Source organism: Paenibacillus sp. 1182 (genome assembly GCF_017833915.1).
Lineage (GTDB): Bacteria > Bacillota > Bacilli > Paenibacillales > Paenibacillaceae > Paenibacillus > Paenibacillus polymyxa_D.
Window position 1 is genome coordinate 173,014 of record NZ_JAFICR010000005.1, and the last position, 115,343, is coordinate 288,356.

99 protein-coding genes and 2 pseudogenes (1 of these 101 running past the window's edge) are annotated in these 115,343 nt (G+C 44.5%); 63 read left to right on the forward strand and 38 right to left on the reverse strand.

The window, feature by feature from the left end; translation table 11 throughout:
* The 8 genes from JOD82_RS12215 to JOD82_RS12250 all read left to right on the forward strand — a co-directional run.
* On the forward strand, positions 1-13 hold the 3' portion of the coding sequence (locus JOD82_RS12215) for a DEAD/DEAH box helicase (protein ID WP_069010809.1). 3,113 nt of this gene lie to the left of the window's left edge; only the last 13 of its 3,126 coding nucleotides appear in the window; its start codon lies off the left edge, out of view; the stop codon is at positions 11-13.
* Between the two features lie 20 nt (positions 14-33).
* Positions 34-759: a hypothetical protein gene (locus tag JOD82_RS12220; protein WP_029515984.1), complete on the forward strand. Its 726-nt coding sequence runs from the start codon at positions 34-36 to the stop codon at positions 757-759.
* A gap of 151 nt (positions 760-910) precedes the next feature.
* The gene (locus JOD82_RS12225; protein WP_029515983.1) at positions 911-1,816 is read left to right on the forward strand and encodes a M15 family metallopeptidase; all 906 of its coding nucleotides are present in this window, start codon (positions 911-913) and stop codon (positions 1,814-1,816) included.
* 90 nt (positions 1,817-1,906) lie between these two features.
* The gene (locus tag JOD82_RS29150; protein ID WP_256026046.1) at positions 1,907-2,464 is read left to right on the forward strand and encodes a hypothetical protein; all 558 of its coding nucleotides are present in this window, start codon (positions 1,907-1,909) and stop codon (positions 2,462-2,464) included.
* Positions 2,464-2,802, forward strand: coding sequence for a hypothetical protein (locus tag JOD82_RS12235; RefSeq protein ID WP_069010810.1), 339 nt, complete (start codon positions 2,464-2,466; stop codon positions 2,800-2,802). Before JOD82_RS29150 ends, JOD82_RS12235 begins: the two co-directional genes overlap by 1 nt.
* 1 nt (position 2,803) lies before the next feature.
* Positions 2,804-4,234: a glutathionylspermidine synthase family protein gene (locus JOD82_RS12240; protein ID WP_209949304.1), complete on the forward strand. Its 1,431-nt coding sequence runs from the start codon at positions 2,804-2,806 to the stop codon at positions 4,232-4,234.
* 93 nt (positions 4,235-4,327) lie between these two features.
* Complete coding sequence (locus JOD82_RS12245; RefSeq protein WP_165178869.1) at positions 4,328-4,741, forward strand: DUF350 domain-containing protein; 414 nt, start codon at positions 4,328-4,330, stop codon at positions 4,739-4,741.
* 226 nt (positions 4,742-4,967) lie between these two features.
* Positions 4,968-6,065 carry a Gfo/Idh/MocA family protein gene (locus tag JOD82_RS12250; RefSeq protein WP_209949306.1) on the forward strand — a complete coding sequence of 366 codons (1,098 nt, stop codon included), beginning with the start codon at positions 4,968-4,970 and terminating at the stop codon, positions 6,063-6,065.
* Between the two features lie 143 nt (positions 6,066-6,208).
* Here the strand turns inward: JOD82_RS12250 and JOD82_RS12255 are convergent, their stop codons facing one another.
* Complete coding sequence (locus JOD82_RS12255; protein ID WP_209949308.1) at positions 6,209-6,709, reverse strand: NAD(+) diphosphatase; 501 nt, start codon at positions 6,707-6,709, stop codon at positions 6,209-6,211.
* A gap of 135 nt (positions 6,710-6,844) precedes the next feature.
* Positions 6,845-8,314 carry an MFS transporter gene (locus tag JOD82_RS12260; RefSeq protein WP_209949310.1) on the reverse strand — a complete coding sequence of 490 codons (1,470 nt, stop codon included), beginning with the start codon at positions 8,312-8,314 and terminating at the stop codon, positions 6,845-6,847.
* A gap of 164 nt (positions 8,315-8,478) precedes the next feature.
* Here JOD82_RS12260 and JOD82_RS12265 point away from each other — a divergent pair, with 164 nt between their 5' ends.
* Positions 8,479-8,904: a MarR family winged helix-turn-helix transcriptional regulator gene (locus JOD82_RS12265; protein ID WP_029515975.1), complete on the forward strand. Its 426-nt coding sequence runs from the start codon at positions 8,479-8,481 to the stop codon at positions 8,902-8,904.
* A gap of 94 nt (positions 8,905-8,998) precedes the next feature.
* Here JOD82_RS12265 and JOD82_RS12270 read toward each other — a convergent pair whose 3' ends face one another.
* Positions 8,999-9,577 carry a TetR/AcrR family transcriptional regulator gene (locus tag JOD82_RS12270; protein ID WP_039270372.1) on the reverse strand — a complete coding sequence of 193 codons (579 nt, stop codon included), beginning with the start codon at positions 9,575-9,577 and terminating at the stop codon, positions 8,999-9,001.
* A 188-nt stretch (positions 9,578-9,765) separates the two neighbouring features.
* Here JOD82_RS12270 and JOD82_RS12275 point away from each other — a divergent pair, with 188 nt between their 5' ends.
* A complete protein-coding gene (locus JOD82_RS12275) occupies positions 9,766-10,989 on the forward strand; it encodes an MFS transporter (RefSeq protein WP_209949312.1) in 1,224 nt (407 codons plus the stop codon).
* Between the two features lie 17 nt (positions 10,990-11,006).
* Here JOD82_RS12275 and JOD82_RS12280 read toward each other — a convergent pair whose 3' ends face one another.
* Together JOD82_RS12280 and JOD82_RS12285 are read right to left on the reverse strand one after the other, a co-directional pair.
* On the reverse strand, positions 11,007-11,435 hold the full coding sequence (locus tag JOD82_RS12280; protein ID WP_209949314.1) for a DUF3995 domain-containing protein: 429 nt from the start codon (positions 11,433-11,435) through the stop codon (positions 11,007-11,009).
* Positions 11,436-11,447: 12 nt separating this feature from the next.
* Entirely contained in the window at positions 11,448-12,011 is a 564-nt protein-coding gene (locus JOD82_RS12285; RefSeq protein WP_209949316.1) for a TetR/AcrR family transcriptional regulator, read from the reverse strand.
* Between the two features lie 548 nt (positions 12,012-12,559).
* On the opposite strand from JOD82_RS12285, the gene thrS reads away from it, so the two are divergent.
* Entirely contained in the window at positions 12,560-14,473 is a 1,914-nt protein-coding gene (gene thrS / locus JOD82_RS12290) for a threonine--tRNA ligase (protein WP_013308583.1), read from the forward strand.
* Between the two features lie 158 nt (positions 14,474-14,631).
* Here the strand turns inward: thrS and JOD82_RS12295 are convergent, their stop codons facing one another.
* A complete protein-coding gene (locus JOD82_RS12295) occupies positions 14,632-15,432 on the reverse strand; it encodes a GTP pyrophosphokinase (protein WP_103046868.1) in 801 nt (266 codons plus the stop codon).
* 277 nt (positions 15,433-15,709) lie between these two features.
* On the opposite strand from JOD82_RS12295, the gene JOD82_RS12300 reads away from it, so the two are divergent.
* The 3 genes from JOD82_RS12300 to JOD82_RS12310 are packed head-to-tail and all read left to right on the forward strand — an operon-like array spanning position 15,710 to position 17,857.
* Positions 15,710-16,171, forward strand: coding sequence for an S-ribosylhomocysteine lyase (locus tag JOD82_RS12300; RefSeq protein WP_029515967.1), 462 nt, complete (start codon positions 15,710-15,712; stop codon positions 16,169-16,171).
* Between the two features lie 5 nt (positions 16,172-16,176).
* Positions 16,177-16,947 (forward strand): SDR family NAD(P)-dependent oxidoreductase, encoded by a 771-nt coding sequence (locus JOD82_RS12305; protein WP_069010818.1) that lies wholly within the window; start codon positions 16,177-16,179, stop codon positions 16,945-16,947.
* A gap of 25 nt (positions 16,948-16,972) precedes the next feature.
* A complete protein-coding gene (locus tag JOD82_RS12310; RefSeq protein ID WP_023986814.1) occupies positions 16,973-17,857 on the forward strand; it encodes a MetQ/NlpA family ABC transporter substrate-binding protein in 885 nt (294 codons plus the stop codon).
* A 163-nt stretch (positions 17,858-18,020) separates the two neighbouring features.
* On the opposite strand, the gene JOD82_RS12315 is transcribed toward JOD82_RS12310, so the two are convergent.
* Entirely contained in the window at positions 18,021-18,860 is an 840-nt protein-coding gene (locus JOD82_RS12315; RefSeq protein WP_069010819.1) for an AraC family transcriptional regulator, read from the reverse strand.
* 241 nt (positions 18,861-19,101) lie between these two features.
* Here JOD82_RS12315 and JOD82_RS12320 point away from each other — a divergent pair, with 241 nt between their 5' ends.
* The 6 genes from JOD82_RS12320 to JOD82_RS12345 all read left to right on the forward strand — a co-directional run bounded on the left by JOD82_RS12320 (position 19,102) and on the right by JOD82_RS12345 (position 28,454).
* Positions 19,102-21,285: an alpha-galactosidase gene (locus tag JOD82_RS12320; RefSeq protein ID WP_209949318.1), complete on the forward strand. Its 2,184-nt coding sequence runs from the start codon at positions 19,102-19,104 to the stop codon at positions 21,283-21,285.
* 121 nt (positions 21,286-21,406) lie between these two features.
* On the forward strand, positions 21,407-23,191 hold the full coding sequence (locus JOD82_RS12325) for a sensor histidine kinase (RefSeq protein ID WP_209949320.1): 1,785 nt from the start codon (positions 21,407-21,409) through the stop codon (positions 23,189-23,191).
* Positions 23,184-24,734 carry a response regulator transcription factor gene (locus JOD82_RS12330; protein WP_209949322.1) on the forward strand — a complete coding sequence of 517 codons (1,551 nt, stop codon included), beginning with the start codon at positions 23,184-23,186 and terminating at the stop codon, positions 24,732-24,734. The genes JOD82_RS12325 and JOD82_RS12330 overlap by 8 nt, the downstream gene beginning before the upstream one ends.
* A gap of 88 nt (positions 24,735-24,822) precedes the next feature.
* Positions 24,823-25,779 (forward strand): ABC transporter permease, encoded by a 957-nt coding sequence (locus JOD82_RS12335; RefSeq protein ID WP_029515960.1) that lies wholly within the window; start codon positions 24,823-24,825, stop codon positions 25,777-25,779.
* Positions 25,780-25,793: 14 nt separating this feature from the next.
* A complete protein-coding gene (locus tag JOD82_RS12340) occupies positions 25,794-26,732 on the forward strand; it encodes a carbohydrate ABC transporter permease (protein ID WP_029515959.1) in 939 nt (312 codons plus the stop codon).
* Positions 26,733-26,774: 42 nt separating this feature from the next.
* Positions 26,775-28,454: an ABC transporter substrate-binding protein gene (locus JOD82_RS12345; RefSeq protein WP_209949324.1), complete on the forward strand. Its 1,680-nt coding sequence runs from the start codon at positions 26,775-26,777 to the stop codon at positions 28,452-28,454.
* 315 nt (positions 28,455-28,769) lie between these two features.
* Here the strand turns inward: JOD82_RS12345 and JOD82_RS12350 are convergent, their stop codons facing one another.
* The 3 genes from JOD82_RS12350 to JOD82_RS12355 all read right to left on the reverse strand — a co-directional run bounded on the left by JOD82_RS12350 (position 28,770) and on the right by JOD82_RS12355 (position 31,958).
* Entirely contained in the window at positions 28,770-30,575 is a 1,806-nt protein-coding gene (locus JOD82_RS12350; protein WP_312887691.1) for a glycosyl hydrolase, read from the reverse strand.
* Complete coding sequence (locus JOD82_RS29160) at positions 30,506-30,739, reverse strand: hypothetical protein (RefSeq protein WP_245249026.1); 234 nt, start codon at positions 30,737-30,739, stop codon at positions 30,506-30,508. Before JOD82_RS29160 ends, JOD82_RS12350 begins: the two co-directional genes overlap by 70 nt.
* A 325-nt stretch (positions 30,740-31,064) precedes the next feature.
* Positions 31,065-31,958: an AraC family transcriptional regulator gene (locus JOD82_RS12355; protein WP_209949326.1), complete on the reverse strand. Its 894-nt coding sequence runs from the start codon at positions 31,956-31,958 to the stop codon at positions 31,065-31,067.
* Between the two features lie 157 nt (positions 31,959-32,115).
* Here JOD82_RS12355 and JOD82_RS12360 point away from each other — a divergent pair, with 157 nt between their 5' ends.
* Together JOD82_RS12360 and csaA are read left to right on the forward strand one after the other, a co-directional pair.
* Positions 32,116-33,021 (forward strand): DMT family transporter, encoded by a 906-nt coding sequence (locus JOD82_RS12360; RefSeq protein WP_209949328.1) that lies wholly within the window; start codon positions 32,116-32,118, stop codon positions 33,019-33,021.
* A gap of 56 nt (positions 33,022-33,077) precedes the next feature.
* Positions 33,078-33,410, forward strand: coding sequence for a chaperone CsaA (csaA, locus tag JOD82_RS12365; RefSeq protein WP_053324545.1), 333 nt, complete (start codon positions 33,078-33,080; stop codon positions 33,408-33,410).
* A gap of 266 nt (positions 33,411-33,676) precedes the next feature.
* Here the strand turns inward: csaA and JOD82_RS12370 are convergent, their stop codons facing one another.
* On the reverse strand, positions 33,677-36,103 hold the full coding sequence (locus tag JOD82_RS12370) for a UvrD-helicase domain-containing protein (protein WP_209949330.1): 2,427 nt from the start codon (positions 36,101-36,103) through the stop codon (positions 33,677-33,679).
* A 310-nt stretch (positions 36,104-36,413) separates the two neighbouring features.
* Here JOD82_RS12370 and JOD82_RS12375 point away from each other — a divergent pair, with 310 nt between their 5' ends.
* Both JOD82_RS12375 and JOD82_RS12380 read left to right on the forward strand, forming a co-directional pair.
* Positions 36,414-37,265, forward strand: a complete 852-nt coding sequence (locus JOD82_RS12375; RefSeq protein ID WP_025719789.1) for a zinc ribbon domain-containing protein — start codon at positions 36,414-36,416, stop codon at positions 37,263-37,265.
* 65 nt (positions 37,266-37,330) lie between these two features.
* Positions 37,331-38,119 carry a TrmB family transcriptional regulator gene (locus JOD82_RS12380; RefSeq protein WP_209949444.1) on the forward strand — a complete coding sequence of 263 codons (789 nt, stop codon included), beginning with the start codon at positions 37,331-37,333 and terminating at the stop codon, positions 38,117-38,119.
* A gap of 7 nt (positions 38,120-38,126) precedes the next feature.
* Here JOD82_RS12380 and JOD82_RS12385 read toward each other — a convergent pair whose 3' ends face one another.
* Entirely contained in the window at positions 38,127-38,759 is a 633-nt protein-coding gene (locus JOD82_RS12385) for an NUDIX hydrolase (RefSeq protein WP_209949350.1), read from the reverse strand.
* A gap of 173 nt (positions 38,760-38,932) precedes the next feature.
* Between JOD82_RS12385 and JOD82_RS12390 the strand changes: the two genes are divergently transcribed.
* Together JOD82_RS12390 and JOD82_RS12395 are read left to right on the forward strand one after the other, a co-directional pair.
* On the forward strand, positions 38,933-39,226 hold the full coding sequence (locus JOD82_RS12390) for a hypothetical protein (RefSeq protein ID WP_209949352.1): 294 nt from the start codon (positions 38,933-38,935) through the stop codon (positions 39,224-39,226).
* 71 nt (positions 39,227-39,297) lie between these two features.
* The gene (locus tag JOD82_RS12395; RefSeq protein WP_025719795.1) at positions 39,298-39,999 is read left to right on the forward strand and encodes a histidine phosphatase family protein; all 702 of its coding nucleotides are present in this window, start codon (positions 39,298-39,300) and stop codon (positions 39,997-39,999) included.
* Positions 40,000-40,082: 83 nt separating this feature from the next.
* On the opposite strand, the gene mscL is transcribed toward JOD82_RS12395, so the two are convergent.
* On the reverse strand, positions 40,083-40,574 hold the full coding sequence (mscL, locus tag JOD82_RS12400; RefSeq protein WP_209949353.1) for a large conductance mechanosensitive channel protein MscL: 492 nt from the start codon (positions 40,572-40,574) through the stop codon (positions 40,083-40,085).
* A gap of 151 nt (positions 40,575-40,725) precedes the next feature.
* Between mscL and JOD82_RS12405 the strand changes: the two genes are divergently transcribed.
* Together JOD82_RS12405 and JOD82_RS12410 are read left to right on the forward strand one after the other, a co-directional pair.
* Positions 40,726-41,169, forward strand: coding sequence for a carboxymuconolactone decarboxylase family protein (locus JOD82_RS12405; protein ID WP_209949355.1), 444 nt, complete (start codon positions 40,726-40,728; stop codon positions 41,167-41,169).
* A gap of 18 nt (positions 41,170-41,187) precedes the next feature.
* Positions 41,188-42,129: a sigma-70 family RNA polymerase sigma factor gene (locus JOD82_RS12410; RefSeq protein WP_209949357.1), complete on the forward strand. Its 942-nt coding sequence runs from the start codon at positions 41,188-41,190 to the stop codon at positions 42,127-42,129.
* Positions 42,130-42,203: 74 nt separating this feature from the next.
* Here JOD82_RS12410 and JOD82_RS12415 read toward each other — a convergent pair whose 3' ends face one another.
* From JOD82_RS12415 to JOD82_RS12435, 6 genes and pseudogenes are all read right to left on the reverse strand, one after another.
* Positions 42,204-42,542 carry a DUF4870 domain-containing protein gene (locus tag JOD82_RS12415; RefSeq protein WP_209949358.1) on the reverse strand — a complete coding sequence of 113 codons (339 nt, stop codon included), beginning with the start codon at positions 42,540-42,542 and terminating at the stop codon, positions 42,204-42,206.
* 99 nt (positions 42,543-42,641) lie between these two features.
* Positions 42,642-42,771: pseudogene (locus JOD82_RS29610) on the reverse strand (YggS family pyridoxal phosphate-dependent enzyme); the annotation flags it as partial.
* An 82-nt stretch (positions 42,772-42,853) separates the two neighbouring features.
* Positions 42,854-43,537 (reverse strand): MOSC domain-containing protein, encoded by a 684-nt coding sequence (locus tag JOD82_RS12420; RefSeq protein WP_209949361.1) that lies wholly within the window; start codon positions 43,535-43,537, stop codon positions 42,854-42,856.
* Positions 43,538-44,090: 553 nt separating this feature from the next.
* Positions 44,091-44,372, reverse strand: coding sequence for a transposase (locus JOD82_RS12425; protein WP_134904816.1), 282 nt, complete (start codon positions 44,370-44,372; stop codon positions 44,091-44,093).
* A gap of 30 nt (positions 44,373-44,402) precedes the next feature.
* On the reverse strand, positions 44,403-45,554 hold the full coding sequence (locus tag JOD82_RS12430; RefSeq protein ID WP_209949363.1) for an MGDG synthase family glycosyltransferase: 1,152 nt from the start codon (positions 45,552-45,554) through the stop codon (positions 44,403-44,405).
* A 44-nt stretch (positions 45,555-45,598) separates the two neighbouring features.
* Entirely contained in the window at positions 45,599-46,636 is a 1,038-nt protein-coding gene (locus JOD82_RS12435; RefSeq protein WP_209949365.1) for a serine hydrolase domain-containing protein, read from the reverse strand.
* A 365-nt stretch (positions 46,637-47,001) separates the two neighbouring features.
* Between JOD82_RS12435 and JOD82_RS12440 the strand changes: the two genes are divergently transcribed.
* On the forward strand, positions 47,002-47,190 hold the full coding sequence (locus tag JOD82_RS12440) for a hypothetical protein (protein WP_007428354.1): 189 nt from the start codon (positions 47,002-47,004) through the stop codon (positions 47,188-47,190).
* Between the two features lie 105 nt (positions 47,191-47,295).
* On the forward strand, positions 47,296-48,078 hold the full coding sequence (map, locus tag JOD82_RS12445) for a type I methionyl aminopeptidase (protein WP_081317543.1): 783 nt from the start codon (positions 47,296-47,298) through the stop codon (positions 48,076-48,078).
* 66 nt (positions 48,079-48,144) lie between these two features.
* Here map and JOD82_RS29170 read toward each other — a convergent pair whose 3' ends face one another.
* Together JOD82_RS29170 and JOD82_RS29175 are read right to left on the reverse strand one after the other, a co-directional pair.
* Positions 48,145-48,729, reverse strand: a complete 585-nt coding sequence (locus JOD82_RS29170) for a hypothetical protein (protein ID WP_245249027.1) — start codon at positions 48,727-48,729, stop codon at positions 48,145-48,147.
* Between the two features lie 128 nt (positions 48,730-48,857).
* Positions 48,858-49,430 carry a hypothetical protein gene (locus JOD82_RS29175; RefSeq protein WP_245249028.1) on the reverse strand — a complete coding sequence of 191 codons (573 nt, stop codon included), beginning with the start codon at positions 49,428-49,430 and terminating at the stop codon, positions 48,858-48,860.
* Positions 49,431-49,575: 145 nt separating this feature from the next.
* On the opposite strand from JOD82_RS29175, the gene JOD82_RS12455 reads away from it, so the two are divergent.
* Positions 49,576-50,088, forward strand: a complete 513-nt coding sequence (locus JOD82_RS12455) for a GNAT family N-acetyltransferase (RefSeq protein ID WP_209949367.1) — start codon at positions 49,576-49,578, stop codon at positions 50,086-50,088.
* Here the strand turns inward: JOD82_RS12455 and JOD82_RS12460 are convergent.
* The gene (locus tag JOD82_RS12460; RefSeq protein ID WP_209949369.1) at positions 50,077-51,336 is read right to left on the reverse strand and encodes a DUF438 domain-containing protein; all 1,260 of its coding nucleotides are present in this window, start codon (positions 51,334-51,336) and stop codon (positions 50,077-50,079) included. The genes JOD82_RS12455 and JOD82_RS12460 overlap by 12 nt on opposite strands.
* 14 nt (positions 51,337-51,350) lie before the next feature.
* On the reverse strand, positions 51,351-51,578 hold the full coding sequence (locus tag JOD82_RS12465) for a DUF1858 domain-containing protein (protein WP_209949371.1): 228 nt from the start codon (positions 51,576-51,578) through the stop codon (positions 51,351-51,353).
* Between the two features lie 235 nt (positions 51,579-51,813).
* Here JOD82_RS12465 and JOD82_RS12470 point away from each other — a divergent pair, with 235 nt between their 5' ends.
* From JOD82_RS12470 to JOD82_RS12490, 5 genes are read left to right on the forward strand one after another with little or no spacing between them, the layout of a single operon-like run.
* Positions 51,814-52,533 carry a hypothetical protein gene (locus tag JOD82_RS12470; RefSeq protein ID WP_209949373.1) on the forward strand — a complete coding sequence of 240 codons (720 nt, stop codon included), beginning with the start codon at positions 51,814-51,816 and terminating at the stop codon, positions 52,531-52,533.
* A gap of 42 nt (positions 52,534-52,575) precedes the next feature.
* Positions 52,576-52,977 (forward strand): GntR family transcriptional regulator, encoded by a 402-nt coding sequence (locus tag JOD82_RS12475; protein ID WP_039270421.1) that lies wholly within the window; start codon positions 52,576-52,578, stop codon positions 52,975-52,977.
* A gap of 41 nt (positions 52,978-53,018) precedes the next feature.
* The gene (locus JOD82_RS12480) at positions 53,019-53,954 is read left to right on the forward strand and encodes an ATP-binding cassette domain-containing protein (RefSeq protein WP_185156356.1); all 936 of its coding nucleotides are present in this window, start codon (positions 53,019-53,021) and stop codon (positions 53,952-53,954) included.
* Between the two features lie 2 nt (positions 53,955-53,956).
* Positions 53,957-54,859: an ABC transporter ATP-binding protein gene (locus JOD82_RS12485; RefSeq protein WP_029515932.1), complete on the forward strand. Its 903-nt coding sequence runs from the start codon at positions 53,957-53,959 to the stop codon at positions 54,857-54,859.
* On the forward strand, positions 54,852-56,171 hold the full coding sequence (locus JOD82_RS12490) for an ABC transporter permease (RefSeq protein ID WP_209949375.1): 1,320 nt from the start codon (positions 54,852-54,854) through the stop codon (positions 56,169-56,171). Before JOD82_RS12485 ends, JOD82_RS12490 begins: the two co-directional genes overlap by 8 nt.
* 973 nt (positions 56,172-57,144) lie before the next feature.
* On the opposite strand, the gene JOD82_RS12495 is transcribed toward JOD82_RS12490, so the two are convergent.
* On the reverse strand, positions 57,145-57,723 hold the full coding sequence (locus JOD82_RS12495; RefSeq protein WP_069010901.1) for a hypothetical protein: 579 nt from the start codon (positions 57,721-57,723) through the stop codon (positions 57,145-57,147).
* Between the two features lie 1,141 nt (positions 57,724-58,864).
* Positions 58,865-59,875 carry a LacI family DNA-binding transcriptional regulator gene (locus JOD82_RS12500; protein ID WP_029515929.1) on the reverse strand — a complete coding sequence of 337 codons (1,011 nt, stop codon included), beginning with the start codon at positions 59,873-59,875 and terminating at the stop codon, positions 58,865-58,867.
* 1,300 nt (positions 59,876-61,175) lie between these two features.
* Here JOD82_RS12500 and JOD82_RS12505 point away from each other — a divergent pair.
* Positions 61,176-64,988 (forward strand): GH32 C-terminal domain-containing protein, encoded by a 3,813-nt coding sequence (locus JOD82_RS12505; RefSeq protein WP_069010902.1) that lies wholly within the window; start codon positions 61,176-61,178, stop codon positions 64,986-64,988.
* 82 nt (positions 64,989-65,070) lie between these two features.
* Here JOD82_RS12505 and JOD82_RS12510 read toward each other — a convergent pair whose 3' ends face one another.
* Entirely contained in the window at positions 65,071-65,211 is a 141-nt protein-coding gene (locus JOD82_RS12510; protein ID WP_161626975.1) for a hypothetical protein, read from the reverse strand.
* A 660-nt stretch (positions 65,212-65,871) separates the two neighbouring features.
* Here JOD82_RS12510 and JOD82_RS12515 point away from each other — a divergent pair.
* Positions 65,872-66,114, forward strand: coding sequence for a hypothetical protein (locus JOD82_RS12515; RefSeq protein ID WP_069010903.1), 243 nt, complete (start codon positions 65,872-65,874; stop codon positions 66,112-66,114).
* A gap of 240 nt (positions 66,115-66,354) precedes the next feature.
* Here the strand turns inward: JOD82_RS12515 and JOD82_RS12520 are convergent, their stop codons facing one another.
* Complete coding sequence (locus tag JOD82_RS12520; RefSeq protein ID WP_029515926.1) at positions 66,355-67,350, reverse strand: carbohydrate kinase family protein; 996 nt, start codon at positions 67,348-67,350, stop codon at positions 66,355-66,357.
* Positions 67,351-67,372: 22 nt separating this feature from the next.
* Complete coding sequence (locus JOD82_RS12525; RefSeq protein WP_029515925.1) at positions 67,373-68,407, reverse strand: LacI family DNA-binding transcriptional regulator; 1,035 nt, start codon at positions 68,405-68,407, stop codon at positions 67,373-67,375.
* A gap of 506 nt (positions 68,408-68,913) precedes the next feature.
* Between JOD82_RS12525 and JOD82_RS12530 the strand changes: the two genes are divergently transcribed.
* From JOD82_RS12530 to JOD82_RS12545, 4 genes are all read left to right on the forward strand, one after another.
* Entirely contained in the window at positions 68,914-69,798 is an 885-nt protein-coding gene (locus JOD82_RS12530) for an ABC transporter permease (RefSeq protein WP_230584986.1), read from the forward strand.
* Positions 69,799-69,812: 14 nt separating this feature from the next.
* Positions 69,813-70,694: a carbohydrate ABC transporter permease gene (locus JOD82_RS12535; RefSeq protein WP_013309484.1), complete on the forward strand. Its 882-nt coding sequence runs from the start codon at positions 69,813-69,815 to the stop codon at positions 70,692-70,694.
* A gap of 18 nt (positions 70,695-70,712) precedes the next feature.
* Complete coding sequence (locus tag JOD82_RS12540) at positions 70,713-72,332, forward strand: ABC transporter substrate-binding protein (RefSeq protein ID WP_029515922.1); 1,620 nt, start codon at positions 70,713-70,715, stop codon at positions 72,330-72,332.
* 97 nt (positions 72,333-72,429) lie between these two features.
* Positions 72,430-74,001, forward strand: a complete 1,572-nt coding sequence (locus JOD82_RS12545) for a glycoside hydrolase family 32 protein (protein ID WP_081317544.1) — start codon at positions 72,430-72,432, stop codon at positions 73,999-74,001.
* A 2,267-nt stretch (positions 74,002-76,268) separates the two neighbouring features.
* Here JOD82_RS12545 and JOD82_RS12550 read toward each other — a convergent pair.
* The 5 genes from JOD82_RS12550 to aiiA form a co-directional block, all read right to left on the reverse strand.
* Positions 76,269-76,880, reverse strand: coding sequence for a TetR/AcrR family transcriptional regulator (locus tag JOD82_RS12550; protein WP_069010905.1), 612 nt, complete (start codon positions 76,878-76,880; stop codon positions 76,269-76,271).
* Between the two features lie 158 nt (positions 76,881-77,038).
* Entirely contained in the window at positions 77,039-77,230 is a 192-nt protein-coding gene (locus tag JOD82_RS12555; RefSeq protein WP_069010906.1) for a hypothetical protein, read from the reverse strand.
* A 29-nt stretch (positions 77,231-77,259) separates the two neighbouring features.
* Complete coding sequence (locus JOD82_RS12560) at positions 77,260-78,648, reverse strand: Asp-tRNA(Asn)/Glu-tRNA(Gln) amidotransferase GatCAB subunit A (RefSeq protein WP_069010907.1); 1,389 nt, start codon at positions 78,646-78,648, stop codon at positions 77,260-77,262.
* Between the two features lie 45 nt (positions 78,649-78,693).
* Positions 78,694-80,031, reverse strand: coding sequence for an MFS transporter (locus tag JOD82_RS12565; RefSeq protein WP_280921447.1), 1,338 nt, complete (start codon positions 80,029-80,031; stop codon positions 78,694-78,696).
* Complete coding sequence (aiiA, locus tag JOD82_RS12570; protein ID WP_029515914.1) at positions 80,031-80,789, reverse strand: quorum-quenching N-acyl homoserine lactonase AiiA; 759 nt, start codon at positions 80,787-80,789, stop codon at positions 80,031-80,033. Before aiiA ends, JOD82_RS12565 begins: the two co-directional genes overlap by 1 nt.
* A 1,095-nt stretch (positions 80,790-81,884) precedes the next feature.
* Here aiiA and JOD82_RS12575 point away from each other — a divergent pair.
* The 4 genes from JOD82_RS12575 (at position 81,885) to JOD82_RS12590 (ending at position 85,241) form a co-directional block, all read left to right on the forward strand.
* Positions 81,885-83,042 (forward strand): serine hydrolase domain-containing protein, encoded by a 1,158-nt coding sequence (locus JOD82_RS12575; RefSeq protein WP_209949377.1) that lies wholly within the window; start codon positions 81,885-81,887, stop codon positions 83,040-83,042.
* Between the two features lie 81 nt (positions 83,043-83,123).
* Complete coding sequence (locus tag JOD82_RS12580; RefSeq protein ID WP_069010912.1) at positions 83,124-84,458, forward strand: erythromycin esterase family protein; 1,335 nt, start codon at positions 83,124-83,126, stop codon at positions 84,456-84,458.
* Positions 84,459-84,782: 324 nt separating this feature from the next.
* Entirely contained in the window at positions 84,783-85,061 is a 279-nt protein-coding gene (locus tag JOD82_RS29180) for a 3'-5' exonuclease (RefSeq protein ID WP_080658578.1), read from the forward strand.
* A gap of 6 nt (positions 85,062-85,067) precedes the next feature.
* Positions 85,068-85,241 (forward strand): DUF3970 family protein, encoded by a 174-nt coding sequence (locus tag JOD82_RS12590; RefSeq protein ID WP_080658577.1) that lies wholly within the window; start codon positions 85,068-85,070, stop codon positions 85,239-85,241.
* A 239-nt stretch (positions 85,242-85,480) separates the two neighbouring features.
* On the opposite strand, the gene JOD82_RS12595 is transcribed toward JOD82_RS12590, so the two are convergent.
* On the reverse strand, positions 85,481-86,053 hold the full coding sequence (locus JOD82_RS12595) for a DinB family protein (protein ID WP_069010913.1): 573 nt from the start codon (positions 86,051-86,053) through the stop codon (positions 85,481-85,483).
* Positions 86,054-86,796: 743 nt separating this feature from the next.
* Between JOD82_RS12595 and JOD82_RS12600 the strand changes: the two genes are divergently transcribed.
* The 4 genes from JOD82_RS12600 to JOD82_RS12615 all read left to right on the forward strand — a co-directional run bounded on the left by JOD82_RS12600 (position 86,797) and on the right by JOD82_RS12615 (position 91,775).
* Positions 86,797-87,780: a LacI family DNA-binding transcriptional regulator gene (locus JOD82_RS12600; protein WP_029515909.1), complete on the forward strand. Its 984-nt coding sequence runs from the start codon at positions 86,797-86,799 to the stop codon at positions 87,778-87,780.
* A gap of 198 nt (positions 87,781-87,978) precedes the next feature.
* Positions 87,979-89,214 (forward strand): MFS transporter, encoded by a 1,236-nt coding sequence (locus JOD82_RS12605; protein ID WP_029515908.1) that lies wholly within the window; start codon positions 87,979-87,981, stop codon positions 89,212-89,214.
* A gap of 11 nt (positions 89,215-89,225) precedes the next feature.
* Positions 89,226-90,707 (forward strand): glycoside hydrolase family 32 protein, encoded by a 1,482-nt coding sequence (locus JOD82_RS12610; RefSeq protein WP_069010914.1) that lies wholly within the window; start codon positions 89,226-89,228, stop codon positions 90,705-90,707.
* Between the two features lie 627 nt (positions 90,708-91,334).
* On the forward strand, positions 91,335-91,775 hold the full coding sequence (locus tag JOD82_RS12615) for a MarR family winged helix-turn-helix transcriptional regulator (protein WP_069010915.1): 441 nt from the start codon (positions 91,335-91,337) through the stop codon (positions 91,773-91,775).
* Between the two features lie 271 nt (positions 91,776-92,046).
* Here JOD82_RS12615 and JOD82_RS12620 read toward each other — a convergent pair whose 3' ends face one another.
* Positions 92,047-93,021: a bile acid:sodium symporter family protein gene (locus JOD82_RS12620; RefSeq protein ID WP_029515905.1), complete on the reverse strand. Its 975-nt coding sequence runs from the start codon at positions 93,019-93,021 to the stop codon at positions 92,047-92,049.
* 115 nt (positions 93,022-93,136) lie between these two features.
* Positions 93,137-94,018, reverse strand: a complete 882-nt coding sequence (locus tag JOD82_RS12625; RefSeq protein ID WP_165148193.1) for an AraC family transcriptional regulator — start codon at positions 94,016-94,018, stop codon at positions 93,137-93,139.
* Between the two features lie 136 nt (positions 94,019-94,154).
* Here JOD82_RS12625 and JOD82_RS12630 point away from each other — a divergent pair, with 136 nt between their 5' ends.
* Genes JOD82_RS12630 through JOD82_RS12640 form a run of 3 tightly spaced genes read left to right on the forward strand, consistent with a single transcriptional unit; the run spans position 94,155 to position 101,169 of the window.
* On the forward strand, positions 94,155-97,511 hold the full coding sequence (locus JOD82_RS12630) for a DUF5107 domain-containing protein (RefSeq protein WP_209949379.1): 3,357 nt from the start codon (positions 94,155-94,157) through the stop codon (positions 97,509-97,511).
* Positions 97,504-98,790 (forward strand): cellulase-like family protein, encoded by a 1,287-nt coding sequence (locus tag JOD82_RS12635; RefSeq protein ID WP_069010918.1) that lies wholly within the window; start codon positions 97,504-97,506, stop codon positions 98,788-98,790. The genes JOD82_RS12630 and JOD82_RS12635 overlap by 8 nt, the downstream gene beginning before the upstream one ends.
* 21 nt (positions 98,791-98,811) lie before the next feature.
* Positions 98,812-101,169 (forward strand): beta-galactosidase, encoded by a 2,358-nt coding sequence (locus JOD82_RS12640; protein ID WP_208332381.1) that lies wholly within the window; start codon positions 98,812-98,814, stop codon positions 101,167-101,169.
* 113 nt (positions 101,170-101,282) lie between these two features.
* Here JOD82_RS12640 and JOD82_RS12645 read toward each other — a convergent pair whose 3' ends face one another.
* A complete protein-coding gene (locus tag JOD82_RS12645; RefSeq protein WP_029515900.1) occupies positions 101,283-102,266 on the reverse strand; it encodes a glycoside hydrolase family 5 protein in 984 nt (327 codons plus the stop codon).
* A 475-nt stretch (positions 102,267-102,741) separates the two neighbouring features.
* On the opposite strand from JOD82_RS12645, the gene JOD82_RS12650 reads away from it, so the two are divergent.
* From JOD82_RS12650 to JOD82_RS12675, 7 genes and pseudogenes are all read left to right on the forward strand, one after another.
* Positions 102,742-103,308, forward strand: a complete 567-nt coding sequence (locus tag JOD82_RS12650; protein ID WP_029515899.1) for a 5' nucleotidase, NT5C type — start codon at positions 102,742-102,744, stop codon at positions 103,306-103,308.
* 121 nt (positions 103,309-103,429) lie between these two features.
* A complete protein-coding gene (locus JOD82_RS12655; protein WP_069010920.1) occupies positions 103,430-104,224 on the forward strand; it encodes a Nif3-like dinuclear metal center hexameric protein in 795 nt (264 codons plus the stop codon).
* Between the two features lie 79 nt (positions 104,225-104,303).
* A complete protein-coding gene (locus JOD82_RS12660) occupies positions 104,304-106,658 on the forward strand; it encodes a glycoside hydrolase family 2 TIM barrel-domain containing protein (protein WP_029515897.1) in 2,355 nt (784 codons plus the stop codon).
* A 193-nt stretch (positions 106,659-106,851) separates the two neighbouring features.
* Positions 106,852-107,508, forward strand: a complete 657-nt coding sequence (locus JOD82_RS12665; protein ID WP_209949381.1) for an ArsR/SmtB family transcription factor — start codon at positions 106,852-106,854, stop codon at positions 107,506-107,508.
* A gap of 5 nt (positions 107,509-107,513) precedes the next feature.
* The gene (locus tag JOD82_RS12670; RefSeq protein WP_069010922.1) at positions 107,514-108,797 is read left to right on the forward strand and encodes an MFS transporter; all 1,284 of its coding nucleotides are present in this window, start codon (positions 107,514-107,516) and stop codon (positions 108,795-108,797) included.
* Between the two features lie 184 nt (positions 108,798-108,981).
* A pseudogene (locus JOD82_RS29185) lies at positions 108,982-109,134 on the forward strand (MFS transporter); the annotation flags it as partial.
* A gap of 183 nt (positions 109,135-109,317) precedes the next feature.
* Positions 109,318-109,887, forward strand: coding sequence for a sugar O-acetyltransferase (locus JOD82_RS12675; protein ID WP_280921448.1), 570 nt, complete (start codon positions 109,318-109,320; stop codon positions 109,885-109,887).
* 115 nt (positions 109,888-110,002) lie between these two features.
* On the opposite strand, the gene JOD82_RS12680 is transcribed toward JOD82_RS12675, so the two are convergent.
* The gene (locus tag JOD82_RS12680) at positions 110,003-110,554 is read right to left on the reverse strand and encodes a helix-turn-helix domain-containing protein (RefSeq protein WP_209949383.1); all 552 of its coding nucleotides are present in this window, start codon (positions 110,552-110,554) and stop codon (positions 110,003-110,005) included.
* Positions 110,555-110,668: 114 nt separating this feature from the next.
* Between JOD82_RS12680 and JOD82_RS12685 the strand changes: the two genes are divergently transcribed.
* The 3 genes from JOD82_RS12685 to treP all read left to right on the forward strand — a co-directional run bounded on the left by JOD82_RS12685 (position 110,669) and on the right by treP (position 115,319).
* A complete protein-coding gene (locus JOD82_RS12685) occupies positions 110,669-111,250 on the forward strand; it encodes a LysE family transporter (protein ID WP_209949385.1) in 582 nt (193 codons plus the stop codon).
* A 274-nt stretch (positions 111,251-111,524) separates the two neighbouring features.
* Positions 111,525-113,264, forward strand: coding sequence for an alpha,alpha-phosphotrehalase (gene treC, locus JOD82_RS12690; RefSeq protein WP_165148214.1), 1,740 nt, complete (start codon positions 111,525-111,527; stop codon positions 113,262-113,264).
* 90 nt (positions 113,265-113,354) lie between these two features.
* Positions 113,355-115,319 (forward strand): PTS system trehalose-specific EIIBC component, encoded by a 1,965-nt coding sequence (gene treP / locus JOD82_RS12695; RefSeq protein WP_165148234.1) that lies wholly within the window; start codon positions 113,355-113,357, stop codon positions 115,317-115,319.
* Positions 115,320-115,343 lie beyond the last annotated feature (24 nt).

Consider the following 115,343-nt stretch of genomic DNA (forward strand, 5'->3'; position numbering starts at 1 on the left):
ATGGATTGAGTGAGCAGAGAAAGGATGAAGGCGATGACGAGGCCGCGAGTGAAGCTGAAAGTAACTGACGGTCAATGGATAGCGGAATTAGACAGAAATGGCTTGGAAGGCGAATCAACGGGTGTACCTTCCGCACATGCTGTCCAATGGATGGGTCCAGCGCCTGTACTAAACCCCGAACAGCGAAAGGCATGGCTGGAGCAGCTAAAAGCAGATCCTTTGGACATCTACCGCTTTTTGCAAGGGAAAACCTGTCTATCGCTGGATGAGATCGTTCAGCTAGCAGCTGAGACAGCCACTTCCAGCATGGAGGATGGCGTGGGTGTAGTCGACGATGTGAAGAAGGCTCTTCAGACCGGGATGGAAAGCGAGCCGCAGACCTGTCTGGAATTGATCGGAATGACGCGGGAAGAGCTGCTGGAGTACGTATTCAGTGCTTGGGCCGGAGAGTTATCTCATGTGCAGGGGACATCCCCCGCGCTTGAGTCTACCTCGCGGCCGGAAGGCGGACGCAGTGGATCGGCTGCGATTAGCGAATGGATTGCCGAGTCAGCGGCAGAAGGAGCATTACATCGTCCCGGTGCAGGTTTTCATGCGATTGAGATTCATCTGCCGCAGAAGCTTGTTCCTAAGAAGGAAGCGGATATTACGGCTTTGCTGCCGGGTTTACCCCGTGCGGAAGAGGCATTGAAACTCATACGTGAACGGGTAGCCGAGCGGGCCCGAGCTGCAATTCCGCAAAAACGTCATACTCCGTAACAATTCGGGTATATACTTCCTTTTTCGAGTCTATTCGCCTTCATCGAACGGGATAACGGCTTCGAAGAGTGTCCAAAGTTCAGTTACAATGGGGGAACGGAAAAGTCACTGCAAGTCATGTATCAATTGCAATATTGGAGGAGATACCAGCATGAAACGACATATACAACAGACGCGCACATCTCAGCGATGGACCAAAGCGCTCATTCCAGGGCTGATCCTGCCAGGGCTATTACTGGCAGCCTGCCAGCAGGGAGGATCAGGTGGACAGGAAAGCGAGCCGTTAAAGTCATCTACAGCGGTACAGGAGAATGTGCAGCCTTCCACCCAGCCGGATGCGGGCAATGGTAGCACTAGTGCTGGACAAGCCTCTGCGGGTACAGAAAGTGGACAAGCCGACCCAGTGATGGCGTTGCGGAGCCAGAGTGCGCTGCAAGCCACGGTTAAGGAAGAGGATGGAACCGCGATTGTCACCAATGCGACTTCGGATACAGTCGTTGTGAACAAAAAGCGCAGCTTGCCTGTGGGCTATGTCCCAGACGACCTGGTGGAGCCGCAGGTGCAATTTTCCTTCGAGGGACCGCACGAAAAGCGGCATTTGCGTAAGGAAGCGGCAGAGGCACTGGAGAAGCTGTTCGACGGTGCGAAAAAGGACGGCATCGAGCTGCGTGCGGTATCGGGATACCGTTCCTATAAGCGTCAGGTGTCTATTTTCGACAACAATGTAAAGACAAAGGGACAGGAATATGCCTCTAAAGTCAGCGCTGTACCGGGTACGAGTGAGCATCAGACGGGATTGTCCATTGATGTATCCAGCCCAAGCGTAGGTAATGCGCTGGAGCAATCCTTCGGAGCTTCCAAGGAAGGCGAATGGTTGGAACAACATGCACCGGAATACGGATTTATTATTCGTTATATGAAGGGTAAGGAAGATGTGACCGGCTACGTGTACGAGCCTTGGCATATCCGTTATGTGGGAATAGACATTGCGGAGGATGTAGCCAAGCAGGGGATGACGCTGGAGGAATATTTCGACGAGAACAATATCAAGCTGTAGCAGCTAAAATCAAGCCGTAATCCTAGGGATTGCGGCTTTTTGTCGTGTTTTTCTTCCAAATTGAACCTTTTCAAGGTAGAATCTCGTATAGTGATCAACGACAGAAGCGCTTTGATTTGTTGCAAACCTCATGACAGAAGCGTACAAGAAGGGAAGGGAATCATCATTTATTATTCATTAACGTATCGCGAATGGTCGGAAGACACTCAAAAGGAACTGCGCAGCCTGACACGGGAATCCGTATCGGGAGATGAGCTGTTTCTACGCAAGCTTGTAGACGCTACGCGTCTCCATGACAAACTATGGTCGCATATCTCGAATGAAAGTGAGGGACATACGGATCATTCCGTCTATGTGACTGAATTTACAGGGGAACGTGCAAAGCCTTACGGTGCGTCTATCACAGACCTCGTGCTTGCCAGTGAGGGAGGTTACACTTCCACATACAGTGCAGTGTACTGGATATGGCATGAACCTGCATTCCGTAGTATGGATCAGCGGGAAGGTTCGGTATTTACTTTGGAGTTGGCCCAACGGCTATTAGATCACTATACAGTACTGGGTGGCAAAACATATGAATTTATATATTCGGTACTGGACCCTCAGCTGAAAAAGGTGCATCTGTTTGTGAAGGAGGTCGATCTGTGATGGAGCATTCTTGGGAAAAAATGAAATCCAAGCCCGGCTCTCGTACACGGATGGCGGCCTTTGCCCTGATGTTGGCTGTCCCGGCCGCTCTGACGGGTTGCGGTGACGACGAGTATTATGACTGCGATGAGCTTCCTATATCGGAACAAACGGCGTGTCGGGATTCAGGCAGCAGTGGGTATTACTATGGCGGATCGACTTATTATAGTGGAGGCTCCTCATACCATAGCAGTCGTTCTTCTTCCAGCTCATACCGCAAAAGCTCATCCTCATCTTCCAGCTCACACAGCGGTTTTGGCAGCAGCGGCTCACGCAGCGGCTTTTTCTCTGGGGGTTAAGATGAGCATGCGCACGATTCGGCAATTGCCTTATGAACATGATGAGCTTTTTAAGGGTGAAATCAGCCGTATCATCCCGTATCACCGCATGTATGGCAAGTCCTATTGCGTGCCGGCCTTAACGGTATATCGGGAAAGCGAGCTGGCAGAGCTTCAGGTTGCTTCTGAGGCGGTACATCGTATTTATCGCAAGGTTCAGCAATTCGTTCAGCGCTATATGCCGGATGAATACCTGGTGGAACGGTTGGGGATTCATCCGGGCTTGCTGCGTGCTGCACGTATGGAGGCCGAGCCGGATGGGATAACCCGCCAGGACTGGATTGTGGGGGAAGCGGGTATCAAGTGCATTGAGAATAACACCGATACCCCAACCGGAATTCCCGAGGTGGCTTATCTCGAAGGAAAGCTGCTAGAGGTGCTGAGTAAGGGAGGAATGTCGGAGGATGACAATGCACTACATGGACCCTCAACTGGAATGGACGAGGCGATTCAGTCTGCCTTGACGGAGCTCATTCATTTTTATAGCCGCAAGGGATTAGGGACAAAGGTGTATTTCACTTGCTATGACTGGCACATCGAGGATCAGACGAACACCAAATATATTATGCGTTTATGTGAACAAGCCGGATTCGAAGTCGTTTATGCTCCTTTGGAAGAACTGGAGATTATCCCGAATGAAGGATTGTATCACCGGGGAGAGCAAATCCGCATTCTCTATCGCCTGTATCCGCTGGAGTATCTAATTGATGACCGGGAGGAGAATACGGGGCTTGAGGTGGGGCAGGCGCTAATGGATATGGTGGCAGACGGGAAAATAGGATTAATCAACCCACCGCAGCATATCATTACCCAGAGCAAAGGGTTCACCGCAACCGTATGGTCACTGTATGAGCGCAATGAGCAGACACCAGAGTTCTGTGGTTTTCGTTTGTTTGACGATCGCGAGCTGGAGGTGATACGAACCTACCTGCTGCCTACGTATTTTGAACCCTCGGTGTTTATGCAAAATAAAGAGCCCTATGTGGCCAAAGGTATATGGGGTCGGGAGGGTAAAGGGACGCACTTGATTGAACATACCGAAGACGAGGAGAGACTAGAAGGCGTCTTGGGAAAGGTTCAAAATGCGAAGACCGACCATCCTGATCTGCTTCACCAAGCTGATGCCCCACGAACGCCTGAGCAGGAGGAAGCCGCACATGTTGCCGCTTATTATGAAGGACAGCCTAAGATTTATCAGCGGCTGTGGCCGATGCAGAGTGCAGAGGTACAGACCGACGAAGGATTATTTCATGGCTATGTGTTAACAGGTATATTCGTGATTGGAGGGCGTTTTGCGGGTGTCCTGCCGCGAATCGGTGAAAAGGTAACAGGTGATATGGCCTACTATTGCGCCGCCGTTGCCACCGCACCTCCTAATCCGCACGTTATATAAGCTGAATTAAAAAATGTACAATATTCGAACGTATCTATTCATTTACAAGTGAGGATTTGGCAAAATCCTGAAGTATCATAAGGAGGAAGAAAATTGGACTCGTATATCAGTTTGGGCAACGCATTGGGCAATGTAGGTATCGGCCTGCTTATCCTGTTTGCCATCTTAATCGTAGGTTATTTTGTGTTCAGCTTGCTGACACGTTATAACGATAATCAAGAAATCGCACGCGGCAATGAGGCGGCAGGCATCTATATGGGTGCAAAGCTGCTAGGTCTGTGTATCATCGTGGGGATGGTGTCGTACAGCAGTCATTCATGGCTCGAAATGCTGACCTGGTCGGCTGTGGGCATTGTAGTGCTGTGTCTGGTCTATGTGATTTTTGATCTGGTGACGCCGCGTACCAAGGTGTGCGAGGAAATTGCCAAGGGCAATGTGGCTCTGGCACAGCTGCTGCGTTCAATCATCGTCGGGGTTTCTTTTGTGGTAGGTACATTTTTGATGTAGTCGATATAGAGAAGGAATACCAAGGATCTGCAACACCGGACAACGGAGCTGCAGATCCTTTTTTTATGAGACATTGTATTCACTACCGGCATCAGACTGTTGAATTAAGGGTTGCAACGATCACTTCCTGTGGGGACTATTCTACAAAGCAACGGGTGATACTGCATAGCAAAAGGAATTTGCTACAGAGTTCAAACCAAATTGAAGAGAAGGGAGTTCTGAACCTATGAGTACCACCACCTTCCCAACCAAACAAATTCGGATGGGTATCATTGGCCTGGGTCTTATCGCTGAATATCACATGAGATCACTGCACACCATCTCGGGGGTATCTATTGTGGCCGTTAGTGATGTGAATCCCCATCGCCTTCAAGCCATCGGAGAACAATTGCAACTGCCTACTTCCAAGCGGTACGCCCATTATGAAGCATTAATCCGTGACCCAGAGGTAGATGCGATTCTGTCGCTGACACCCAATGATGTGCATTTTGACATTATTCGTATTGCGCTGGAAAAACACAAAGCTGTACTGGCAGAAAAACCATTGACTCTCACATGGGAGGAAGCGGATCGGTTGAAAAAGCTATATACAGCGAATCCGGTGCCTGTGCTGGTTCACTATAAGCATCGCTACGGCGCGGCCTTCCAATATACCAAGCAACTGCTGGATGAGCAAAAGCTGGGTAAAATCTATAACATTCAATTCCGTTATCTAATGGATGCATTTGCGCCGTATCGTCAGCATCCGTATACATGGCGTCACAATTTGGCCAAGGCTGGTTCTGGAGTAGTGGGGGATACAGCCTCACATATCATTGATCTGGCCCGTTTTCTGGTGGGTGAATTTAAAAGTGTCGCAGCGCTGCTACATACCATTACACCCGAGCGGCTCGATCCGATCACGGGCCTGCCTGTAAAAGTGGATGTGGAAGATCTCGCTGCCTTTCATGGCATCATAGGCGACAATACCGTGGGAACCTTTATCACTCATAAAAATGCCATCGGCATACGGCACGATATCGAAGTCGATATCTATGGAGAACTTGGTACGCTGCACGCCAGCCTCAATAACCCGGAAAGTATCCGCATTGTGCTACGTGACCTGGAACACCCGGGTGCCGAATACGAGAGTTGGGCTGTCCCTGCAATCTATAATCACACGGCCTATGAAGATTTTGTTGAGCTGGCAAGGGGAAAGTCTGTCGATCGTGCTCCCTTATTCGAGGACGGCTACAAAAACCAGTGGGTACTTGAGAAAATACTGCAATCCTGGAAAGAGAATGGACGTTTAGTAGAAATGTCGGGATGTGAGGGGAGTCGCTGAAATTCCAGCAATGACAAAGAGTATAAACATGCTGTGACCCGCAAGAGGGTTCCTTGGAAAGAGCAGCCATCTTGCGGTTTAGCAATTCAATATCTGTAAAGACATCTTTTTCATCATTTTCGCATCGCCACGCTTATATCACTTCAAATCAATCCTGCCTCAATCTTTTCAATAATGGTCAGCAAGAAGGATTCAGCTAAGCTGTTTTTCAAAATGGCTTGCTTGGCTTCCTCCAGTGTAAACCAACGTGCTTGATCTACCTCCGCACTAAGAACATCTAACTGATCGTCATTCACAATGGATACAAAATTCAGCATCAGTGTATTGCTTCGTTCAAAATACTCGCTGCGCATATATTGATACTCATCGACTTGTAATCCTACTTCTTCCTTAACTTCACGCACCAATGTCTGCTCGGCGGATTCACCCTTGTTCACATAACCTGCCAATAAAATGAAGCCTTGAATATTGTACTGCTGTATGAGCAGCACCTTATCTCTCTGACTATTCAATACAGCGGTACTGATCGCAGTGCTGAATATCGGGAAACGAAAGACCTGGCATGTATGACAAAAGGGGATAGGGCCTTCGCCTTCACACTCCTTCACCATCAATTTTGTTCCGCATTCATAGCAATATTTCATGTAAGCTCCACCCTTGTATCCCATTTTTAAAATTGTAAATGTTGCTTTTAATGCCGTGTTTGTACTGCAATACTCATCATCTTAATTCTACGATCATTGTTCTGTCTACGGACGCTTTATTTCTTCTCTTGGTCTTTATCCCTTTTCTTGCTGCGTTCTTGCCCGTCTAGCCCCGATCAGCCGCCAGCCTGTTAACAATGCCGCCACAAGACAGATGGACGCGGACGTCATAAAGACTACATGCATGCCTGCCAGAAAAATTTCTGGATGACCCGGGACCAAGCCGGTGACCCGATAACCAGCCTCTTTACTCATAATATAAAAGAGGATCGATGTGGCCAAAGTGATCCCCACAACCATACCGACGTTGCGAACCAGCGAATTGACACTCCCGGCTGAGCCAAGCTGTGTGCGGGGTACCGTGGACATAATCAGCGAGTTGTTCGGCGATTGGAATAAACCACTGCCAATGCCCAGCATGGCAATCCACAGACCCACGAGCGGGATAGAGCTGCCTGCATGCAATTGGGCCAATCCAATTTGGGCAATAACCATAACGACCAGCCCGGCGAATGTAAGCAGTTCAGATCCGATTTTATCGGAAAGCGCACCGCTGAGAGGGGCCACAATAACCATCGAGATGGGGAGCAGCATCAGCAGGAACCCGGCATGAAAAGGCGACAAGTTCAGCATATTCTGCGCATAAAAGGGCGAAATGATGTTAAAGCAAAAGTTAGCGACGAACACCAGAAAAGCACACAAAATACTGAGCGAAAATAACGGATTTTTGAATAGCGCGAGCTGTAAGAGCGGCCCAGGACGACGAAGTTCCAACCTAATGAACATGGCAAAAGCAACTACAGCCACCACCAGCGAAGCAACGATACGTTTGTCGCCATACCCGACCTGCTGTCCCAGCAACAATCCGACGAACAAAGTGAGAATAAAAATAGCAAATACCAAGCTACCGGGAACGTCAATTTTATCTTTCACCTTGATCAAATCCTTCGGCAGAAGCTTCCAGCCAAGAAAGACAGCGACCAGCCCTACCGGTACATTGACCCAGAAAATGTACTGCCAGCCCAGCGACGAGACAATAATACCGCCCAAGCTTGGCCCGGCGATACTGCCCAGAGAAACGAAGGTTCCAATGAGGCCAAGTGCTTTGCCCCGTTCATTGGACGGGAAGATATCTGTCACGATCCCCTGGCTGTTCGCCATGGTCATGGACGCTCCAAATGCTTGAATAATGCGGGAAATCAGCAGCATAGAGAGCGAAGAGCTAAGACCGCACATTAGGGAGCCAAGAATGAATACGATTGTGCCGATTTTGAATATTTTGATTTTACCGACGATATCTCCAAGCTTGCCAAAAAATAAGATAGCGGTACATATCGCCATTAAATAGGCGGTTGTCACCCATTCAATCTGTGCCACGGTTAAATGTAGCGTGCGAGACAACACAGGAAGAGCGATATTGACGATGCTTCCATCCAATGTGGACATAAATGTAAACAGATTCAAAACAATTAAAATTAGCCAACGTTTCTTCTGGACTTCGATATTCTCTTGATAGGTTGTAGCAGCTGTAGCAGTTGAACTCATCATTACACCTCGTTATCGTTGACAATTTTCATTTAGTTGCACGCGCAACTAAATGAACGGTTCTAGTGTACAGCAAATTAGTTGCGTGTGCAACAATATTATTGTAAACTTTGCTTTGGTCCCAACTGGGGATGTGTCATTTTTAAGCCAATGAGGTGTATTTGATGAGAAAAAAACAACCGATTGGAAAGCTAATTTCCCACCTGTACCGTCGTAATCAAAAAATATTGTCCAAAAAACTGACTCCTTACGGAATCGGCAGTGGAGGACAACACAGCTTTTTAAAGCTCATTTTGCAGCGGCCGGGCATTACACAAGAGCAGTTGACGAATGAACTTAAATTTGACAAGGCAACCACGGCGCGCTCTGTGAAACAATTGGAGGAATCAGGCTATATTGAACGGAAAACAGACCCAAATGACCGCCGTTCCCATCTTTTGTCTCCTACAGCCAAGGCGCTAGAGTTTTCCCCTGTCCTACAAGGAATATTGGACGAGTCCAATGTCAGCCTTGTCCACAATCTATCCGAAGAGGAAGAGGACCTTCTGATCGACCTGCTGCAAAAAATTAGTATAGACCCTGACGAATAAACAAATCAGGAACTAGCCAGAGGATCGTGGCAGGTAAAAGAAAAAGCAGCCCTCACAGAGGATACTCTGTGAGGGCTGCTTGATGCCACGTCATTCAGTCCAAGCCAATTCCTTTGAACGCATTCATGACTAATTGTCGTACATAGGAGTCGTCTAATGGATAACCGGTTACCAACAATCGATAAAAAACGGGCCCATAAATGAGATCGATACATAATTCAATATCGAGATCTTCCTTCAATTCTCCGCGCTCCATTCCGCGCTCAATAAGAAGCCTGGCCTCAAGTCGCCGAGGGTGGAAATATCGGGTCCGGTATGCCTCTGACAATCCTGAATCAAGTTGCCCTTCGCCTATTAACTCCGTAATGATTTTACCCTCTCGACTTATTAAGAACCGCACTAAATTCGTGGCATGAATGAGAATATCATCTAATACAGAGCCCGTGTCGGGCACGGGCAATCTTGCTATGGTGGCTGACAGGAAACCATCCATCACTACGGCAGCTTTGTTAGGCCACCATTTATAAATGGTGGCTTTGCTAACTTTCGCTCGTTCAGCAATTTTTTCTACCGTAACCGCCCCAAAGCCTTGCTCCAACAGTAAATCATAGGAAGCGTTAAGGATAGATTTTTGCGTCTCGACATTACGTGGACGTCCTCTTTTGCTCTGCACTGGAATGCTCACCTTCTTAACAGATATAAGTAAACACTAAAAATAAACTATACGTTCAGTATATCAAATATCATGTGAAATAAAAAAGTTGATTTTGCCTATTTACAAAACGAAACGTTCAGTATATTATTTGATTATCGAATTAATGAACTATACGTTTAGTATTTAAATTAATGAGGAGGATTATCATGCAAAGAGAACAACAAGCCTTAAAAAGTAACCGTATCTCAAATTGGATGATGTTTTTGTTGGCAGCCGCATGCGGCCTTATTGTTGCCAACCTGTACTATGCTCAAACCCTTGTAGGACCTATTCACGTTGCTATGGGTCTTTCTTCTACAGCAGCGGGCTTCATTGTCACCTTAACTCAAATCGGTTATGTGGTGGGATTGCTATTTATCGTACCGCTCAGCGACATTATTGAAAATCGACGGCTTATGGTCGTATCGCTAATCATTACAGTCTGTGCATTGGTTGTTGCTGCTTTTGCCACCAATGCCCCGTTGTTCCTGACCGCATCCTTGTTCATTGGAATTGGATCTGTGGTAGCCCAAATACTGGTGCCGTACGCCACCTATTTAGCATCCGAAGAGCAGCGCGGCCGCGTTGTTGGGAATGTCATGAGCGGACTCTTGCTAGGCATTATGTTCGCACGGCCAGTAGCGAGCTTTATCACCAGCATCTGGGGATGGCAAGCCGTATTTATTTTGTCAGCCATTGTCTTGACGCTGTTGACGATTCTGCTCTCGCGAGCTCTTCCAGAGCGCAAGCCTGTGCCTACGGTATCTTACAGTAAATTAATTTTCTCGCTAGGCACTCTTTTAAAACAAACGCCTGCACTGCGCCGCCGTGCCCTGTATCAAGCCTGCCTATTTGGTGCCTTCAGCCTATTTTGGACTGTTGTTCCTCTACGTTTGGCGGATGATTTCGGAATGTCTCAACAAGGGATTGCATTGTTTGCTTTAGTAGGCGTAGGCGGTGCAGTAGCTGCCCCGATTGCCGGGAGATTGGCTGATAAAGGTTGGAGCAAAGGTTTAACCGGGTTAGCTATGATCATTGCAGCCTTGTCTTTTTTGTTCATCTATCTTTTTCAAAGTCATTCGACGGTTGCGCTCGTACTTCTCTTTATTTCAGCGATTACACTGGATATGGCTGTATCGGGAAACCTTGTACTTGGACAGCGTGTGATTTACTCCTTGGGAAGTGAGGCGAGGGGGCGTCTGAACGGATTATTCATGTCTATTTTTTTCATAGGCGGAGCGATTGGATCATCATTAGGGGGTTGGTCGTATGCGTTAGGAGGTTGGAATTTCAGTTCTCTGATTGGAGTCGTCCTGCCTGTGCTGGCTTTGCTGTACTTTTTCACTGAGAAAGAAACGAGTGGAGACGTGCGAAAGAAACAAACCACCTGATAGAGGTCAGCTTTAAGCTATGCCGTACGCAAAAACATAATGATTAAAATGGCTGTTCCCAAGAGAAAACAAAGGGGCGAGTAGAGCACAGTGTCCCACTTTGCAAAAACAGTTCCTTTTTTTCTCTTGAAAAACCCTACCCATTTGAAATCTCCTATAGAACGTAAAATAAATACGCACGACAACAAGCCTGCACCGTAGGAATGAAAGGTACTGAAAATCAGGAATTGTGTAACTCCACCTAGTTCTAGGACGAACCAAGCGGCTAAAGCTAGTAGAATAGCTACAATTGATGTCCCTATCTTGGAGGGCTCAAAGAGCAAAGCCGTTCCTGTGCTTGGGATCGCTGCCTTTGCACCTTTTTGTCCGCCAAATACCCAATATAGATGCATGCCGCTCAGTACCCATAGAATTCCGCCAACTGCCCATGTAAGTAACTCCAACATGTGGCATCCTCCTTAATTGAATTCATTCGAAATCCACTCTGTCCAAATCATGTGAATATGCTGTTGAATGGCTTCGTCACTTAATGTCTCTTGCTTGTGACGCTCATACCAGCCTAAGTAGTAATGGTACAACATCCATGATCTCTGAAAGGCTTTCTCTGGCTGCATTCCCTTCTGTATTAGAAGCTCTTTCATAAACTCCATTCTCATCTGTTCAACTTCATTGAGCAGGGAACGGTAACTATCATCCTTCAATGACAGTTTTCGCAGATAAAACAGAAAATCTCCTCGTCTCGTTTTCCCGAACATCTGGGTTAACAACTCTCTGATCCGCTCATCTGCGGCAGCATGGATGATGGACGCTGCAATAATCTGTTGTGTCGTCTGTTCCTTCCATGTCTCCACAATCTGTCTAATGTAGCTGCTGCGATTGTTAAAATACCAATAAAAACTGCTCTTACTGCACCCTAGAGAAACGGCCATTTTCTCAACAACAAGTTGATCAATTCCACCCTGTTCAAAACGTTCGATTCCTTTCTGAATCCATTGTTCTTCTGTGACAATAATTTTAGGCATCTCTCCTTCTTCCTTTCTGTACGGCATCGTCTAGATAAGCGTATATTATAGTGTTTTTAGAGCTGTGTAAATATGGGCACATGAGCTCCCTTAGCCAGCTGATGCATAGGAGGCATGAAATTACATAAACGCCCACTTGAAATACCTGCAAATTTGATCTATAATGCTGTAGCATATAGTGATATTCAAGGCATTGACCAAAGACATGATTTCCTTGAAGGGCCGTTCAGAGAGAAAAGACGAGGCTGAGAGCTTTTCCGGCAACCGCATGTGAAGTTACCCCTTTGTAGCCGTGACGTTGAACATGTAGCTGTGCAATCTGGCAGTAACATCAGTAAGCGCCCACCGCTTTATCCCCGTTAACGGATACCAATGGAGGGTCACGCATGTCGTGCATGAGCATGTTCCGATGAACATAAATGTACGCACAGGAGCGGGCCGAACTAGGGTGGAACCACGAGCTGAACGCACTCGTCCCTTGAGGGAGAGAGGCGTTTTTTTGCGTTCAATTTTGATATAGAACACAATTTGAAATGGAGGCTTTAATCGTGAGTATTCAAGTGAAATTGCCAGATGGAGCCGTACGCGAGTACGAGCAGGGCGTAACAATTGCCGACGTGGCAGGTTCGATCAGCTCCGGGCTGAAAAAAAACGCCGTAGCAGGTAAAGTGAACGGGAAGGCTGTAGATCTGAACACCGTTTTGGATCAGAACGTTGACCTTGAAATCATTACGCTGGACGGTGCAGACGGTCTGGAAATTTATCGCCACAGTACAGCGCATTTGCTCGCTCAGGCGCTCAAACGCATTTACGGTGAGAAAAACGTGAAACTGGGTATCGGTCCGGTCATCGACAGCGGCTTCTACTATGACATTGATATCGAAAATCCATTGTCTGTTGACGACTTGGCCAAGATCGAGAAGGAAATGACGAAGATCGCACAGGAAAATCTGCCGATTACACGTCGTGTAGTCAGCCGTGAGGAAGCCACTCGTATTTTTGGAGAGCTGGAAGATCCACTGAAGCTGGAACTGATTCGTGATTTGCCGGAAGAAGCGGAAATTACAATCTATGATCAAGGCGAATTTTTTGACCTGTGTCGTGGCCCGCATTTGCCATCTACTGGCCGCATCAAAGCATTTAAACTGTTGAGTGTAGCGGGTGCATACTGGAGAGGCGATTCCAACAACAAGATGCTGCAACGTATCTACGGAACAGCATTCCCGAAAAAAGCACAACTGGATGAGCACCTGCATTTGCTGGAGGAAGCGAAAAAACGCGACCATCGCAAGCTGGGTAAAGAGCTGGAACTGTTCATGTTCTCCGAAGAAGCACCGGGCATGCCGTTCTACCTGCCTAAAGGTATGGTTGTCCGCACTGCATTGGAAGATTACTCCCGTGACATTCAACGTCTGCATGGCTATGAGGAAGTACGTACGCCACTGATGATGAACAACCGTCTGTGGGAACAATCGGGACACTATGAGCATTACAAGGAAAACATGTACTTCTCCGAAGTGGATGAAACTACATTTGCTCTGAAACCGATGAACTGCCCAGGACATATGCTTGTGTTTAAAAATGAGCTTCACTCTTACCGCGATCTGCCAATTCGTATAGCCGAATTTGGACAAGTGCATCGCCATGAGCTGTCCGGCGCGTTGAACGGTATGATGCGTGTTCGTACATTCTGTCAGGATGATGCGCATATTTTCGTCACACCAGGTCAGATTGAACAAGAAATTACAGACGTAATTAAGCTGATTAACGAAATGTATAGTGTGTTTGGCTTTGACTTCACAGTGGAATTGTCCACACGTCCAGATGACTTTATGGGCGAGCCAGCACTATGGGATCAAGCGGAACAAGCTCTGCAAAACGTGCTGGATCACCTGGGCATCAACTACCGTATTAATGCGGGAGATGGAGCATTCTACGGTCCGAAAATTGACTTCCACATTCTCGATGCGCTCAAACGCAGCTGGCAGTGCGGAACGATCCAATTGGACTTCCAAATGCCTGAAAAATTCGACCTGACTTATGTGGGCGAGGACAACCAGAAGCACCGTCCAGTCGTTATTCACCGTGCCATCTACGGTTCGATTGACCGCTTCATGGGCATCCTGACTGAGCATTTTACAGGTGCATTCCCATTGTGGTTGGCTCCTGTTCATGCGAAGCTGTTGCCAGTATCCGAGAACTATATCGAGACTGCCAATGAGATACAAGATGCGTTGCTGAAAGCAGGTCTGCGCGTCGAAGTGGATACTCGCAATGAGAAGCTTGGTTATAAAATCCGCGAGGCGCAATTGGAGAAGGTTCCATATATGTTCGTTATCGGGGAAAATGAAAAAACAACCGGTACTGTAGCGGTTCGTAAACGCGGCGAAGGCGATCTGGGATCACTCAGCATTGCGGACATCGTTGAGAAAATCAGCACAGAAATTCGCGAGAAACAGTAATATTTGATCAAAAAATGTGTAAAAGAGCCATCAAAACCATGATGAATGTGGTTTTGATGGCTCTTTATTTATACCCAATACATGAGAATCCAGCGTAAGACTGAACCAACGTTTTTGCAGCCTCGACGGAATGCTTAAGTTATCTTGTACACAAATTCTTAGCAGGTTTGTGGCCGTGAAGTGGCGTGATCTGCAGGGAGGGAGAGTGTCTTCAAGGACGACTCTTCGGATGGTTTCGCCGGGGATTCTTCCGCATCCTGTTCCTCGCTAAGCGATAAAATTTCGCCGCGCAACTTCAGCATTTTCTGATCCAGCTCGTAGGTTGCACGTGCGGCTTCGGTCAATCCATTAACGACATGTTCAGGCACTTTCTTATCGAACTTATAATACAAAATATGCTCCATACTGGCCCAGAAATCCATAGCCAATGTACGCAATTGAATTTCAACCTTGATCCAACGTGTGCCCTCAAACAGGATCAGTGGAATTTCCACAATGACATGCAGGCTCTGATAGCCGTTGGGCTTAGGATGGGCTATATAGTCCTTGACCTCCAGAATACGAATGTCTTCCCGAGTGTGTAGATGATCCATCAGACGATAAATATCTTTCACAAAGGCGCATACCACACGCATCCCCGCGATATCATGAATTTCACGCAATATATTGTCCAAGGTCACTTCATGCCCTTTGCGCCGAACCTTTTCCACGATGCTGTGGGGCTCTTTGATTCGGGTTTTAATATGTTCAATCGGGCTAAAACCGTCTAACAGCTTCCATTCCGTCTGGATCAGCTTAATTTTATTCTTTAATTCTTCCAGAGCCAGCTGATAAAGGACGGGAATCTTTCTCCACTCCTCTAGTTGCTTGGCGTCAACACTGTTTTGATCCAGCTGTAGCTGAAATTCCTGCAAGGGTAATGGGACAGCATTCAGGTGCTTCCAATCCGGTTCATTCACAGAGCATTCTCCTAAATGAGGCTTATGATGTCCTCGATCTTTTTCGTAAAAATGCATTATCGTATACATTGTACACTATGTCAAAACCTACAGGCAAAGGAGAGACGGACAAAGAAAAAAAGAAATACGACAAGAATTATAGTGGTAAAACCGAGTAATCCGATGTATAATTACAAAAATGCTGATTTGGGGCATTTAATTCTTTGAAAAAAATCACAAATGTAGAGTATCCATCATTAGATTAAAAATATAAATTACAGAAAAGAGGAAAAGAAAAATGGCAAAAGTAGAAAGTTTTCAATTAGATCACACGATTGTAAAGGCTCCTTATGTAAGAGCAGCGGGAGTAGAGCATGACGAAAAAGGAAGCACAGTACAAAAGTATGACTTGAGATTTTTGCAACCCAATGAAGATGCACTTCCGACAGCAGCTGTACATACGCTGGAGCACTTATTAGCCACGTATCTGAGAGATGAAATCAAAGGAATTATTGATATCTCTCCTATGGGATGCAGAACGGGGTTCTACTTGATTTTATGGAATGAACATGAGCCTGAGGAAATTGCACTCGCTTTGGAAAAAACCTTGAAAAGAATTCTGGAAACGACAGAGGTCCCGGCTGTTACTGCTTTGGAATGTGGGAACTACAAGGACCACTCCCTTTTCTCTGCGCAGGAATATGTGAAAATTGTATTGGAAGCAGGCATTAGCCGCGATCCTTTCGAAAGAGTATTGTAAAATCTATGATTTCGATTGACCTATCTCATCAGACAGCGGTAGTGACAGGCGGTAAGTCAGGCATAGGCAAGGGAATTGTAGAGCTTTTCATTCAAAGCGGAGCTAAAGTGATTTCTGCTGATATCTCTTATGAAGAGCTGTATAGAGTGGTCAATCCACAGTTGGTTGAAACGCAATTGGACATATCCAAACCGGATGATATTGAAAGATGGTGCGATCTACTAATCAGCGAAGCGGGAGTTCCTGATATATTGGTGAACTGCGCGGGTACTTCTACGATGGATTATGTCATTGATAGTGAGTTAGCTGATTGGGAGAAAGTATTTTCGATCAATTCAACCGGATTATACGTAACGTCCAAGCGTTTTGCCAAAGAAATGGTGGCAGCTCGTAAATCAGGGCGAATTATTCAAATGGCTTCGCAGGCTGGAAAAAATGGATATCGGGCCATGGGCGGATACTGTGCTTCCAAACATGCGGTTCTTGGCTTGACCAAGGTGATGGCTATTGAGCTTGCCCGGCAAAATATTTTGGTAAATGCGGTCTGCCCCGGCATTGTAGAAACGCCGATGAAGCATCGTGAACGGATTGAAGGGGGCGTCATTCGCGGAATGACCGCTCAAGAAATATACGAAGAAGATTGTTCACAGGTACCTTTGGGGAGAACGGCCGAGGTGGAGGATGTCGCCAATGTGGTGCTGTTTCTGGCCAGTCCGCTCTCAGCATATATGACAGGACAAGCGATTAATGTTACAGGTGGAATGACGATGCACTAGCATACATGATCTGGGGGAAAACAACATGAAGAAATCGTTCGTTTTACTATTAGGGATTAGTTTATTATTGGTTGCCGCAGGATGCGGTAATAAAAGTTCAGACAGCAATGGCTCCAGCGCCGCTTCCGGTTCGGAAACGCAAAAAGTAGTCATCGGCTCCATGGGCTCTGACGCCCAGATCTGGAAGCATATTGCCCAGTCTCAGGCCGCCAAGGATGCCAAGCTGGACATTGAAGTGAAAGAAATTAACGGCGGAATCGAAACGAACAATGCGACCAAAGAAGGCGAAGTAGACGTGAATGCATTCCAATCGTGGGCGTACCTGGTTAGCTATAACAAAGAGAGCAAAGCTGATTTGAAGGCTATAGCCACAACCTACCTGGAACCCATGGGGATTTATTCGCAAAAATTCAAAAGCATCGATGAAGTGACCGACGGGGCTCTGGTAGCTTTGGCAGATAACCCAGCCAATACGGCAAGAGGTTTAAAGTTATTGGAAGCATCCGGTTTGATTAAGCTTAAGGCTGACTTTAATGATGCCTTGGGTACAGTCAATGATATTACTAGCAATCCTAAAAACCTGAAATTTGAACTCATTGATGACAAAACAGGACCACGAGTGATTCAAGATGTAGGCTTGGTGCTAATTGGGAATACGATTGCTTTAGAAGGGGGCCTAAATGTACTGAAAGATTCCTTGTTCCATGAGGAGATCAGTCAGGCAACCAAAAATAATATTAACGTTCTGGTTACTTCATCTGATAAGGCGAATGACAAAGGGCTGCAAAAGTTAGCGGATCTCTATCATAACGAGGATACTCAAAAATACATTAAAGATGAATTTGGCGGCACCAAAGTAGAGGTTAAAGAGCCGGTTTCTTATTTGGAAGGACAAACTACAACAAAATAAACTTATGAGATCAGCCAGTTTTTCTGGCTGATCTTTTTTGTTCGTAAGAGCCCCGTACCGGTAGTCGGGTAGAAGTCATCTCTGCTCTTAGACTCCACGCCGAATATGTGACAAGCGTTGAGTTGATGTCTCCCATCTTCCACATGAGCCAGTGATTGTATTTTTAGTAGTCGACTTGAGTTTGAGTATGGGTTTCGGTTCGATAATGTTTGGGGGAGAGTCCCTTTACCTTTTTAAAAATTTTTGAGAAGAGTAAAGGGTCGTTATAGCCGACTGAACGGGAAATATCACCGATCGAAAGTTCAGCGTTTCCCATCATTTCACATGCTCTGTTGATCCTATAGCGAACCAAATAATCCTGAATACTTGTGTTCACTTGTTGTTTGAATAACGAACATAAATAGCTTCGATTGAGTCCGATAAAATTTGCAATGTGCTCAATGGTAATTTTCTGAGCATAATTCATTTCGATAAAATCCTTCACTTTTTCCACGTAAATTTCCGACCGGCTTTCCTTTTGTTCGAGAGGTGTTACCGGACCGAATTCTATAAGCTCCGATATCATTAAGCAAAGCAGACCGGTCAGTCTGGTTTCCCGAGCTTTATGGCATTCACTTGATTCGTTCATTCGCTGCAAATACTGATGAATCAAATGGTCTCCTTCAAAGTTGAGGATTGGACGCGTCATCGTTAGACCTGCTTGCTTGAGGAGTGTTTCTGCCAGTGCCCCGTCAAATCCAAACCAGCAATAAGACCAAGGATTCACTACATCGGCTTGATAATAAGTAATGACCTGGGGGCAGATTAGAAACCACTGTCCTTTCCGCAAGCGATAACTGAACCCACCGACCTCGAAGGTACCTTCTCCGTCCAAAATATAATGAAGCAGATAGTGATCTCTTATCGCAGGTCCAAAAAAGTGACTCGGTATGCATTCCTCTATGCCAAACTGAGTTAGATACAATTCAGAATGCTGTTTACTACGCGGCAAATATTCTATCACGCTAAATCTCCTTATGTAAATTATCAAGCATTATAACATAAATAGTGAGCACCATGCCATGTACTTCATATCTAAAGTTAATATATCATTTCTATAGAACCTATTGCGAATATTATGAGGATATTATCAAGCTTTACACCATGTGAACTTAGTTGATGGCTGCTACAAAAAGGTTCTTCTATGTACCTTTTTAGGTGCGGATTTCCGAGAGGTATGATCTAGAGGAAGGGGTTATTTTTCCATGGGTATCATTGTTCAAGAGCAAACGGGGCTGTTTCATTTGCAGTCGTCGGACATGAGTTATATTATTCAGATTGTAGATGGATTTCCTGTACATGTATATTGGGGAGGCAGGCTGAAGCACCGTGAACCCATGGCCGATCTATTGCTTCACACTCCTGCGATGGTTGGATTGGATCGGTTGCCGCAAGAATATCCGCAGTATGGGAGCGGGGACTTCCGTAACCCGGCGTATCAAGTAGAGCTTGAGGATGGAACTCGTATCACGGAGTTAAAGTATAATGGCTACCGAATCACTAAGGGAAAGCCATCATTAACCGGGCTTCCGGCCGTATATACCGAAAATGAAGGCGAAGCGGATACGTTGGAACTGGAGTTACAAGATGACTTTTCAGGCCTTAAAGTTGTTCTTCTTTATACCGTCTTCACGGATCGAAACGTAATCGCTCGTTCGGCTCGTTTGAGTAATGCGGGAGCCAAGAATCTTCGGCTTCTCCGTGCTCTAAGTGCCAGTGTCGATTTTTCAGGTAAAAGCGATTTAGAGTTCATGTATCTTTCGGGAGCATGGGCTCGGGAGGGGAATATTACCCGCAAACCGATTCTTCAAGGTGAAACCCGAATTGATAGTAAAAGGGGCATGAGCAGCCATCAACTCAACCCTTTTGCTGCATTGGTCACTCGGGGAACAACGGAAAGCTATGGTGAGGTATTCGGCTTTAGCCTCGTGTACAGCGGGGGCTTTGAGGCGGGAGCAGAAATAGATTCATTCGGCTCTACACGGTTTAGCATCGGCGTGAACTCCTTTGATTTTTCGTGGTTACTGAGCCCAGGGGAGAGCTTCCAAACGCCAGAAGCCGTTATGGTTTACTCCGGTCAAGGACTGGGAGATATGTCGCGGACGTATCATCGCTTGTATCGGACTCGACTTTGCCGAGGGAAATACCGGGATGAAGAACGCCCTATTCTGGTCAATAACTGGGAAGCTACCTATTTTGACTTCAATGCAGATAAGTTGGTATCGATAGCGAAGGAGGGGGCAGAGCTAGGCATCGAACTTTTTGTCTTAGATGACGGTTGGTTCGGAAAACGGGATTCCGACAATTCGTCTCTCGGCGATTGGTACGAGGATCGTCGGAAGCTGCCAGACGGACTCGCGGATGTCGCGAACCGTATCAATCGGCTGGGCCTTAAGTTCGGGCTCTGGTTTGAGCCAGAGATGATCTCTCCAGACAGCGAGTTGTACCGGGAGCATCCAGATTGGTGCCTTCACGTTCCAGGACGGCGACGCAGTGAAGCCAGATGGCAGTTGGTGCTGGACTATACTCGCAAGGAAGTACGCGATTACATCTACGATTCGCTGGCTGCCATTTTCTCCAGCGCCCCAGTTTCTTACGTGAAATGGGATATGAATCGCTGCCTGACGGAAATCGGTTCCGCAGCTCTGCCGCCGGAGCGCCAATCTGAGACTGCCCATCGCTATGTTCTTGGATTGTATGAGCTGCTGGAGCGCGTCACCACCGAATTTCCGCATATTCTTTTCGAGAGCTGTTCAAGTGGCGGAGGACGTTTTGACCCAGGCATGCTTTACTACATGCCTCAAGTCTGGACTAGTGATAATACCGATGCGGTGGAACGCCTGAAGATTCAATATGGAACTAGCCTTGTCTATCCTGTAAGCGCCACCGGAGCGCATGTGTCAGCAGTTCCGAACCATCAAGTTGGACGCATAACACCCCTTGATTTTCGAGGTGATGTGGCCATGTCCGGAAATTTTGGATATGAGCTTGATCTCACGAAATTCACCGATGAGGAAAAAGAGACGGTCAAACGCCAAATCGCAGTATATAAGCAGATACGTGACTTAGTTCAGAAAGGTGACTTGTATCGTCTAAAGAGCCCGTTTGAAGATAACGAATCGGCTTGGATGTTTGTTTCTGAAGACCAAGAGGATGCCATCGTCTACTATTTCCAAGTGATGGCTGTCCCGAACGCGCCTTGGCGAGCCCTCCGCCTTGACGGACTTAATCCAGAACTCGAATATGAAGTTCAGTCAGGAAATAGCGGGCAAAAGTCTATCCATGGGGGGGATAGGCTTATGAAGTTGGGGCTTCCTCTTGTCTACAGACAGAAAGACTATGAAAGTGGATGGTTCAGGCTCCGGGCAATAAGGTCCGGCAAGGTCTAAAGGATCAGTACAACAGTAAACTGCCAAAAGAGAAAAAACAATCGATTAGGTTATGCCCCTTTTTATATGAAAAGGGGCATTTTGCGCGTAGCAGCCGCACTGATCTGAGAGGGGGGAAGCCTTGTTTTTTATACGAATGATGAATGACATGAAACTGAGGAAGAAAATGACGCTTACATTCATTTCGGTAGCCGTTCTTCCCTTGCTGTTATGCGGTCTGTTTCTGACCGGGAGGCTTCGAGAGATTGTCATTAAGAACGCCTTTATGCAAGCATCCAACAATGTTGAAAGGGTCCGAAATCGTACAGGAGAACTGATTAAAGTTCCGCTGGACATCTCGTACCGGCTAACCAATGACAGCCGGATGAAGATGGTGGCCAGCCAAAAGTATAACAGCTACCTCGAAGTCATTCAGGCATACCGGGGGTATACGGATATTCGTGACTACCTCCAGTTATACAAAGAGATATCCGGCATCCGTGTCTATGTCGCTAATCCAGGAGCGCTTAACAATTGGGAATTTATCCAGCCTGACGATACGATCACAACCGCAGATTGGTACAAGGAGGCTATAGATCAGAAAGGTTTGGCCGGATGGGATTTAATCAAGGATGAGAGGGACGGTTCCGATTATCTCAGTCTAATTCGTTCATTCTCAGTGGATTCACTAGAGCGAAAAGGAGTTCTGGTCATGAATGTAAACAAGCGCCAATTAAATTCAATCCTAGAGCAGGAATCGTTCCCTACCTTGATCGTAGATAACCGAAATCAGATCGTCGCGTCTAATGAAGTAAAGTTGTTCGGGAAGAATCTTTCCGAAATTCATGCTGACGAAAATATACTTTTTAATCAGGAAGGAAGTTACAACACGTTCATCAACGGAAAAGCGTCAAAAGTGGTTATTGCAAATCTAATTCCACAGAACAGCTGGAACGGACTTCGCGTCATTTCCATCTTTTCCGTTTCAGAGATCACCCGCGATGCCAATCAAGTGATATGGCTTGGCGGAATCGTGATCACGGCCAGCCTGATGTTTGCAGTCTTACTTATCTATGCTTCTGCTTCGCTATTATCCAGAAGGCTTCTCCGCTTGAGCAAACATATGACCAAAGTTGGCGCGGGCTCATGGGAAACATTTCTCCATATCGACGGAAAAGATGAAGTCGGTATACTATCAAGGCAATTTAACGCGCTCGTCAGCAGCGTGAACAATTTGGTGCAGGAGGTCCAAGAAACGAATCGTCAGAAAAATCTCGTAGAGCAAAGACAAAACGAGATCAAATTTAAAATGCTGGCCAGCCAGATTAACCCGCACTTTCTCTTCAATTCGTTGGAATCCATCAGAATGGAGGCCCACATTCGCAAACAGGACGATATTGCTGAGGCAGTATGGCAGCTGAGCACGTTGCTTCGCAGCAGTCTGGAGGCTGGTAATGATAAGATTCCGCTACGCAAAGAACTTGAGCGGGTTAGCTGTTATCTTGATCTTCAAAAGTTTCGATATGAAGACCGTTTGAATTATCGTTTAACGGTTGATCCGAATTTGGAGGAGATGTTGGTCCCGCCGTTGATTATTCAACCTTTGGTGGAGAATTCTATTGTGCATGGCCTGGATAACCGAGCAGAAGGAGCTGTCATTGAAGTGAAAGTAAAGGAAATCCTGGAGGGGGTCCGAGTTATGGTACGTGATAACGGGGCCGGTTTCACGGCCGATCGTCTCGCTCTTGTACGGGAAGAGCTTGCTGCATCCCTACATGAACAGGAGGTCCAGCGGATTGGATTGCGAAACGTAAACGATCGTCTCGTCTTACTGTATGGGGCTTCTAGTGCCTTAAAAATCGAGAGCGAGCCTGGGAAAGGCACTTGTATTCAGTTTTTCATTCCTGGAGGGAATCCAAATGATTAAGGTAGTGATCGTTGATGATGAACCGAAGCTTCGTCAAGGCCTTCAAACGCTGATTCCATGGGAAAGTCTCGGATTTACCGTTATTGCTGCGGCAGCTAATGGAAAAGAAGCATTGAAAGTCATTGAGGAAAAGACTCCCGATGTCGTAATTGTCGATATCCGCATGCCGGTTATGGATGGTTTACAGTTGATTGAGCACTTGACATCTGACGGTCATCATTTGCATTTTATGATTCTCAGTGGATATGCCGACTTCGAGTATGCCAAACAAGCGATCAAATACGGGGTTGTCGGCTATCTCCTTAAACCGGTGGACGTCGCTGAAATGTCGGCCAACTTAAAGCGGATACGCGAGCGGATTGAAGAGGAGCGACTTCAAGGAGAGTGGCGTGAGAGGGAGATTATGAGTCGTGATTTTTGCCTGCATAGCCTGCTCATCCCGCAAGAGAAAACTGAGGATCCTGCCAAATTGAGAAGTAAGGCAAAAGAAGCGGATTTGTTGTGGACCAGCTATGAAGTCGTAGTCGTCTACCCGCGTGTTTCTGAAGTGGATCGTGCCGATGTGGTAAATCGGCTTTCGATTGAGTTAAAACCAAAGATAGAAGGGCAGATGATGGGGCTTGTAACTGTGATTCCCCCGTATACGGTTCTTCTGCTCAACGAGCTGCTGCGCGGGAGAAAACGACGTGAAAGTCTGTATAACGAGATTCGTAACGCCGTGGGTAATGTACGGTTCGTTGCTGCAACCGGAGGGGGAGTGTCTGTTCCCCAAGATATTTGCAAATCTTTTTTTAAGGCCCAGAAAGCAGTAAAACAAGCTTTTTTCAGCGAGAAGAACCGACTGATAGATCCGTATCCTCTCTTTTCGTCCTCGCTGGATTCTCCCCGATTGTCCGTCAATAAAGCCGAAGAAATGATGGAGGATTTCATCTTCCGCCTGTATTACAGTCTGGAGGTAGGAAACCAGGCTATAGTACTATCGTTGTTGAAAGAGGCGGCAGCATTTTTTCTCAAACAGGGGCAAGATGAGAAATCTGTTAAAGAATCCTTCTTCTTTCTGTCCAATGCAGTCATTCACAAGCTGACCGCGGGTTTCTGCATTGAGTTGAAAGAGACGGAAGCAGTTTCCCGCTTTTTGAATGGGATATACCAGCATGATAACCTAGATGATCTTTTGGAAGAGACCCACCGTTTCCTACTAGCATTGGGAAAAGACTCCGAACACCGTGGAAAGGAGCAGGAATTCAAGAAAATGGTCGACTTCATTCATAGGCATTATGCGGACAATCTGAGGCTGGAAACGCTAGCCGGACTACTAAACTACAGTACCGCCTATTTAGGCCAGCTTTTCAAGAACAAGACTGGGGAGTACTTCAACACCTATCTGGACCGAGTCCGCATCCAAAAGGCCAAGGAGCTGCTGGATCAGGGAATGAAAGTATACGAAGTCGCTGAAAGCGTGGGCTATACAAGCGTCAACTACTTTTACAGCAAATTCAAAAGGTACGAAGGCCGTTCACCATCGGAATATAGAAATCCATAATTTGTGTATGATTTTTTCCGAAATCCGTTGTATGGGCGCGGACTCCTCTCTGTTTTATGATGGATTTTAAGAGAGGGGATGAAAAAAAATGAAAGCGGTAACAGTGGTTTCGGAAAAGGCATACAAAAAGACGGAGAGGAATGCTTGGAAGGTATTTAAAAGCCAGAGGTATCTTTACTACATGTCCATTCCGTTTGTTATTTGGGTTTTTGTCTTCCAGTATTTGCCGCTATGGGGCTGGACAATGGCCTTTCAAAAATATAAACCCGGTTTGAGTTTTTTTGAGCAAAAGTGGGTGGGCTTGGAGCATTTTCGTACTTTGTTCCGAGATGATCATTTCTACCAAGTGCTGCGGAACACGCTGGCTATGAGTCTTATGGGACTGATCGCCGGTTTTATCGTGCCGGTTGTCTTTGCTTTACTGCTCAACGAGGTTCGTATCCAGGTTATAAAACGATTTGTTCAGACGGTATCTTATCTGCCGCACTTTGTTTCATGGGTGGTTGCTGCAGGCATTGTCACCAAAATGCTTTCAGCGGATGGCGGTGTCGTGAATGATATGTTCATGGGTCTAGGCATCATCGAACAGCCGATCCAGTTTATGGCCCAAGGTAAATTATTTTGGTGGGTTGTAACCTTCGGAGACATCTGGAAGGAAACAGGTTGGAACGCCATTATTTATCTGGCTGCCATCGCCGGTATTGGTCCTGAATTATACGAGGCTGCGCGGGTCGACGGCGCTAGCCGATTCCGGCAAATGTGGCATATCACGCTGCCAGGGATCCGGCCGACCATTATCATCCTCCTGATTATGTCTATTGGTCATTTGCTCGGTACGGGATTCGAGAAACAATTTTTGCTGGGCAATCACCTGGTCATTGATTACTCTGAAGTACTTGATTTGTATGCGCTTAATTATGGTCTGGCGATGGGACGTTACTCTTTCGGAACGGCAATTAATATCTTTAATTCGGTGATAAGCCTGATCCTATTGTTTGCGGCTAACGGAATCTTTAAGCGCTATACCAACGAGAGTATTATGTAGGGAGGATAAAGGACATGGAGGCTGTCAAAAGCAGTACGCCAGTCGGCCGATTAAACAACTGGCTTAAGGCGAAATCACCACAAGATCGAATCTTAGAAGTCGTTGTTTATCTTTTCATGATTGTGGTAACCGTTCTAACAATCTATCCGTTCTTAAATGTACTGGCTATCTCTTTTAATGATTCGGTAGATACCATTAGAGGGGGAATCACCATCTGGCCAAGACAATTTACGTTGAAGAATTACGATTTGATTTTCACCTATGAGGGGTTAATCACTGGATTCAAGATCTCCTTTCTGCGGACCGTCATTGGCACCGTAGCGGGCTTGGCCAGCGGTTCGATGCTTGCGTATACGCTTGCACGAAGTGACTTTCAAGCTCGAAGGTTCATCTCAATCTTTCTTGCCGTCACCATGTATGTTTCCGGGGGATTAATCCCAGGTTTTATCTTGATGAAGGAATTGCATTTGATTGATACATTTGCCGTCTATATTTTACCCGGCCTTGTAAGTGCGTTTAATGTCTTCATTATTCGTTCCTTCATTGATGGTCTGCCTTATGCGTTGCAAGAATCAGCTAAGCTAGATGGTGCCAACGATTTCACGATATATTGGCGCGTTATTCTTCCTCTTTGCAAACCAGCATTAGCGACCGTAGCGCTCTTCTTGGCAGTAGGGCAATGGAACTCTTGGTTCGATACTTATCTGTTTAATGGGTCTAACGAATCGTTGACGACCCTTCAATATGAATTGATGAAAATTTTGCAGAGTACTACAACGAGCGCAACCAATTCTCAGGATGCTGCCAATATGGCTGAGCGTATGGCACAAGTGTCTCCGGAATCGGTCAAAATGGCAATCACCATCATTGTTACAGTCCCGATTCTTATCGTCTATCCTTTTCTACAAAAGTATTTTGTTAAAGGTATGACGCTTGGAGCGGTAAAAAGCTAAAACGAAGCAGCAAACATTCATTATACAGGGAGGTTTCGCTCCATGAAGTCAAGAAAAAACAGAATGATCGTATCTTTCGTAATGTCACTGACTTTAGTGGCGACCCTTGCAGGGTGCAGCGGTAATAATCCGTCCGAGGCTACCAAGGCCGTAACAACGGGTGACATCACGCTTACTTATTTTTCGGAAGACTCCAGCACAAATTGGAATGGCATGAAGGATGAAGTCGGTAAGGTCATCGCTGAAAAAACTGGAGTAACCCTTGATGCTGAATTCGCTGTCGGTGACCCGGTCCAAAAGATTTCATTGATTGCTGCCACAGGAAACTATCCTGATTTAATCGCTGCTAAGGCGGATGTTGGCAAACTTGTCGATGCTGGCGCAATCATTGATCTGACGGATTTGATCGACAAGCATGCACCAAACATCAAAAAAATGCTGGGTGACAAGCTTGTTCGAACAAAGTACAGTTTGGACGACCCATCAATCTATGTGATTCCAACTTGGTCTGCTGTCGAAGAGAAAAAAATCAAACCCGACGTAGGATTTAAACTCCAACACCGTGTCGTCAAGGAAGCGGGATACCCAGACATTCGTACGGTACAGGATTTTGAAAAAGTCATTAAGGACTATCTAACCAAGCATCCGACGGATGAAAATGGCAACAAAAATATCGGACTGTCCCTAAATGCGGACGATTGGCATATGTACCAGGTAACGAACTCAGGATTCCAAACAACTGGGGGACCAGACGATGGCGAATACTACATCGATCAAAAAACACACCAAGCGACTTATCATTTCCGTCGACCGGAAGAAAAAGAATATTTTCGCTGGTTGAATCACATGAATGCCATTGGATTACTTGATCCGGAAAGCTTTGTGCAAAAGACTGACCAGTTTAAAGCGAAAGTGGCTTCAGGTCGCGTACTGGGCCTGGCCGATCCGGAATGGGACTATGGCGACGGACAAAATGCGCTGAAGGCGGAGGGCAAATTCGATCAGACTTACGGTCATTATCCAGTTACCATGAGCAAGGAGTACAAGGATACCAACTTCTGGCTGCCTGGTTTTGATGGGGGGTACGGAATCTCAATCTCTAGCAAATGCAAGGATCCGGTACGCGCTATCCAGTTTCTCGACTTTCTAGCATCGGAAGAGGGGCAAGTCCTGAATAACTGGGGAATTGAAGGAAAGCATTACACGATGAAAGACGGCAAACGGACGATTACTCCGGCTGTACTTGAACGGATAAACAATGACAATGCGGCTTTCCAAAAAGAGTCTGGAATCGGCCTATATTGGAACTTGTCGGTCCATTATGGTGATGGCATCGAGGACTCAACCGGCAACTATTTCACTCGTAGTTATCCAGAACTGCTGACAGCGACTTACAATAAGTCGGAGAAGGAAGTTCTTAAGGCTTATAAGATCGAGCACTGGAAAGATCTATTCCCGAAGGAAGAGGAATTTCCGCCTAGAGCATACGGAGCAGCATATACAATGTCTCTTCCCAATGACGATCCGGCTGTTATTCTTGGAGCCAAGATGAAGGATATTACATGGAAACGAATTCCGGAAGCTGTCATGACTAAACCGGAAAACTTCGACAAGGTTTGGGATGCCTATATGGCAGAACTAGAGAAAGCTGGAGTGCAAGAAATGGAACAATCCTTTACCAAGCATATTCAAAACCGGATTAAGCTATGGTCCACCAATTAATTCGTTTTGCATAAAGAACGGGTCCGTTTCCACTTTCCAATTGGAGAGGAGACGGTCCTTTTTCATTAAGGTTTGCTATAGATTGCATTCGTTCAAGTTACAAACCAACAGCGGCCGCCTCGGTTATTTTCTGAGGTGGCCACTGTTCGTTAGGGGCAGGCTTATGCGTTACTTTGGTGCTGGGTGGGACGGTAAAGTTGCGGGCACGTTCAAAGTAATTACCAATTTGTCGACGTTGTTATCAGAATCCAGCCACATACCCAAAGTCCGAAAATCTGCTACCTTCCGTGATAAGGTGAGCCCTGTAAGAGCGCCTTACTCCGCTTCATTCTTGGAGGAAGTAAATAGGTCTTGAGGAAGCTCATCCCTCGTGATCACGTAATCGCTGTTGAACACTTTTATGAGATGATCCAGGGAGTTATATTGTCCATTGCGGACGAAATCGCCCGTCCATGTGGTGAAAAAGAGCCAATGCGCTGAATATGCTTGAAGCAATTCAGGATCGCCAATCGGGCCGTTTTCGGACAGACCAACCAGCTTCTTGTCTTGCACGAGATTTACCAAGCTGTCATACTTGCCGATACTTGGACCGTAATTAGCCGCCGGGTTGTAGATATCCACACTTACAATATCGACGACATCGTCCCCCGGATACCATTCGGGGCTCTCGGAGTTCCATACCCAGATCAGATTGTTTAGGTGATGGTAGTGTGTTAGACGGTCGTACATGATACGGTACAGCTGCTTTGCGGAGTCTGGCCCTTGGGCGCCCCACCAAAACCATCTGCCTTCCGCCTCGTGCAGTGGTCTCCACAGCACCGGAACGTGAGCGTCTTGAAGACGTTTCAACTGAGCGGCAATGGCATCAATGTCCCGCAGGATAAGCTGATATTCTTCCGACTCGGGATGATTAAGCGCATATTGAACGTCGAATGTAGTCGCCTCGGTGTAAAATCCGCGGTACCATTCTTTGCCTGGAATGTCATGTAGACCCTTAGGGGCATTCCAGTGCCATACAAACGTGACAATTCCACCTTCTTTGGCCCATTGGATCGCCTTGTCCACCTCAGTTGAGGTGGCACCATGCTCGACGCGAGAGGGGGAGTAATCCATCATGTCCGTTGACAACATCGCAGGATACTTTCCAGTCTGGTCTTTAATCCACTGGGCATCCTCAAGAGTGTGCTGACCGGAAAGAATTTTGTCCCCGTAAACATCCACGAGATAACCCATGAGTGCCTCGGTTTCCATAGTCGCATCCGGGTTTACCGGCTTTTTCTCAATCTGATGCAGTTTCAGGGGGAGCACTGCTGACAGCTTGATGTAGTCGATATGATACTGGCCCAAGTCGGGATTGAACTGTATTGTATTGTTTCCCGAATTCAGCATGAGTTTACCGCCGGATACCTCGGTATTGCTTGCTGTTGTCGGAAGGGATATTTCGCTTGTCTGACCGTTGACCACCATATGGGTCTTTTTGTCACTATTAGGATTACTGTAACCGATTGCAAGATTGTAAAGGCCACTTGAAGCTGCGTCATAGGCAAGGGTTAACGACCCTGTGCCTTTAAAGGCTGCGTAGCCGGTACCAGAATAGCCCGTGCTGGCGGTTTCGGTGCTGACCTCACCAGTAATGACTCCGTCTTCGGCTTCAATTTTGCTGTTTGTAGCAGGTAAACTGGCGAATTCAACCTTCACGTATTCGATCCCGTAATATCCCCAGCCTCTTGAAAAAGTAACCTCGTTTGTACCGGCATTCAACATGATCTTGCTTACCAACTTCTCGTTTACAACCGCACCTCCCGGAGGGGGAACCAGCGTTATGCTTTCAGCCATTGTACCATTGACCTCGAAGCTGGTATCCTTGGAGCCGGTGTTCGCCGGAATATAGTAACCGAGGCTCAGCTTATATAGACCTGCTGTCGGCACATTCACTTTAAACGTAGCCGTCCCGTCAGACTTGCCCGAATTTGGGTCATAATCATAAAAGAAGGATACATAGCCGTCGCCTTTATAAAGTGTATCGCCTGTATAGGGAGTATCCCGTTTTTCTACGCCGTAACCTTGAATAATTGCATCCTTGGAGCTGACAACTGTAGGAGGAGATTTGCCATTAGTGATAAATCTTGACTTGCACCCATCGTCGTTTCATCTTCAACTTCGGTGACCAAGTTAGTTGATTCTGCTTTTGCTAAGCTTGGAATTAAATCGAGAGATACCAACAAAAAACATAAGAGAACAAAACTAAGAATACCAAAAAACCTTCTTTTCCACGGATCTGGCATATGACTCACTCCTTGAATTAGATGTTACCGTCTTAATTGTCCTGCGGCGCAGCTTGAAGAAATCGTTTTCAAAAATAAAAAAATTAAATAATAAACAACTGCTTCCATAATCCCATCTTTATTTGTATGCGTTTTCAATATTTCCTTTTAAGTTTTTTAGTTCATCACCTCGCTTTAATTTCATCATAAATTAGAGGCGAGGCAGGAACCATACAATGAATTTCGGAAGAAATCATCCTTAAATTATGGATTTTTAACTCCGATGGTAAACAAACTTCATATCTTCTGAATTTGTCTGGGCGAAATTTGCTGAACGAATTCTTCCTTAATTGATGAATTCATTTCTAAATTTCCGGAATTCTTTAGGTGTTTTTTTATGATGTTTCTTAAAAGACTGAATGAAGTGATTTACATGATTGAACCCCACTCTGTGGGCTATTTCAGTTATTGTAGAATCTGTTGAAATTAATAACTCGCTACTTTTCTTGATACGGTACTTAATTAAGTAGTCGTAAGGTGTCATATGAATAGTTCTCTTAAAACTACGAGTGCATTCCGAAATACTTAAATGTGCTATAGCAGCAATTTCTTGCAGTGTTATATTGTCTGAGTAGTTTTGATGGATAAAGCTGAGCATTAATTGAAGTCGCTCCTGTTGCAATTTCATGTATTTAGGTGCTTCCTCAGAAGACAGCGAAATATTAGATATTAAGACTAACCATAATTGTACCGTTTTGATGGAAACCTCGTATTCCCAGCCCCATTTTTTTTTCATATCAAATTTCTGTTTCATATCCCAAAGCATTTGCAGTATTTGAATTTGCCATTCAACATCTCCTTTGATTACGAATGACAATAAGAGAGAGTTTGTATAAGGCAGTACATAATTTTTTTCCATCGCACTATCTGCATAAAAGGCCAACAGCTTCTCAGGGAAATTAAAACTGACATATTGACCGTTATGTGTAAGGTGTGTAGTAACGTGAAGAACACCCTTATTAATTAAAATGGCCTGACCTGTTTCTAATTCATGATCAATCCCGTTAACTTGTATCACTAGCTTTCCTTTGGTAACCAAAGTGATTTGTAGTTCCTCATGCCAATGTAAATCGTTGAATCCTCTACCTTCAGGATTACTTGCATGAATAGTATGGGTGTACATGATGTATGGAAATGAAACATCGGGATATAGAATGGTCTCATGCAATTGTTTTTCCATTTTAGCGAGGTCCTTTCTGATGACGATATTTCTATATAAATTAAAGATATAGTCACACAAATAAAATAAAAGTGGTGATATTATTATACCAGATCTTCGGCTTATCATTACAATCCTGTGCACAGGCGATTGGATAAGACATCTTGGAGGCGTACATGTGAAAATAAATCAATCGTCGTTACCGTTTCATCCGTATATTTTGCTTTTAATCAGCATACTGTCTGTTTCTATCTCATCCATCATGATAAAATCCTCAGATACTCCAACCTCTGTGGCTGGGATGTACAGATTGTATATGTCAGTACTCATAATGCTTCCTTTTGTGCCTTGGAAAATGTTCCGTTCCTTAGAAATGAACAAAAAAGATTGGAGTACCGTTTTCATAGCTGGTCTTTTTCTCGGGTTATATTTCTTATTCTGGATGGAATCTTTAGTATATACCTCAGTTGCGAGCTCCATGGTCATTCTATCGTTACAGCCTTTATTTGTAATGATGGGTTCATACTTTATGTTCAGAGAACGAGCAAACATATTGACCATTCTTTGTTTGATCGCCGCTCTTGTCGGTTCAATCATTATAGCTTGGGGAGACATTGGGATTTCGAGAGAGGCATTAATCGGAGATGGATTATCTTTAGTAGGAACAATTTTGGTTTCAGCATATATGTTGGCAGGACAGAAAGTAAGCCACAAAATAAATGCAAATGTATATAGTGTTATTGTTTTTTTTATTGGTGGCAGCGTCATGCTGGTCTACAATTTGTTGAATCATTATGCCTTGATCGAATATGACTCGTCGGATTGGGTGTATTTCTTTTTACTTGCAGTAATTCCAACTATTTTTGGACAATATATTTTTAATCTGTTGTTGAAATCAATGGGTGCAACTACAGTCTCAGTTGGTATTATTGGAGAGCCTGTTCTTGCCATAATTCTCGCCTACTTATTCTTGGGAGAAATAATCTCTGCATTTCAATTCATAGGTGGAATCATGACTTTATTTGGTATGGGGATGTATTTTTGGGCAGAATCTTTAAAGTATACTACGGTTGCAAAATATTAAATTTGAAATTCATTATCGCGAAATTGAATAAAACAATCGATGAGGAGAATGTTTAGATGGCAACGATTGATGATTTTTTGAAACTAGATATTCGAGTTGGAACCATCATTAAAGCTGAGTTTTTTGCAGAAGCAAAAGTACCTGCTATTAAACTTGAAATTGATTTTGGACAAGATATCGGAATAAAAGCTTCGAGTGCACAAATTACAAAAAGATATGTGGCTGAAGATATTATAGGGGAACAAATCATAGGTGTAGTCAACTTTCCACCTCGACGGATAGCAGGCTTTAAGTCAGAGGTATTGGTCCTTGGAGGAATTCCTGAAAAGGGGGATGTGGTTCTATTGAAACCGGATATCAAACTACCTAACGGAACACCTATTGGGTGATAGAGCGCTTGTTTAATCATTAAAATATATAACTTCACAACAGGCAAGGCATTGAACTAACGGGATACGATTCTTCAATAGCAAGTTGAAATAGATAGCGGCAGACTAGGACTTTATTTTCACGTCCTAGTCTGCCGCTTTTTATTTTATTGGTCTGTCTAAAGCTTATTTGATTCATTAAAATCTGCAACAGTTAGGCTGGAAATCACGAGTGTCACCAGTCCAGTAAAAGCACAGTTCTCCAATACCAGCTATACGCCTTATACCTATCTGGCTGGGATGCTGCGTGTCCCCTCTGTCATCGGGGAGGCGCAGAGCGGGCACACCGGCGGCGTGCCCGTGCTAGCCGCGCTTGTACGGCGTCCGCTTGTTGTGTCGCGCCGCATCCACGCTTTGCAGGCGCCGTCGGTGCATTTCCACACGGGCACGCTGATGCGTGGCTCCGCCGGAGACCCTGCCACCGACGAGGTCGTCCGTACCGCAGCGCTGCCTGGTCCCGGCCTGCTGCTCACGCGGGTCGCTGTGCCAGACGCTGGCGATCCAGCGCCAGCACGGTTGCTATACCCGGAAGCACCCTTCGGTTGGCCGAAGCTGCCGCGGCGCGTTTCTGGCTTGGAAGCCTCAGGAGTGACTCCATAGGCTTCCAGCAGGAAGCGTGACACGGCGGCAGGCTTGCCATGATTAGAGGCGGGAGAGGTGATGTATAGCGACTCCTTCGCCCGGGTGACGGCCACATAAGCGAGGCGGCGCTCTTCTTCAAGCGCTGCCTCGTTATCCACAGCGGTAGTCGGGGCGGCGCCTGCCCGCCGATCCTCCGGAAGCTCGCTGTGCAGCGCCGAGCTGTGCGGCAGAATGCCTTCGCTGGCTCCGATCCAATATACGCAAGGGAATTCCAGCCCTTTGGCGCGGTGGATCGTCATGAGCCGAACTGCATCGCTGTCTTCTTCTCTGCGCAGCGATTCCATTTGGCGGTGACGCTCGGAAAGCTCGTCCGCAAAGCTGACGAACGCCTCCACGGTGTCAAACCGCTTGGCTGCCGTTTCGAGCTCCTCCAGACTTTCTTGCATCGTTTCCTTATAATGAGTCCACGCGCCCGTATCTCCGCTTTCCAAATATTTGTCATAAAAGACGCGCCGCATTTCTTGAATGGCATAGGCAGGTTTCATTGTAGTGAGACTGCGAATCAGACGAATACGCTCTTTCACCTGCTCACGCTGAAAATCACGTAGTCGATCCCAGCGGCTGAGATGAATCAGCGGGTATTTTTTAGCCTGCTGTTTCTCCTCGCGCATAATCCATTCCATCCCCGCCTCACGGGATACGTACAGCGGCCCGAGGGTGCTCGGAATGGATTCCATACGCCGGGGATTTAGCGACAAGCGGAGGTGATCCATTAAGGGACGAATCAGGGACTGATCATAAAATACAGCCCCTGCTCCGTACTGAATAAATGGGACATCCCGCATAATTAATTGCTCAAAAATAGATCGGCTTCCGCTGGCTGTCCGGTGCAAAATAGCGATATCCCGGTAGCGCAGCCGACCTTCCTCTACCTGCCCGAGTAGATGAGTAACAATATGCCCCGCTTCCTCCTCGGGTCCGGATGGGGTGGCAAACTGCGGCGGCAAGCCTTCACGCCCGGCAGCCGAAAGACGTTTGGAGCGTCGATGGACATTTTTGGCGACAATGTTAGAGCCCAGCCCCAAAATCCGCGCATCGCTGCGATAATTAATATCCAGGGTAATGACCTTTGCATCCTTATAAACCTTGTCAAACTCCAGAATGGATTCCTGGCGTGCCCCATTAAAGGTATAGATCGTCTGATCATCATCCCCGACGACCATCAGATTGCGATGTCGGGCAGCCAATCGCTGCACCATCTCATATTGCAGGGCATTCGTATCCTGAAATTCATCGACCATGATATGTGAAAAACGCCGCTGAAGCGGCTGAAGCACATCCGGGTCACGCAACAGTGCGGAGGCACGCAGCAGAATATCGTCAAAATCCATTTTATTGCGTTCCTGTTTCCACGCTTCATAAGCGAGCATGGCACGTTTGGCATCCGATTCCTCGCGCACGCTTTCCGGCAGCTCGTCCGCGCTGCGGCCTTCCGCTTTCCAGGCGGAGAGGGCAGACAGCAGGCTTTCCGGCTGGAAAGCCTCGCTGAGCCCAAGCTGACGCAGCATCATTTTCATGACGGTATGCTGGGCCTGCGTTTCACCGAACACTTCATCTTGCACGCCACGATGACGCAGCATCGCCAAAGCGAATGAGTGAAACGTGCGTGCCTGAACTGCACGTGCAGCGGCAGGGCGCACACCGGGTAATCCTGCGATGCGCAGTTTCATTTCGGCAGCTGCCTTGCTGGTGAAGGTCACCAGTAGAATGGACGATGCAGGGACATCACGCATCGCCATGAGGTAGCCTGCGCGGGCAGCCAGCACTGTGGTTTTGCCGCAGCCCGCCCCTGCAAGGGTCAGAAGGGGGCCTTTGCCGTGGCGGACGGCCTGGATCTGCGGGCGGTTCAGGTGAATGCCGGCGTTCTCTAAAGCACGAAAATAGGCAGAGTCTTGGTCGGTGTCGGGCACCAGCGTCATACTGGTATCCATGGAAGCACGACGTGCCTGAGGGCTCGACGTTGAATAAGGAACCCCGATGGGTCGGGGGTAAAAAGAAGGATTTGGGTCCATAATCCTGAAACCCCTTTCGTTCTTAAAATCTTCCATTTTCACAAATGGGGGTAGTTTTTGGTATGATAGAGTTCTAGTCAGCTTTAGCTGACGATAAGAACAAGGCGATGGACTAAAATAATGCTGAAATTCATGCGGATCTTGCCGGAGCGACAGAACGTCAATACGTTGACGCTAATGCCTATAGCCTTCAATCAGGCGATATGACCGCATTCCATTATACAGGAGTTCGAGGTTAGCCAACAGAAAAAAACTTTGGGATATACGGACGGTACAGTGAAATCCGGCTGGATATGGGGAGGAAATAACGATGAAGCTGATTCAACGTATAAAGGAAGGCGCTAATCGCGCCACAGAAAAGGCGCAGCATGCTGTCGAGATTAGTAAGATCAATTCACAAATTACAACGATTCAGCAGGAAATGGATGTTCATTTCTTACGAATGGGTCAGATCTTTTACGAAGGTTACCGCGCATCCGACATGTCGGTGGCAGAAACCGAGATGACACAGCTATCCACTGCATGTGATGAGCTTCAGGATGAAATTGACGAGCTGCGCAGTAGAATTGCAGAATTGAAAAACGCTCATTTATGCACCTGTGGAGCGGTTGTGCCTCTGGATGCGAACTTTTGCCCCAAATGCGGACGCAAGCTCAATGAAGGACAGGCTGCTTCCAAACAAGTAGCTGCTGTGCGTGAAGAGGTGCCAACGGACGTCTATTCTTTTGATCTGCGCAAGCCAGAGGTAGTGAAGGATGCTGCGCCTGCTTACACGGAATATGCAGAACATGAAGTAGTCGATCGGCATGAACAGGAACAGGATGAGCGGTATGAAACACACGAACCAGCGGGACTAGACCGCGATTACACAGTATCTGATTTTACACCGGAAGAAAAAGCGGCATTCGACGCTGAATGGGAGCGCCGTCGTCAGGAAGAGCTGGAAAAAGAACACCGTCGTCTTGAAGAACTGGCACGTGAGCGTGAGCGTCAGGAAGAGCTGGACGAGCGGATTCGATATTGGAAGGCCAACAACTCCGGGGCCGAGAAGCCGGCAACGCCGTCTGCACAAGTACGTGAAAATGTAAAATGCCAAATCTGTACTGCAGAACTACCCAAAGGGTCTAAGTGGTGCCCGCGCTGCGGAGCTGAACAGATTTGACGCAGCCGAACAGGCTGCTGCAGGACACAGACATAACGCCGGGCAGCATAGGGGGAACAGAATATATGGAGCGTTTGCTGCATCATCTGCGGAATCTGGGTTTTACGGAAATGGAAGCCAAGGTTATGGTCGAGCTTTCGAGGCAAAATGCGGCTTCCGGCTATGAAGTGGCTAAGCGTCTGGGCGCATCGCGCTCCAACGTGTACGCGGCTTTACAGCGTTTGGCCGGGCAGGGATACCTCAGAACCAGTGCTGGAGAGCCTGTTCGTTACAGCATGCTGCCACCGGGTGAACTGACTCGGATGATCGAAGGGCAGATGCAGGAGTCCCTGCGTGCGGTGGAGAAGGAAATGCCCCGAACAGAACCAAGCAAGCCGACCTTTTATAACGCGGAAGGCGATCGGAAGGTACTGGAAAGTCTGACACGTGAATTGGAACGGGCAGAGCATGAGATTGTGTTGGATTTGTGGCGCGAGGAAGCCGAACTGCTGCGGACAGAGTTGGAGAAAGCCGAGAGTCGAGGTGTGCGTCTGCTCTGGTCCTGCGATAACGGAGAAAGCATGATGGGACCATGGTTACCGCTTAGATCTGGTACAGACGGACAGAAACCAGCAGGGCGCAAGTTTTCTTTTGTTATTGATCGGCGTTGGTGCATGCTGGGTATGCGGGGAGAGAATTGCCCGACACAGGCGCTTATTACCGAGCATCCGGTAATGACAGGTCTGCTGCTTAATCATTTTGCTCAGGATCTTATTCTGTATGAGCTGGAGCATGATATGGGCAGAGAGCTGTCGACCCGGTATGGCTGGCGGTATGAAGGCATTATCGGCAAATATATGTCAGCTGGAGAATAGCTAAAGATTACCGGCTAGGAAGTTCCATCAGTGCCCGGCATATAGATGTAATATAGTCCGCCTTATGAGGCACGAATTGATCCGAAGTAATTAGGCGGCGAGTTTTTTCTGGGTTAGGCCCTGACGTAATGCCTTGCGCTTCGATAAAGGGAATATGACCTTCAAAAAGGGCCAGTGCTTGGTCAAGATCTGCTTCGTACAGTCCGGCTACTTCTTCTTGCTGGAGGTGATAAGCTTCCAATGGCTGGTTCGATAGCAGTCCAAACACCGAGCTAACCTCCCGGTCCCAAAAAGAGGTGCCTTGTGCGGTACCTTTGCTTTCATACCGAACGGTCATCAGCGGTGTTAATGAGGTAAAGGGAACATGAATACCCAGTTCTTCCTCCAGCTCACGAGCCGCCTGAGACATATCTTCGCCTGCCGTCAAGTGACCGGCTGCTGTAATATCGTAGCATCCGGGGAAGGTGTCCTTCGTATCCTGACGCTGTTGGAACAGCAAGCGACGGCCTGTCGAAGTGTCTCGTGCTAGCCAGCAGTGAAAGGTATGGTGCCAGTATCCCTTGGCATGTGCGTCTTGTCGCGAGGCTGTGCCAAGAGAGTTGTCTTCATCATCGTAGATATCTAGAAGCTCGCTAGTCATCGTGGTTCCTCCTATAGTAAGCAGAAATTCAAAGGTCTACCTTACAGTATAACGTGTTTTCTGTCCTGACGATATGAAGGCGGGTGTGGAATGTGGAGTGGCATTTGGGGTATGCTGGGAACATAAGGATTTGCAACATCACACAGGTTTATGATTGAAAGGAGCGATTTTACATGGAATGTATAGTACATTTTCGAGTCATGCATCCGGAGGAACCCAAGGAACTTCGTGGGTTAATTATGCTGGAAAGTGGGGGCAAGCCGGGGATTGATCAAATCATGGATATGTTCAAAAATATGGGCTATGATGTCCGCCCAGACAATCCGGACGAATTGATTTTTAAACCAGTCGATGTCAGAGCCAATTATACATATATCCGGGTTATTGAGCTGGATACGGGTGAGGAAGTCTACCAGGAAGATAGGGATTTGCGCGCGATTTTGGAAACTTTGCTGAATAAACGTTAAAGATCAGGAGAACTAATCGATGAAATGAGATAAAGCGATCCTGTCGCCATTCATAGGAACGGAGAACAATGATGAGATTGTATATTATCCGACACGCTGACCCCGATTACCCCAATAACACCATCACACCGGAGGGACATTTGGAAGCCCAGGCACTAGCCAAGCGGCTTTCCAGTCACGGACTGGATCGAATTTATGCCTCTCCTTTGGGGAGGGCTTTGGATACGATGCGCTACACCGCCGACTCTCTGGGTATGACTCATGAAGTAGAACACTGGACGCAGGAGCTGGCTCTAAAGCTGGAGGAAACCCCATACGGCCGTCTTTCCCATTGGGATTTGCCTGGTGAAGTGATCCGTTCCGAGTTGCCCCTGCCCACTCATGACTCTTGGCAGGAGATTTCCTATTATCAGGGAACGCAAAGCCCTGAAACCTTCGAGCGGCTGAAGCTTCATTCCGATGAGTTCCTGAAACGGCAAGGCTTTGAGCGGGTGGAGGGCAGGTACCGGATTCTGAAGCACACTGAAGATCAGGTGGCGGTATTTTGTCATGGCGGCTTCGGGCTGACCTGGCTTGCTCATCTGTTGGAGCTGCCATTGCCCTTGGTCTGGTCCGGTTTTTGGATGCCGCCTAGCTCCGTAACCACGATCTTGTTTGATGAGCGCTCCCAAGAATGGGCAGTTCCCCGTTGCATCGGCTTCGGTGATGTTTCCCATCTGTACGCTGAGGGCTTGCCCGTCAGACCCCGTGGCATTATCACCAATTTCAACTAATTGGATTTTTTATACCATGCCAAAACGGCTTAAGACGATACACCGTCTTAAGCCGTTTATTGTAGTCATATAAATGGGTTGAGTCAGCGTGCTTCCACGTACCCTTCCAGCTTGGAAGTGCAATGTGCGCAACGGGTAGCGGCTACAGGAATTTCGGATAGGCAATGTGGACATTCCTTGATCGTTTTTTCCTGAGGAGGTTTTTCTTCCTCTTTGCGTTTCAGCATGTTAATCCCTTTGACCAGCATGAACACACAGAAGGCCACGATCAGGAAGTCCAGCAGGACGTTGAAAAATTGCCCGAACGCCATAACCGCAATGCCGGCTTCCTTGGCCTGTGCCAGAGTCATGCGAGTGTTATCTCCGTTATATGGATTCGCGCCTATAGCATAATACAAATCAGCAAAATCAACGCCGCCCAGAAGTTTACCAATCGGGGGCATGATAATATCGTTTACCACAGAAGTGACAATCTTGCCAAACGCTCCACCGATGATAACACCGACCGCGAGGTCAATCACGTTACCCCGTACAGCGAATTCTTTAAATTCTTTTATAATACCTTTTCCGCTCATGTGAGTGCTCACCTTCTTTACATAAAATCATTTATCTATAATACATGCTATGTCAATTGAGGGCAATTCCAAATTGATGTATTGCACTTTGTCACAAAATCACATGTTCATTTGTCTTCTATATGTAAACCAATAATGGAGGCGATGTATCGTGAGTTTAAGATTCAATCACAGAGCAGTGAGTCCTAGTACGTTCAAGGCGATGCTGGAGATGGAAAAATATATTTCCGGTCGTTTTACAGACAAAGTATTGTATGAACTACTGAAAATTAGAGTATCCCAAATCAATGGATGTTCCTATTGTCTGGATATGCATGCGAAGGATTTGCTCAAGCTGGGGGATTATGCTGACCACATTTTGCAGCTAGCCTTATGGCGGGAGGTTCCTTTGTTCACGGAAAAAGAACGTGTTATGCTTGAATTAGCTGAAGCGGTCACCCGTATTTCTGAACAAGGGGTACCTACGGATTTGTACAATAGGGTCAGAGAACAGTTTACAGAGGAAGAATACGTAGATTTGATAACCGCAGTTAACGTGATTAACAGTTGGAACCGGATTGCAATTGCAACGGGGATGTATCCGGGCATTCTTTAATGAACAGGGGGCTATGCTTTGTCTGGCAAAGAACATAGAATTGAACAAGAATCGGTGGATTTAAATCTGGAGGAGCTGTATCAAAGATATCGCAAATATTCTTTTGCCATTGCTTATCGCATGCTTGGAACGGTTACAGATGCCGAGGATGTAGTTCAAGACTGCTTTGTCGAGCTGAAGAATAAGCCCCTGGATGATTTACACAATCCCAAAGCCTATGTAGCCAAAATGACGATGAATCGGTGTCTGAATCTGTTGAACTCTGCGCGCAAGCAAAGAGAGACATATGTAGGACAGTGGCTGCCGGAGCCGTTGGGTGAAAGCGCAGATCTCCCTGCGGATTGGTTAGAGCGTAAAGACATGATATCTTACGCTTTTCTGGTTTTGCTGGAGCAGCTAAAGCCGATAGAGCGGGCTGTTTTTGTGCTGAGGGAAGCTTTTCAATATGATTACAAAGATATTGCGGAATTGCTGGGGAAGACTGAGAGCAACTGTCGTCAGTTGTTCAGTCGCTCCCGTCGTATTCTGTCTTCGGGAGAATCTGCTCTTGAGGCTCAGTCCAGTTGCAATGTGAATAACTCTTCCCGAATAAAACTACTAGAACGTTTTACAACCGCCTTTCTTGCCTACGATGTGACTGCTATGCTGGAACTACTAGCTGAACAACCTGTATTCGTGTCAGATGGCGGAGGTAATGTGCATACGGTGATGAGACCGATGGTTGTACGCAAAGGTGTTCTTGCCCTGTTGACTTCTCGTCGGGTATTAACCGTTTTACGAGAAAGAGATGTGTTCCACACCATCATCAATGGCGAGGTTCAGCTGGCATTTCTGGAAGACGGAAAAGTGAGAGAAACCTTATGTCTCAGACTTACACCGGACGGGGAGCATATTCAGAGTTTTTATTTAATGGTCAACCCAGATAAGCTGCGATACATTCATATAGGACAGAAGAAGTGAACATGCGATAAAAAGTAATCATCGAAACAGCAAAAACCTTGAATCCTGCTAAGGATCAAGGTTTTTGGTTGTTTTCACAACTGCCGGGCTTGATGAAGAGCCAGATCGCCTACCCAGGGAAGCTTGAGCCACTTTCCTTGGCCCGCACGAATTAACAGGATGACCCACAAAACAAGGCTTGCCAGCGTTAGCAGGGAAGCGAGGAAAGGACCGAGTAGCGGAATGAATCCAACAAGCACATGCCCGATCATGAGGGTGACAAACAGAAATATGGATTGCAGCGCGTGAAATAATACGAATCGACTTTTCTTTTCCAGCATGACAAAGGCCAGTGCGCCAATACATGCAAACAGATAGCACAGGACAGCTGCTATATTTTCATCCAATCCCGTGGAAGACTTATAGACTGACATGTCAGGCAAATCCCCCTTTATAAGTTATCCGTACTATACAAGCTATGAGGACAGGATTGAAGGATATGCCCGATCTCGGTAAAAAAGTTGACTCTACACCAAGGATAAGCGGTCAAGCGAATGGATATACTCGAATTTGGCGATAACCTTTTTTACTTTTTTGGTTTGCAAATGACCGATAAAGTGCCACGTTCCGTGGTTGAAGGGCCTCCCATTTGGACTGCGCTTCTGTCGCATCGCCCACAAGCTTCGCAGATTCGATGTTCGACTGCAGGCAGACGAGCTTGCAGACTCATTGAACCACTTCCACCTTACGAATTGCCTGATAGTCTTTCCCGAGAATCCGTTTCGGTTCCCGCCAAACGTTTTAGAAACGTATTTCTCCAGTTTACGGACAATTCTTCCACTTCGAGAATTTGTTTAATACCCTCGATATGATCCTTCTCTTGATGCATAATTCGATTGGCAAATGAAACCGTAATTGCTTTCGGATGGCGATGAAGGAAAGATAGTCCGTCGGCTTTAGAGGCAACTCCCTCTTCCAGAACGCGGAAGTAGAATCCCGTGTAGCCTGTTTGCTGTACCTTCAAGGGCATGTCCGATACGCCGTACTTGATGGACAACTTGTAGCAAGGCTGTCTCGGCTGGCTAACTTGAACGATAGCTTTGCCAAGCTTAAAGACGTCTCCAATGCAAACGTCGGATTCTAGCAAACCCTTTATCGTTAAATTTTCCCCGAACGAGCCGTAATCGAGCCGTCTCCGCAATTCATTTTCCCAGAACGGATAGTGCTCGTAGGGATAGACGCATACAGCTTTCTCTTTACCCCCGTGATGAACTAGATCGCCCTGCCCATCCCCTTCGAAGTTTAGATAAGATAAATACAAATATTCATCTGTGGCCGACTTGAATATCCCCGTAGAAACGTCCTTCTGATTAAACTGGATCTGCTTGGGCATGCCGACATTAAGTGAAAGGATTTTAATAGATGCCATTCGGATCACTCCACTCCAAATTTTGGTCAACGAGTTTTTCTAGATGCTTCTATATACCGCGTTCCTGCATTCGTTCGCCTGCCTGAAGCGAGATTTCTATGATGACTACGCCTTTTTACATTTCGGTAATTTCTCTTTTGACTCTGTTTGTCCCCGTTTCCATTTTACACTCCTCTATGTGCTATTTGCGAATTTTCGATTAGTCTCCGTTAATGTGATAGAGTCCTTTTTGGGCAACTCATCATTCCGGGAGCGATGTTCTTGTTCGAACATACCCGATCTCGGTAAAAAAATTAATTAGAGAATGTGTATAAAAATACGAAAAAGGCTGAACGAAAAAGATTCGCTCAGCCTTTTAAACGGTTATGCACATGTTTTGCACATGTTGTATACACTTTATCCACCGCATATTAATGTTTATCCACAGAAATAACATGGTTTATACACAAAATGTGCACAATCTGTAGATAATATTACGATGATTCATACTTTGCACACAGTTTGTCCACAAACTATCAACATATTGGGTGTAATTGTGGATATACTTCCATAATTATCGGTCACCAGTTTTTAAATGGCGGCGTGGGTGTGTGATTTTACCCATTTTATTCTTGTCATCCTCTTTGGGGATAAGTCGTTCATCGGTACGTCCTTCGTGATGATTATCAAAGGCATATTCGGTCATTTTCCACTCGGAAGTACCCAGAACAACATCAGCGGGAAAATGCTGGCCTCTGTGCAAATGCTGCTCATGTCCATCCTCATCAATATAAACACCGTCCACTTCTACCTTTTCACCCGTTAGCGGGAGTAAATCCTTTCCTTTGCGTTCCATTGGTATCCCCTCCGTCTGGCTTATTCTTCGTTAATTTGTCCGTACGGAAGGTCTTTTATCCACAAGCTGATGCAAAATATCCTCGGCAATCTGGTCTGCGGGATGAGGCTTGCGGAGCAACTCAATCGCCTGCGTCATCTCTTCGGCAAGAGAGGGGGTGGAAATCAGGTCGAGACAATGCTGAATCAGCTCCTCCGTCGTGCGAGCAATACGGGCAGCTCCTTTTTGCTGCAAATACAGAGCATTATTTAGCTCCTGACCGGGTACGGGCTTGAACACAAGAATAGGCAAACCGGATGCAATGCTTTCCGAGAGTGTAATGCCGCCGGGCTTTGTAATCACCAGATTGCTCGCACGCATAAGTGCTGGAACAAAGTCCACGAATCCATAGGTGTAAATGTCCGGGTGGTCTGCATACAGCGCATCCAATTCTGCTTTCAGTTGCTGATTACGTCCGCAGACGATGAGTAGCCGCAACTGAGGCAGCTGGCTTAATTGCCGACAGATATCCAGTATGCCGGATAGCACACCATAGGCGCCTGCCATAATGAGTAGCGTAGTAGTCTCAGACTGTGGTGATGGAATTACCTGTTCCTGAACAGGAACTTCGTTAGCAGACATGTTATAAAAAGAAGCGTGAATCGGAATACCCGTAGCGATAATACGTTCGATAGGTATTCCCCGCTGGGCGGCTTCCTGCTGGATATCCTCAGTGGCTACATAGTAGCGGTCAATATCGGGATGCAGCCAGCGCCCATGCAGATCGAAATCTGTAACCACGTTGACAATAGGCAAATTCATTCCCATTTTGCGGCGTAACGCCGGGAGTGCGAGCTGCGGGAACGTATGTATCACGAGATCCGGCAACTCCTTTTTCAGTGTGAGCGTAAGTTGACGCATTCCGAATGAATGCAGCACATGGCCGAAGGCCGATTTTGCCTGCATACCGCGCGTGATGTTATAGACCCAGCCGTAAAGCTGAGGAATGGTTTTGAAGCTTTGCATATATACAAATTTGGTCAGACCGTTCAACCAGGGATGAGATTCAGCCATGAGGTCGAGAAGTTGTACCTCGCAGCGTCCGAGTCTTCGCAAACTGTCCATAATCGCCCGAGCGGCCTGCACATGGCCTTCCCCGTAACTGGCGTATAATATTAGAATTTTTGGTGCTGAGACTTCCATGATTGTTTAGCCTCCTATATTCAATAAGCACATTAAAGCTCATTTCAGGAACGTTCTAAGTTGAGGGAGGATACGGCTGGCAAAACGTAGCGCTCCAGCAGTGTTCGCGGATTTTTCCAACGGCTCACCTTGCTATCTGCTGTAAATACTGCGACTGCGTTCGCTTTTGGCACAAGATAAATTTGCTGTCCTCCATGTCCGTGCGCACACGCATAGTTGATGCCGTGGAGTCGTCCTGTCCACCATTGGAATCCGTAATCTCCGAATTCTGGATACCCTTCAACCTGTCGCTGTGTCGCTTGATGCAGCCAATCGGCCGGAATCAATTCTTTTCCGTTCCAGCTGCCTTGATGAAGGCAGCAATCGCCGAATTTAGCCATGTCACGCGATGTCAGATATAGCCCGATGTGTCCCATGGTGTAGCCCTCTGGATCTTGTGCCCAACCACTTCTCCCGAAACCTAAGGGTTCGAACAGATACTGGAGAGCGTACGTATAGGCGTCAATCCCACAACAATGGGTCAGCAGCACGGACAACAGGTGCGAATCAACACTACGATATTGGAATACACCGAGTTGATCCTCCTGTACAGGTAAGCGCAGAGCAAAGGATGGCCAGCTTTTGCTGCGATGAAAACGGTGGATAAAAGCTTCTCCGAGCTTTTCGCCCGTCTGCCAATACAAGCCGGATGTCATGGTCAACAGATGGCGAATCGTAATCTGCTCTAGCAGTGTTTCCTTCCGCCTAGGTAAATACTCAGGCAACAGCTTATGCACAGCCGTCTCTGGCCCTGGCATATCACCACGAGCCATAGCTATGCCGATGAGCGTGGAAGTGAAGCTTTTGGTCGCGGATCGCAAATCGTTCAGAGAGCTTACTTCATGCCCGTTATAATAGCGTTCCCAGATCAGTTTGCCATGGCGTAGTAGCAGGAAGCTGTGCATTTTAGGAAACTTGGCTTGGATTTCACGGTCTGCCTGATCAAGTAGGGAGACATTGATGCCCTCCTCTTCACAAGTTCCTATGTTCAGGGCAGACATACGGGCAACAGGTGCAGTGAACAGCGGAGCAAAGCGGCTCATCCTTTTCCCTCCTTGTTATGTTTATTTATTTTACCCCAAACACATACACTCCAAAAACCGATAAATAAGGTATACCCCCTGTGCAACAGCTGATTGAGTACCCCAAATGACATGATGCGTAAAAGATAGGTAAAATCAATGTAAATTTACTGGAAAGCTGAAAGCTGTATCTGAATATGTTATAATGGGGTAGTGATTCAGCCAAAAGAAAATCGGTTAATAATAGTGTCAGGTACATGCCTTGTATAAGGTGTTCCCGACCTAAGCTGCAATTAGACATACTACTTCACTGCATAAGGACATCAATACTTTTCGGCATTCTCTTCAACGGAGCACTTATTTTCAACGTTTTGGGAGGGAGTTACATGGCAACGAAAGGTCACAATGAAGTTAAGGAAAGTCTGCGGGAAATGACTCGAATTTTCCGGCCTAAGGATCCCAAAAAATTTGTAAAGGAATATGTGCGAAAATACCGGATTACAGGAGGGTATGAGGAAGAGTTGACCATGGTGGTGGAAAACGAACTCGGTCGCATAAATTCTTCAGTATCTTAAAGGGTTCGATTACCCGAAAAACTAGAAATACGACTTTTATAAACCGTCTAGCCACAGAGGAGACGGTTTTTTTGTGTCCGCCTTGCATACAATGGGATAGGTTTGGTGAATTTGTATGCTCAAAGGAGGCGGATTCCAATAGAGATAGCAATACGAACACCGGAGGAAATCGGCTACATGAGGGAGGCCGGACGTATTTTGGCAGATTGCCATCGTACGCTGGAAAGTCGTATTCTTCCGGGAATTACAACGCTTGAAATCGATGCTTGGGTGGAGCAGTTTTTAAGCAAGCGTGGAGCCACGCCTGAACAAAAGGGCTATAAAGGTTTCCCTTATGCCACCTGCGCTTCGGTCAACGAGGTGGTGTGTCACGGTTTTCCATCGGAGCGAGTGCTTCATGATGGGGATATTGTGACCATCGACATTGTGGTTAACAAGGACGGTTGGCTGGCTGACCGAGGATGGACCTATGCGGTAGGTAACATTAGCCGCCCGGTAGCACGACTGTTGCGGCAGACCCATAAGGCGTTGATACGAGGTATCGAGGCTGCCCGCCCGGGGAGGACGTTGGGGGATATCGGGCATGCTGTGGAAAAAACGGCAGGCTGGCGGCGGTTCGGCAACGTCAAGCCTCTGATCGGGCATGGCATTGGTCGCCAAATGCATGAGCCGCCAGAGGTTCTGCACTACGGTCGTCCCAAAACGGGATTACCGCTGCGCGAAGGGATGGTGATTACCATTGAGCCGGTATTTACCCTCGGAACCGAGGGCGCGGTGCTCTGGGGAGACGATGGCTGGACCATCAGCACAGCAGACGGCAGTTGGGGAGCTCAATACGAGCACACGATTGCGATTACAAAGAACGGTCCTTATATTTTGACCTCGTAAAAGAGAGTTGTGCCATAGGGAGTCAATGTGCGGGTCGTTAGCATAAGGCTCTCTAGGTAAGTTTTTTCAGGATGACACATTCATCGTGGTTGTAGAGATTTTTCGATAAAGCAACAGATAAATCCCCAGCTCGACAGGCGAGGAAACGGCCATCACAATTCCCGCCACCTTGCCGTCCAGTCCTGGAAAAAAGCAGATACACAGAATAAGCGCGAGAATCGCAAAGCTCACAGAAAACAGCCTACCGATAAAGATAGGTTTGGTATTGCCGATTAATATCGACCGTCCAATAAAATATTCCACCCAAGGATAAAATGCAACATAGACAGCCAGTATACGAAGCAGTCCTCTGGTTTCTAGCAGCAGTTCTCCTTCCAATCCCAATACATTCCGTAACATAGGATCGCCAGCAAATCCAAAGGAAAGTAACAGTAGTAGCAGCGGCGACAGGGTGGACAAAAAGCTTAAAAATATCAGCACTTCCCTGCGCTTGGTTGTATAAAATTGAATCACAATTTGATGCAAAGAGCTGCAAAACCAGACAAATAGATTCAGGATTTGCAGTGCTACAGAAAAGGATGCCACGGCCAAAAATGGATCAGTTGTATTGTTCAGCGCAGCTTGGATGGAAGGATTCAGGATAACCAGCACCAGCGCCGAATATAGCAAAGGAAGGTAAAAAGGTAGGAGATGCTTCGCATGATGGATGGTTTGCTTCCCGTTGTCAGGAGGCAGCTTTCTTTTGAGAACCCGGCCTTCTAAAAAAGTAACGACCAGCTCTATGAGAATACCTGCAATAAAAATGGCGGCACCGACTCGTCCTCATTCGTCCAGCCAGCACGGATCAAAAACCAGGAAGCAATTAGCATCACGATAATACGTATGGACGAGCTGAATGTCATCCATGCCGTTCGGTGCTTGTTAATAATAAGTCCCTGATATATGTTACGGACAGCTACCAATATGTATAGTAAAGTAAGAACCTGAAATACGTTCTTGGTGGGTTCGATCAATACTGGGGACACACCAAATACATATTGAAAGACCAGATTGCCTACGGGCGTCAACCCGATACTCCAGCCGATGATCAATACAGCCACCGCCACGAACGTACATAAAATACCGATAGAATGAATGGACTTGCGATCATAACCGAATTTCGTGGTCATCTGCCGTACAGCGGTTAACGGAGTTTCCAACAGCAGGCACAGGCTGACGGCAACCGCATAGCTGCTTAATGTAAACGAAGGATGCTCCGAACGAGCAAGCACAGCATTGACGATGACATGCGTTAGTGCAGCAATTAATGACGAAATGCCAAGCGGCACATAAAATGAAACAATTTTTTTCAAGTCGAATCCCCCAGTAAACGAGTAGTGTAGTGAACGGGTTATCCTATCCAACTTCACTAAACAATGAATATGCTTATTATAGATCAAGATTTGGATCGTCGATATAATAGAGTGCATAATATTGGAAACTAGGAGTGGAACTTACATGAACATCAGGGAAGCAACGATATCAGATGCCGAGGGCATCGCCAAGGTGCACGTAAATTGCTGGAGGACGACGTACAAAGATATAATGCCTGCCCAGGTTTTGGAACAGCTTTCCTATGAGCAAAGAACAGAACTGTGGAATGCGAATCTATCCAGTGAAGACGGCCATCGGGTATATGTTGCTGAAAATGAGAAGGGGGAAATCATCGGATTTGTGAGTGGGGGTCCAGAAAAGTCAGGTGAATATCCCCCGTTTGGGGGAGAAATAACGGCTATTTACGTTTTGAGTGAATACCATAGTTTAGGCTTGGGGAAGAGACTATTTTTACGTCTGCTTCAACATTTTAATAGTATGGATATTCACTCTGTAATCGTATGGGTGCTAGCAGATAATCCAGCATGTACTTTTTATGAAAAGCTGGGAGCCAAACTTATAGTAGAACAACATATTATAAGTTTGGGTGGCAAAAACCTGAACATGGTGGCTTACGGTTGGATACTATTCGGATAGAATACGCTTTTGTCCTTCCAAAGCACGAATCGGTGCGATATTTTGCGTAAATTCCAACGTTCCCAGATAGCGGCCCTCTGCATCACGGATGGCAAAATAACGGATGTAGACAAATTTGTCCTTGATTGGAATCCAAAAATCTTCAACATCCTTGCGACCTGCCTTAAAATCTTCCAGCAGCTTCTCAACGACATGCACGCTTTGGGGTGGGTGGCAATTCTGTACGGTACGACCAATGACGGCTTTCGTGCGCGCGAAGATTCGTTCCTTACCATGGGAAAAATAGCGAACAACATCGTTTTCATCGATAAAAGTCAGGTCAACAGGTAGATGATTCAAAAGCAGTTCCAATTGTTGTACAGATATAATCCCTGTCTCGAATCTCACAAAGCCTTGCGGTGTTCCAGATGTGTTTTCCGTTTGCTCAAGGGCTTCTGCGGGTTCCTCTGCCCGTTCAGGTATCCATTCACGTTCGGGAGCGGTCAGGCAGAATCCGATTTCCTCGCTTTCTCGGGCTATTTTCAGCCACTCATCCTCTGTCAGCTTACTGAGTGCCATCGGCAGCAAAATATTCTCTTCCTTGAATATCATTTCATTCACTTCGCTTATGATATGGGCAAGTGCCTTCCCAATCTGTTCACGATCTCCATTATATTCGGTGAGTAGACTCTTCGCCTCCTTAATCGCGGCACGAATGCTGTCGTCCACACCCCACATGACTTTGGTTGGGCCAAAAATTCCATAGCGTTCTAGATAAGGAAAGACCAGGTTTTCTTTGCGACTATAGTGCTTGTCGAGATCGAGCAGCAGACTTAAATCTTCCAGTAGCTTGTAGATGATTTTGGGGCTGTCGTCCTTTTGAAATTGGTCCGCGTGCAATGACAACTTGAAGTTGACCAATCGTTCGATCTCTCGATTTTCCAGCTTGAAGGTATGAACGGGATGTCCCGGTTGTTCCTCTGGTCTTGAAGGACGGTGAATATCCTCAATGGAACCCTTGAATATCGATGTATGCACGGAACAAAGACGCTGCACTTCCGATACGGGAATTCCCTCCTCAGTCATCAATGCATGCTCCATAGCCGAAATTTCCGCTACGCTTACTCCGCCAACTGCCTCTGCGAAACGTGCTTTGACTTCCTCCACGCTTTTCCCGGCATGTAATTCTTTTATAATTTCCTTTAGCGTTTGTTGGCGTTCCGTTAATTCCTGTGCTGTATGTTCACGGTTATTAATTAGCTCGCTCATGATTGTTAGCTCCTTTATTTTTGAATGGTAAAACCATGTTGCAAAAACGTGCGTTCCACGGTTTCCATAGCTGATTTTTTCAATGCAATACCTTTGGACAGTGTCATAAAACGACCTGCGGTTTGTAACATACCAGGCTTGGCGATATCGTGAAAACCCAGCTCTACCATGATGTCCTTCACTTCGGGATAACGGTTAACAAGGTTAAATATCGGCTCATCCCAGTGCAGTATCTTATCCATTTGGTCATCCCCTTGATTGAGAACGTTTATCATTTACAGAGTAGCATAGGTTCTGACGAGCTTTTGTGATTGTACGCACAATTTACATTCAGGTATTGACAGTTGTAATTCATGGTTTATATACTGTGTATAAAGATATATACAGTGATAACACTGATTACTGTAATAATAACTTCGTATGAAGAGAGAACGAGGTCGTCATTACAGGCAGTGCAGAAGGGATCAGGATAAGAAAATGACAATTATCAAGCAGGCATGGAAGATTACCCGGCAGGATTTTCGCAACAATCCATATGTCATGCTGTGGACATTGCTGTTTATTGCGTATTTGGGATTTACCATGAGTTTTGCTGTAAGTGTGCATTGGGATGAACGTGGAAACTTGAGTCCAGTAGCCGATTTTATCATGCTGGTGTTGATTCCGTTTCTCGGATTCATTTATAACCGTCGTGCATTTAAATATCTTCAGGAAGATTCCTATACGCATATGCTAGCCTTTTTCCGCACCTTGCCTATACCGATGAACGCGGTGATTATGAGTCGAATTCAACAAGCGATTTTGGCGTTTATTGTGAATAGTGTAATATTTTTCACTCTCTTGTTTACGTTGTCAGCTACGTTTCGTGTATATGCCAGTACAGGTTTCTTTGTATCGTTTGCACTTACCTGGATAGGCTACGGAATGCTGATTCAAGCCATTTATATTCATTTGGAATTTCTTAAAAAAGGAAAATCCTACTTTTGGATATCCATTGTCATTATGCTCATTTGTGGGATAGTTACGATTATAGTTCGAGTATGTGGGGCCAATCTGGTATTGATAACGGCATTTTATAGTAAGGAATGGCAGCTGTTGTCTCCGGTGATGTGGGGAGCGTTGCTGGCAGGAGTTCTGGGTATGTGGGTGTCCTATAAGGTGACACAGCGTAGGCTTATGAAACGGGACTTGACTTAGCGGGATGTGTACAAAGATAGATAAAAAGGGGGGGAGAAGCAGGTGAATATACCAGTGCAAATTGATGAGAATAGCGCGGAACCGCTGTATGCACAAATTGAAAAGCAACTTCGCTCACTCATCGTAACCGGACAGATTGCAGCGGGAACGCTGCTTCCCTCCATTCGGGAGTTCGCAGGGACGCTCCGCTGCAGCGTCATCACCGTCCGGCGGGTCTATCAGGATTTGGAGAACGAAGGTTTGCTTCGTACCCGGCAGGGAACGGGCACCTTCGTAGCTCTGGTCGAAGACGATAAGCGCTCAGGTTACCGCCTTAAAGCAGTGACCGAGGCGTTGGAAACGGCGATTGACACAGGCATCGCTGTACAGATGACAGAACAGGAATTGTTGGAGCTTTTCGCAGAAATGGTGAAGAGAAGGTATGAAGTCCAAGTGAAGGAGTGACGCCCGTGAAAAACGATGTAAACCATCATGTGGAAGTTCCTATGGGGATACAGATAAAAACACCCATTATTGAGATGAGCCAAGTCTATAAAACTCGAGGTAACCGGGAAATTGGACCGATTAATCTAACCATTGAACCGGGATATGTAGTCGCTTTGGCTGGACATAACGGATCGGGCAAAAGTACATTGATTCATCTGCTGACTCAGCTTATCCACCCGGATTCCGGTGAAATACGTTGGTTCGGTCAAGCGTATCCGGACGGCATGCCGGCAGATACACGACAATGGGTTGGGTATATGTCAGAGCAGCCGACCCGTGAGGAAGATCGACTCACAGCAGAAGCAGCAGCGGCGTTTCGAGCCTTGTGGTATCCCGGCTGGGATGAAACACGTTTTCAGCGTCTGATGGAACGATTTCAGGTTCCTCAGCATACGAAATTATCGCGCATGTCCAAGGGAGAGCGCCGTAAGTTTGAACTGGCTGCAGCCTTGGCGCCTCACCCTCGTTTGTTGCTGCTGGATGAGCCTTCGTCGGGTTTAGACCCTTTTGCCTGGAAAATCATGCTGGAGGAACTGCGGGATTGTATGGAGAACGGCAAAACGACGGTCATTATTGCCACTCATATCATAGACGAGATTAAGCGTTTGGCGGATTATATTGTCCTGATGCATGATGGCAGGCTGCTCGGCAAGCTGGAAAAAGACCATTTGCTCGAAAATAGCAAAGAAATGTGGTTTGAAGGCACACCGGAGGAGGCATCGGAACTTCCGGGTGTTGTAGAGATGGAGAGCGAAGGCGGATTGCAGCGAATTGTAACGTTGGCAGCCGGAGAGACCAGCGCCATCTTGGAACAAGCGGGCATCCGCCCCATCCGTGTGCGGCGTTTGGAACTGGATGATATTTTAGTACATTGGTCTGCGGGACAACTATCAGAAGATGCGGAGACATACACGCAGAAAAAAGGAGCGGAGTAATCATGAACATGCTGGAATTGAAAGAGGTCGTGAAGCAATATGGGAACCACACGGCGGTGAACGGAATTTCGCTGAATGTGAACGGTGGGGAGATTTACGGACTACTGGGAGGCAATGGAGCAGGCAAAACGACAACGATGCGCATGGTGCTCGGTCTGATTTACCCTGATGGAGGTAACATTCAATATGAGGGCAAGCCCTACAGCAAGGAGCTACAGCGGACGATGGGCTATTTGCCCGAGGAGCGAGGGTTGTACCCCAAGGTGAAGGTGAGCGAGCAAATTAACTATTTGGGCAGGTTGCGCGGAATGTCGGCTAAGGAGGCGGACAAAAGTCTACGCTACTGGCTGGAGCGCTTTGGGGTGCCCGAATATTACGACAAGCGGATTGAGGAGCTATCCAAGGGAAATCAGCAGAAAATGGGCTTTATTGCCGCCGTTGTGCATCGCCCGACGCTGCTCATTTTGGATGAGGCCTTTAGTGGGCTTGATCCGGTAAACGTTGAATTGCTTAAGGATACGGTGAAAGAGCTGAGGGACGATGGGGCTGCGATTTTATTCTCGACCCACCGCATGGAGCATGTGGAGGAACTGTGCCGCCATATTACGATTTTGCATCGCTCAAATACAGTTGTGCAGGGAAGTGTGCAGGAGATTAAGGGCCGTTACCCGCGTGAAAAAGTTCGTCTCATCACTACAGGTGAAGTGAACGGACTGGAACAGCTGCCCGGCGTGCGCCGTGTAGAGCCTATGGATCGCGGCTGGATGCTGCATATTGAGCAGCCGAATGCGGCGAAGTTGGTATTACAAACGGCGTTGGAGCAAACGGATGTAGAGCATTTTGAGATCAAGGAACCTACGCTGAACGAGATTTTCATAAGAGAGGTGGGTGATTCCCATGAATAGACTGGGTACGGTAATCGGTTTTACGTTTCGTCAGAAGGCGAGAACCAAATCTTTTATCATTACAACGCTGGTACTGGCCTTGCTCATTACGCTTGGTATGAATCTGCCATATTTGATTTCTTTGTTTAAAGCAGATGGGACAGGAGGTTCGGGCACGACGGCAGCCGAGCATCATCGCTTGGGACTGATTGCCGGGAGCCGGATAGAAGTGGCGAATCAGCTGGAGCAATTTACAAAGAAGCAATCCAACCCGGCAGCCATCTGGGTGCGTTATGACAACGTACAAACGCTGGCCATGCAGCAAGCCTTGAAAAACGGGGAGCTGCAAGGTTACGTGCAGTTCACGGAGCCTGCCACTAAGGGAGACACATTTCCTAAAGTGGAGTACGTCTCTGTAGAAAAAGAGCCATCTCCTGCTGTAATTACATTGTTGCAGACGGGACTTCAGGAAGCTAAGGTCAAAGCCATTATGGGCGGCAATGCATTGACCAGCGATCAAATTCGTGAAATTAGCACACCTGTAATGGTGGATAGCAGGGAAGTAGACGGTTCGTCTGAGGCAGGGGGAGCTGTGGGGACAGAGGAAAAAGAGACCTCTATGATTAACTATGGTTTGGTCTATGTACTGATGATTTTATTCTTCACCTCCTCCATGATGACGGGGAATATGATTGCTGCAGAGGTGACATCGGAAAAAAGCTCACGTATCATGGAGATTCTCATCACAAGTGTCTCACCGTTGACCCAGATGTTCGGAAAAATTATCGGCATTTTCCTGGTCGGCCTGCTGCAAATTGCTGTCTTTGCAGCCGCTGTATGTGCCAACCTTATGCTGCCGCATAATAATGTCATTCTTAGCTCAGCCGGGCTGGATCTGTCGCAACTGAATATCGCGGTGTTGGGTTATGGTCTGGTATTCTACATCCTCGGCTACTTTCTCTACGCAGTACTGTTCGCCGCGGTGGGCTCCATTGTTAGCCGTACCGAGGAGTTGGGACAGGCGATCATGCCGATTACCGTGCTGTCACTAGCAGCCTTTTATATCGGTATCTTCAATATCGCCGCATCTGATACGATTTTCGTAAAGGTTGCCGGGTACATCCCATTTTTCTCGCCAACCGTCATGCTGTTGCGGATTGGTCTGGAACGGGCGAGCCTGCTGGAAATCTGGCTGTCACTTGGTATTCTGGTCGCCTCCATTTTGCTGTTCGGTTGGCTGGCCGCCAAGATCTACCGTACGGGTGTCTTAATGTATGGTAAACGTCCTTCGTTCAAAGAGCTAAGAAAAGCTATGAAGGCTTACAAGATTTAAATTTTTAGCAATACATGTGAGTGTGTGGTGTCATAATTAATGAGAATGTATTCATAATTAATGAGAAAAAAATTTCATAATTGATGAGAAATGAATATTTATACACTAGTATACATCGGTGGAGTTATTGTATGGTGTCCGAATATAAGAAGATGGCGAAGAAATAAACTATTTGAGGGGAATGATTTAAAATGACAAAAGAAAAGGATTAGTACTGTAAAAATAAAGTAATAGACTGGAGTCGTTGACTTAACAACGTTTTCGAATTGAAGAACCGTCAACTTTTGAGAAATAAGTTTTAGACTAATCCATTAAATGAAACAGCGGCAGAACAAGACCTGATAAATAAGGTCTTAGACTGCCGCTGTTGTTGTTAAACTAACGTTTCCCGTTAGTCTAACATTACATATTTAACTATTTATAAAGTTTTTTAAATCATTTTCTATAAAGTGATTTGGTTTCCATCCTTTTATTAGCTTATCTACTAAAAATGTATCTACCGCACTCAATGAAATTCCTAATAAAGTGCCAGCTCCTGAGCCACCTACTGTATTAAGTAAACCTGCACCTGTAAACAGCCCAACCTGATTGTTTTAGATGGTAATTTCTCAGCCCAAGTATTTGCATTATTAGCATTAAAGTATTCCTGTATTAAATTAGCTTCTGGGGGTAAATCACCAATAAACTCCTTGAATTTTCTACTATTTTCATATATAGATATATACTCTGAAAAAGTCTTTTCCCCGGAATTCAAAACTCCTCTAACATTTCCAGTTTTCAGTACAAAATTATTAAATGTTTCTATACTATTACTTCCACTAACGATTTTGTTATAAAGGGAATCAAATCTGTTCGCAATTAAGATAGAAGATGATGGGCTTAATTGGAAATCCGATGAGTGCTTTGACCATACTTCAAAGCTAGAAAAAGTCGAAAAATAACTTCCTAGAAATGAGAGAGGGTCAATTATCTCTTACCTAATATTATGTTCTAATTCATATCTTTTTAAAAGAGCATCATCTTCTATGATGTGTAATTTTAACTTAATATCTTTTGGAAGTTTCTTTAAAAGTAAAGGATTGGTCTTTATAAGGAAATTTTCTAAGTAATTTATGATTTGTTCTTCAGATTCCATTTCTTCTGCATACTTTTTTGTTGTTTCAAAATAAATATCATCTCTACTCATTAATCTGTAAAGTTTTCTTGCCAAAGGTAAGTCTGTAAAATGCCCATTAGGACTATTCAACCCACCTTTTTCCCACAAGTAATCTAAGTATGGGTCTACATCATCTTCATCCATTGAGGTAAACATTATTTCTGTTTTATCATCGTGGTGGAAAGTTCTAGTAACTGGTACAACCCAGAAATAAACTAATTCAATATTTTCTTTATGTTCTTCTAAAAATGGAATAAATTCAGCGGGATGGACTTGTGAAAACAAACGATTTAACAGATTCTCATTGACGATTATTTTTACCTTATCATAAAAAATTGCTTTCTCTGCTCTTGTCCCTAAATCGCAATCACTAGAAACACATATACTTTCAAACATTACAGCAACCTCCATATAATCCACATGGTATAATCTACCATTACTAATCTGCTGCATTAATTCAAGTACATTTATTCACAATCCATATAGTAATTTTAACATAAAGACTCAATAATAAATCACTCCCCCCTTATGAGGGATCAATATTTTTTACAATGCTACAACCATACTAGTTATTGAAATCTCATGGTTAACCTATCTGTCCGTTAGCTTAATGAAGCATCGTCAGTCTCTCTATTTTCTCAGTCTACAACTTTATTTGCTGAGTCTAACACTTTATTTTTTAGTCTAGAACGTTATTTTCTCCTGACAATTAAAATGCGCTGATGTTATTGAGTATTGTGGTACTACTGATTCTTTGGGATGGCTAATGAGTACAACAGGTTCAATACTAAAAGAAGCCAGGAGAATGATGGGCTCGGAGTCTTAAGTAGGATAAGAAAGTAAATAATATGTAATTTCTCCGAATAGGTAGGTTCAATTGCGAACCTACCTTTTTTCATTGAATACAGTTATAGCTATTTCTATAAATAAAAAAATTATTTGTATTATGCGACATAAGGACAATTTATTTTTAAATATATCTTTTAAGAAAATCTAATATAAACGTATTATTTATATCAGATTCATTTAAGTATAAACTGCTACTTATAAGCCTAACTTTACGCAAATGCAATAATTAGAAAGGAGATAGGGCTGAATTGTGAAGAGGTTTTTCGTCTTTTTAAAAATGAGATCTACGCTAAATGCTTCTCTTAACTCATTTTAATTTAGTTACCAAAATACCTTCTACAGTTCGGGCGCTTACTCATCTGAAAAATTCATTACACATCAAAACTTAATTAACGCGAAAAACATAACTTATTTGGAGGAATATCATTGAAAATCAAAGTGCTGATTCAATTTCTTATTTATTTATGTCTATATTGTAATGATAGAAGTACACTATGGTTATTAACTATAAGGAGCAAAAAAATAAAACATAAGAATGTGAGAAAGATTAATTTTTTAGTTTTGCTATCTCTCTCATTCATACTACCTTGGTATCTGAAAATCTTATTCATCTTACCTTGCTTAAAAATAACAGTGTATATGCTCTGAATAAAAATGGTTCCCTGTATCTTTGTTACATACAACTTGATTAGGAAGACTTCGTGGAGCCTCTATGAACGATGCATGTCTCAAGATGAATGGTCTCATTCCGTCGATCCGGCTGCTCCAATCGAGCCAACAAGGACTCAACGACGCGTGTACCGAGTCCGTACGGATAAGTATGTACGGTCGTGAGCGGAGGATCGATAATCTTGGCATTAGCAATATCGTCAAAACCTGTTACCTCGATTTGTCCAGGAACATCGATGTGCAACTCCTTTAGCGCACGAATAACCGAAATTCCAATATCATCGTTGGCACAAACAAATGCTGTCGGAAGCTTTGGAAGCTGCTTCAACTGTTCAAGCATCCACTCAACAGATAGATAAGGATTGTTGTCCTCAAGCTTGATGCTGAACGTCTCTCCAGATGAAGCGCGATGCATCCGGAGGGCTTGATCGTAACCAAGCCAACGCTCATAGAAGCTTCGACAGTGATTGTGGTCTCCGATAAATCCAATCTCCGAATGGCCGCGTCCAATGAGAGAACGAGTAAGATTGTATGTCGTGCGGTGATTCTCCATCAAGAGGATGTCGAATTTGTGTGGAGAGTTCAACGACTCTGGCAAAAAATCGATAAATACCGTTGGAATGCCCGTGTTTAGAATAGTTTCAATATAGGCTTCTTGGAAGATCTCAATACAAACAATTCCGTTCACATTTGATTGGTTAATATTGGAGGGCAGTGTGCATGAATGGATATCCTCAGGATTGACAAGAGATAAGATCAGATTAAAGCCTTCAGCGCGCAGGGAGGTTTCCATTCCTTTAATCGTTTCAGAGTAGAAGCTGATGGCGTTAATGTCCCCTCGTGTAAGAAGAGCAATATTGCCTCCATTCATAAAACTGTAGTTTTTGTATTTCATCTCCGCTGCTTTTTGGATTACTCTCTTTTTTGTGCCCTCTGGAATTTGCGGATGGTTGTTGAGGGCTTTGGATATGGTATTTCGAGACAGCCCCATTGCATCCGCGATGTCTTGAACCGTTACTTTCTCAGCCATAATAAGCTCCTTTTTATCCTGCTTCATAAAATCTTAAATGATAAACAAAAATTTATTCAAATGTAAATGTGAATGTGGTTTTTAGCTTGAAAACAATTCTTTGATCTTGCATACTGCTAATAAACATTCCCCTCTTATACTACACTACTCTTTGCCTTTTTTGTAGTAAGAGTTAGATAAAAAAGATTCTATACTATTAGGATAAATCGGTGTTCTTCTAAGAAAAGAAAGAGAGCTAGACCCCTTCTCGTGAGGGTTTGCTATCAAGGAAATATATAAACTTAAACAAGTAACAGAGTGAGTGGGATTTTCATTGCTTTTTATTTTTGAAAGCGCTATACTTTTGGTTATATAAATTAATGTTTATAAATATTGATTATAAATGTAAACTTGATGAACAATTAAATGCACAAGTATAAGTACTTTGAGGGTAAGGATGGAGGTAAACTAAAATGAGCTCTGTATAACCGGCTGTGATTTTATTGAGCTTTTCCGCCGGATAGCCAAATTACAGATTCGCTACACAACTCCTAAGACGGGGTCGAAAATTACAAACACTGAGTATTCTGCGGCGGGTCTTGCCGTTCCCGTTGGCTGGGAAACCGATGTCAATGCAGCAGTTTATAGCGAGATTTAAATGGGGTGCTGCGTAAGGATTCCTACTGCTTGTAATATATCGTAGGTACGGGGGGGCGGTGTTAGTGTTTATTCGGAAGGTGAAATTATACATATACTTGTATATCCGAAGAGTGGACAAATGCTGACCAGACGGCATTCTGAAGATGAATTCGTTAACATAGGGACGCCTTGAAGGCCATTGAAGCCAGATGAGAAAAAGGACCACGAGCTGCCGTTGAACCATATCGCATTAGATATGGAAGCCTTCTATATTGCTGGTCCATAAACCCGTGTCATTTTACTTTTGTCAACTCACAAAATTTTTTGGGCGGCGTTATGCAGCTGCTGCTGATTTTCCCGCTGAACCGGTAGGTTGTGCTCCGGAACCTGAACGGTTATTTCAATTTAAGTGCCATCTTGGAGCATAAGGATGAGTATAGTGTTCCACCGGGCTCGGATATTATTGAAAATTAACAAAAAGGGAAAGAGAGAGGGGAGTCGGAGTTTGAACATTCCCAATAGTCTCGTTCAAATCCTAAAATAGAAATCACAAGTTCAAGCTCTATATATTTTATAACAAATTTAATATGCTATCCCGGCCAGTTACTGTGCTGTAACTGGCCGCCTTCTACTTTTTTGGTAGAAGATGATTATTCCGTAGAGTAGAAATGGAGGGTAATCGATGAAAAAGAAATTCAAAGCTGTGCTGCACATCCTCATGGTGATGGCTATTATTATGACTTCATCTGGAGTTTACGCCGCTAGTCCTGATACCGGCTGGGCTGCACGGGCGGAAGGTAACACAGGAAAATCGGAAAAGGAGGGTCTTTCTATTTTTGAAAACGTTATAAATCTAAATACAAATTTGACAGGATGGCAGGTAAAAGGAAATGGCAAGTGGGGAGATGCCGCAGAAGGGCTCCTGCTGACATCTGATCCGCAGGAGGACGTGATGGCCATCTCAGAAACAATAGCAGATGATTTCCTGTATGAAGCCGATGTTATGATCAAGGATATGCAAGCGGATGCTTCTTTGCTCTTCCGTTCCAATGAAGACGGATTGAATTCGTATATGCTTCAAATTGCACCGCAGTCCGGTATTATCCGTTTAAAAGATGCGGGCAGTGGAGCAGGTAAATTAAATGAAGAGCATCCGGTTTCGCTCAAGAAAGGGGAGATCTATCATCTCAAGGTAAAAGCTGAAGGGGCCTCGCTGAAAGTATATTGGGGAACTCAATATAAGCCTGTGATTGATGTTCAAGACAGTTCATACCGATCTGGCCGCCTTGGACTTCACGTCTGGGATGGGTCAGCCTTGTTCCAAAACATAACCGTTAGCGATCTGAAAGGGAATCTGGGTTTGGTACTTGTGAAAAAAGGACAGTGGCAGCCTGACCTCAGCGGCCAAAAAGGAACGTCTGTGAACCAGAGCAAGGCTCAGCAAATCTATAGCAGGCAAGCTGCTGACTTTGTATATGAAGGAACAATCGTTTTCCGCTCCGATGCTGCTGCCGCTCTAGCTTTCCGGTCCTCTACCGATGGAACACGTGGATATGAAGCTACTCTGGTGAAGGAAGGAGAGCAGGTCCGCGTATCGCTGACGAAAGCGGATGGAACTGCAATTGCAGGCTCAGAGCGACCTTATCCGAGCTTAGCGGGGGCGAAGCATTATGTGGAAGTAAAGGCAATGGGTAACCGGATTCAAGTTTTCGTGGACGGTTATACTCCACCAGCAATCGATGTAACGGATCATTCGTATTCAACAGGAAACGCCGGTCTTGTTGTGAAAAAGGGAAGCGCTTACTTTCAGGATGCTTATGTCACGGAGTCTAATAATTATTATACTGAAACCTATCGTCCCCAGTATCATTATACACCGATCCGTGGGTACGCCAGTGACCCGAACGGGTTGGTCTATTTCGAAGGTGAATACCATCTTTTCCATCAGGATGGAGGCACATGGGCCCATGCCGTCAGCAAGGATATGCTGAGCTGGAAACGTCTGCCGATTGCACTTCCGTGGAATGATTACGGGCATATCTGGTCCGGATCTGCTGTGGCGGATGTAACGAATACTTCAGGCTTATTTACGGATTCGGGCGGCAAAGGTCTGATCGCCTATTATACTTCCTATAACCCAGATGGTCCTAATGGCAACCAGCGCATTGGCCTTGCTTACAGCAAGGATCAGGGGCGTACGTGGCATTATGCCAAGAATCGTCCGATCGTGGTTGAGAACCCCGGCAAGAACGGGGAAGAACCGGGGGGATGGGATTTCCGCGACCCTAAGGTGATTCGCGATGACGAGCATAATCGCTGGGTCATGGTAGTGTCCGGTGGTGATCATATCCGGTTCTTTACATCGGCTAATTTGCTGGACTGGACGTTGACCGACAATTGGGGTTATGGAGATTATGTTCGTGGCGGTGTGTGGGAATGCCCTGACCTGTTCCCACTGGTCGTGCAGGAAACGTCAGAGAAGAAGTGGGTTCTCATGATCAGTACAGGGGCGAATTCGGCAACAGGAGGATCGGATTCTGAATATTTTGTGGGAAGTCTGACTGCAGAGGGGAAATTCGTAAATGACAATCCGGCAGGAAAGGTGCTGAGAACGGATTTTGGCAAGGAGTATTATGCATCCATGTCTTTCTCGGACATGACGGATGGGCGCAGAGTGATGTTGGCGTGGATGTCCAACTGGGATTATCCGTTCGCTTTTCCGACTTCGGGCTGGAAGGGGGGACTGACTGTTCCGAGAGAGGTTGCTCTGGTCATGACCCCCGACGGACTCCGTCTCGCCCAGGGTCCGATCAAGGAGATGGAACATCTGCGCAGCAGGCTGTTCTCTGTAACTGACAAGATGATCAATCCATCTTCTCCAAACCTGCTGAAGGGACTTGTTTCTGGAGCATATGAGATTGAAGCCGAACTGGAGATTCCGGCTGGAAGTAACGTAACAGAGTTTGGTTTTAATCTACGTGAAGGTGCGAATCAGAAGACTGTGGTGGGTTATAAGCCAGGCGAAAGTAAATTGTTCGTGGATCGCTCTGCTTCCGGAGCTACGGATTTCTCCAATCTGTTTACCACAAGACATGAAACGGGGATGAAAGCCGAGAACAAGCGGATCCAGATGCGGATTTTGGTGGATGAATCCTCTGTTGAGGTCTTCGCTAATGGAGGCAAGGTGGTTTTCTCCGAGGTCATATTTCCTGATCCGGCCAGTAGGGAGATGAGCTTCTATAATCAGGGTGGCAATGTGAAGATTGTTTCTCTGTCGGTAAACAAGCTTGGATCAGTGTGGAATTCGGATAACGATTCGCCACTACGGATTGCAATGGACACGGGTGACCGTGAACTAGGGATAGGGCAAAGCGAAACGCTGCGGGCGGCAGTGGAGAATGGGCCTGGCAATGGTGTTCACCCGCTGGAGTGGAAATCCAGTAATGCCAAGGTGGTAGGCATAAAGGGAGCCGGCGCTTCTCAGGCAACTCTTATGGCCAAAAAAGAGGGCGAGTCCGTCATTACTGTATCCACCCCAAATGAAAAGGCATCCGCCAGCCTTCTTGTAAAAGTCTCTGGCGGCGAGTTTCATACCAGTCTCAGCGGCTGGACCCCAGATCCGTCAATGGCTTCATGGGTACTCAGCAAGGATGGAATTCGTGGAAGATACTCAAGCGACGCGAATTATATGGCCCAGGAGCAGGCTGGGGATTTTACTTATGAAGCTGAACTGAAGCTTGGCACGTCCGGCGGGGCTGGTTCACTTCTGTTCCGTGCAAGCGAGGATGGGCACAGCGGCTACTACCTGAATCTAGATCCTAACATGAAGTCTATTCGCCTGTTCTACAAAATAGATGGACGATTCGAGGAACGACAGGTTCTGGCGAAAGTCCCGGTCTTCATCCAGCGAGGCCAAACCTATAAAATAAAGATTCAAGCGGAAGGCCCGCATATCGTGGTACATATGGGAGGACTGAAAATAATGGATCTGAAGGATGGGACCTTTGCCGAAGGTCATTTCGGACTTCATGTCTTTGGCGGCTCTGTCTCTTATCAGAATGTAAATGTGACAGGAGGGAAACCGGCCAAGTTGAGGGTATCAAGCCTCGTGAACGTAGCATTCCAAAAATCCATATATACAGCCCGCCTGGCAAATGGCGAAGCAGTTAGTGTACAGGATGCAAATGAAGCCTCGGATCAAAAATGGGTGTTTGTGCCGACCGGAGATGATGCAGGTTCCTATTCCATCCGAACGACCTCCGGACAGGCGCTGGATCTGGACGCGGAGCACAATAAAATTCAGCTCTATTCTTATTTGGGCTACAATAATCAGCGGTGGATTGTCCACAAAAATAGGGATGGTTCGGTTGTCATTATCTCAGTTTATCATAATAGGGCTTTGACCATATCCGAGGATGGTTCAAAGCTTACGTTAGAGACTCCTCCAACGGATGAAATGCGACGAAATAGGTGGAAAGTAAGCTCTGATTTTTAGTTCTATCCTGTAGAAAAGCCCCTTCGCTTGGCGTAGAGGGGCTTTTGGCAAAAGGCGGATTTGTTATTGTGTTCATGCAGCTTCAGCTTACTTCTGTCAGGTTAGGAAAATCAATTTCTTGCTGGTCAGGAAAGCGTCGAGCTTCTTTCGCTTTTCGTATCGCCAGCGAGTGATAGAGACTGAGTGATAGAGACATATGAACAAGACCCGTTGAGATGTCCATGCTGCAAGCACCAGATGTTGCTTGTGGTGATTTGGCATGCCGATTTGGACGGATTTATTATTATGTGCAACGAGAATATAAAAAATCAAAAGAAATGGTGAATAATAAATGATGATAAACCACGAGGCCAAGGGAACGAATAGGATAAAATGAAATGGATTTGTAGGAGCCAAGGGAAAAGAGCTTTAGGTATGGATAGACTTTGTGTGGAATGTGGGACGGAATCGAATAAACCAAACATAACTTAACGATGGGGGCATTATTAATGAATATGGATGATGAGAAATTACTGTAGTGCTTTCAGAATGAGACTTTTCCCCTTGTAAGAAACAATTTTTAGACAGGGGAATGATGTACTTTGAAAATTTCAGATCGAGTATTAAGGCTTTATCTAAATCACATTTGCTTGGATTTGTGGCGGGGGCCTTACGGCGGTAAAAAGCACTATGACTAAGACGAAAGCCTCCAAGTGGGGAGTATTATTCTTCTGATGACCATACCTTTGATTATCAGGGCAAAGCTAACCCTCAGGACCATCCGGCAATTTTAAGTCACTTTATCGATTGGGAGTGGTTTTTCTTAGGTTGTGGGAACGATAGAGTCAATGGTTCTTCGGTCTTTGATGAAAGTGTTGAGTTCATTATTTTAGAGTTATAACAAATGGGTAAAAAGAAGCCCATTATCGTCGATACCTTTATGGAACCAGCATTTTTAAGAGGAATTTCTGCCTACAACCAGGTTTTCTTTGTGTTTGCCGAAGATGGACTAATTCGATCAGAGTATTTAGATCGAGATCACCTGAGAGGCATGGAGGATTTATTTCCTGTTTTATTTGATCCACAATGTACAAGAAGTGAAACACTAAATACAGTTGTTAAAGCTTCAAATCACTACCTACAATAAGCACAGCAATGTGAATTAAAATGTTTTATGAAAACATCTGAGTCAAATAAAAATGGAATATTATCGGCAATCGAAAATATTTTGGTCTGTCTTAAATACAAGGAGCTACTACATAGGATAGTAGTAGTTTCCTTTTGATTAAACTCCCTTGATATGATTTAGTTTCCTCACTTCACTTTCCAAGGAATAACTAAAAAGGTGTCCAGCGACCCTAGGATCGTCGGGACACCTTTGCTGTTCTTACAGTTCGATTTTTGTTTCACCCTGTTGCTCTATGAAATGCTTAACTTCTTCCAACGATGGCAAGGCTGCAATCGCTCCAACTTTAGTGCACACGATAGCGCCGACTTGATTGGCAAGTGTTATAAATTCCTGCTGTTGCTCCCAATCGGAGGTAAATGCCTTGGGCTGACTCAGCTGGCTGATTTGATACAGCATAGCTCCGACGAAGGCATCACCGGCACCGGTAGAATCGATCGATTTAACAGTAATACTGCTGATTAGCGAACGGGAGGTACCGCTTGAGATGAGAGTACCTTCTTTCCCCAAGGTAACTGCCACCGTTTTGGCTCCCAACCCATGCAAAAGATCCAATGAAGCATTGCGGTCAGTCAGCCCCGTAATGATATTTAATTCCTCTTCGCTTACCTTTACGAAATCCGCATTGTGTATTCCTCTTCTGGACAATGTTATAAACTCCTCCAGCCTATCTTTCCAGAGGTCCCCCCGGTAATTGGGATCAAAGGAGGTAAATTGCCCATTGGCTTTCGCTTCGTCCAATAAAGACAAATACGCTTCCCGGAAAGGATCGGCGAGCAAGGCCGTTGCCGAGCCAAAATGCAGAATGGCAGCCTGTCGAGTCCATTCTCTATCAATGTCCTGCAGAGACAGCTGACGGTCAGCTCCGCGGTTGAATACGAAATCTCGTTCGCCGTTAGCGGCAAGGGAAACAAAGGCCAGTGTAGTCGGTGTTTCCGGATCAAAAAGAAGCATGGAAGTATCCACATGCTGCTCCTCCAGCGTTTGCTTCAGGTAGATACCGAAGGGATCAGCACCGATTTTCCCCAAGAATGACGCTTTTCCTCCGAGTTTGGCTACGGCTGCGCTTACATTTGCCGGAGCACCGCCAGCCTGCTTGGAGAAATGCTGACCCTTGGCAAGATTAACATCAATATCCGTGCAGAAAAAATCAATGAGCAACTCGCCCACACAAAGAACCGTTCTGTCATTTTTCACTTTGATTCACCTCTTGGTAGATTTAGTTTAGAACAGGGGTCGAGTCCCGGTATACGATATCCGTTGCAACATGAGTCACTCGGTATGGCATGGTATTGTCTTTGATTCTGGACAATAACATTTCGGCTGAAATAATACCCATCTGACTACTGTAAATATGCACGGTTGTAAGATGAGGCTCGACAACCCGGGATTCCGAAGCATCATCGAACCCGCAGACAGCAACATCTTCTGGGACTTTAATCCCTTTGTTTTTTAAAGATTTGATCACGTTGATGGCAATGAAATCATTGGCGCAAATAAAGACGGAGGGACACTCCCTCAGAGCATCCAACTGCTGTTCCATCCAGTTCTCCTCTATAAAGAAGTTGCGGTCAGGCGCTACAATGCTATGGGCAGGATCTACGGCGATTCCTGCTTCTGCTAAGGCCCTATTAAATCCGGTCCAGCGTTCATTGAAGCTTTTGCAGTGATTGTAATCGCCTACAAAACCGAAGCTTTCATAGCCATGATCGATTAATTTCCGGGTAACACAGTATGTGCTGTGTTCATTTTCCATTAATACCAGATCCGCCTTCAATTCTGGATACATCATATCCGCAGCGCAATCAATAAAAATGGTTGGGATGCAAAGATCTGTGATCAGCTTGCTGTATTCCTTGCTGAACATTTCGATGCAGAAAATGCCAGCCACATTCGAAGGTTCAAAATTGCCGGGTAGGGTCATCGAATTGATATCATTCTCACGGACAAAATAAATGGATAAAGTATAGCCCTGTTTGCTGATTTCCTTCTCCAGTCCGCTGATCAACAAAGATCCAAAGTGTGAGCTATTAGGAAGATTACAGGTCAAAAGTGCGATATTGCCTTGTTTTTCAGAAGCTGTTTCCATATAAGAAAATTGTTTGTATTTAAGCTCCATTGCTTTTTTGACCACCTTGTCCCTAGTAACGGTGGGAATACTCTCCACTCCATTAAGCGCCTTGGATGCAGTGTTTCTGGAAATTCCCAAGGCATCAGCGATATCTTGTATCGTAACCTTTGACTTTCTCGTCATATTGTTCACCTTATTCTCCGAATTAAGATTCTTCATATTTCTAAATATATAGTATTTTCATGTTTTTAACAATGTATTTATTCAAATGAACAATAAAGGTTTACGTTTGTTTATTTATATTGTGTATTTTTGATGTATTTTTGCTAAAAACATTATAATTATCTTGAAATACGCTTTTTGAATGAATTTTTCACCCGAATTATATTGACTAATTAAATGTACATCTGATAAATTGTAAGAGTGAAATATGTTCAAATGTAAATTGTAAGCCCATTCATTTTGGGAATGTGTAAAATTCTCGTTCTGTTGGAGGTGTGGATATTACAAGCAAGTATTTGAAAAACATCTTGGTTAATTATGTCAGAGAGATGACATAACATGGCTTATATTTTGTGTCGTATAACAAGCCGTGAACAGTAGGAGGGAAAATATTGGCAAATTCGATCGTTCAAAAAAGGGGATTAAAGGCTTCAGAAACAAAAAAAAGAAACCATTGGTTAAGCTATATGCTTCGAAATTATATATTGTATTTGTTTCTGCTTCCGTCCATAATTCTTACCGTCATTTTCAAGTATGTTCCCATGTACGGCTCGATCATTGCGTTTAAAAATTTCAGCCCAAGAAAAGGCATCCTCGGCAGCGAATGGGTTGGATTTGAACATTTTCAGCGGTTTCTTTCATCACCAAATTTTTATGACATATTAATGAATACGCTTAAATTAAGCGCTTACGGTCTTATTCTCGGCTTCCCAGTACCCATCATTCTGGCCTTAATGCTAAATCTGGTCAGAGGAGCGAAGTTCAAGAAGAATATTCAGCTTATTGTATACGCACCTAACTTCATCTCGGTTGTTGTTGTTGCCGGTATGCTGTTTGTTTTTCTATCGCCAGCTGGAATAGTGAACGCTTTGGTAACAACCTTCACCGGCAAGCCGATTGCTTTTATGACTGATCCTGCCTATTTCCGAACGGTATATATTTTGTCTGGTATATGGCAAACAGCGGGCTGGTCCTCTATCATTTATGTGGCCACCTTAGCCAATGTGGACCCGCAGTTGCATGACGCTGCAACAATTGATGGTGCTTCATTGATGAAGAGAATCTTCCACATTGATCTGCCAGCTCTTAAACCCGTCATGGCCGTCCTGTTCATTCTCGCTGCAGGAGGTATTATGTCGATCGGCTATGAAAAGGCTTACCTAATGCAGACGGCTCTGAACACACCTACCTCGGAAATCATCGCGACTTACGTATACAAGGTGGGGTTGCAATCCGGCGATTATGCTTATTCTACGGCAATCGGGTTGTTCAATTCCGTAATTAATGTATTCCTGTTGATTTTCGTAAATACCGTCGTCAAGAAGCTGAACGAAGGAGAAGGGCTGTATTAAAGAAGGAGGTATTTATGGATATTCATTACACCGGGAAGGACCGGATTCTGCTCATCATCAATTATATTCTACTTGGTTTGTTTGTTCTCGCTATTCTGTTACCGCTGGTTTATGTGGTGCTTTCGTCCTTTTTAACTCCAAATACCCTGATTACCAAAGGGTTTGCCATTACATCATCAGACTGGACACTCACGGGATATGCCAAAATCCTAAGCAACAGTGCCATGATCCGCGGTTTTTTTAATGCTATTTTTTATTCAGCAGCCTTTGCGTTCGCAACCGTATTATTTTCCGTCTTCGCGGCTTATCCGCTTGCGATTGAAGAGTTGGTAGGGAAACGGTCCATTATGATCTTTTTCCTGATAACGATGTTTTTCGGTGGCGGTCTGATTCCTACCTATCTAGTGATTAAGGATTTAGGCATGTTGAATACGGTGTGGGCCATTATTCTGCCCGGCTCGATCAGCGTATTCAATATTATTCTGGCAAAGACCTATTTCCAGGGGCTTCCCAAAGAGCTGTTCCAGGCGGCGAGTATAGACGGAGCTTCTGAGCTCAGTATTTTCTTTAAAATCGTCCTGCCGCTTTCCAAGCCTATTATTTTTGTTCTAGCTTTATACGCTTTTGTCGGACAGTGGAATTCTTATTTCGACGCCATGATTTATCTGGATGATCCGAAGCTGTTTCCGCTTCAACTGGTACTGCGCTCCATTTTGATACAGAATCAGGTTCAGCCCGGCATGATTGCCGATGCGATGGCACAAGCGGAGCTTAAGAAATTGTCTGAAATGATTAAATACTCTGCCATTGTCATATCAAGTCTGCCTTTGATTGTCATGTATCCATTCTTCCAGAAGTATTTTGAAAAGGGTGTCATGGTAGGTTCGATCAAATAACAAATCGGGGGAATAGAGATGAAAAAAACATTACTAACCTTGTCTGTGTTGGCACTTTCTACTTCACTGCTTGCCGGATGCGGCGGTTCGGGCAATAATTCTGCGGCATCCGAAGATTACAAGCTGGAAAATGTTACTCTGCCGCTTAAAGAGAAAGTTACTTTGCATTTTATGACTCAAAGCTCGCCGCTGGCACCTTCCGATCCAAATGAAAAGTTGATTTATAAAAGACTGGAAGAAAAAACAGGGGTGCATATCGATTTTACCAACTTCACCTCCGATTCCTTCATTGAAAAAAGAAACCTTGCTGTTGCCAGTGGAGATCTTCCAGATGCCATACTGGATGCCGGATATTCCGATTACGATTTGTTGAACCTCGGAAAGGATGGAACTATTATCCCTTTAGAGGATTTGATTCAAAAATATATGCCCAATCTGCAGAAGGTATTAAAGGAAGCGCCTGAGTACAGATCCATGATAACCGCACAGGACGGGCACATTTATGCCTTTCCTTGGATTGAAGAACTGGGTTCTGAGAAGGAGAGCATTCATTCTGTAAACGACATGCCATGGATCAATGTGGAGTGGCTGAAAAAGCTGGGACTTAAAATGCCAAAAACCACCGAGGATTTAAAAAAAGTTCTGCTCGCATTTAAAAATGGCGACCCTAACGGAAATGGCCAAGCGGATGAAATCCCGCTGTCCTTTATGCTCAATAACGGCAATGAGGACCTGAATTTTCTGTTCGGATCATTCGGTCTTGGGGACAACGGCGATCATACGGTAGTGACCAATGAGGGGAAAGTGGTCTTCACTGCCGATCAGGACGGTTACAAAGAGGGGATTAAATATCTTAATGAGCTGTATAAACTGAACCTGATCGACGAGGAATCATTCGAGCAGGATTATAACACGTATCTAGCCAAAGGTCAGAGTGAAAGATATGGCCTCTACTTCCAATGGGATAAGGCGAATATTTCAGGAGACAACGATAAATATGAACTGATGAATCCGCTCGCCGGACCAAGCGGTGAAGTCAATGTGACCCGCACGAACAATCTCGGCTTTGACCGGGGGAGAATGGTGATTACCAGTGACAACCAAAATCTCGAGCTTACGGCAAAATGGATTGACCAGCTGTATGATCCTATCCAGTCCGTGCAAGACAACTGGGGTACCTACGGCGACAAAACTCAGCAGAACATTTTTGAATACGATGAAGCGAGTCATATGCTGAAGCATCTTCCGCTTAAGGGAACGGCCCCTGTCGAGCTACGGCAAAAAACGAACATCGGTGGTCCATTAGCAATTCTTGACGAGTATTACGGAACGGTTACGACTAAGCCCGATGATGCAGTGGGACGGCTTAAGCTCATGAAGGAAAGACTCGTTCCTTATATGAAGGCTGACCATAATTTCCCGAAAGTCTTCTTCTCTCTGGAGGATCAGAAGCAGATCTCCACATTGGAAACCGATTTGTTTGCTTACGTTAACCGCAAGCGGGCGGAATGGATCAAGACGGGTAAAGTGGAAGAAGAATGGGCCGAATATAAAGCCGAGCTGTCCAGACTGGGGCTAGATAAATGGCTGGAAATCAAACAGAAAGGCTATGACAGATATCTCAAAGATCAAAGCTGAAACATTTAAATGGTAGTATTTCAAATTCATTTGCAAACGAGCAACTCAAATTATTATGTTAAATACCTTATCAACAATCAAGAGGAGAGCGGATACTATGAAAGAATTAAACCTAACGGACGACTATAGCGGCAGAAAGAGAAAAAGTAACTATAGTGAGACGTACAGGCCTCAATTTCATTATTCACCGGAGAAAAATTGGATGAACGATCCCAACGGCATGGTTTACTTTGAAGGAGAATACCACCTGTTCTACCAGCATACGCCCCATGATACGCAGCCTGATTTTGGCAACATGCATTGGGGGCATGCGGTAAGCAAGGATCTAGTGCATTGGACTGAGCTTCCACCAGCGATTCCACCTGGGGAGGACGGAGCGATCTTCTCGGGGAGTGCGGTGGTGGATAAGAACAATACCAGCGGATTTTTCAAAGAGGAAGGATCAGGATTGGTGGCCATTTATACAAATGAGGGCAACAAGGCTCAGCCTGGAAAACCGCAGGTGCAAAGCATTGCTTACAGCAAGGATAAAGGTCGAACCTGGACAAAATATGAAGGTAACCCGGTTTTATTTCCAACGGACACGCTAGACTTTCGTGATCCGAAGGTGATTTGGCATGATGAATCATCAATGTGGATCATGGTTCTTGCCGTAAGGGACCGTGTAGAATTTTACACATCTCCAAACCTGAAAGAATGGTCTTTTGCAAGCGAATTCGGTTCCGACATTCCACATATACACCGAGGGATATTTGAATGTCCTGATATATTTCGAATCCAAGTGGATGAGGATCCTAATACCACGAAGTGGATTCTGATGCTAAGCGTCGGGGATAGAAATGGTGTGAATCCAGACGATCCGGAACCACCGGCAGGCGGTTCTGGCATGATGTATTTTGTAGGCAACTTTGACGGTAAGTCGTTCACGCCAGATGAAGCGTTGGAATCCATCGATACTATCAAATGGGTAGACTATGGATCAGACTTTTACGCGGCCGTGTCCTGGAATGGCATTTCGAACGAAGACGGACGAAAGATTTGGATCGGCTGGATGAATAATTGGCGTTATGCTACCACGCTTCCTTCAAAGGAATGGCGTGGCAAGACATCAATTCCCCGGGAGCTACAGCTAAGGACTTATCCCGAGGGACTTCGCCTAATCCAAACACCCATAAATGAATTAAGTCAGCTAAGAAAACCGATTTTGTCTCTACAAGACTTGACGATTAAGCCAGATATGAACGTGTTGTCTGATATTTCCGCAGCCAAGGCAGAAATTATTGCAGAATTTGAAATCGGTACTGCTATGGAATTCGGGTTTAAAGTACGGAAGTCCGCCAATCAGGAGACGATCATCGGATATAATATCTCGAATGAGGAATTGTTCGTCGATCGGACGAAGTCGAGCGCCACTGATTTTCATTCAGATTTCACAGCAATACACAAGGCCACTATGAAGCCAGAGCATGAGAGGATACAGTTGAGCATTTATCTGGATTGGTCAAGTGTCGAAGTCTTCGGCAATCATGGAAAAACAATCATTTCAGACATGATTTTCCCGGACTTCGAAAGTAAGGGACTAGAACTCTACGCCATTGGTGGAGAACTGAGGGTCGTGTCGCTTCAGATCAATGATCTGGTAAGCATTTGGGGAAATGAGAATGTTTAGACAGTAGTTATGATTATCATTCCAATTGAAACGTTCTTACAACAGAACCCGTTAAGCAGCGGCTTGATTCGACGAAATGGTTACAGCCCGATTGCTTATATCCGTATCTAAACTGGTCTCCAAAACTAATTAAAGTATTATCTTATGCCTGGATACGTAACCTCCCGTCGGCTCACAACCGTACCGGGGGTTCGTATCCTTAGAAGTTAGCAGAAATCGAAAGACTAACACGGAGAATTTCATAATATAGTTTTACAGTGGTAAGAGGGCGTAAGAATCTTTCCTTGCATCTTACCTATAATAATATGATGATTGACAATAAGATCATATTCTTTTCCCAAGGGGGTACCTAGTTCTTGTTCTCAGTTCGGGACAAGAACTTGCAGTGGTTATGAAGTCGCCAATTTGGCGGCTTTTTGTTTTACAGATAAATGATATTGTCTCGTGTTAAGACAAGGGCAATTAAGCGTTTGAATTAAAATAATGGGGCTGGGTATGCTAAATTAGCAAATATGGAATTTCTTGATTTTCATGAAAGGGTGAGACCGTCATCATTCTGCAAAAGGTACTAACTTATCTTATTAAACCGGATATATGGTTAGGAACTTTTTTCCCATTTGCTCTTCCGTTTGGAGTATCAAGAGTATTTCAATGGTTGCATACAGGGAACGGGAGAAATTTACACTGGTTCAGCTTTGATCAAAAAAAGTTTCATGAAACAAGAAATACCTCAACTAGTCGTTCCTTTTACAGCAGATCTAAATCAAAATTTGCTGGTGATGAAAGAAATCATCGGGCATAACTCAGAGAGCCTCTGAAAAGAAATATTACTAAAGTTGAAACTGAAAGAAACCATCTGGCTAGACGTGAAGTTGAACTGTTGAAAGAGATAGATACTCTTAGAACGCAAAGAACAGAATACAGAAGAAAACTAAGAGCTAGATCCAAAGAGTTTGGGGCAGTTTTACAGTTCAGTCACAATTCCTAAGTTATTAACCCTTCTCGATGAAAGGCCTAAGCTTAGCAATGTGTTTGCATTCTATCAGTTAGATAAACTCAATAGAAGGTACAATAAACTAAAATTAGCAGCTAGAGAGGTATTAAAACAGGAAAGAATAAAAAGACTACGTGATGAAGCTTATAAGGAGAAAATGGCTGCTGGCTATAAAAAAGTTAACGGATATATCGTAAGTGATGAGAGATGACTGGTACCTCTATGATCCAAACAATATTGTATACCTCATAACAGACTCAAAAATTAAATTAATTGAAGATTTACCAGCTACTGCATCTTTGTATTTAATGATGGAACTGCATATGTTTTTTATATCCATTTTGAAACGGAGAATAAAAAAGAAAATGAGAAGTATATTGTAGCGATCGGTGAAGGATTAACCGAGATTCATAAATATATGTTGAACAAAGAAAGTTGCCAACCGGCATTTTTTGTGCCCTTTTTTGTATCTTTAGGGTTACTCGATGGTAAAATAATGTATACAAGTGGATGTATTTTTATGCATTTAAGCAATGTGGATATTCTCATTAATTATGACACCACACAGTGAGTAACGGTAATAATTGAGACTGATTTGGTTGATAACCGAGACATTTTTGGGTATATGTTTGAGACATTTTTAAACCAGTAGAAACAAAGCCCCTTGTTTCTATTGGTTTTTTGTGTTTCTATTTACTCTATATATCCTATAAATGTTAACATATGGTATTATCGATATCGAATCCAAATTACGATCATAATTGATACTTTTCGTAAAGGTGGTTTGGTTATGGATTGGAGAAGTTGGACGTGGAGTTTGGAAGATGAGTTAATAAAATCCCCAAGTGTTGTACAAATCTCTTCAACTGCAATTTTGGAATACATAAGATGAAAACCTGCTTGTTCTCCATGGATTCTCAGGCTACTAAGCCTGCTGCTACGAAGCCTACAGGAAGTAGACGAAAGAGCGCTGCTGATGATAAGAAGACCGAATAAGGAGAGCGTGCCATGGAAGTCCGATCCGGACAATTCGCGTAGCAGCCATTGGCAGAAAAAAAGGGTTGTCCCATAAGTCATAAAAATGACTAGGGACGTCCTGTTCTCCAATTGTAAAACAATAAGAAACCGTTCCTGGGTAAAATGGAGGTACCACCCGACCATTTGAAAGGATATGGTTTCTTTGTACATTCAATATACCATTATGAGATAAAAAGAGGAGTTACGCAGGACTATTCCTCATCCATGTTATGTGGCTTTGTGGCCAGCCCCTCAATTAATGTCTATTAGCTCTTAAACCTTCAATAAATATGCGGTGTAATCCATCAAGAACTCGTTGGCTTGTAAAGCCCTCATCTTGGAGATGGTAATCGATATTGTGAAGCACGGCCAGCAGGGCTTCAATAGTATATGAAATGTCCACCCCGGATACGTCTCCCTGTTCAACGGCCTCATTTAGCAGATTTCTGCTTATATTGCGCATCCATTGACATAACGGGGATTGTAACGGACGATGCCCGGTTGAGGCCCGGCTGACCTCACAGAGCCAAGGAACTTTCGCCTCTAAAAAAGAGACATATCTTACGATTACATGGTAAAGCCGGTCCAAGGCAGCGGTTTCTGGGGATTGATCAAGAAATGCTTGAACTTCATCAAACAAAGGTTGGTATTCTTCATACGCGATCTCCTGACATATGTCGCCCTTATCCGAGTAGCGGCGGTATAGGCTTGCTTGTCCTACTCCAGCAGTCTTCGCAATCTGATGCATATTGACATTGTCAACGCCTTTTTTGATGAAAAGTTCTCTAGCCGCCGCCAAAATTCGTCTTCGGTTTAACTCCTCTCTGGGAATTTTCAGAGAGACAGATTGCGATTCTGAATTCACCATAAACATCTCCCTTCATCATTAATTTAACTGTTATTTAACACGAAAAACGGACAATATGTCCGTTTTTCGTGTATAGGACATGTTGTCCGTCTTCATAATTATAATACATTTCGTGAAAAATTAAAAATACATTCATTTGGGTGACCGATGAGCTTTTTTTATCTCTTGGTATAGTGCTTTTTGTAAATTGGAGGCAAATGCGGTTCAATGCCCGATAGGTCCAGTTCCTTTAAACTTGCGATCGTATGAATAAACTGCTCGTATGCTTTTTTCTTGTCGCTCGTCGTATCTGTTCCGGTTTCGGTTGATGCTCTCCTGCTAACTTCAGAGTTAAGTTGCTTTTGATCCATAGATTACCCTCCATCAAATATAGTCAGGCTTACAAATCCGGATGTCTCTTGTGCCAGTCTGTATTCATTTCATAAGTATTGCCGATACCTAGTACTGTCGCTTCTTCGAAGGGGCGGCCAATCAATTGCATATTAATCGGCAGACCGGAAGGTGAGAAGCCGCAAGGCATGCTCAAGCTAGGCAAGCCAGTCAAATTGGTCGGAACCGTAAATGAGTTCAATCTGAATACACTAGCTTCATCATCTGCACGCGGCGCAGTGATCGGTGTTGCCGGCGTCAACAAGATGTCGATTCCGGACAATGCATTCAAAAAATCATTGACAATTAGTTGCCGGGCCCGCTGAGACTGAAGGTAAATGGAAGCCGGAATATCTCTACTGCTTTCAAGAAACATTCGGACGTCCGGTCCATACTGTTCCAATTCTGTCTCAAGCCACTTCTCGTGGTACGAGTACATTTCCGTCATCATAATGGCCATCGTCGCACTTCTAACATGTTTGATCAGGGGCAGGCTAACTTCGATGATTTCTGCTCCCAGTTCTCGGAATTTATTGATAGCGGCCTTCATCGCAGCTTCCACTTCTGGCATCAAATCCTCGTAATAGTAGCTTGTCGGCAATCCGATACGCACACCCCTGAGACCATTCGGATACATCTTGATACCTGGCGCAGGCAGATCGACAGTCGATTCATCCTTTGGATCGAAGCCAGACATCACATCCAAGCACAGGGACGCATCCATGACACAGCGGGTCAACGGACCCGAGTGGTCCAATGACCAGGCCATTGGAATGATACCATACCGACTGACCCGACCGTACGTCGGCTTCATCCCTACGACACCGCACAAAGCAGCGGGTATGCGGATCGAACCTCCGGTATCCGAGCCTGTGCCCAGATAAGTAAGTCCAGCCGCTAAGGCAGAAGCCGAGCCGCCGCTTGAACCTCCCGTTACAAGTTCAGTGTTCCACGGATTGAGACAAGGACCGAAGTGTGGGCTAGTTGTTGTCAATCCCGCAGCGAACTCGTGAGTCTGTACTTTGCCTAGCAGAACTGTTCCAGCCTCATGTAGCTTAGCTGCAACCGTCGAATCGTAATCGGGGACGAAGCTGTTCAATATTTTTGAACCGGCAGTTGTTCGGATCCCTTTAGTGTAATATAGATCCTTATGAACGATGGGAATCCCGTGAAGGGGCCCTTTGTACCGACCATGCATAATATCGCGTTCCGATTGCTTCGCTTGTTCAAACGCCAGTTCGGACGTTTGGGTAACGAAAACGTTCAGTTTCGGATTCAAACGTTCGATGCGGTGAAGCGCATGTTCTGTAATCTCTACCGGGGATATTTTCCTTGTACGGATCCTCTCGGCCAGCTCATGAATAGCAGCAAAGGACAGTTGGAAATTTAATTTACTCATCTATTCATCCTCCGTATCTTTCGGACATGTCGTAAGTCTACTAAACTAATTACCATAGCTTCCGCTAGGATTTGCTTTTCTTGCGAATAAGTATGTCAGGATTGCCAACAGGGAAATGGTAAAATAAACAACAGAAAAAGGCATCTTTAGATCAATCAGTCGGCCGACCAGCGCAGGGCCGAATGCTCCGCCTAGGAGATAGGCCAGTGTGAAAATACCCATCCCCACACCCAGCTCAGCCGAACGGAGTGTCGTCGAAACTAAATTGCTGCTAGAGGTGAGGACACCGTTGAATCCAATCATAAGGATAATGATCAATAAAGCGTCGATCCATGGCGGCAAATGTACGGATACCCCCAGTAGTATAAATCCGCTGATGACGAGACTTTGCGATATGACAAGCACACGGGAGCTTCCGAAACGATCTGTCCAACTTCCGATCCGGGATCCGAGCAAGGCTGCACAGGCGGCACCGGGAAGCATCAGCAGACCGATTTTACTAGTTGGTAAATGAAAGGAATTCTTCATCATGACAGGAAGAGTAAAGGTTAACCCCGTGTTGCATACGAAGGTAAGGAATCCAATCCCTAGAATTCGTCGGTAAGGAGCATTTTTCATGAAAGATGCATCGATAAATGGATGTTCTTTTTTCTGAATATGAGTACCGAACCATAGAAGAACTGCTGCTCCTGCAATGAGCATAAACCAATAGTTCGTAACCCCTAGCAATACCAACGCCAGTCCCGCGGAGAACAAAACAGCTCCGAGAAAATCGAATGAACCGCGGTCGTGTTTCTTGTCAGGAACATACTTGAATATCAAAGGGATAACAAATAGGCTCAGACTGGACACGATGAACAAAGCACGCCAGCCAAAGTATTGCTCTACGAAACCGCCGAACACAGGCCCGAAGCCGGAAGCAAAGGCAATTGTGGCGGATAAGGTTCCCAGCACCCGTCCCTTGACTGTAGGCTTAAAATACAGGGTTACTGCCGCATAAGACAGGGGAGAGATGGATGAGGCCCCTGCTGCCTGCAGTAGTCTTCCAATGATGACTTGCAAGTATGAAGCTGCAAAAAAGCCGATCATAGAGCCGAAAGCTAAAAGGATTAAACCAATGACATACAGCTGGCGAAAGGAAAAGGACTCCGTTAACTTGCCGTAAGTACCGGCGCCGATAGCCATCAAAATGCTGTAACCGACCATAACCCAGCTCACCTGCGAGGAGGTCAGGGCAAAGTCAGCGGAAATCGAAGGTATAGACAAATTAAACATGGTCATATTGATGTTTCCGAAAATAATGAGCAAGCAAAGTGTCCCCATTAATTTCCGCTCATTGCCGGATAAAGCCATTGATTGAGTATCTATAGCCTGTCTCTCCATTACAGGAAGTCAGGAAAGGTGCGGCATTTTTGCGCCTGATCTCTATCGTGTCCCAAGAAAACATAGGACGGCCGAACATCCTGAATTAACTCCTGCATGCGAGTAATCGATTTGGCAGCCATCTCTTGATCGAATGTCAAGAACGGTACGCTATTCTCGAAGTTCTCCCGAGTATAAGCAACATCAATTGTCAGTAGCACTGGACCCGACTTTTCCGTTGTGACAAGGACTGATTGATGGCCAGGGGAATGACCCGGAGTGAATAAAATTTGAACCCCCGGAATCAATTCATGGTCACCCTCAATGATTTGATATTGTAAATCGGGCAGCCTGCACTCTAATGGAGAGTAATCCTCATTGTTTATGGCCGCATCATACTCTGCCCTTTGAATAAGGATCGGCGTATTGCGGAAATGCCCGTTTCCCCCAGAATGATCCAAGTGTAAATGGGAGCTAATGACCATTTGAATATCGTCAGGTCGATAACCGACACGCTTTAACACATTTACGATCGAGTCGCCGTCAGACATGTTGGGGACGACGCGCCCTTCACGTCTAGTCCCCTTGTAGTAATCGGGATTGTTGATAAAAGCGTCGGGCATTCCCGTATCGATGAGTATCGGCCCGCTGGTCGTTTCCAATAGAAAAGACCACACAGGCATTCCGACTAATTTCCCGGGGGCAAGGGTTCGATTAACTGCCGATTGATCTAGGAAACATTCACCTACAGATAAAAAATACAATTTTTTGATATGCATCCCAGTTTCACCCTTCGTATTATAAATTCGGACAGTTTGTCCGTTTTGTTTTGATTATATCGGACAAATTGTCCGATGTCAATTTGTCATCGGCGGTTGGGCATCGGCAAAAGCCTTACACCTGCAACAATACGCCAAGCTAAAGAATGTCGCCTAGGTGGAGTGCAAAGAAACAACGGGGCTGCGTTTGTACCAAATGCTAACGAGAGCACGACAGGAGATTACTGTTGTAATCTATAAAAACAAGGATATGCTGAATGCCTGTTTGAAGATAATGGGCTTAAAATGATTGATTGTAGTCAGGAGATAACAATGTTTCGGTTCAGCCATCAATCCGGCGGTAGAGGAGAACATCCGGTTTGAAGTGTTGAGAAATGAATCGGGATTTGAAATTAAGGTTTTTGATCGATTGGTAAAGTTAGATAAAGAACCTTTTTCGACTGTAGATCAAGGGGACTGACCCCATAACGTGAGACAAATCAAAACACCTTCAAGAGAATCAAGCCATGTCGTAAGATATGGAGATAACCTTGGAGGTGTTTTTACGTTGGCAACGAGAGTGAGTTACCCCCTAGAAAAATGCAAGCGATTGAATTGAGATTGGCAAGAGTTCCGGTAAGAGAGGTTATGGAGCAACTGGGAATACGAATAAGACACAGCCAAATCACCAGCTTCACTGATAGCGACATCTGGATTGAGATATTCACTCCGAATAATATTAGGATTTTTAATAGTGTGACATTTTGACACTACCGTATGTGACAGAAAAATACTTAGAATCATAGAGGCAGTTTAACACATTAACAATAAACGAGGAGGAGAGATTTTCATTGTGTATGATAAAAAATAAAGAGGCGTGAAAGGGGAAACAGGTATGACCTATTTATGAAAAACAATCCAGTAACAAGAGTGTTTTAAGGAAAATAAGTAATTTCTAGGGTTAACATACATGTGGAAAAAAAGGAATTTACCGTTTGTTAGGACACAATAGCGTTTGTGAAAATAATAATGAGTAAAGATAATTGCAAATCCACTCTTGCCCTAAAACAGCAAATAACTGCCGATACAATATGAATAGAGGAGAAGAATATCTTTATGAAAAAGCATTGTCAAATTGCATCTACAGGTTTAGTCCTTTTAATGGCTGGAAGTTCTCTGTTATACACAACACCAACCTCAATTGTAAGAGCGGAGTCCATTCAAAATGTATCTAGTCCGTTACAAACAAGCACTCAAAGTGAACGTAATTCCGTCAAAGAGGCAATGCGGGATACATTGCAACTTGGATATCCTGGGATACTTGCTAAAACTTCTGAGGGTGGAAAAACATGGAGTTATGCCGCTGGGTTAGCGGACCTGAGCACCAAGAAACCAATGAAAACAGATTTTCGCTTTCGCATTGGTAGTGTAACGAAGACATTCATTGCAACAGTTCTACTTCAATTATCTGAAGAGAACCGCTTGAATCTAGACGACTCCATTGAAAAATGGTTACCTGGTGTCATTCAAGGAAACGGATATGATGGTAACCAAATTACTATCCGGCAGATATTGAATCATACAAGTGGTATCGCTGACTATGTAAATTCAAAAGACTTTGATTATACGGATACAAAAAAATCGTATACGGCTGAAGAATTCGTAAAGATGGGGATTTCTCTTCCCCCAGACTTTGCCCCAGGAAAGGGTTGGTCTTATTCAAACACAGGATACGTAATACTGGGGATCCTTATTGAAAAAGTAACTGGAAACAGCTATGCGGAAGAGGTTGAAAATCGGATTATTGAACCGCTTGATTTGTCAAATACATTCCTACCTGGCAATTCAAGCGTGATTCCAGGCACCAAGCATGCCCGTGGCTATTTCCAACTAGACAGAGCAAGTGAGCTAAAAGACGTTACTTATATTAACCCAGGTAGCTCGGATGGAGATATGATTTCTACTGCTGACGATTTAAACAAATTCTTCTCTTACTTACTCAGTGGTAAATTACTGAAGGAACAGCAACTAAAACAAATGCTTACTACAGTTCCTACAGATAGAGAAGGAACCGGATATGGTCTTGGGATCTTTGAAACTAAGCTTCCAAACGGTGTCTCGATATGGGGACACAAAGGTAGAGTTCTAGGGTTTACCACTTTTGCTGGTGGCACACTTGGAGGCAAGCATACATTGGTCGTCAATTTGAACAGCTTTAAAGCTGATAGTCCTGATCCATTTAAAAATATTTTACTTGCTGAATTTAGCAAGTAGGAAAAAAAGAAAAAAATGGTTTAAACTGGGCTCCTTAGAGCATGTCAAAAAACTAACAAGTAAGTATTTTAGGAGGGTATTATGAAAAAGAAAATGATTATTGCACTTGGTGTTTTTGCTATAATACTGACTAATTTTGTAGGAAGTACTTATGCAGACTCGAAAACAGGAGTTTCTGTTACAGCTCCCTACAATACAAATCAAATAACGGAATGGTTAGAAATGCATGCAAAGCCTTTAAAAACAACTAATCCAACTGCATCTTTTAATGATTTAAAACCACTTAAGAATATGGTAGGTTCAGCTTCAATTGTAGGTTTAGGTGAAGCTACGCATGGGGCTCATGAAGTTTTTACAATGAAACAACGCATTGTTAATTATTTAGTATCTGAAAAGGGATTCATCAACTTAGTTTTAGAAGAGGGATGGGACAGAGCTCTGGAGCTTGATCGATATGTTCTTACTGGTAAGGGAAACCCAAGCCAACATCTATCACCTGTATTTAACACAAAAGAAATGTTAGATCTACTTAGTTGGATTCGACAATATAATGCTAATCCAGAACATAAATCTAAAGTGCGTATCATTGGGATGGACATTCAATCAGTAAACGAGAATGTTTATAATAATATAATAGAATATATAAAAAGAAACAATTCAGATCTTGTGCCTAGAGTAGAAGAGAAGATAAAAGGTCTCATTCCTGTAACAAAGGATATGACTACTTTTGAGGGCCTTACAAAAGAAGAAAAAGAAAAGTATATTTCAGATGCTAAACAAATCAGTGCTTTATTAGAACAAAATAAAAGTTATCTGAACGGAAAATCCAAAGAGTTCGCATGGATAAAACAAAATGCTCGTATTATTGAACAGTTTACTACAATGTTAGGAGGAACATCCCCTGATAAACCATCGGATTTTTATTTGAAACATGATATTGCAATGTATGAAAATGCGAAGTGGACTGAAGAACATTTAGGGAAAACCATAGTTTGGGGACATAATGGACACGTTTCGAAAACAAATATGATTCCATTTATATACCCTAAAGTAGCTGGGCAGCATTTAGCAGAATATTATGGAAAACGGTATGTATCTATTGGAACATCAGTTTATAAAGGACAATATAATGTTTATAATAATGATGGTGAATTTGGCCCATATGGAATATTAAAATCAGATGATCCAAACAGTTATAATTACATTTTTGGACAGGTCAAAAAAGATCAATTTTTTATTGATTTACGTAAGGCGAACGGAGTGACAAAAACTTGGTTAAACGAACAACATCAAATTTTCGCTGGAATAACTAAAGAAGGCCCTGCTATACCAAAAACTGTTGATATATCATTAGGTAAAACGTTTGATATACTTGTTCAAATTCAAAAAGTGAGTCCATCTCAACTACATCAATAAATTTGTAATAATGTGGCTTAACGAAGTGTTGTATTGATGATAGTGTTAAGTGTCAATAGAGGTGTTTAAAAATGTCAGCTAGGTTATTCCATTAAAAGATCATTAGATGGAATAAATGTTTTCGAATTAGAGACGATGTTGGGTAGAAGCACATTATTATCAAGTTAACAAAATAAATCCGAATTGAAACAGCCTCTATCCTGCAGGTTCAATCTGACTGAGCACAACTTGCACGAGTCTGTTCATTTGTATCGGGTCTGCCCAAGGGCAGACTCTTTTTTGTACAAGAAAAAGTCCATCTTATAATCGTCAGCTTGGTTTTTTGTGAAAATAAGAGAAACAACTAGCAGCAATACAAAAAGCTCGAACCGTTCAGTTAGCCAAAGAAAATCAGAATATATCATTTTAGATGTGAAAACCACCGGTTTAGATGGCGACTCTGAGATCGTAGAGATTGCAATTATTGATCTTGACGAAAATCCTCTTTTTGAAACGTTAATCAAGCCGGTATCCCTCATTCCAGAAGAAGCGACCGCCATCCACGGAATCACAAACGAAATGGTTGAAAATGCTCCAAGCTCATCGCTAAAAGAAGAGTTGTAAAAGAGGATGCTAAAAATACGGGTTGAAGGAATACCTGAAGAGATTGATCAGTTTTTGGAGCACTTCGAGGACTATTACAGAGTGCTGAAGCGTTCAAAGGCTTATCAGAACAGAAACAGTGAATATGTTCGTGTTTATGTTGATGTAAGCAGTCCAAACGATCAGCCTCTAAAAGCTTAGAGGAAACAAATTGCGGTTTGTATCAATTTCGCTGGTATTACCCCATTTTAACGTACATATTTTTATATATTGATAAAAGAATCAAAATTACAAATGTTGGATTTCGGTATACAACTTTATTGTCCGAAGAAAATAAAGTTTTAGACTGATCCGATAAATGCAACAGCGGCAGATAAGGACGCGAAAATAAATTCCTAGACTGGCCGCTGTTGTGGTCAACATTCAACTATCGTGTCCTGTTAGCCTAATAACTCTGCAGTTTGTAAGAAAGCGTCCAGCCGCTCCTTTTGAAGAAGATGATGACGGTAATGCATCTCCACCATCGTGAACCATTCGACCGCGTTTAACGCGCCGAAGGCTACAGCCGGATGAGTCGCCTTTCGCTGCAGCCGCTCTGGGTCTATGTTCTGTAGCGACGCCCCAATCTCATGCATGCGGCGCCTTGCTTCCTCCAGCTTGGCGACAAGCTGCTCCTTGCTTTCTGGCTGTGGGGGCGTATATTGCAAGTCGGCCGGTACCTGAATGCGAACCGGTGGGAAGCTCCCTTGCTCAAACACGGCATGGCCGGCCTCCGTCTTCCCGTCGCCCTCCTCGTTGCCGCCACCCAGCGCCATGCACTGCTCCGCAAGACGGAGCTGCAAGTTCATCGTGGAATGGGGCAGATGCAGGTACATTTGCCCAAGCGACCATTCGTTTTCGCTTGGCTTGCGACACAGTTTCGCCAGACTATACTTGTCCAGCTCCCGAACATAATGCTTCGAAATCTCGTCGAACCTTACCAAAGTATCCTTAATCCCTATGTTCTTGTTCATCAAGATCATCTCCTCGAATACTGAATTACTCTCATCATATGAGAGGGTTCAAGAAAAAAGCATATTCGTAGTTTATATCTTCAATACTTTATTTTCCAGTCTAAGACTATATTTTCTAATTACACGGGCGCAGTCGCTAGCGCGCCGATCGCAAAGCTGGACTTCATTCCGGAAGAGCTGGAGAGCGCAACTGCAGCCGCGCATGCGGGCCACGCGTCGCCAGTCTATAACTTATCTCAGTCTAGTTCTTTAATGTTTAGTCTAAAAAATTATTATTCGCTAACAATTGACAATGAAGAAGTAGTACAACTTCGAGTCAATGAGTTTCCATTAATTATGAAAATGATCGTTGAATTATCATCTGACATGCATCTGGGGAAATGAGACTGCTTAGGCTTTAGTTTTCCATTATCATTAAAATTGAAATGATCTTATGACAGAGCCTATTAAGCAGTGGCACGATTCGACGAAATGGTTACAGCCGCAGGCAATACGGTGTAAGCTTCTTCAGGAGGGTTTTTGCTCATTTCTATGATGTAATGATCAACAAATTCGCTATCATATCAATATCCTTGTTTTTTAGCGTCTTCTTTGACCAGTTCTTCTGTCGCCAAGGAGATTCTTAGAGGGAGACAAATCTGAAGAATAATCCATAAGAATGCTCAAGCATGTTTTTTAACATTTAACCATGTTAAAATGAAAAAAATTAGAGATATGGCATGGAGAGAAGGCAGGGAGAATCAATGAAACCAAAACTTAACGATGTTGCACAATTAGCAGGAGTTTCACCGACTACGGTTTCTCGCGTACTTAATAATCGTGGCTATATCAGTCAAGAAACGAAGGATCAAGTTCATAAAGCGATGCAAGAGCTAAATTACTTTCCAAATGATGTGGCTCGGTCATTATTTAGTAAACGAACAAATCTGATTGGATTAATCATTCCAACTACAAGCAACCCATTTTTCGGAGAGCTGACTTTTCATATAGAGAATATTTGTGCGTCATTAGGCTATAAGCTGTTGCTTTGTAACAGTTTGAATCAGCTGGATAAAGAGGAATCATATGTGGATATGCTTATGCGAAATCAAGTTGACGGTATTATCGTTGGTACACACAATCGGGGTATCGTAAATTATGAACAGAAGAACATTGCCGTCATTGCGATCGATCGCTTCCTATCCGATTCAATCCCAGTTGTAGGATCGGATAATTATATGGGTGGAAAACTGGCGTCAGAACTACTTATTGAAAAAGGGTGCAAGCATATCTTACACATAAATGGCCCTGTTGAATTGGAAACACCAGCAAGCTTAAGAAGAAAAGCATATGAAGATGTGATGGAGCAGTATGGTCGAAAGGCAATTACCTATGAAGTACATGATCCCTTCCACCAACAGAATCACGACGAACCGATTAAACGCTTGCTCGATGAACATCCTGAAGTAGATGGATTGTTTGCGAGTAATGACTTGGTGGCTGCGTCTTTTATTGCTAAAGCAAGAAGAAGAGGAAAACGTGTTCCTGAAGATATTCGCGTAATTGGATATGACGGAACAGAAACAACCCGCAATCTTCTCCCTGAATTAACGACAATTCAGCAACCAATACAGGAGATTGCCAGATCTTCCATAGAGTTACTTATTAAAGAAATTGAAGGTGGATTCAGTGATGTCCCGCGAGAAACCTATCTACCAGTGAAACTGATTGAAGCTAGTACGGCTTAATACAGTTTCCATAGTTTTCAGCATTGTGATAGAAGGTGGAGCTATCCTTATTAGAGTAATTGAAATCAAGAGGAGAGCTCTTTTTCTTTCGAAAATATGTCAAGCGGTTGACATATGAAAGCGGTTGACATATAATCGATCTGTAAATACGAAAGTGCTTTCATTTACATTAAATGTTCAACTTGAGGAGCGTTCGATATGAGAAAGTCAAAGAGCATGTACTGGAAACTAAGTGCCTATTTTTTCTTTTTCTTCTTTACTTGGTCAGCAAGTTATTCATTGTTCTCCATCTGGCTAGGGCAAGAAATCAGTCTGAATGGTGCTGAAACAGGTGTTATCTTTACTGTAAACGCTATCTTTGCGCTATGTATGCAACCGCTTTATGGCTATATATCTGATAAAATCGGATTAAAGAAGCATATTTTATTTCTAATCAGTTCTTTGCTCTTATTTGTTGGTCCTTTCTATATCTTTATCTATGGGCCGTTACTTCAATACAATGTATTTCTCGGTGCCATTGCAGGTGGATTATACTTGGGTATTTCTTTTTTGGCAGGGATTGGAGCCATCGAATCTTATGTCGAGAAAGTCAGCCGAAAATATGACTTTGAATACGGAAAATCTCGTATGTGGGGCTCGCTAGGTTGGGCAGCAGCAACGTTTTTCGCTGGTCAGCTCTTTAATATCAACCCTAACATTAACTTCTGGATTGCATCAGTATCTGCTGTCGTTCTGTTTATCATTATGATGACAATTAAAGTTGAAATGACAGATTCCGAGATGGAGCGAGCAGAATCCGTTAACTTTAAGCAAATCGGCCATTTGTTTGCAAATAAGCATTTGTGGTTCTTCATTTTATATGTTCTTGGTGTTACCTGTATTTACAATGTGTATGACCAGCAGTTCCCGAATTACTTTTCATCGACGTTCTCAACGGTTGCATTAGGCAATCAAGTTTACGGTTACTTAAATTCCCTACAAGTGTTCTTGGAAGCAGGCATGATGTTCTTAGCGCCTTTCATTGTCAACAAAATTGGAGCAAAAAAGGGTCTAATATTGGCAGGGTTCTTGATGGCGTTCCGGATCATGGGTTCAGGCTTAGTTATTGGACCTTATGGAATCTCAGCTATGAAATTGATTCACGCATTGGAACTGCCAATCATGCTGATCTCCGTATTTAAGTACTTGGCTGCAAATTTCGATACGCGTCTGTCTTCGATCTTGTATCTGGTGGGATTCCAGTTTATGAGTCAGGTAGGAGCTTCGATCTTCTCGCCAATCGCCGGTATGTCTTATGACATTAGAGGTTTTGCAAATACGTACGTGATTATGGGTGTTTTCGTATTTGTCTTTACAACAATCTCAATCTTTACCTTAAAGAAAGAACCGAAAAAGCTGGATCCCAAGCCTAACAAGCATATTGAAACAGCATAGGAGGAAGAAAGATGAACACATATAATAACAATACGAAGCAAGCTGAGGAAGCATTGAAACAGGCAGAAGCGAAAATGAACAAGCGGTACCGATTAGGTTATCATATTATGGCACCAGCAAACTGGATTAACGACCCAAATGGATTAATTCAATTCAAAGGTGAATATCACGCCTTCTATCAGCATCATCCTTATGATGAGAACTGGGGCCCAATGCATTGGGGCCACGTGAAGAGTAAAGACCTTGTACATTGGGAGCATTGTCCGATTGCATTAGCGCCTGGAGATGCGTGTGACCTTGATGGTTGCTTCTCAGGAAGCGCAGTAGATAATAACGGCGAACTGACATTGATCTATACTGGTCATCACTATATTGATCAACCAAACAATATCTTTTTCCAAAATCAAAATGTGGCAGTAAGCACAGATGGCATTCATTTTACAAAACTAAGGCAGAATCCCGTAATCGCTGAACCTCCGACTGATAGCTCACAGCATTTCCGTGATCCGAAGGTATGGAAGCATGAGGATACATGGTACATGATCCTAGGTAACAGCACGAAAGAAGATCTGCCGCGTGTTATTCTATATACATCTCCTGATCTTAGGACTTGGACCTATCATGGTGTGCTTCTGCAGGGAGATAAGAATATGGGCTTCATGTGGGAGTGCCCTGATTTCTTTGAACTGAACGGTAAGCATATATTTATGTTCTCCCCACAAGGTATTGATGCGCAAGGAGATAAGTACAATAACTTGTTCCAGACGGGATATTATGTTGGCGAATATAATTATGATAGTAATGAATATAAGCATGGAGAGTTCATCGAGTTGGATACTGGTCATGACTTCTATGCGGTTCAAACTTTTCTAGATGATCAAGGTCGCCGCATAGCGCTTGGTTGGATGGATATGTGGGAATCGGATATGCCGACGAAAGCAGACGGCTGGTGTGGAGCAATGACGATCCCGCGTTTAATTACGTTGGGTGACAATAATAAAGTACTGATGACTCCAGTTGAAGAAATGAAGTTACTTCGTCAAAGTAAACATGTTTTGTATCAATATGGCGCTATTTCTGGAAGTTACTTCAAGGAAGTTGAAGAGGACTTGCTTGAAGTTAAGGTAGTGTTCGACCTCACGAAGTCAAGTGCAGACCTGGTAGGCTTGAAGTTTCGTGGAGCAGGTCGAGAAGAAACGGTTATCACATATTCTATTCCGGAGCAGAAACTAATGCTTAATTGTTCTAAATCAGGTAAAAAGACAGATGGAGTACGTCAAACAGCCTTCAATGCTGAGGGACAGCTGACATTGCATGTATATCTGGATCGTTCATCCATTGAAATGTTTGCGAATGAAGGGCAAGCTACGATGACAAGTCGCATCTATCCGAGTGAGAAATTGCTAGGCATAGAAATCATAACAGAGGGTGGAGAGGCGCTAGTAAATGGGCTGACATATTGGAAATTGAAAGATATATGGCAAGCCGAATAATTCAATGAAAAGATTGCAGTTCATATTATGTATACAGTAAAAGGATATGGAATCTATATATATCTTGATAGAGTGGCTGAAGGGGGGAATTCCCAAGGGACTGGTTCGAGAAGTCTTCAGGGTTCAGGCCAAGAGTTTTATTTGCAAAGTTCACCTTATTAAGTTGCTTCGAAACAAAAACAATTAAAAATAACACTAACAAGTCGACACTGGATATGCAGTGTCGTCTTTTTGAAAGGCTACATGTGAAAATTTGTTGTCTGACTTCCTTTTGCTACGATCTACGTTGTTCTTCCATTTCGTCATGATGTTGTTACCGCTCACTTGAAAATGCTATTCCTTTACATTCAACAGGTCGATTATGGTTAGATACCACCATGATTGACGTGTTCTTTTTTTGATATATTCGCTTTCTCACATTTTTAAGATTAATTGCAGCAATGTATGTACATTGGAATATAGTTACTGTCAATAAAATCGCCACTCTGAAACGAGAACCATTATGCTGCATTTGCATGCTGGTTCGGTGACGACGGATTGTAATATTCAAAATAGGGTATGGGTTTTGACCATTCCATTTAAGCTTGTTACAATAGGATAAACTTAGTGGAAATACTTTAATATAGAATGGTGTGGTCTAACTTGCAACATGAAAACGAACTTTTGGATGTATGGTTGTCTTTGTCTCACATCCATTCCACTTTAAATGATAAGTTAGAACAAGCCCTACTACAAAATTATGATTTATCTTTGAAGGAGTTTTATGTTTTGGGTTTCATATCCAATTCTGAGGAGAAAAAATTACGACTGCAGCAACTTCAAGAATTGGTGGGTTTAAGTCAGAGTGCGACATCGAGACTCGTAGTTAGAATGGAAGCCAAAAACTGCGGGGCTTTAGAAAGACATACATGCGAGGATGATCGACGAGGTGTGTATACTCGGATTACGGAATTAGGTGAAAATAAATTCCAGCGTGCACTTCAAACCTTTAATCAGGTGTTACAATCAGAACTTCAGAAAGATGGAGTGAAGTCACAATTTCAAAATCTTACGCAAAAGCTGTTTTAGACTTTGCGACCTGTGTATATCGTTCTTAGTTTCCTTAGGGTAATATATGGCTTGAACGTTGTGCCGCGAAAGGCTCTTTACGGAAGCTAAGTTTATTACCCTACACGATTCAATAGTAATGTTATGAAGTGGAAAGTGACCATTTGCATGATTGCACATGCATATTTAAATTAGACTTTCAACCATGTACGTATAGAAACGCCCTTCCGAAACTAACTCCTCCTCATAAGGAGGAGTTTTATCATCTGGAACCACCGCTAACCCCCTTTGCTTAAGAAACAGAGGCCGTATTGCGCTTTTCCTTGGCGTTGCCGCGGTCGCGACGACTCAGCAGAAACCCGACCAGAGATGCTGTGGATTGTTGGAAAATCATCCCCAGTACAACGGGCAATGCTACCGGGGCCGGGAAATAGGTGATGGCAAGCACGGCTCCCGCGCTAATATTGCGCATGCCGCCGTTAAAGACAAGCGCCGTACGGTCTGCATTATTCCACCGCATCAGTCCTGATATCAGATAACCGATCGCATATCCAGTGGAGGCAAGGACGATTATGGATAGGCATACTCCGACAAGCTTAAGATTAAAATCGACCAGATAAGGCGCAATGACAGATCCGTTAATCATGACGACAAGAGCCATAGCCAGCTTGGAGAACGGTCCTAGCCGTGGTCCCCATACCTGCTTGATCTTCCCTTTGGTCCATTCGTTCAACACCATGCCGATTAGCGAAGGAACGACAATCATCCAGAATAGGCTCTGCATCATCGCCCAGGTATCGAGCTGCACATCCGCTCCGATCAGTAGGGACATGATGCCCGGCACGGCAAATGGGGCCAAAATCGTATCAATTAAAATGATCGCCAATGTCAGCGCTGTATTGCCTTTATAGATGTTGACCCACACGAAGCTGGAAATGCCCGTAGGGATAGCTGCACCAAGAATAAGTCCAGTAATCGTGTAAGGATCATCACTGAAGGCCAGATGTCCCAGCATCATGGCGAGAAGCGGCATGGCCAGGTGAAGAATAAACAGACAGGCGATCAGCGGACCAGGATGCTTGATCACATGGACAAAATCCTTAAACCCCATACTGATGCTGCCCGCGAAGGTCATGAATGCAAACAGCCAGGGAGAGAGTTCGGTATATTCTGACAACGGCGTACCGATTAGGACGCCAATTAGAATGCTGATTGGTGTAATTAGCGGCATAGCTGCATTTAGTCTACGATTCAACGTGAGGAGCATACAAAACTTCCTTTTTTAACCTTAAGTATAGACCTTGCACCCGTGATTCGTAAATGATCTGTGACCTTGCGGTAGCCCGATAGAAGCAAATTTGAACGCTCCTGATGAACATAGATTAACCCTTCAAATTATTTCGATATTCCAAAGGAGAGCAGCCCATTATTTTTTTGAATAGTCTGGAGAAGTAGTAAGGGTCCCTAAAACCGAGTTGTATGCTAACTTCTTTAATAGAGGCATTCGTCAAATCCAAAAGCTGACTGGCCCTCTGTATCTTCATTCTTAAATAGTAATCGACAGGAGAGTAGCCGGTGGATTGCTTGAATATCAGGTTCAGATGCTGCTTGGATACCTGAACATGCCGACTAAGCTGCTCAAGCGAAACGGTGGATTCCAATTGTTCACTCATATAGCGTGTTGCCTTATCCACATGACTCTGGTACGTACTGTCTTCCTTGCGAAATGCAACCGATACAACAAAACTCAGCAGATAACGGACAGTTTGCGATACTTGAACTAAATGTATAATGGAGTATGATTTATTCAATAAAAGGTCGTAACACTGATGAAATAGCTCCAGTAGTTTGACTCCATCACTGGCAGATATCGAAATATACGTTTTAAAAGGCTCAAACAATGCTATAAAATCATCCATTTGGTCCCCTTTAAGATGAAACCAGTAAATTGTCCAAGGATCTCTATCGTCAGCCCCATAAGCATGCGGCATGTCTCTGGGAATGTACGCAAAGCCTCGCTCTGTCATGTCAATCGTTAGGCCATCCTTTGTTCGTATCCAACCTTTTCCGCTGGTACAGTAGATGAATATATGAGAGTCACATCCGTGCATTCTTTCACGAAAATGATGGCGGGCATGGCTGAAGCAGCCTATATCCGTAATATATAGATTTTTTGTAAGCGGATTCATATTTAATTTATCCAGTATATAGGGTGGAACGACATATAACTTTTCACCCTCAAATCCATCAGCTTTCTTATTCATAATCTATCCATCTCCTAGCCTTAGGCGGCTCTAATGATGAAATACGTATATAGTCCATCATAAACAGTAGATTGTCAATTGTCTGTAATGTCGCTTACTTGTAAGCTCTGAATATAAGAGCGACTATGAGGGAGTGATGGAATTGAGCATTTTCGACGCTAGGGCACGCGTGTGGGAGCAAACCGTGCAGATCCCCACGTATGGAATTGGCAAACCCGACAAAAATCCAATGTTTCTGGAGAAACGTGTCTATCAGGGAAGTTCCGGTCGAGTGTATCCGCATCCGGTCATTGATAAAATTGAGGATGAGAAGAAACTTGAAAATTATCAAATAGTTTTCCTAGAAAATAAATATTTGCGCATTGAGATCATGCCAGAGCTGGGAGGACGCATTTATCGTGCGGTCGACAAGACCAACGGTTATGATTTTGTTTATTATAACAGGGTCATCAAACCAGCGCTTGTGGGCTTATTGGGACCATGGATATCTGGAGGCATTGAGTTCAACTGGCCGCAGCATCACCGTCCCAACACTTACGGACCCGTTGAATACAAGTTGGAAGAACACGACGACGGAAGCGCAACGGTATGGGTGAGCGAAATTGATCGTATGTTCGGCACGAAAGTAACAGCTGGTTTTACACTTCAACCGGATAAGGCATACCTTAAAGTGGGGGCCCAGCTATATAACCGGACTGCCGAGCCTCAAACATTTTTATGGTGGGCCAATCCAGCCGTAGCAGTACATGAGCATACGCAATCTGTTTTTCCTCCAGACGTATCAGCCGTGTTCGACCATGGAAAGCGAGATGTATCCCGTTTCCCGATTGCTACAGGCACTTATTATAAAATGGATTATTCTGAAGGCGTAGATATCTCCCGATACAAAAATATTCCTGTTCCCACTTCATATATGGCCTATAAATCGGATTACAATTTCATAGGTGGTTACGACCATATGAAACAAGCTGGGCTTTTGCATGTGGCCAACCATCACATCTCTCCCGGGAAAAAGCAGTGGACATGGGGAAATGGCGAATTCGGCCAAGCTTGGGACCGCAATCTAACAGATGAAGACGGCCCCTACATCGAGTTGATGACGGGAGTGTATACCGATAATCAACCAGATTTCACTTGGCTTCAGCCGTATGAAGAAAAGACGTTCTCGCAGTATTTTATGCCTTACAAACATATTGGTATGGTCAAAAACGCTTCAATTGACGCAGCCGTTAGTTTGGAATTAAATCGCAGCGAAGGGACAGTACAGATTGGCGTCTATGTAACTTCGTCATTTTGCGAGGCTGTTGTGGAATTAAGCAGCCAGCGGGAAGTTTATATTCAAGAAACCTTGGATCTGACACCTAATAAGGCCTTGATACAGAAGACAGTTATTTTGGCTGAGGATGAGGATTATGATCTATGCTTAAGCGTCAAAGACGCGACCGGAAGGGAGCTGATTAGCTACCAGCCTAAGCAAAAGGAAGTTGAGCAGATGCCGGCTGCTGCCGACCCCCTGCCACAACCGGAGGAATTAAGAACGAACGAAGAATTGTATTTAGCAGGACAACACTTGGGGCAATACCGTCATGCTACCTTTGAGCCTGAGGCGTATTACCTTGAGGGCCTGAAAAGAGATAAGAATGACAGCCGTATAAATATGGCATATGGTACGTTGCTTCTTCGCAGAGGGTTATATGCAGAAAGTGAAGAGTGCTTTCGTAAAGCCATCTCGCGGATAACCTGGCGTAACTCTAATCCCTATGATGGTGAGGCCTACTACCAGCTTGGTTTGTCGCTAAAACACCAAGAGCGGATGGATGAGGCGTTCGCTGCATTTTATAAATCAGTATGGAGTGCGGCATGGCAAGACAGCGGGTATTTCTCACTGGCACAGATTGCGACAGAACAAGGGAACTATGAAGAAGCATTGGAACTCGTCGAGCGCTCGACAATCCGAAATGCTCGCAATTACAAGGCATGCAACCTGAAGTCGGCTATTCTTCGTAAGCTCGGCAGGAACGAAGCAGCAATAGCCTTTTCCAAGGAAACGATGAAGCTCGATATCGCCGATTTTGGAGCTTACCGTGAGCAAGCATTATCTTTAGAGGCTCTCGGGTTACGAGATGATGCTAAAACGGTCTTTGAAGAGCTGGAAAAATGGATGCGTGGAGATGTGCACAACTATATAGCGGTAGCATCGGACTATGCGGCGGCAGGACTCTATGAGGATGCAGCATGTGTGCTGGAAGAAGCTCCAGAGCAGGCAAAAACATACCCTATGCTGTATTACGTTCAGGCCTTCTGCTATGCTAAAATCGGCAAGCTTGAGCAGGTGAACAATGCTCTCGCTCAGGCCGCAGATGCAGTACCCGATTACTGCTTTCCTAACCGTCTGTTTGAGTTGGATGTGTTACAATTTGCAATTCGAACAAGACCGGAGGATGACAAGGCGCATTATTACTTAGGTAATTTACTCTATGATAAGAAACGGCATCAGGATGCTATTTCCAGCTGGGAAATGTCTCGTTCCATTGACGATACTTACCCCGTTGTTCACCGTAATCTTGCTCTTGGATATTTTAACAAACAAGGCCAAGTAGAGAAGGCTCGCCATTCGTTAGAGCAGGCCTTTGCGTGCAATACTTCAGACGCACGTATTCTTTATGAGCTTGACCAGCTGTATAGGAAGCTGAACATCAAGCCCAACGACAGATTGAATCTAATGGAGAGTTATCCGGGAATCATAAAGCTTCGCGATGATCTGTTTTTAGAATATGTAACCGTTCACAATACGATGAAGCAGCATAAGATAGCGTTGTCCTTGCTGACAGGGAGAATATTTCATCCATGGGAAGGCGGAGAGGGGAAGGTAACGGGACAGTATAGGCTGGCCAAGGTAGAGCTTGCCAAGTCCGACCTGAGGTCTGGGCGGATTGAACAGGCTGTAAAGGGGCTGCGGGAGGCTTTAGTGTATCCAGAGAATCTTGGCGAAGGTAAGCTAGAGGGTTCCCAAGATAACGATATCTATTATTATTTGGGCTGCGCGTATGAGCTATTGAAATTAACAGATGAGGCAAGACAGGCCTTTTCCACGGCCTCTCAAGGACTGGGGGAACCCATTAATGCCATGTATTATAACGATCAACAGCCAGATATGATATTTTACCAAGGATTGGCCTGGCGGAAACTTGGTTATGCGAAGGAAGGCAATCGTCGATTCAACAAGCTCATTGATTACGCCGATAGATACTTATTCGAACCCGTGAAAATGGATTATTTCGCGGTCTCGTTACCCGACTTTCTCATCTTTGAAGATGACCTGAATATTCGTAATCAGGTTCATTGTACTTATATGAAAGCACTTGGTTTGCTTGGATTAGGGCGACAGGACGAAGCCATCTTGCATTTTGAATCGGTGCTTAAGCTAGAAGCTAACCATCAAGGAGCGTTGAACCATATGGACTGGAGCTGGGAGGGGAAATCAATTGAGTAATCTCATGAGAACTGTACCGCGCAAATTGACGATCACCATGTGGGACTTTTCTTGGTATACCATGACACAGGAAGGTGAGCCCTACAGCGATCTGGAAGCCCGTTTTAAAGAAGCGGTCGAAAGAGGCTACAATACGATCCGAATATGTGCAATGCCATTCATGTTGTTTACAGCGGATGGCAAACGCCCCGGACCCTTGGAGTTTGCTAACCTTGGGGAAGTAGGCCAGCGTACGCGTTGGTATAACTGTCGTGGAGGCGCAGTACTGGACGGGCATGCTCATTTGCTCGAACTGTTCAAACAAGCAAAGGCTCATAACTGTTACATTATGTTATCCTCTTGGGAATATCAGCAGAGTCCCAGCTTTCTGGCTCATGCTGAGCTTAGAGATGAACTAGCTGCAATTCCTCCTAAGGAGAGATTCATGGCCATTGCAAAATCAATGGATCAGTTGATCCGTTTCGTCACAGCAGAAGGCTACAGGAGTCAGATCATCTATACAGAGCTGCATAACGAAGTGGAATTTGGGCAGTTAAACGCCGTCGGAACGTCTGAAGGCATAGCCGAAACGAATGTACCGGCGCTTATTGAAGCCATGCAGCCCTACGTAGAAGAAGCGATAGAATATCTTCGCCAATGTCATCCTGATATGATGATGACAGCCAGTTATACGTTAAATGAAGCCTACCCCAAGGCTTACGTCGCGCGCAATATGCAGGTGGCCCATTTTCACCTATATATTAAAGGGGTGCTCAATGAGCTTATGGAAGCGGCAGCGCTTTATGATGAGTTGGCGCCGTTCCCCAATCCATTCGTACAATCCCTATTAAGAGAAGACGCTCCTCCATTTGCAAAATGGACCCTGCCTCCGGGGCAGAATTGGCGGATGGAAGGCAATCCAGTCGGCATGAGACTTATTTATTTGCACGACTGGGTAGATCCCGATCAATGGGATTTATTTTTGTACGATCGGTATGGAGACCATAAAATGGCCATGTTGCAGAAGGCCGACACCCGATTGGAAGAGATTCATGAATGGACTCGTCATCCCGGCATTCCAATTGTCATAGGAGAAGGTTATGTAGGCTACACGCCGCTGCATGCCCAATTTGAAGAAGGCCCAGTCGGCAAATTTATCGCTGAATATGTGTTGCGAAAAGGAATGGCACTTGGGTTCTGGGGAATGACCCTCTGTTCTAACTGCGCTCCCCATCATCCATTCTGGAATGATATCGCTTGGCAGCGCAAGTGGAACCAATTTATCCTGAATTCAGATTAACGAGTGAGGGGAGTGAACTCCATGAGAAACTATCGAGTTGCGGTTAAAGACGATCAGAAGCATATTGTTAAAGGACATATCAAACTTGGCGGCACCAACCCAAAAGGAGAGGAGATCGGATTCACCAACTATTTTATGGAGAAGGACGGAGAGCCCTTTTTCGGTATTTGTGGTGAATTCCATTATGCCCGTTATGATGAACGCTATTGGGAAGACGAAATTATTAAAATAAAAATGGGCGGCGTAAACATCATTGCCACTTATATTTTTTGGAACCTACATGAAGAAGTTGAAGGTGTTTTTAATTGGAGTGGGAACAAGAATCTTCGTCATTTCATCGAGTTGTGCGGCAAACATCAGGTATACTCCATCATTCGGATCGGTCCCTTTGATCATGGGGAAATTCGAAACGGCGGTATGCCAGATTGGTTATTCGGTCGACCATTTGAGGTTCGTTCTAATGATGAGGGGTATCTGTTCTATACAAGAAGATTGTATAACGAAATCGGTACCCAGGTTAAAGGGCTGTTATATAAGGAGGGGGGGCCGATTATCGGCACCCAAATCGAAAACGAGCATCATCATTCATCTGCCCAGTGGGCATTGACTGTAGGAATTAATGATATGTGGCTAAACAGTGGAAGTGACGGTAACTCGCATATGTTAAAACTTAAAGAAATAGCTCTGGAAGCGGGGATTGATACTCCGATCTATACGTGCACAGGATGGGGAGGAGCAACAACTCCTGTACCTGATATGCTGCCGTTATGGGGCGGGTATGCCTATTGGCCATGGATCTACTACGAAGAGGGACGTTTGGAGGGGATGGACGAGCATCCTGCGACACCGGAATACATTTTCCGCGACAAGCATAATAACAAGATTCCAGAGAGTTACAATTTCGAGCCTCAATACGCACCTGAAGACTATCCGTACGCTTGCTGTGAAATGGGTGGCGGCATGGTTCAGTTTTATAAATATCGGTTCGCATTTCCCTACCGCAGTGTTCCAGCAATGACTGTCATGAAGGTTGCAGAAGGCTGTAATCTGATCGGATATTACATGTATCATGGGGGTTCCAATCCTCGGGGTAAGGTTAACCCGTTCACCAATGATCTAGCCACCCCCAAAATCTCCTATGATTTCAACGCCATGATCGGCGAATTCGGTCAAGTAAGGGAATCGTACCATAGAACAAAGCTGCAGCATTACTTTTTTTCAACGTTCCAAAAGCAATTCTCACTAACAAAGACTATTCTGCCAGGGGATACGTCCCAGATGGACCCTTATGATGTGGATACGTTACGATATGCAGTGCGATCCAGTGCTGGATCGGGTTATCTGTTTCTAAATAATTTCCAAGACCATGTCGAAAATGACGACCTGTGCGATTTTAATGTGAGCATTGAACTGCCCGAGGAAACGATTGTAATCCCTAGTCAAGGTGAGCTGATGTTAGGACGTGAAAGTTTCGCTATATTGCCATTTAACTTTAATTTAGATGGAATGAAGCTCAAATATGCTACGGTACAGCTGATAACAAGGATAGAAGAAGATGGAGAAGTATACTACTTTTTCTTTGTACCAGAGGGGATGAAGGGAAGATATGAAATTGAGTCAAAAGATATCATCAGTGCCACAATCGACAAAGGCTCGATAGAGCAGTTGGATGGGAACACGATCATTAAGGTTGCTGAAGAGGACGATAGTCTCATCCATCTGGTATCTGAAAGTGGCAAAAAAGTTGCCATCTACACGATGACTGATGAGCAAAGTCTTACATTTTGGAAGGTAAACATGCAAGGCCGGGACAGAGTCATTTTGACCAATGCCAATGTACTTGTATATGAGGGCGATCTAAGGCTGGAATCGACGGATCAAGAAATGGTATCCCTGAGTGTATTCCCTGATTTCGACGCCTCGATCACATCTATTACTGGTGGAGAGCTGCTAGACATAACAGAAAACAATGTATTTAAAACGTATCGTTTAAAGGCTCCTAAGCGAGAAATTCATTTCAATTTGAAAAAAATAAATGACGATAAACTTACTATTGATTTTGAGATAGATGCCTTTCACGGAATTAAGGAAGCTCTGCTGCGTATCGATTATACTGGAGATATCGGTTATGCTTTTATGGATGGCGAACTGATCAACGATAATTTCTGCAACCATACGACCTGGGAAATAGGCTTGAAAGCATTTGAGCATCGGCTCATCGAGCAAGGGTTGTACGTATATGTTTCCCCAATACGAAAAGGTAAGGTTCTCAACAGCAATACGACTATGGCTGGCTGGAAAGAGACGGCAAAGGAACGTATCGTAGATATCGGCGCAGTCAGCATCGTGCCTGTGTATGAAATTCGACTCACCGTATAACCCAGGAAGTGTAAGTTCAGAGACGCACAGTGGGTACTTTTAGTATAAAGTATAAAAATGTAAAAGCTCATGGTCGTTCAACCATGAGCCTTTTTTACTTTCTGATAGTACGTTTAGTAGATACCAGCCTTTTTCGATGTTTCTTTGATCCCGTTGCTTCCGTTAACTACAGTTTTCCCCCAATCCGTCAGATTGCCATTAGGTCCTGTTACAAGATCAAGGTAGGAAAGATTGGAACTATTACCATACCAGGACCAGGCTAACCAGCCTACTCCTTTGGATTGACCGTATCTCATGATTTCTGTCTCGTCGACGTCTGCTCCCTGGTGGTAACCGCCAAATTCGCCAATAATCAGAGCGAGTCCTTGATTCAGAACGTTATCAATATTGGTTCGAACAGTTTGAACATCTTTACCAGCGAACTCATACATATGGATGGAAAATACCGTATTCTTCAAAGAATCAGCTGCGAATACAGATTTACCAAAGTCATTGATAGATTGAGGATATTGTCCCCATCCGGCACAATCGACGATGAGTGTATTTTTGATACCTGCGTTTCTCAGCTTGGGAATCGCTTGCTTGTATCCATCAGCCCAACCACTTCCATTCCAAGAACCATACCATTCGTTTGCAATGTTTACGATAACCCGGTCTTCCTTGCCGATCAGAGCATCCTTTATGCTAATCCAGTAGTTCACAGCTGCATCCAAAGACGCGTAGTCGTCTTTGCCTGTAGCATCATGAACTTCAAGCACAGCAATCATTTTATGGTTGGAGACGAGAGAAATAATATCTTTCACGGAATTAATATCATCCTTGGTGTACTGGTTTCCGTTAGAAAGGACAATTCGGACGGTATTAGCACCTGTCTGGGCAATTGCCGGGATCGCTGTATAAAGATCGTTTTTGTACCATGTGTGAGCATGATTGACGCCTCTCATAACAAATGGCTTGCCTGTAGAATCATACAATTTGGTACCGCTTACATAAAATCCTGAAGCAGCTTCTACCTTGGAGAAAACTCCTCCTAAACCAATCATGATGAGCAAGCCGATCATTCCAGACAATAGTGATTTTCTTAACAATACCTTCATTTTTATTCCTCCCTAAATATATTATTCAACTTCCTGCTATACAGAGATGAAGTTAGGTATGTAAGTGTGTAAATAGCAGTAAGCTAAACACAAAATTAAGCGCTTTCAAATATGAAAAAAGTTATTTTTGTTATTCTATCATTTGTGTTTTTGTTATTCAATCGGTTATTTTGGTTATTTTTTTGTGTTTTTGAAGTATAAACACATGGATGTATTATTTAAGTGCTATTTTCTGTGGTTTCATTGTATTTATTGTTTATGTTTGTTTAAAATTTAGTTTATATTGATAAAAATAACCTAACTATATTTCTGTGATATTCCGAATTTGTGTAGGTTGACCTAACGTTTTTCTTGGTTAATTATTTTGAACAAAGGTGAGATCTATCGGACAGCAATACCTAAGCTTCACCGCGATATTAAATTATAGTATGATATTCTTGTGAAAAATTTTACCAGAGTGAATAGGGGCAAGCTGATGAGAAAACCAATCATTGCAGTCGATATGGACGATACCATCTGTCATCTCGTCAAACGAGCCATATACCATAACAATAGTGAATTTCCCACTCATCCGCTTCGTTATGAAGAAATGTTAGATTGGAACACCGATCATCTACGTCATCCCAAAAGCACGCATGATGTATTTTATGGGCGACCGGGTTTGTTTGAGGAACTTGAACTGTTTGACGATTATGTTGTAGAAGAAATGGAGAAGCTTTGCAATGCTTTTGATGTCATTATTGTGACAGCGGCAGAGCCCAAGACCGTCGTAGAGAAATGGAATTGGCTTCAAAGACATATGCCATTCATTCCGATCGAGAACTTTTTCCCATGTAAACGAAAGAACCTGATTAACTATGATCTCCTGATTGATGATGGCCCTCATAATTTAGTACCTGCGCTAAAGGAGGGGAAAAAGGTGCTTTGTATTCCTCATCCATGGAATCTGAGAGCAAGAGAGCAATATGAGTTCCCCGTCATGACATCCTGGCAAGGAGCAAAAGAACGAATCGACTCCATTTTAGGAGTTCTGTATAAATAATAGAATTATTCGTAAAACAGCTGGCTCCTCTGGAACTGGCTGTTTTGCTAGAAAGAATAGCGCCTATGGCTGAAATAAAATGGTACAATTGCTATGCATTATCCATGAGGAGGGAACGTGTATGACCATGACTATGGGTCTGATTGTGAATCATCTGACCAAGGGAATAAGCCTACCCCACACCACCGTAGATCTGCTGGACCCAGGATCTGTAGATACTGAGGTGCAAGGAATTGTAACCGCTTTCTCCGCTTCACAGTACGTGATAGAACAAGCTATTTCTCTAGGTGCAAATTTTATCATTACACATGAAGGCATTTTTTATAGTCATCAGAGGATGCATGAGTGTCTACTACATGATCCGGTTTTTTCGCAAAAATCTCGCCTCATTGCCGATGCAGGTATAGGCATTTATCGGTTTCATGACACCATACATCGTTATCAACCGGATGGAGTGATGGTTGGGCTTCTTCAGGCGCTTGGCTGGCACAACTACATGGTAAAACAGCAGCCGACGGCCGCCATTTTGACTATTCCCGCTATGAAAGTTAAGGAGATCGCTGAATATATCAAAGCCAAACTACATATTCGTTATGTACGGGTGGCTGGCGAGGTTTCCATGCCATGTGAACGAGTGGGAATTTCAGTAGGATACAGGGGAGGTGGCGATCTAGCCATTCCATTATTTCTAAATGAAAATGTAGATGTAGTCATCGCCGGTGAAGGCCCAGAATGGGAAACACCAGAATATGTTAAAGATGCTGTCTATCAAGGGCACAGTAGAGCACTTATCATGCTGGGACATGCTGAAAGTGAAGCACCTGGGATGAAGTATCTCGCAGATGTGCTTTCCGCCCAATTTCCGATGCTTCCCGTACACTTTATTGAAGATCACCCGGTGTTTCAAATATTGTAATGAGAACACGTTTTTTGTGATGGTCATCCAGCACTGCTGTTATATCCGTTCATCCACTTTATGAAATGGAGGCGAGATCATGGGAAGCAGAGTGATTATGCCGTTCAAAACAGACTGGAGATTTATAGAAGGAAATTACGCGGGTGCTGAGAAAATGGACTACAACGATGAGCATTGGCGGCTCCTTCATGTCCCTCATGATTGGAGCATTGAAAAGTCCTTTGATCCACATATGCTGTATGGTGGCAATCAGGCTTATTTGCCAAGATGGTCTGTCGGATGGTACAGAAAGCATTTTAATGTGAAGCCCTCCTCTCCAAAACAGCGCGTATACATACAATTTGATGGCATTCACAGTAACAGTGAGGTTTGGATCAATGGGCATTTTGTGGGCAAGCGACCCTATGGATATGTTAGCTTTCAATATGATTTGACTCCATATATTCGGTGGGATGAGGAAAATGTGATTGCCGTCAAAGTGGACAATACGATTCTTTCACCTGACAGATGGTATTCGGGGGCCGGTATTTATCGTAATGTTTGGCTGATTTGTACGGATTATATTCATATAACCGAATGGGGGACTTACATTACCACACCTGAAATTTCGCCAGATGAAGCCAAGGTGACTGTCAGAATCCAGGTCACTAATCAACACGCGCATGCCGTAGAGTGTACGATTATGACTGAAATGCTGGACCCACAGGGACAGATCCAAGGAAAAGTGGAAAACCGAGTTACTCTTTCGAGCTGTGAAACGGGGGAAATAGAGCAAAAAACGCGAGTTTTAGAGCCAGAACTATGGTCACCGGACAACCCAGTGCTCTACGAAGCCCAGACGACGATCTATTGCGACAATACAGAGGTGGATCGTTATTGTACCTCTTTTGGCATAAGAGAAGTGAAGCTGGATACACAAAAAGGTTTATTTTTGAATGGGCACAGCTTAAAGCTAAAGGGAGTGTGCATTCACCATGATTTAGGCTGTCTGGGGGCTGCTTACCATGATACAGCCATGAAAAGAAGGCTGCAAAAGCTGAAGGAAATGGGCTGTAACTCGATCCGTTTTGCTCATAACCCGATGGCGCCCGAATTATTAGATTTATGTGACCAGATGGGGTTCTTGGTGGTTGATGAGGCTTTTGATAAGTGGAAATCTCTTTTCTATGAGCATTTATATGATGAGTGGTGGGAAAAAGATCTGGAGGCAATGTTGCTCAGAGACAGGAACCATCCCAGTGTTTTCATGTGGAGCGTTGGGAATGAAGTGGAAAACCAAGGGCAGCCATCCATGCTAAAAATGTTGGAGCAGCTCGTGGGTTTCTGCCATGAAAAAGACCCAACCCGATCGGTTACATATGCGCTTGAGCCGCATAATACACCGATCAGCTTGCGTGAGGGTTCGATTGAGGCCAAAGTGGAGCATACTAAGCAGCTGGCACAACGAGTGGATGTTCTGGGGTTAAACTATCAGGAGCAGTGGTATGAGCACTATAGGGCGGCCATGCCGGATATGCTTATCCTTGGAACCGAGACGTTTCCATACTATCGGGGCAAGGATAACCGGGTTAAAGGTTATTTGCTTATGAATCCCTGGTTTGATGTCGCTAATCATGATTATGTGATCGGTCAATTTGTTTGGAGTGGAATTGACTATTTGGGAGAAACGAGCTATCCCTCCAAAGGGTGGTCTTCGGGCCTGATTGATACTTGCGGATTCCGCAAACCAGTATCTTATCTCCAACAAAGCTTATGGTCTAATCAGCCTGTTGTGCACATAGCCGCATTTAACGAACATATGAAATCGGAATTTAATCCGACATGGACAATGCACTGGAAATCTCCGGCCATGGAAGATCACTGGACATTTCCTGACTACGGTGGAAAATTGATACGGTTGGTTACCTTCACCAATTGTGAGAGTGTGGAATTGATCGTGAATGATGAATTATACGGTGAGAGGAAGCTAGTGGATTACCCTAATCATTTAATCCTATGGGAGCTTCCCTATACACCGGGCAAAATCCGAGCTGTGGGTCGTAATGGAAACGAGAAGGTTTGTGAGCATGAACTGACTACTGCCGGGACTCCTTATGCTCTAAAGTTGGAGGCCGATCGGACGGTTCTACCTGCTGATGGGCATGAGATATCTCATGTGGAAGTAACCGTCATAGACCCAAACGGGATCACTGTACCTAACCAGGATGTTGAATTAACCTTTAAACTGCATGGTGATGGCCGCATCCTTGGAATAGACAATGGGGACCTCACCAGTGATGAACCCTACAAGGGGAATGAGAGACGAACACACAGAGGAAGGTGTCTTGTGGTTGTACAATCTGGGAATGTGGCTGGTGAGCTGTTGCTTCAAGCATCAGCAGATGGAGGGTTACTGGGAGGAACCAGGCTGAAAGTGGAACAAGAATATAAATGACAATTCAAGGTTGATTCAGTAAAGACATTGTATTTTAGCTTACGTATTATTGTTACTCTTGACCAGCTTCTGGGCTGGTCTTTTTTATTTTTATATATAGGTAGGTTTCAGAATTGACATAAAAATAAGAAAGTTTTATAATTTCGGTATTAAAGAAATTAATTGAATAGTTTAATGGATGGGGTGTTTAATAGTGAACGAACGAGATTTCAAAGATGGGCTTTTCACCGAATACGCACGGATCGGAAAATGCTTGTCCAGCCCGAAAAGGTTGGAAATTCTTGATATTCTCATACAAGGACCCAAATCAGTTGAAGTTCTATCTAAAATGACTTCGATGTCCGTTGCCAATGTTTCTCAGCATCTACAAACTCTATATCAAGCTAAGTTGGTTCAATCCAAAAAGCAGGGAAACTTTGTGTATTATGAACTTTCTGATTCATCTGTTTTGCACTTTTTAAATTCACTGTATGACCTGTCTGAAAAGCAGTTAATTGAAGTTCAGCACATTAAGGAGCAATTTTTGGGTCAATTCTCGGATGTTGAAGGAGTCACAATGGAAGAATTGGCAATGCGGATGGAAAAAGGAGAGGTCACACTTCTTGATGTACGGCCGCGAGATGAATATGAAACTGCTCATATACCGGGGGCTGTTTCCGTTCCAATTGAAGAATTAGCGGAGCAGTTATCTTTGTTGCCAGCCGACTCGAAGATTGTGGCTTATTGCAGAGGCCCGTATTGCTTAATGGCGGTTAGAGCTATTGCATTGTTGCAGGCTCGTGGTTTCGAAGCTAGACACTTGGATAAGAGTGTTCATGATTGGAACGACTTTATCAGGGGAGGAAGTTAGCCTTAATGAATTTGACGAATGCTTCGCAGAAGAGGCAAGCGCTTATCAATTCCTATGCGGAATCTTCAGATAAGCAAAGAAAACTGTATCGTCGTACGCTTATCACCGTTATTTTCTCTCAAATTTTTGGAGGCGCCGGACTTGCTGCCGGAGTAACCGTTGGTGCGTTGTTGGCGCAAGATATGCTGGGTACGGATAAATTTACGGGGATTCCTGCGGCACTATTTACACTTGGTTCAGCGGCTGCAGCGCTCCTCGTTGGTCGGTTTTCCCAAAGATTCGGCCGACGAATGGGGCTGGGACTCGGTTTTATTGCAGGGGGAGTTGGGGCGATCGGTGTCGTTGTTGCAGCCCTTATGAATAGTATTACCCTGCTTCTAGTCTCCCTTCTTGTTTATGGATCGGGAACGGCTACAAATCTGCAGGCTCGTTATGCCGGTACAGATCTCGCAAGTTCAAAGCAGAGGGCAACAGCTGCGAGTATGGCTATGGTCTTTACAACGATCGGAGCGGTAGCCGGTCCCAACTTAGTTAACGTTACCGGAGAGTTTGCGTTATCCATTGGAGTTCCCAGTTTAGCGGGACCTTTTCTTTTAGCGGCGGTAGCCTATACATTAGCAGGCATAATATTATTGCTACTTCTTCATCCTGACCCTTTATTGGTGGCCAAAGCAGTTGCGAATCAGGCGGCACAAGGAAGCCAGTCGTCTTCTGATCTTGAGGCTACTCGTGATGGTAGAAAAGGAATTATTCTTGGCGCTTTAATCATGATAATAACTCAAATTGTCATGGTTGCGATTATGACGATGACTCCCGTACATATGAAGCACCATGGACATGGACTCGGCGAAGTAGGATTAGTCATCGGTTTTCATATTGGTGCTATGTATCTTCCGTCTCTAGTTACGGGTATTCTTGTCGATAAGATTGGTCGTATAGCGATGGCGATGGCTTCAGCTGTAACGCTACTTCTCGCTGGCGTAGTAGCTGCGTTGGCTCCCACTGATTCGATGGTTTTGCTTATTGTGGCGCTTTCTCTTTTAGGGATAGGGTGGAATTTTGGACTGATTAGTGGAACCGCTTTGATTGTAGATTCGACGACAATATCTAATCAAGCTAAGGTACAGGGATCGGTGGACGTACTTATTGCTTTGGCAGGAGCTTCGGGAGGAGCACTGTCCGGGATGATCGTAGCAAATTCAAGCTATTCCATACTTTCTTATGCGGGAGGAATTCTGGCGCTGGCGTTACTTCCTATCATGTTATGGATGCGTTCAAAGAGAGCATAGACTAGCAAAAAACGACCTTATGGTCGTTTTTTTGTGTTTACCTAACTGTCGGGGGGAAGCAGCCATAGTTCTCTTTTTGACAAATAGTTTGGATACGAATAGAATGACTAATTATGATATAACTTATTAAAACATTAATAAAAAGTGGTGATAAGTAGATATGTAAATGCCAGTAGAATCATCCATGAATCCTCGGGTAATTCGTAATATCTTGTTTTTGTTGTTCGCTTTACCGGGTGTAGCTTTTGCTTCCTGGGTATCTCGAACGCCTACTATACGGGGTAATTTACATGTCTCGACTGCCGAAATGGGAATCATTATTTTTGGATTAGCTGCATTTCTTTAGCGGGACTACTTATAGATCCCCCTGGCTTAGGGTTTTTAGGTGAACATGTTGGAACTTCTGCATGCCTTGATTGTAGTGCTTGTTGGCGTTATGGTCGCTGGTTTGATATCGGGTGCAGCCCAACCCATTGGAGTGAAAGAAAAAATCAGATTAAAAAATAAAGGGGATTGTCGCATGACTATGAAAACGGAAAAACAAAAGATGATAGATGGAGAACTGTATGTAGCTGCTGATCCTCAATTAACGAGTGAAAGAGAGTATGCGAGAAGATGTGTCCGTCTCTTTAATCAGACGACAGAGACGGATCGTGAGTACCGTGAAAAGTTACTTAAGGAGCTTTTCGGATCAACTGGTGAAAATATAGGCATGGAACCCAACATACGTTGTGACTACGGATACAACATCCATGTTGGAAATAATTTCTATGCCAACTTTGACTGTACCATTTTGGATGTTTGCGAAGTGCGCATTGGAGATAATTGTTTCCTGGCTCCAGGAGTTCATATTTACACAGCAACTCACCCCATAGATCCGTTTGAACGAATCGCTGGCCCAGAGTATGGAAAGCCTGTTAAGATTGGCAACAATGTATGGATCGGCGGGAGAGCAGTGATCAATCCTGGTGTTACGATAGGTAATAATGTCGTCGTGGCATCAGGTGCAATAGTAACCAAGGATATTCCAGATCATGTGGTTGTAGCTGGAAATCCAGCGCGAATAATTAAACAAATTGAAATCTCCTAAACAGCATACAGGCTAATCATTTAATATTTGTACCGATGATCCTATTAAAAGAGCTCCTAATTTTAATAGGATCATTTAATTTAAAGTCTTGGACACTTAGGATCACATGGTGGAACTATACAGAATAATAAATAATCATATTCATCCGTACTAGTGTTTCTCCTAGATTATAGTAAATATGTGGGCGATCTGCTTTAAACCGAATCGAATCCCCGGCTTTCACCGTGTACATTTCCTCACTGACTTTTACCACCATTTCACCTTCAAATACCGTAATAAATTCTTCAGTACCCTCACGGTGTGGGGCTGAACTTAGTTCCCCGCCTGCTTCAATCTCTACGGTGTAAACCTCGAAATTTCTGTTTCCTTCATAGGGGAAAAACGGATACAACCGATAGTGATTATTTTCTTCAAGCACGTGTACTTTGCTTTTAGGAACGACTACCGCATCTGCAGGTGGTTCGTTAATCAGAGCAGTGAAAGAGATTTTCAAGCCGTTCGCAATTTTCCATACGGTTGTAATCGAGGGATTAGATTCTCCCCGCTCAATCTGACCGAGCATCGTTTTACTGATCCCCGTCAGATCAGCTAATTTATCTAAACTCAATTTTCTTTCATTTCTTAGATGTTTTAGATTTTTACTTAAAATTAGATTAATATTCTCCATAATTCTTCGCTCCCTATTGTGCTATATAAAGAACATAATGTACAATCATGAAGTACATTCGTGCGTTTCAACGTACATTTTATTCAATTATAACACACTGGAGTTGATTATTGTATGCCGTTTATTCCGTTCCTTTCTTATGCACTTGTTACCAGCTTTACGCCAGGTCCCAACAATATTATGTCTTTAGACAGTGCCAGGCGGTTAGGTTTGAAAAAAGCATTCCCATTTTTGCTGGGAGTAACAGCTGGCTGTTTCGCTATTATGCTGTTAGCCTGCTATTTTAATCTTGCTTTGTATCATTTTTTGCCACGGGTTAAAATCTGGATGAATGTACTGGGTAGTCTGTACATGCTTTATCTGGCAGTAAAAATAGCGAAGAGCAAACCTTCTGCGAAAAACAATGATCACAATGAAGGATATACCTTCAAATCAGGATTGCTGCTGCAATTTATTAATTTAAAAGTCATTTTGTATGGTATTACGGTCATTTCAACGTTTGTAATGCCTTATGATGTATCGTATATAGAGCTTATTACGATTTCATTACTCCTGACCTGTATTGGTTTTGTAGCTGTAGTGTGCTGGGCGGTTTTTGGGGCTATGTTTCAGCGCTTCTTGAACAAGTATGAGCACTCCTTCAATATTATAATGGCCTTATTACTGATTTATAGTGCACTATCGATATGGATGTAAATGAATACCGTATCCATCATAGAAAAGGGAGGTTCCTGACTGTAGGCAGGAGCCTTTTTTTTCGTGTGAATTGAGCTTATTTTACGAGTCATAACATACAATCGAACAGAATGGATGAGTCTCCTGATCATTTAGCTGCAAAACGGGTATTACCTTAATAAATAAAGCTGTTGACAACTTGTATATACATGACTTAATCTTGTATATACAAGATGTTGAAAGCGTTATATTATTTTTTACGCTACTTCATTTCGCAAGAAAGGAATGAGCATGAATGGAAGCAACGAATAGGACTTTGATTCCTCAAGATAAGGACTGGTGGCGAAAATCAGTAGTCTATCAGGTTTATCCCAAAAGTTTTAACGATACGACGGGTAAAGGAACCGGTGATATAAGAGGACTGACGCAAAAGCTGGATTATTTGCAAAAACTGGGTGTCGATATTGTCTGGTTGCAGCCTGTATATGTCTCACCACAACGTGATAACGGGTATGATGTAGCCGATTATTGCCGGATTAATCCTGACTATGGAACAATGCAGGATTTTGAAGAATTGAGCCGGGAAATTCGGGCGCGTGGGATGCACTTGATGATCGACATCGTGGTTAACCATTCTTCCACAGAGCATGTCTGGTTTCAGCAGGCGCGGCTTTCTAAGGATAGTGAGTACAGGGACTATTATATCTGGCGTGACCCAGCACCCGATGGAGGACCTCCGAACAACTGGATTTCCAAGTTTGGTGGACCAGCTTGGCAGTATGACGAGGCTACAAACCAATATTTCTTGACACTGTTTGATAAGACGCAGGCGGATTTAAACTGGGAAAATCCCAAAGTTCGTCAGGAAGTTGTTAATGTGCTGGAATTTTGGGCAGAGAAGGGAGTTAGTGGCTTCCGACTTGATGTCATTAATTTGATTTCCAAAGATCAGCAATTCTCGGACGACGATGGAAGCACGGCTCCTGGGGACGGGCGTAAGTATTATACGGACGGCCCAAGTGTGCATGAATACCTTCATGAATTACATGAGAAAGTATTCTCAGCGTATAACAGTGTCACTGTAGGGGAGATGTCCTCCACCTCACTGGATCACTGTATCCGTTATTCCAATCCAGAAAGAAAAGAATTGTCCATGACCTTTAATTTTCATCATTTGAAGGTAGATTATCCAAATGGACATAAGTGGGAATTGATGCCATATGATTTTGAATTGTTGAAGAAGCTATTCTCGGATTGGCAAACGGGCATGCAACAAGGTGGCGGCTGGAGTGCATTGTTTTTTAACAATCATGATCAGCCAAGGGCGATCTCTCGCTTTTTGGATGATGGCGAATACCATGCGGAAAGCGCCAAGCTGCTGGCAACCACGTTACATGGTCTTCAAGGAACACCCTATATATTTCAAGGTGAAGAGATTGGGATGGCCAACCCGCAGTGGGCAGATATTGAAGAGTTTCGGGATGTTGAATCTCTGAATATGTATCGTATCTTACAGGAACAAGGCAAAAGTGCAGAAGAAGCATTGAATATCATTCGAGAGCGGTCTCGTGATAATTCGAGGACACCGATGCAGTGGGATAACACTCGCAATGCGGGCTTCACTACAGGCACGCCTTGGATTAAGGTAGATGAACGATATCCACAGATCAACGTTCAGTCTCAGTTAGAGGACCCGAACTCGATCTACAATCATTACCGTCAGCTGATTCACCTGCGTAAGACGGTGCAGGTCCTTACTGACGGGAGTTATCAACGTTTGGACGAAGCTCATCCTCAGGTCTACGCCTATCAACGCAGCAATGAAGAGGAGACTTTGATCGTCATCTCTAATTTTAGCGGACAGGATGCGCAATTCCGTATACCGGATTCATTTTATTCATCATTAAAAAATCAAGCGTTGGGTGCGGCTGAGCTTTTAATAGGTAATACCCAGCACGTCCCGGAGCTAAAACAAGAGATCACTTTGGCCCCATATGCTTCATATATGTGGATTGTCCGTAGTCTTAGTGAATAGTATGGAGATAACTAGTAGTACCCCGGGAACGTTATTTTTTATAACCGGGGTTGCTGCTAAAAAAGAGCAAACGTTAAGGGAGTGGGCTAAATGGCGATTGAAAGATCACAGGTAGAAGACATTATAAAAGCCGTTGGTGGCAAAGACAACATAGAGGCCTCTACGCATTGCGTAACTCGTCTGCGATTTGCCCTTTATGATGATAAGCTGGTCGATAAAGAAGCACTTGAACAAAATGATTTGGTCAAAGGCCAATTTTCTTCACAAGGACAGTATCAGGTCGTGATTGGTCCAGGCCTGGTGGATAAGGTATATAACGAAATGATCTCCATTACAGGAGGTAGTCGGGCTTCTAAAGACGATGTCAAAAATGCAGCAAGCAAAAAACAAAATCCAATTCAGCGTGCCATCAAGACGCTGGCAGATATTTTTATCCCCATCTTGCCCGCAATCGTGACTGCAGGTTTATTACTTGGAATAAATAATATTTTGACAGGCAAGGGGATTTTCTTCGAAGGTATGGCTCTGGTTCAGGTCTATCCTCAATGGACTGACTTTGCTGCTATCATTAACACCATTGCCAGCACCGCTTTTACATTCCTACCTGCCTTAATTGGATGGTCAGCCGTTGTCCGGTTTGGCGGCAGTCCTTTACTCGGGATTGTACTGGGTCTGATTCTGGTTCACCCAGATCTATTAAGTGCATACGGTTATGCGGATGCCGTTACCAAAGGAACCGTTCCGGTTTGGAATTTGTTTGGGTGGGAAGTGAACAAGATTGGTTATCAAGGACAGGTTTTACCTGTTTTAGTATCCGCTTACGTACTTGCACAAATTGAAAAATTCCTAAATAAAAAGATAGCGGATTCATTTAAGCTGTTACTCGTGGCACCGATTACATTATTAATAACGGGATTTCTGGCTTTTACAGTGATCGGTCCGGTTACTTTTATGATTGGTAATGCTATTACGTCTGGTCTTGTATACGTTTTCGATTGGGCTCCTGCGGTGGGAGGCTTGATCTATGGAGGCTTGTACTCCTTGCTCGTGATTACGGGAATGCACCATACTTTCCTGGCGGTGGATGTGCAATTAATTGGTACGCAGGGTGGAACGTTCCTCTGGCCGATGCTGGCGCTGTCCAATATCGCTCAGGGGGCCGGAGCATTGGCCATGATGCTAGTATTGAAGGAGCAAAAGGGAAAAGGGTTGGCTCTTACCTCTTCTGTGTCTGCTTTTCTGGGTGTAACCGAGCCTGCCATATTCGGGGTGAATATCCGATATAAATATCCGTTCGTATTTGGAATGATCGGTTCCGGTATCGCAGGTATACTGCTTACCGTAAATCATGTGATGGCTTCTTCCATTGGTGTGGGAGGGATTCCAGGCTTCTTGTCTATTTTCCCAAACAACTGGGGTGTATTCTTCATTGGGATGGCGATCGTATTGATTGTACCGTTCACTTTAACCTTTATGTATGGAAAACTGCTAAATAAGCGCCGTCAGACTCCAGCTACACCAGCTAACGACTCCGTACGGAAAGATTCGGGCCGTCAAGATTCTGCACTGGATGTGCTTGAAGTAAAGACTCCGGTACTGGGACGTGTTGTGCCGTTGGAGCAGGTTCCTGATCCGGCTTTTGCCGAACGGCAGATGGGACACGGTATCGCAGTGGAACCGAAGGATGGCAAGATTCTTGCCCCTTTCAGCGGAAAAGTTATTCATATCATGATGAAAAGCAAGCATGCCTTGATTTTGGAGCATCCGACAGGGGTACAGATTCTGGTACATGTGGGGATCAATACGGTGTCACTGAAGGGTGAGGGATTCACCATACATGTGGAGACAGATCAAACTGTGAAACAAGGACAACTATTGATGGAATTTGACCGTGATCTGATTCAGAAATCTGGATATCCCATCATTACACCTGTCATTGTCCCGGATGGCCAAAGTATGATTAAATCGGTTGAGGAACTGCCAGGTGAGGCAGACGATTTGCAGTATACCTTAATGAAAATTCATTTGAATTCTTCATCAGGTCATAGGAATTAATTCAGTTTCAATTCGCACAGTCTA

Bases quoted from the DNA above. Each gene is read 5' to 3' on its own strand.
- JOD82_RS12220 (WP_029515984.1), top strand. From the start codon at position 34: ATGACGAGGCCGCGAGTGAAGCTGAAAGTAACTGACGGTCAATGGATA.
- JOD82_RS12225 (WP_029515983.1), top strand. From the start codon at position 911: ATGAAACGACATATACAACAGACGCGCACATCTCAGCGATGGACCAAA.
- JOD82_RS12235 (WP_069010810.1), top strand. From the start codon at position 2,464: ATGGAGCATTCTTGGGAAAAAATGAAATCCAAGCCCGGCTCTCGTACA.
- JOD82_RS12240 (WP_209949304.1), top strand. From the start codon at position 2,804: ATGAGCATGCGCACGATTCGGCAATTGCCTTATGAACATGATGAGCTT.
- JOD82_RS12250 (WP_209949306.1), top strand. From the start codon at position 4,968: ATGAGTACCACCACCTTCCCAACCAAACAAATTCGGATGGGTATCATT.
- JOD82_RS12255 (WP_209949308.1), bottom strand. From the start codon at position 6,709: ATGAAATATTGCTATGAATGCGGAACAAAATTGATGGTGAAGGAGTGT.
- JOD82_RS12260 (WP_209949310.1), bottom strand. From the start codon at position 8,314: ATGAGTTCAACTGCTACAGCTGCTACAACCTATCAAGAGAATATCGAA.
- JOD82_RS12265 (WP_029515975.1), top strand. From the start codon at position 8,479: ATGAGAAAAAAACAACCGATTGGAAAGCTAATTTCCCACCTGTACCGT.
- JOD82_RS12275 (WP_209949312.1), top strand. From the start codon at position 9,766: ATGCAAAGAGAACAACAAGCCTTAAAAAGTAACCGTATCTCAAATTGG.
- JOD82_RS12280 (WP_209949314.1), bottom strand. From the start codon at position 11,435: ATGTTGGAGTTACTTACATGGGCAGTTGGCGGAATTCTATGGGTACTG.
- JOD82_RS12285 (WP_209949316.1), bottom strand. From the start codon at position 12,011: ATGCCTAAAATTATTGTCACAGAAGAACAATGGATTCAGAAAGGAATC.
- JOD82_RS12300 (WP_029515967.1), top strand. From the start codon at position 15,710: ATGGCAAAAGTAGAAAGTTTTCAATTAGATCACACGATTGTAAAGGCT.
- JOD82_RS12305 (WP_069010818.1), top strand. From the start codon at position 16,177: ATGATTTCGATTGACCTATCTCATCAGACAGCGGTAGTGACAGGCGGT.
- JOD82_RS12310 (WP_023986814.1), top strand. From the start codon at position 16,973: ATGAAGAAATCGTTCGTTTTACTATTAGGGATTAGTTTATTATTGGTT.
- JOD82_RS12320 (WP_209949318.1), top strand. From the start codon at position 19,102: ATGGGTATCATTGTTCAAGAGCAAACGGGGCTGTTTCATTTGCAGTCG.
- JOD82_RS12330 (WP_209949322.1), top strand. From the start codon at position 23,184: ATGATTAAGGTAGTGATCGTTGATGATGAACCGAAGCTTCGTCAAGGC.
- JOD82_RS12335 (WP_029515960.1), top strand. From the start codon at position 24,823: ATGAAAGCGGTAACAGTGGTTTCGGAAAAGGCATACAAAAAGACGGAG.
- JOD82_RS12340 (WP_029515959.1), top strand. From the start codon at position 25,794: ATGGAGGCTGTCAAAAGCAGTACGCCAGTCGGCCGATTAAACAACTGG.
- JOD82_RS12345 (WP_209949324.1), top strand. From the start codon at position 26,775: ATGAAGTCAAGAAAAAACAGAATGATCGTATCTTTCGTAATGTCACTG.
- JOD82_RS29160 (WP_245249026.1), bottom strand. From the start codon at position 30,739: ATGCCAGATCCGTGGAAAAGAAGGTTTTTTGGTATTCTTAGTTTTGTT.
- JOD82_RS12355 (WP_209949326.1), bottom strand. From the start codon at position 31,958: ATGGAAAAACAATTGCATGAGACCATTCTATATCCCGATGTTTCATTT.
- csaA (WP_053324545.1), top strand. From the start codon at position 33,078: ATGGCAACGATTGATGATTTTTTGAAACTAGATATTCGAGTTGGAACC.
- JOD82_RS12370 (WP_209949330.1), bottom strand. From the start codon at position 36,103: ATGGACCCAAATCCTTCTTTTTACCCCCGACCCATCGGGGTTCCTTAT.
- JOD82_RS12375 (WP_025719789.1), top strand. From the start codon at position 36,414: ATGAAGCTGATTCAACGTATAAAGGAAGGCGCTAATCGCGCCACAGAA.
- JOD82_RS12380 (WP_209949444.1), top strand. From the start codon at position 37,331: ATGGAGCGTTTGCTGCATCATCTGCGGAATCTGGGTTTTACGGAAATG.
- JOD82_RS12385 (WP_209949350.1), bottom strand. From the start codon at position 38,759: ATGACTAGCGAGCTTCTAGATATCTACGATGATGAAGACAACTCTCTT.
- JOD82_RS12390 (WP_209949352.1), top strand. From the start codon at position 38,933: ATGGAATGTATAGTACATTTTCGAGTCATGCATCCGGAGGAACCCAAG.
- JOD82_RS12395 (WP_025719795.1), top strand. From the start codon at position 39,298: ATGAGATTGTATATTATCCGACACGCTGACCCCGATTACCCCAATAAC.
- mscL (WP_209949353.1), bottom strand. From the start codon at position 40,574: ATGAGCGGAAAAGGTATTATAAAAGAATTTAAAGAATTCGCTGTACGG.
- JOD82_RS12415 (WP_209949358.1), bottom strand. From the start codon at position 42,542: ATGTCAGTCTATAAGTCTTCCACGGGATTGGATGAAAATATAGCAGCT.
- JOD82_RS12420 (WP_209949361.1), bottom strand. From the start codon at position 43,537: ATGGCATCTATTAAAATCCTTTCACTTAATGTCGGCATGCCCAAGCAG.
- JOD82_RS12425 (WP_134904816.1), bottom strand. From the start codon at position 44,372: ATGGAACGCAAAGGAAAGGATTTACTCCCGCTAACGGGTGAAAAGGTA.
- JOD82_RS12430 (WP_209949363.1), bottom strand. From the start codon at position 45,554: ATGGAAGTCTCAGCACCAAAAATTCTAATATTATACGCCAGTTACGGG.
- JOD82_RS12435 (WP_209949365.1), bottom strand. From the start codon at position 46,636: ATGAGCCGCTTTGCTCCGCTGTTCACTGCACCTGTTGCCCGTATGTCT.
- JOD82_RS12440 (WP_007428354.1), top strand. From the start codon at position 47,002: ATGGCAACGAAAGGTCACAATGAAGTTAAGGAAAGTCTGCGGGAAATG.
- JOD82_RS12455 (WP_209949367.1), top strand. From the start codon at position 49,576: ATGAACATCAGGGAAGCAACGATATCAGATGCCGAGGGCATCGCCAAG.
- JOD82_RS12460 (WP_209949369.1), bottom strand. From the start codon at position 51,336: ATGAGCGAGCTAATTAATAACCGTGAACATACAGCACAGGAATTAACG.
- JOD82_RS12465 (WP_209949371.1), bottom strand. From the start codon at position 51,578: ATGGATAAGATACTGCACTGGGATGAGCCGATATTTAACCTTGTTAAC.
- JOD82_RS12470 (WP_209949373.1), top strand. From the start codon at position 51,814: ATGACAATTATCAAGCAGGCATGGAAGATTACCCGGCAGGATTTTCGC.
- JOD82_RS12480 (WP_185156356.1), top strand. From the start codon at position 53,019: ATGGGGATACAGATAAAAACACCCATTATTGAGATGAGCCAAGTCTAT.
- JOD82_RS12485 (WP_029515932.1), top strand. From the start codon at position 53,957: ATGAACATGCTGGAATTGAAAGAGGTCGTGAAGCAATATGGGAACCAC.
- JOD82_RS12490 (WP_209949375.1), top strand. From the start codon at position 54,852: ATGAATAGACTGGGTACGGTAATCGGTTTTACGTTTCGTCAGAAGGCG.
- JOD82_RS12495 (WP_069010901.1), bottom strand. From the start codon at position 57,723: ATGTTTGAAAGTATATGTGTTTCTAGTGATTGCGATTTAGGGACAAGA.
- JOD82_RS12500 (WP_029515929.1), bottom strand. From the start codon at position 59,875: ATGGCTGAGAAAGTAACGGTTCAAGACATCGCGGATGCAATGGGGCTG.
- JOD82_RS12505 (WP_069010902.1), top strand. From the start codon at position 61,176: ATGAAAAAGAAATTCAAAGCTGTGCTGCACATCCTCATGGTGATGGCT.
- JOD82_RS12510 (WP_161626975.1), bottom strand. From the start codon at position 65,211: ATGGACATCTCAACGGGTCTTGTTCATATGTCTCTATCACTCAGTCTC.
- JOD82_RS12515 (WP_069010903.1), top strand. From the start codon at position 65,872: ATGGGTAAAAAGAAGCCCATTATCGTCGATACCTTTATGGAACCAGCA.
- JOD82_RS12525 (WP_029515925.1), bottom strand. From the start codon at position 68,407: ATGACGAGAAAGTCAAAGGTTACGATACAAGATATCGCTGATGCCTTG.
- JOD82_RS12530 (WP_230584986.1), top strand. From the start codon at position 68,914: ATGCTTCGAAATTATATATTGTATTTGTTTCTGCTTCCGTCCATAATT.
- JOD82_RS12535 (WP_013309484.1), top strand. From the start codon at position 69,813: ATGGATATTCATTACACCGGGAAGGACCGGATTCTGCTCATCATCAAT.
- JOD82_RS12540 (WP_029515922.1), top strand. From the start codon at position 70,713: ATGAAAAAAACATTACTAACCTTGTCTGTGTTGGCACTTTCTACTTCA.
- JOD82_RS12545 (WP_081317544.1), top strand. From the start codon at position 72,430: ATGAAAGAATTAAACCTAACGGACGACTATAGCGGCAGAAAGAGAAAA.
- JOD82_RS12550 (WP_069010905.1), bottom strand. From the start codon at position 76,880: ATGGTGAATTCAGAATCGCAATCTGTCTCTCTGAAAATTCCCAGAGAG.
- JOD82_RS12555 (WP_069010906.1), bottom strand. From the start codon at position 77,230: ATGGATCAAAAGCAACTTAACTCTGAAGTTAGCAGGAGAGCATCAACC.
- JOD82_RS12560 (WP_069010907.1), bottom strand. From the start codon at position 78,648: ATGAGTAAATTAAATTTCCAACTGTCCTTTGCTGCTATTCATGAGCTG.
- JOD82_RS12565 (WP_280921447.1), bottom strand. From the start codon at position 80,031: ATGGAGAGACAGGCTATAGATACTCAATCAATGGCTTTATCCGGCAAT.
- aiiA (WP_029515914.1), bottom strand. From the start codon at position 80,789: ATGCATATCAAAAAATTGTATTTTTTATCTGTAGGTGAATGTTTCCTA.
- JOD82_RS12575 (WP_209949377.1), top strand. From the start codon at position 81,885: ATGAAAAAGCATTGTCAAATTGCATCTACAGGTTTAGTCCTTTTAATG.
- JOD82_RS12580 (WP_069010912.1), top strand. From the start codon at position 83,124: ATGAAAAAGAAAATGATTATTGCACTTGGTGTTTTTGCTATAATACTG.
- JOD82_RS12590 (WP_080658577.1), top strand. From the start codon at position 85,068: ATGCTAAAAATACGGGTTGAAGGAATACCTGAAGAGATTGATCAGTTT.
- JOD82_RS12595 (WP_069010913.1), bottom strand. From the start codon at position 86,053: ATGAACAAGAACATAGGGATTAAGGATACTTTGGTAAGGTTCGACGAG.
- JOD82_RS12600 (WP_029515909.1), top strand. From the start codon at position 86,797: ATGAAACCAAAACTTAACGATGTTGCACAATTAGCAGGAGTTTCACCG.
- JOD82_RS12605 (WP_029515908.1), top strand. From the start codon at position 87,979: ATGAGAAAGTCAAAGAGCATGTACTGGAAACTAAGTGCCTATTTTTTC.
- JOD82_RS12610 (WP_069010914.1), top strand. From the start codon at position 89,226: ATGAACACATATAATAACAATACGAAGCAAGCTGAGGAAGCATTGAAA.
- JOD82_RS12615 (WP_069010915.1), top strand. From the start codon at position 91,335: ATGGTGTGGTCTAACTTGCAACATGAAAACGAACTTTTGGATGTATGG.
- JOD82_RS12620 (WP_029515905.1), bottom strand. From the start codon at position 93,021: ATGCTCCTCACGTTGAATCGTAGACTAAATGCAGCTATGCCGCTAATT.
- JOD82_RS12625 (WP_165148193.1), bottom strand. From the start codon at position 94,018: ATGAATAAGAAAGCTGATGGATTTGAGGGTGAAAAGTTATATGTCGTT.
- JOD82_RS12630 (WP_209949379.1), top strand. From the start codon at position 94,155: ATGGAATTGAGCATTTTCGACGCTAGGGCACGCGTGTGGGAGCAAACC.
- JOD82_RS12640 (WP_208332381.1), top strand. From the start codon at position 98,812: ATGAGAAACTATCGAGTTGCGGTTAAAGACGATCAGAAGCATATTGTT.
- JOD82_RS12645 (WP_029515900.1), bottom strand. From the start codon at position 102,266: ATGAAGGTATTGTTAAGAAAATCACTATTGTCTGGAATGATCGGCTTG.
- JOD82_RS12650 (WP_029515899.1), top strand. From the start codon at position 102,742: ATGAGAAAACCAATCATTGCAGTCGATATGGACGATACCATCTGTCAT.
- JOD82_RS12655 (WP_069010920.1), top strand. From the start codon at position 103,430: ATGACCATGACTATGGGTCTGATTGTGAATCATCTGACCAAGGGAATA.
- JOD82_RS12660 (WP_029515897.1), top strand. From the start codon at position 104,304: ATGGGAAGCAGAGTGATTATGCCGTTCAAAACAGACTGGAGATTTATA.
- JOD82_RS12670 (WP_069010922.1), top strand. From the start codon at position 107,514: ATGAATTTGACGAATGCTTCGCAGAAGAGGCAAGCGCTTATCAATTCC.
- JOD82_RS12675 (WP_280921448.1), top strand. From the start codon at position 109,318: ATGACTATGAAAACGGAAAAACAAAAGATGATAGATGGAGAACTGTAT.
- JOD82_RS12680 (WP_209949383.1), bottom strand. From the start codon at position 110,554: ATGGAGAATATTAATCTAATTTTAAGTAAAAATCTAAAACATCTAAGA.
- JOD82_RS12685 (WP_209949385.1), top strand. From the start codon at position 110,669: ATGCCGTTTATTCCGTTCCTTTCTTATGCACTTGTTACCAGCTTTACG.
- treC (WP_165148214.1), top strand. From the start codon at position 111,525: ATGGAAGCAACGAATAGGACTTTGATTCCTCAAGATAAGGACTGGTGG.
- treP (WP_165148234.1), top strand. From the start codon at position 113,355: ATGGCGATTGAAAGATCACAGGTAGAAGACATTATAAAAGCCGTTGGT.